The sequence below is a fragment of the Pseudomonas entomophila genome (assembly GCF_013523125.1).
Lineage (GTDB): Bacteria > Pseudomonadota > Gammaproteobacteria > Pseudomonadales > Pseudomonadaceae > Aquipseudomonas > Aquipseudomonas entomophila_B.
Window position 1 is genome coordinate 1 of record NZ_JAAMQJ010000014.1, and the last position, 103,554, is coordinate 103,554.

The following is a 103,554-nucleotide window of genomic DNA, read 5'->3' on the forward strand; positions in this document are numbered from 1 at the left end:
TGCAGCGCGAGACGTTCAGGTCCTGCATGAAGGCCTGCAGCATCGAGGGCACGAAGTGCAGCGTGCTGACCTGCTCGCGGGTAATCAGCTCGATCAGGCGTGCTGGGTCGCGATGATCCCCTGGAGCAGCCACGACCAACCGTGCGCCAGTCATCAGCGGCCAGAAGAATTCCCACACCGACACGTCGAAGCTGAACGGGGTTTTTTGCAGCACCGTATCGTCTGCCGTCAGGCCGTAGGCGTCTTGCATCCAGCACAGCCGGTTGACCAGTGCCGAATGACGGTTGCCCGCCCCTTTCGGGCGGCCCGTGGAGCCGGAGGTGTAGATCACATAAGCCAGGTTTTCAGGGTGCACCGGCACCTGCGGATCGTGGCTGCACTCGCTGCCTGGCTCCAGATCCAACGCCAGCGTCTGCACGCCCTCGCTCAACGGCAAATCCAGATGGCTTTGCGTCAACAGCAGGCTCACGCCACTGTCTTGCAGCATGTAGCGCAAACGATCCTGCGGGTATTCCGGATCCAGCGGCACATAGGCGCCCCCGGCCTTCAGAATGGCCAGCAGCCCCACCACCATCTCCACGCTGCGCTCGGCCGCGATGCCCACCCGTACATCAGGACCGACGCCCAGTTCGATCAGGCGATGGGCCAACCGGTTGGCACGTTCATTGAGCTGCGCATAGCTCAAGCGCGTCCCGCCAAACACCAACGCTTCGGCCTCGGGGGTGCGTTGCACTTGCGCTTCGATCAACTGCTGAACACTGCTGTCCAGCGGGCAAGGGACCGCCGTGTCGTTCCACTGCACCAGCGCCTGGTCGCGCTCATGCGCCGCCAGCAACGGCAACTCGGCCACCGTTCGATCCGGGCGAGCGACGATCCCTTGCAACAACGCGGTGAAGTGCGCCGCCAGGCGTTCGACGGTCGGCCGATCGAACAGGTCGCGGTCGTAGGCCAGCGAGGCCACCAGGCCCTGCTCGGTCTCGCAGGTATCGAGCACCAGGTCGAACTGTGCGCTGCCGCTGTCCCAGGTCAAAGGTGAAAGACGCAGGTCGCCCCATTCGCGGGCCTGACGCTCACGGGCCTGGTGGTTGAACAGCACCTGGAACAGCGGGCTGTGGCTGAGGTTGCGTTCGGGCGCCAGGGCCTCGACCAATTGCTCGAACGGCAGGTCCTGATGGGCCTGGGCATCGAGCGCCGCCTGGCGGGTCTGTTGCAACAGCGTGGTGAACGGCAGGCGCGGATCGATCTCGGCGCTCAGCACCTGGGTGTTGACGAAGAAACCGATCAGGCGCTCGGTCTCGGCGCGGGTGCGGTTGGCGACCGGCACCCCGACGCGGATGTCGGACTGCCCGCTGTAGCGGTGCAGCAGGGTCTGGAACGCCGCCAGCAGGACCATGAACAGGGTCACGTCCTGGGCCTGGGCCAACTGACGCAGGGCATCGCCCAGCGCAGGCGGCATGGCCAGTTCCAGGCGGGCGCCGCGCAGGCGACGCGTGGCCGGGCGCGCCCGGTCGAACGGCAGCGCCAGCACCGGCTGCTCGCCGCCCAGACGCTCGGTCCAGTAGTCCAGCTGCCGTTGCCGTTCGCCGCCATCGAGCCACTGGCGTTGCCAGGCGGCGTAGTCGGCGTACTGCACGCTCAGCGGCGCGGCGTCCAGGCCGTGGTACCCCTGCAGCAGCTCATCGATCAACACGCCCATGGAGGCGCCGTCGGCGATGATGTGGTGCTGCACGATCACCAGCACGTGGGTCTGGGTGTCCAGCGCCAGCAGGCGCACGCGCAGCAGAGGCCCGCTCACCAGGTCGAAGGGCTGGCGCACCTGGGCATCGACCCAGGCCAAGACGGTGTCCGTGTCTGCATTCGGCGCCTGCTCGACCTCCAATGGCAGCACCAGGGTGGGCTGGATGCGCTGGCACAGCGACCCCGCCTCGTCGCTGAAGGTGGTACGCAGCGGTTCGTGACGCGCGATGACCCGGTCGAACGCGCCTTGCAACGCCGCCAGGTCCAGGGGCCCGTCGATGCGCAGCGCCAGAGGCACGTTGTAGGCGGCGCTGTCCGGGTCCAGGCGCCAGAGGAACCACTGCCGCTCCTGGGCATAGGAGACGGGCATGGTCGCCTCGCGTGGCAGGACGGGGATGGCGGACGTGCCTGCGGGTACCAGGGCCGCGCACACCTCGGCGAAGGCGCCCAGGGTCGGGTGCGCGAACAGCGCGCGCAGCGGCACCTCCAGGGCCAGCGTCTGGCGGATCCGTGCGATCAGTTGCGTGGCCAGCAGCGAGTGCCCGCCGCGCTCGAAGAAATCATCGGCCAGCCCGATCGGCTCGACCTGCAACACCTGCGCCCAGAGCATCGCCAGGCGAGCCTGCAAGGCAGTGCGCGGCGCTTCGTAGGCGTGTTGCCCGGCGCCGAAGTCGGGCACGGGCAAGGCAGCGCGGTCGAGCTTGCCGTTGACGTTCAACGGCAGCCTGTCGAGCACCTGCCAGTGGGCCGGAATCATGTAGTCGGGCAGCGCCTGGCGCAGGGTGGCGCGCACGGCGTCCAGCCACTGGGCGTCGGGCTGTGGCTGAATGGCGCTGAGGTAGGCCACCAACTGGGTGCCGGTGGGGCTAGCCAGGGCCAGCACGGCCGCTTCGCGGACAGCTGCCAGCCCGTGCAGGCAGGCTTCGATCTCGCCGACCTCGATGCGCAGGCCGCGGATCTTCACCTGATGGTCGATCCGCCCGACGTACTCCAGGACGCCCGCGCGGGTATAGCGCGCCAGGTCGCCGCTGCGGTACAGCCGCGCGCCGGGTACCTGCGCATGCGGGTCGGGCAGGAAGCGCTCGGCCGTGAGCGCCGGGCGGTTCACGTACTGCTGGGCCAGGCCGTGGGTGGCGGCGATGCACAGCTCGCCGACGGCTTCGGCGGGTAGCAGCGCGCCGGTCGGGTCGAGCACGTACAGCGAGCGGCCGGCGATGGCCTGCCCGATGGGAATGCCGTGGCCGTCATGGGCGTCCTCCAGGCGACAGTCGTGCACGCTCGAGACCACCGTGGCCTCGGTCGGGCCATAGGTGTTGACCAGGCGGATCGACCCCAGGCCGGCAGCATGCCACAGGCGCAGGCCTTCGACCGACATCGCCTCGCCGCCCACGTGGACCTGGCGCAGGCGTCCGAGCCCCTGCCCCGGCGTGGCCGCGCAGGCACGGGCGAGCAGGTGCCAGTAAGCGGCCGGCAAGTCCGCCAGGGTCACCTGCTGCGCGACGATCACCTGGGTCAGTTGCTCGACGTCCCACAGCGTCTCGCCGCGCATGACCAGCGCGGCGCCCGTGCACAGCGGCGGATAGCACTGCTCGACGAAGCCGTCGAAACTGAAGGTGGCGAACTGCAGCACGCGGTCGTCTTCGACCAGGCAGGAGTACGCGGTCGCACTGTCGGTGAACTCGGCCAAGGCCGCATGACTGATCGCCACGCCCTTGGGCCGCCCGGTGGAGCCGGAGGTGTAGATGATGTAGGCCAGGTGCTCGGCGTCGAACGCCACCTGCGGCGCCTGATCGGCCAGAGGCGCGGCCGCCTCGCACAGCGCCGTCAGTTCCAGGCGCGGCACGCCTGCCGGCAGGGTCAGGTCGGTGAGCAGACCGTCGTCGCACAGCAGCAGGTCCAGGCCGCTGTCCTCGACCATGTAGGCCAGGCGTTCACGGGGATACTGGGCGTCCAGCGGCACGTACGCCGCGCCGCTCTTGAGTACTGCCAGCAGGCTGACGATCAGCCGCGGCCCGCGGTGCACGGCCAGGCCCACTCGCTGCCCGGGGCGCACGCCCTCGGCGATCAGTCGATGGGCCAGCTGGTTGGCCTGGCGCTCCAGGTCGCCGTAGCTCAGGCGGACCTCGCCACAGTGCACGGCCAACGCCTCGGGCCGACGCCGGGCCTGGGCGCTGATGCGCTGGTGGACCAGACCGGTGCCGCACGGCGTCACCGCCGGGCCTCGGCTGGTCGCGAGCAGGTCGGTGCGGGCAGGCGCGTCCAGCAGGTCGAGGGTGCCGACGGCGGCGTCGGGCGCCTGGTGCATCTGAGTAAGCAGGTGCAGCAGGCTGGCGCCCAGTTGGCGCACCTGGGCTGCGTCGAACGCCGCCGGGTCGTAGCTGAATTCCAGGCGCACGCCCTCCCCGCGCTCGATGCCCAGGGTCAGCGGGTAGTGGGTGCGCTCGTGGTTGTGGACCGCGCCGAAACGCAGACCGGCCGGCGCGCCCTGGCGCAGGGCCTCTGCCACCGGGAAGTTCTCGAACACCAGCAGGCTGTCGAACAGCGCCGTGCCCTGGTGCCCGGCCCAGCCTTGCACGGTGTAGAGCGGCACGTGCTCGAACTCGCGCAGTTCGAGGTTGAAGGCCTGGACGTCTTCCAGGTACGCCTGCACCGTGCGCTGCGGCGCGGCATCGACCAGCACCGGCAAGGTGTTGATGAACAGGCCCAGCTGGTCTTCGATGCCGGGCAGCGGTGCCGAACGTCCCGACACCGTGGCGCCGAAGACCACGCAGGACTGGCCGGTCAGGCGTTGCAAGAGCAGGCCCCAGGCCGCCTGGAACAGGGTGTTGAGGGTGACCTTGTGCTGACGGGCGAAGCGCTCCAGCGCCTCGGTCTGCGGCGTGTCGATCTGCGCCAGGTAGTGCCCCTCGCCGGCCGCCACGTCGGGGCGACGCAGCGCCTGGGCCAGCAGGGTCGGGCCTGGCAACGCGCTCAGTCGAGGCGTCCAGAAGCGTTCGGCCGCGTCGGTCGCCTGCTGCGCCAGCCAGCCCAGGTAGTCCCGGAAACGCCCCTGCGCCGCAGTGGGCCGCTCGCCAGCGTAGTGCCCGATCACCTCGGCCAGCAGCTGGGCGTTGCTCCAGCCGTCGAGCAGGATGTGGTGGCTGGTGTAGATCAGCTGCCAGTCGTCCGGTCCGGTGCGCGCCAGCAACAGGCGCCACAGCGGTGCGCAGCTCAGGTCGAAGCCACGCGTGCGTTCGGCCTCGGCCAGGGCGTCGAGGTCGGCGGTGGGCGTGTCGATGACCTCAAGGGGCAGCGCCAAGGCGCGGTGGACGACCTGGTGCGCGCTGTCCAGGCCGTGCCAGTGGATGCTGCTGCGCAGGATCTCGTGACGTGCGCACGCGGTCTCCCAGGCCTGCCAGAAGCGCGTCAGGTCCAGCCCGCCGATGTCCAGGCGCAGTTGGTTGATGTAGGCACCGTCGTCGGTGTCGTAGAGGGCGTGGAAGAACAGGCCCTGCTGCATGGGCGACAGCGGGTACAGGTCTTCGATGGAGGGCCCTGGGATTGGCAGACCGTCGAGCTGCGCCTGGTCGAGCTGGGCCAGCGGGAAGTCCGCCGGTGACGGCTGCCCGGCCGGCACCGCCAGGCAATGGACGACCAGGGCCTCGAGCTCCTGGGTGTAGGCGTCGGCCAGGGCCTGGACGGTGTCGGTCTCGAACTGGTCGCGGCTGTAGCCCCACTGTAACGTCAGTTCGCCTGCGTACACCTGGCCTTCCACGGTCAGCCAGTTGGCCAGCGGTGCGTCCAGGTCCTGCCCGCCGCCGCCCTGCTCATGAGCCGGCGTGAACACGGCGGCGCCCTCGAACTGGCCGTCGAACTGGCCGAGGTAATTGAAGGTGACCCGCGGTGCCGGAAGCGCGGCCAGCGCCGCCTGGGTCGCCACATCGCTCAGGTAGCGCAGCACGCCATGGCCAAGCCCTTTGTCGGGCACGGCGCGTAGTTGTTCCTTGATCGCCTTGATCGACTCGCCGAGCCCCGCCTGCGGCTGCAGCCGGACCGGGTACAGGCTGGTGAACCAGCCGACGCTGCGGGTCAGGTCGAGGCCGTCGAACAGGTCTTCACGCCCGTGTCCTTCCAGCTGCAGCAAGGCCGCCTGGGCGCCGCTCCAGCGGCACAGGACCCGCGCCAGGGCGGTCAGCAGGAGGTCGTTGACTTGGGTGCGATAGGCCGCTGGCGCTGCCTGCAGCAATTGCCGCGTCCTCTCGGGCGAGAGCCGCGAGGCCACCTTGGCCGCCTGTCGCTGGGTCGCCAGCGCCCCCGGCCGGTCGCAGGGCAGCTCGCCGTCCACCCGTTGCGCCTGCCAGTAAGGCAACTGCTCGGCCGCCGTCGGTAGCCACTCGACCAACCGGGCCGTCCAGGCCTGGTAGCTGCTGGTGCGGGCCGGCAGGGTCGCGGCCTGGCCGGTCTGGTGCTGGGCATAAGCCTGCTCGAGGTCGTCGAGCAGAATGCGCCACGACACGCCATCGACCGCCAAATGGTGGATGACCAGCAGCAGGCGTTGCTCGCCGTCGGGCAGGGCCACCAGCAGCGCACGTAGCAGAGGCCCCTGCTGCAGGTCGAGGCTACGCTGGGCCTCGTCGCACAGGCGCATCAGGTCGGCGCTGTCGGTGGCCTGGCGCTGCCAGAGATCGAGGCACTCGCCGGTCTGGCCATAGTGCTGGGACCAGCCCTCGGCCGACGCCGTGAAGCGCAGTCGCAGGGCGTCATGGTGGTTGACCACCGCGGTCAGGGCGGCCAGCAGTGCCTGGGGCTGCAGGGGCAGACGCGCGCGCAGCAGCACGGACTGGTTCCAGTGATGGCGCGCCGGGATGGCCTGCTCGAAGAAGTGGTGCTGCACCGGGCTCAGGGTCACCGGGCCCGTGGCGGGTGCCTGCTCGACGGGGGCGGTGGACGGTCGCCCGGCGGCGCCGGCCAGGCGGCGCAGGGTCTGGAACTGGAACAGGTCGCGCGGGCTGAAGTGCAACCCTTCGCGTCGGGCACGGCTGACCACCTGGATGGCGATGATGGAGTCGCCGCCCAGCGCGAAGAAGTTGTCTTCCAGACCGACCTCGGGCACGCCCAGCACCTCGCGCCAGATCGCCGCCAGCGCCTGCTGCGTGGCGGTTTCGGGCGCCTCGAAGCGACTGCATGGGGTGGCGTCAGGCCGTGGCAGGGCCTTGCGGTCGAGCTTGCCGTTGGGGGTCAGCGGCCAGCGCTCCAGCGCAACCAGGTGGCTGGGCACCATGAACTCGGGCAGTGCCTGCGCCAAGCCGTCCTTGAGCCCTTGCTGCCAACCGTCGGGCTGCGCGTCGAGCACCAGGTAGGCCACCAGCTGCTTGCCGTCCAGCGCCAGCACCACTGCTTCACGCACCCCGGCCTGTTGCACCAGGCGCGCCTCGATCTCGCCCAGTTCGATGCGCAGGCCACGGAGTTTGACCTGGTGGTCGAGACGGCCCAGGTACTCGATCACGCCATCGGGCCGCTGACGCACTCGGTCGCCGGTGCGGTAGAGGCGCTGGCCGACCACGAAGGGATCGGCGACGAAGCGTTCGGCGGTCAGCCCCGGACGGCGGTGATAACCGCGTGCCAGCCCGATGCCGCCCAGGTACAGCTCGCCGGACACACCCGGCGCGACCGGCTCGAGCCCGGCGTCGAGCACGTAGGTACGCAGGTTGGCGATCGGCACACCGATCGGCACGCTGTCACGGCCTTCCTCGACGCAGGTCCAGTGGGTGACGTCGATGGCCGCTTCGGTCGGACCATACAGGTTGTACAGCGCGGCCTTCGGCAGCCTGGCGAAGACCTGCGCCTGCGCCTCCACCGGCAAGGCCTCGCCGCTGCAGACGATGCGGCGCAGGCTGTGGCAGGCCTCTACCCCAGGTTCATGGATGAACGCCTGGAGCATCGACGGCACGAAGTGCAACGTGCTGACCTGGTAGCGGCCCAGGGTCTCGATCAGGCGCGCCGGGTCACGGTGCTCGCCGGGGGCGGCCACGGCCAGGCGTGCGCCGGTTATCAGCGGCCAGAAGAACTCCCAGACCGAGACGTCGAAGCTGAACGGGGTCTTTTGCAGCACCGTGTCGCTGGCGTCCAGGCGGTAGGCGTTCTGCATCCAGTGCAGGCGGTTGACCAACGCCTCGTGGCTGTTGCCCGCGCCTTTCGGCCGGCCGGTGGAGCCTGAGGTGTAGATCACGTAGGCCAGTTGACGTGGATCGACGCGCACCTCGGGCGCGTGGTCGGGCTGGTCGTCCAGCGCCAGCGTGTCGAGGGTCAGGCACTGAACGCCAGGCAGCGCTGGCAGGTCGGCCTGCACGGCCTGGTGGGTCAACAGCAGACCGATGCCGCTGTCGTCGATCATGTAGGCCAGGCGTTCGGCCGGGTAGTCCGGATCCAGCGGCACATAGGCAGCGCCCGCCTTGAGGATCGCCAGCAACCCCACGACCAGGTCCACGCTGCGCTGCAGGCTGGTGCCGATCAGGGTGTCGGTATCGGCGCCCTGGCTGCGCAGGTAATGCGCCAGACGGTTGGCGCGGGTATCGAGCTGGGCGTAGCTGAGGGTCGTCTCGCCGAAGACCAGAGCGGGTGCATCCGGCGTGCGTCGGACCTGTGCCTCGAACAGCTGGTGGACACCGGTCGGGCCGGGGTACTCGCGGGCGGTGTCGTTCCAGGTGTCCAGCACGGTGGCGCGGGTCGACGCATCGAGCATCGGCAGTTGCCACAGCGCCGTCTCGGGCCGCTCGACCAGAGCGCGCAGCAGTGTCTGCCAATGCTGGGCCATGGCCTCGACGGTGGCCGCCTCGAACAGGTCGCTGGCGTAGGTGAACGCCGCTTGCAGCGTGCCGCCTTGTTCGTAGGTGTCCAGGCTCAGGTCGAACTGAGTGGTGCGGCTGCGCCAGGCCAGGTGCGACAGCTGCAAGCCCGACGCCAGGGTGACCGCGGCCAGGTCGGCGACGTGCGGCTGGTGGTTGTACATCACCTGGAACAGCGGCGCATGGCTGAGGCTGCGCTCGACCTTGAGCGCCTCGAGCAAACGCTCGAATGGCAGGTCCTGGTGGGCCTGGGCGCCCAGGACGGTGTCGCGGATGGCTTGCAGGTAGGTCAGGCCATCGGTGCGGGACTCAGGTTGCAGGCGCAGCACCTGGGTGTTGACGAACAGGCCGATCAGCCCTTCGACTTCGGCGCGGTTGCGGTTGGCCACCGGGCTGCCCACGCGCAGGTCGGTCTGGCCGGTGTAGCGCTGCAACAGCAGGCCGAACGATCCCAGCAGCACCATGAACGGCGTCAGGGTGTGTTGACGCGCGAAGCCGCGCACCTGCTCGGCCAACGTCGCCTCGACCGTGAAGGCATGACGACTGCCGCGCCCGCTCGGTGCGGCCGGCCGGGGATGGTCCAGCGGCAGTTCGAGCACCGGCTGTTCGTCGCCCAGCTGCGCCTGCCAGTAGGCCAGCTGTCGCTCCAGTTCACCGGCTTCGAGCCAGCGCCGCTGCCACAAGGCATAGTCCACATACTGGATCGGCAAGGCCGGCAGTTGCGGCTGCTCGCCTTGGGCGAACGCGTCGTAGCAACGGCTGAACTCGTCGATCAGCACGGTCATCGACCAGCCGTCGGAGACGATGTGGTGCAAGGTCAGCAGCAAGACGTGTTCCTGCGCGTCCAGTTGCAACAGGCGAATGCGCAGCAACGGGCCCTGCGCCAGGTCGAACGGCTTCAACGATTCGGCTTCGACGCTCGCCTGCACCTCGCGCGCTCGGTCCGCAGGCGCCAGGTGACGCAGGTCGATCACCTCGATCGGCGCCGGTGCCCCGCCCTCGACCTGCACGGGCCGTTCATCGGCCTGCTGCCGGAACACCATGCCCAGGCTCTGGTGCCGCGCGAGCACGACGGTGAACGCCTGCTCCAGCGCCGCCCGATCCAGCGGCCCGTCGAGCCGCACTGCGCCGGGCAGGTTGTAGGCACCACTGTGGCGGTCCATCTGCCAAAGCACCCACATGCGCTGTTGGGCGTAGGACAACGCCTGGCGATCGGGCGCCTGGACGTTCGCCGGGATCGGGAACTGGGCGAAGTCGATCCCCTCGCCACGCAACCGCTCGAGGAACAGCCGACGCTTGTCTTCGGGAAGCTCGATGAAACGGCTGGCGAGTTGGAGGGACTTTTCGGCGTTCATCGACTGATTTCCGTTGCAGGTGATCGGGGGACCCGGAGGTATCCCTACGAAACGGAATCAGATGGGGGAAAATTAGCGGAGGGGGGGCGAGCGGCAAGCTACAAGCTACAAGCTACAAGCTACAAGCGGATGTCTAGGGCTGTAGGTCAGCGGCAGCGATCTAGGTACTAGGCGCTGACCCCAAAGCCCTGCGAATCGCTTCTACTTGCAGCTTGCCGCTTGCCGCTTGCTGCTTGCTGCTTGCCGCTGCTTCAGGCACTCAACCGAGCCGTGAGCGTGCCCAACTGACCGGACAGGGCATGCAAGCGCTGCCCGGCCTGCTCGGTCTGCTGCACGGCCTGCTGGTTGTCGGTGGCGATCCGGGTGATGTCCACCAGGTTGCGCGAGATGTCGTCGGCCACGCTGGTCTGCTCTTCGGCGGCCGTGGCGATCTGCCGGTTCATGTCGCGGATCGCTTCTATCGACGTGGTGATGCGTTGCAGCATGCGCCCGGCCTCGACCACCTGCCCTGCCCCGGCTTCACTGCGCTGCTGACCGCTTTCGATGGCCTTGACGGCGTCGACCGCGCCGGACTGCACGGCTTCGATGATCTGGTGGATTTCGGCGATCGAGGCCGCTGTCCGCTGGGCCAGGCTGCGCACCTCGTCAGCAACCACGGCGAACCCACGGCCGGCCTCACCGGCGCGGGCCGCTTCGATGGCGGCGTTGAGCGCCAGCAGGTTGGTCTGCTCGGCAATGCCGCGTATCACCTCCAGCACCTTGCCGATGCGCGTGCTGTCGCTTTCCAGATGGCGGATCACACCGGCAGTGTCCGCGATTTCTCGGTTGACCTGCTCGATCAGGTCGATGGTGGTCTGCATCACCCGCTCGCCGGCCTGGGCATTGTGGTCGGCCTCATCGGCCGCCTGGGCCGCATCCGCCGCATGGCGGGCCACCTCCTGCGCCGTGGCGGACATTTCATGCATGGCGGTGGCGACCTGGTCGGTACGCTGGAACTGATCGTGGGTACCGCGTGCCATGTCGCCGGCCACACCGCGCAACTGGTCGCTGGCGGTTTCCAGCTCCACGGTGTTGCGCTTGAGACTGCCGACGGTATCGGCCAGAAAATCGCGCAACGTGTTGGCGGCGACGGCCAGGCGACCCAGTTCGTCCTGGCGACCGTCGGCGACCCGTGCGGCGAAACGGCCTTGGCTGAGCTGGGCGACGTAGTCGATCAGCACGCGGATCGGCGCGATCAGCGTGCGATTGAGCAGCCACAGGCTCAACACGCCGACCAGCAGCGCCGAGGCCAGCATCACCAGCACGCCCACCATGACGGTACGCTCAGCGCGTCCATTGATGCCCTGGGCCTGTTCACGGGCCTCCCCACGCAGTCGCTCGACCAGGGCGCTCATCTGCTCGCTGGCCGCGCGATCCACCCCCTTGACCGCCAGATCGCCTGCGCGTGGGTCACCCCCAGCGGCAAGGAAGGCTTGCCGTCCGCGCGCGTAGGCCTCGCCCAACTGCTGATGGCTTTGCTTGAGCTGGGTCAGCGGGTCACGCAGCTCGGCATCGCCCCCCGCGATCAGTTCGCCGAGCAACTGCTGCACCTGCTGCTCGCGTGCCTGGAACTGCTGCCAGTACTTGTCGAGTTCGGCAGGTTCACGGCCGCGCAGCAGCACGTTCTTCCATTCCTGGACTTGAATCTTGAACTGAAGGTTGGCTTCGTCGATCAGTTGCGATTCGCGTAACGGACCGTCGATCAGCTCGCCGTAATCGCGCACGCTGGCAGACAGGAACTGGAAGCAGACCATGGCGATCAGCAGCATCGCCGCCAGGCTACCGCCCAGCAGGGTGAGAAATTGCACACGCAGGGATTTACGCAAGACAGTCGCTCTCGGAACAAGGACGGAGAAAGCAGCGCATACCGCAGGTAGGCGTACCGCGAACGTCCTTGTACCGCGGCGTGCCTGCCTTGAGAGCGGATGGGCCGCCCAAGGCAAGCGGCCTTTGCGGGGTATGCACGACAACCGAGGCGAATGCTCTCAAGCCAATGCGACAAATTTGTTACAAATTGAAGATTTATCTCACATCGCTTGCCGACTGACCGAACTGCAAGGCCGCCAACCGGGCATACAACGGGCTGCTGTCGCGCAGTTGGCGGTGGGTGCCGATGGCAACCACGCGGCCCTGGTCCATGACGGCGATGCGGTCGGCATGCTGCACCGTGGCCAGGCGGTGGGCGATGACCAGGGTGGTGCGCCCGGCCATCAGCGAGGGCAGCGCCTGCTGGATCAAGTGCTCGCTCTGGGCGTCCAGGGCGCTGGTGGCCTCGTCCAGCAGCAGGATCGGGGCATCGGCCAGCAAGGCGCGGGCGATCGCCAGGCGTTGGCGCTGGCCACCGGACAGACCGAGACCACCCTCACCCAATAGGGTCTGGTATCCGTCGGGCAAGCGCAGGATGAAGTCATGGGCGTGGGCGCCACGGACGGCCGCCTCGACCTCGGCCTGGCTGGCGTCGGGCCTGGCATAGCGCAGGTTGTCCTCGACGCTGCCACGAAACAGCGCAGGCTGCTGCGCGACCAGGGCGAACTGGCGGCGCAGTGCGGCCGGGTCCAAGGTGTCGATGGCCTGGCCATCGAGCCGGATGACGCCCCGCTGGGGGTCGTAGAAACGCAGCAGCAGGTCGAACAGGGTCGACTTGCCGGCGCCCGACGGGCCGACCAGCGCCACCGTCTGGCCCGGTTCGATGCACAGGTCCAGGCCATCCAGCGCCGCGACACCGGGGCGCGACGGGTAGGCGAAGTGCACGTCCTGGAGTTCGACCCGGCCCGTGGCGCGACCGCCCGGCACCCGCGCGGGAGAGGCCGGTGGCAGGATCTGACTGCGTGCGGCGAGCAGCTCGGCGATGCGCTCGGCCGCTCCGGCGGCGCGCTGCAGCTCGCCGATGACCTCGCTCAACGTGCCGAAGGCGCTGCCGACGATCAGGCTGTAGAAGACGAAGGCCGCCAGTTCGCCGCTGGAGATGCGCCCGGCGATCACATCCATACCGCCGACCCAGAGCATCACCCCGACCGCGCCGAGCACCAGCCCGATGACCAGGGTGATCAGCCAGGCACGCTGAGCGATACGGCGCCGGGCGACATCGAAGGCGTCTTCCACCGTGTCGGCAAACCGCTGACGGTCGCACGCCTGGTGGTTGTAGGCCTGCACGGTCTTGATCTGGCCCAGGGTCTCGGCCACGTAGCTGCCGACGTCGGCGACCCGGTCCTGGCTCTGGCGCGACAGCCGGCGCACGCTGCGACCGAACAGCAGGATCGGCGCCAGCACCAGCGGCAGGGCAGCGACCACGATGCCGGTGAGCTTGGGGTTGGTGACGAACAGCAGCACGATGCCGCCGATCACCATCAACGCATTGCGCAGGAACATCGACAGGGACGAGCCGATCACCGACTGCAACAGCGTGGTGTCGGTGGTCAGCCGCGACTGGATCTCGGCGCTGCGATTGTCCTCGAAAAAGCCGGGATGCAGGCTCAGCAGGTGATCGAACACCGCACGGCGCAGGTCGGCCACGCAGCGCTCGCCGATCCACGAGACCAGGTAGAAGCGGCTGAAGGTGCCGAGGGCCAGGGCCAGCACCAGCCCCATGAACACGCCGATGGACTGGTTGAGCAGGTGTGGCGAACGGGTCATGAAGCCTTGGTCGACCAGCAGCCGGATGCCTTGGCCCAGGGACAGGGTGATACCGGCGGTCACCACCAGCGCCAGGAGGGCCAGTAGCAGGCGCGTGCGGTAAGGACGCACAAAGCGCCAGGCCAGGTGCAAGGCCTGGCGTTGCGGAGAAGACAGCGGAGCATGCATGGGTCGAGCCTGTGAAAGCGAAAGGTCAAGACTATCATCGCGACGATCGGTGGGAACCCTGGCCCGTCGCTGTGCGTCCCACTTCACGGACGCAGCAGTGGACAGGCCAATGGCCTCCCTGCCTATAACCCTTCGTTCTAAAGGGACTCTGGCGTTCCGACCGTGAATCTGTTGCACTGAGGTCGCCGGGCATGTCGACGCTGTCACACGCGCGACATCGCCCGCCTCTACCCTGAGCTGAAACCTGATGAAGAGACAGGACATGAGCATGCACACCCACCAAGACACTCCGAACACCCAGCAACCCCACGAGCAGCTTCACGCCTGTGGTTCGATCATCGATCAGCAAGGCCGCGAAGTGCCGATCACCGAATCGATGATCCAGCAGGCCTGCAAGGCGCTCGAAAAAGAGCGTAGCGAGTCGCATTGAATGCAGTGAGACCGATCTTCATCCCTGGGCGTCAGAGGGGTGAAGGTCGGTCTTTTTCATGAAGGGCGCTTGGGTCGGTCAGTGACTGTACGTGCCTCAAAACGGTGAGCCATCATCGGTGCTGCACCTCCGCCATCGCGGGCAATCCCGCTCCCACAGGTTCGCCACTGCGTGGGCTCACAGGCTGGCTTTATTGCTAAATTGCTAAAGGCAGTTCATCGCGGTCACCTGTGGGAGCCGGCTTGCCGGCGATAGCGATCTTGCCGCCCACCACCGTTTCCCTTCAGGCCAGGGTCTATAGACGATCCGCACCCTCTCGACACTACCTCACACCACCTGCGCCCCCAATGCCCGCGCCAATGCAGCAATGGCCTGCCCCTGCCCCGCCACCTTCACCCGCAACCCTTCGATCTCGCGACGCGGTGGATACTGCTTGCGCAGCCGATCGAACCCGGCCTTCTGCGCCGCCACATCGTCGCTCAGGCTGCGCCGGAAGTCGGCATCGTCGCGGCGCGGGTCGTACACCGCGCGGCACAGGGTCGAGAGCACCCAGGCTGGGTCGGCACTGGCGTCGAAGGTCAGTTCGGTCAACGCTTGCGCTGGCAACAGCGCGGCCAGGTGCACCTGGGGCGCCCGGCCCAGCCAACGGCACAGGGCCTGGTACACCTGCGCCGTACCACGCTGGCGCCCATCGAGGCTGTAGCCGGCGATGTGCGGCGTGGCCAGGGTGCACAGGTCGGCCAGGGCCAGGTCCACCTGGGGTTCGCCTTCCCAGACATCGAGCACGGCGTGCAGGTCGTCGCGCGCCTGCAGGCACGCGCGCAGCGCGGCGTTGTCGACCACCGGCCCGCGGCTGGCATTGATCAGCCAGGCGCCGGTGCGCAGCTGCGCCAGCTGGGCGCCGCCGAGCAGGTGCCAGGTGGGGTGCGGGCCGTCGCGCAGCAGCGGGGTGTGCAGGCTGATCACGTCGCACTGCGCGAGCACCGTGTCGAGGCTGACGAAGTCACCGCCCTCGCCGGTCTGGCGCGGCGGGTCGCAGACCAGCACCTTCCAGCCCAGCCCGCGCAGCACCTGCACCAGACGGCCCCCGACCTCACCGGCCCCGACCACGCCATAGGTACGCGTGGCCAGGTCGACGCCCTCGAGGTCGGACAGGGTCAGCAGGCTGCCCAGCACGTAGTCCACCACCCCCCGTGCGTTGCAGCCCGGCGCGCTGCTCCAGTGGATCCCGGCCTGGGCGAAATGCTCGAGGTCCAGGTGGTCGGTGCCGATGGTGCAGGTGCCGACGAAGCGCACGCGGCTGCCCTGCAGCAGGTGGCGATCGACCCGGGTCACCGAGCGTACCAGCAGCACGTCGGCATCCTTGACACAGGCGGCGTCGATGGCGCGCCCTGGGTAACGGCGGATCTCGCCGAAGCCTGCGAAAAAGGCATCGAGCAGCGGGATGTTTTCGTCGGCAACAATCAGCATGGGCGTTCTCCAGTCAGGGGAACGCAGTGTAGGCGCTGGGGGCACGCCCGACCAGCCAGGGCTCAGTCGTGCTTCTTGCGGATCCAGTACAGGTAGGTGCCGGCGTCTTCCTGCTGGTTCACCAGTTCATGCCCGAGAAAGGTGCAGAACTTGGGGATGTCGCGACGCGTCGAGGGGTCGGTGGCGATCACCTTGAGCAGGCCGCCGGCCGCCAGGTCACGCACGTGCTGGTGCAGCATCATCACCGGCTCCGGGCAGTTGAGCCCGCTGGCATCGAGAACGGCATCGGGGGTGTGGTCGGTCATGGGCAGCTCCGTGAAAGGGCGCCCATTGTCGCTCATGCGCAGGCGATCAGCCAACCGGGCGCCTTCAGGTCAGCAGGTTGCGCAGCGACAGGTGCCGGGCATACCAGGGCCGCTGTGGAACCTGGCGCGTCAGTCGCGCCAGGGCCTCTTCCGGGCCGAAGGTCAGGCGCAGCGCCAGCTTCATGGTCTCCACGTCCATCTCCACCGAGCGACCGGGCTGAGTGCCAGGCACGGTGCTGCAGCCATGGGTGAGCGGCCCGAGCCAAGGGTCTCCCACTTCCACCCAATCGCCGGGTGCGAACCAGCGCACGCCGGCGACCTCCCGCCGCTGCACCTGGCCAGGGTGATGACGCTCATGGGCGCGGTACCAGTCCTCGATACGGTCGTCGATCCAGCCATGAAACCCCCAGAACACCGGATGGACGTGGGACGAGAACGGATCGCCGAGAAAGTCGTTGTCCGGGCCGAACCAGCGCGGCGCAAAGTCCGCCGGGTCGCGGGCGAACGGCACCGGTGCGCCATTGGACGGATCGCGTGGCACGCTGGCCCAGCACATGTGCAGCCAGTCATGCAGGGTCATCTCCAACGCCGAGCCGAAGGCGCCGAGCGACAGGTTGGCCAGGTACAGCGGGTCCTGGTACTGCGATTCCCAGACCTGGAAGTTGCTGCAGAACGTCTCGTCGGTCTTGATCGCCGAGACCCACTGACCGTAGGCATCATCCCCGGGCGCCTGCCAGGCGGGCGGCACGCTCAGGCCGTCGTGGTTCTCGCAGTAGCGAATGAATCCTTGCCGGTCCCGCTCGACCGAACGCTGTGGCAACGGAAACTGCTGCCAGGACGGCAGGTCCTGCAAGCGCCGGGCCTGGGCCAGCATGTGCCGGTGCATGAACAGAAAGTCCACGCCCGAGCCGTTGCGGTGCTTGCGTGGACCGCGGGCATCGCGTTCACGGTCGCGGGGCCCTGGCTGCCAGCCCAGCCCGCGCAGGGCCTGGCGGCGCTCCTCGGGCAACTCGTGCCAGCGGTCGCGGCTGGCATGCCAGAGTTGATGGAACAGGCGATGTTCGGGGGCGATCACCCATTCGGTCATGCGGTCATTGAACGCCAGGCGCTCGCGGGCTTCGGGGAACGGCCGCTTGAGCGCGACGAAGCGGCCATCGGCGACTGGCAGGGTCAACGGCCGGTCGAGGCGCTGCAGCTGACCGCTCAGGCTGCCCCTGCCCGCGTTGGCGTACTCGCCCCAGACCTCGTCGAGGTCCGCGTCGAAGACGTAGCTCGGCCCGCCACGCTGGCTGAACAGCCGCCAGCGTACGCGGCTGCCGTCAACCCCGACCAGGTCGCCGACCACCCGATAGGCGGCGACCGCCTCGCTGCGCAGCGCCTCGCCGGTGTCGAGGTAGCCGCGCAGGCCGCGGCCCTTGCTGGCCACGTCGAGCAGCAACTCGAGCCCAGTCGCGGGAAGCCCCTCGAGTCGCGCCTGCTGACCGTCGAGGCGGATGTCCCAGATACCGCGCAAGCGATCGGCGAGCACCTGGCCGGGGTAGTCGGCCAGTTCGACGCTGGCCTCCCCCGGCGTGACGATATCGTCCTCGGGGTCGTGGGTAAGCACCTTGTGCGCGTGATAGGCCCCGGTTCCCGCCGCGCCAGCGGCCGCCAGGCCGGCGATGAACCATCGTCGAGAAATTGTCATTGCGCCTCTCATCCGCCGGACCGTACCGCCCAACCCTGTCCAGCAAGAACGTAGCGCGGCAGGCGAAATTTAACCCGCGTGAGGCGCGCGTGTAATTCACGGGCGATCCAGGTCGTTTCTCCGGTAGGACCCTAGACACGAGGTACGCCCGATGTTCGCCCTTCTGCGCCCCAAACGCTCCCAGGCCACTGCGTACGGCCTGTTCGACCTCGAACTCAAGGCCATCGAACGGCTCAGCCCTTCGCTGTGTCGCTACGTGTTCGGTGGCGAGGACGTGCGCCGGATGACCACCTTGGCCCCCGATCAGCGCGTCAAGCTGTTCTTCCCCACGCCTGCCGGCGCGCCGCCCAGCCTGCCTCACGGCCCCCACTGGCAAAAGGCACGCCGTGGCCTGCGCCCGGAGCACACGCCGCCGATGCGCACCTACACCCTGCGTGCGCTGCGCCGCGAGGCGGCGGAAGTGGACGTGGACTTCGTGCTGCACGGCGTCAACGGCCCGGCTTCGGCCTGGGCGACCGACGCCCGCCCGGGCGACCGCCTGCAGATGGTGGCGCCGAACCTGGACTATGCCGGCGACCCGGGTGGCTATGAGTGGAAGCTGGCCGAGACCACACGCCACGTGCTGCTGGTCGGTGACGAAACCGCCCTGCCCGCGATCGCCGGGATTCTCGAGCAACTGGCCGACCGCAGGCCCGAGCTGACCGTGCATGCCTACCTCGAAGTGCCCCTGGCGGACGACTGCCTGATGCTGCGCCATGGGCCGAATACGCAGGTGCACTGGTTGCCACGGGACCGATCGGGTCAGGCCCAGGGGCAAGGAATGCTGCAGGCGGTGCGCGAACGGGTGTCGTTGCCGGCGCCCCAGGGCAGTGGCGAAGCGTTCGACGACATCGACCTGGACCAGCAGATCCTCTGGGAGCAAGGCGGCCAGACCGCGTCGGACTTCCAGGCCTGGATCGCCGGAGAGGCGACGGCCGTGCGCGAGATGCGTCGCTACCTGCTCCAGGAGCGCGGGCTGGCCAAGCGCTGCCTGACCCTGATGGGGTATTGGCGCGCGGGGCAGAGCCTGGAGTGAGTACCGTTGACCGGGGCTTTGCAAGGATCGTAGGGCTGACCTGACAGACGGGGTGGCGGATGTCATGGGCCCTGGCGGGCCCATAAAAACAGTCAATGCGTTGTAGCAGAAAAAGACAATCGCCCCTACAGCTTGCCCTCACCCCACCGCTGCCGCCAGCGCCCGCCCGAACCGCGCTGCGACGTCATCGATCTGCTCGGCCGTGATGACCAGCGGCGGCAGGAAGCGCACCACCGCCCCGTGCCGCCCGCCCAGCTCGAGGATCAGCCCGCGTCGCAGGCACTCACGCTGCAACCGCGGCGCCAACTGGCGACACACCGGCGGATGCCCCAAGGCATCGCGCTCACCCTGCGGGTCGACCAGTTCGACCCCCAGCATCAAGCCGCGCCCACGGATGTCGCCCAGCTGCGCGAAGTCCCGCTGCAACCGCTGCAGATGACCCCGCAGGCGCAAGCCCATGGCCTCGGCGTGGGCGCACACGTCGTGCTCGACCAGGTAGGCGATCACCGCCGACCCGGCCGCCATGGCCATCTGGTTGCCACGGAAGGTTCCGGCGTGGGCGCCCGGCCCCCAGGTGTCCAGCCACTCGCGGTAGACCACCACCGCCAACGGCAGGCTGCCACCGATGGCCTTGGACAAGGTGACCACGTCCGGGACGATGCCGGCATGCTCGAAGGCGAACATCCGGCCCGTGCGGGCGAAACCGCTCTGGATCTCATCGACGATCATCGCCACGCCAGCCTGCTCGGTGAGACGCCGCACCCCACGCAGCCAGTCCAGGTCGGCGGGGATCACCCCGCCCTCGCCCTGCACCACCTCGACGATCACCGCCGCCGGTAGCGCCACGCCTGCCTCGGGGTCGTTGAGCAGCGTCTCCAGGTAATGCAGGTTGGCCTGCACGCCTGCGGCGCCACCTAGGCCGAAGGGGCAGCGGTAGTCGTAGGGGTACGGCATGAACTGCACCCCATTGCCGAGCAGCGCCCCGAGCGGTTTTTTCGGTCCCAGGCTGCCCATCAGGCTCAAGGCGCCCTGGCTCATGCCGTGGTAGGCGCCTTGGAAGGCCAGCACGGTGCTGCGCCCAGTCGCGGTACGGACCAGTTTGAGCGCGGCCTCCACCGCATCGGTGCCGGTCGGGCCACAGAACTGGATCCTGGCCTCCCGGCGCAGTCCTTCGGGCAGGAGGGCGAACAGGTCCTGGACGAAGCGATCCTTGACCGGTGTGGTCAGGTCCAGGGTATGCAGCGGCAACTCGTCGGCCAGCACGCGCTGGATGGCCTCCACCACCACCGGGTGGTTGTGCCCCAGGGCCAGCGTGCCTGCCCCGGCCAGGCAATCGATGAACTGACGGCCCTCGACATCCTCGACATACACACCCCGCGCGCGCTTGAGCGCCAGCGGCAGGCGCCGTGGATAGCTGCGAGCGTTGGATTCCTGTTGCTGTTGGCGCAGCAGCAGCGGTGAATCGGTGAATTCGTACAACGGGGCCGGTTCACTGACGGGAACGGCGCGGGCAAGCAGGGTAGCGGTCGACATCGAGGGAAACCTCGCAAGCGAAGAAAGGTGCCCGCCACGCGCCTGCAAGCAGAAGGGCGTCGGGGGTCGTCGCTTGAAAAACGCTTCAGCCTGGCCGGGATTTAGCCATGGCCGGCAAACCCCTGGCGATCAGCCAACCCGCGCCGGGATGTCCAGGCGCACCCGCAACCCATCGTCCCGACTGTCGAAGTCGAGACGCGCGGCACAGCGCTGGGCGATGGCCTGGACGATCGCCAGCCCCAGGCCGCAGCCGCCGCTCTGGCCATGGCGCCAGAAGCGCTCGGTCAGGTGCTCGAGGTCGTCGGAAGCGATGCCCGCTCCATGGTCGCGCACGACGAAGATGGCGCGGTCTTCGCTCAGTTGCAGCGTCAGTTCGACGGGCGACTCACTGCCGGCGTGGCGCAGCGCGTTGTCCAGCAGGTTGCGCAGCGCCGCCACCGCCAAGGGCGCCGGCATGCTCAGGTAGGCCTGGGTGGCTTCCTCGGGCAGACACAGCTGGATGCGCTGTGAATCCCCATGGGCGTCCTGCACGGCCTGGCGTACCACCTGCGCGGCGGTACACTGCACGCCGTCGTCGAACGACAGGCTGCCTTCGACGCGGGCCAGGAGCAACAGCTGCTCCAGCGTGCGGTGCAGCCGGTCGGCGCCTGCCTCGGCATGGGCCAGGGCCTGCTCGCGTACAGGCCCCTCGGTCATGCGCGCCACTTGCAGATGGGTCTTGACCGCGGTCAACGGGCTGCGCAGCTCGTGTGCGGCATCGTCGGTCAGGCGGCGCTCGCGCTCCAGGGTCTGGGCGATACGCCGGAACAACTGGTTCTGGGTTTCCAGCAGCGGTTGCAACTCGCTGGGCATGCCGGCCACCTGCAACGGCTCGACGCTGTCGGCGCGCCGGTGCATCAGCGCGTCGCGCATGCGCTGCAAGGGCGCCAGGCCCTTGCCCAGGCCCATCCACAGCAAGCCCAGGCTGCCGAGCAGGGCCATCAGCACCGGGGCCGACGCGGCCAGCAGAATGGAACGGTTCAGCGCTTCGCGTTCTTCATGGCGGTCGGCGGTGGTGATGCGCACGTCGCCATGCTCGTAACTAAAGGTGCGCCAGCTCACGCCGTCGATGACCTGATCGAGGAAACCGCTGCTCCGGGTCTCCATCGTGCCGTCGTGCGCGTGGTTGCTGGCCAGGATCTCGCCGCGCAGTGAACTGACCTGGCAGGCCATGCCATCCGGGATGCTGAGCTGATCGGCCGAGAAATGCGCGTGTTCCTCCCGCGCCGACAGCGGCTGGGGCAGCTGGTCGACCAACCCGGCGACCATGCGGGCCGACGCCACCAGGCGCTGATCGAGAGAGAACATCATCTGCTGGCGCAGGTCGCGCAGCATCCAGGCAGCGGCCAGGGCCCAGATGACGATGAAGGCACTGCCCAGGATCAGGCTCAAGCGCAGGCGCAGGCTCATGCTTCAGGTGCTCCGGGTACCTGCGCCGGCCCCAGTCGATAGCCCAGGCCCCGGACGGTCTCGACGATGCCGTTGCCCAGCTTGCGTCGCAGATGGTGAATGTGCACGTTGAGGGCGTTGCTTTCGACCTCGTCGCCGAATCCGTAGACACAGTCCTTGAGCTGCTCGCTGGACAGCACTCGGCCGGGATTCTGCAACAGGGCCTGCAACAACGCCTGCTCGCGCCGCGACAGGTCGACCGGCTGCCCGGCGAGGCTGGCCTGGCAGCGGCTGGGGTCATAGTGCAACGGGCCATGCTCGATCACGTTGACCGCACGGCCGGCCACCCGCCGTAGCAAGGTGTGCAGCCGCGCTGCCAGCTCGCGCAGGTCGAACGGCTTGAGCAAGTAGTCGTCGGCGCCGGCCTGCAGGCCTTCCACCCGGTCGGTGACGGCATCGCGCGCGGTGAGCACCAGTACCGGCAGGGTTTCGCCCTGCTGGCGCAAGCGCCGCAGCAGCTTGAGGCCGTCTTCGTCCGGCAGGCCGAGGTCGAGGATCATCACATCGAAGCGCGCGGCCTGCAGCAGGGCGCGCGCCGCCGAGGCCGTGGCGACGCGGTCGACCACCAGGCCTTGGGCGACCAGGCCTGCGGCGATGCCGCTGGCGATCAGGTCATCGTCCTCGCAGAGCAGTACGTGCATGCCGGGCCTCCAGGAAACAGGGCGACCAGTGGAACAGGGCCGAATTAAGCCGGGATTATGCCGCGCACGCCTAGGGAAACAAGACCGTCTTTTCCCTGTGGGGCGTGGATTAATCCGTGGTTAATCTCACCCGCCGAGCATGCCGACCTGTCTCGTTTCTTCCAGGTGCTCGTCATGCGCTCGCTGTCGTTGTTCATCCTGCTGTGGCTCGCCGGGCCGCTGCAGGCCAATCCGTTCGATCGTCCAGCCGATTTCCTGCCGGTCGATCAAGCCTTCGCGCTCAGCCAGGAACGCTTGCCCGAGGGTCGGATGCGTCTGCATTTCGACATCCGCGAAGGGTACTACCTGTACCAGAAGCGTCTGTCGTTCGAGGGTCTGCCCGCCGGGCAGCATCCGGTGCTGCCGCAGGCAACGACGCACCATGACGAATTCTTCGGCGAATCGGCCATCTACCGGCACGCCTTGACCCTCGATCTGCCCGCCAGCGCCAGGGGTTCACTGCGCCTGGGCTGGCAGGGCTGCGCCGACGCCGGCTTGTGCTATCCCCCGCAGACCCGCCTGATCGACCTGGGCGGCGTGCCTGTCACGGCGCCAGCCCTGGCCGACGATCAGAGCCTGGCCGGCGAGCTGGGCGCCCGTGGCCTGGGGTGGAGCCTGCTGGCGTTCTTCGGCCTGGGCCTGCTGCTGGCCTTCACCCCCTGTTCGCTGCCCATGCTGCCGATCCTGGCCGGCCTGGTCGTGGGCAGCGGTGCCCGTGCCCGGCGTGGCTGGCTGCTGGCCGGGGTGTACGTGCTCTGCATGGCCCTGGTGTACGCGGTGCTCGGCGTGGTGGCCGCCCTGCTGGGCGCCAGCGTGCAGGCCGCGCTGCAGCAACCCTGGTTGCTCGGTATTCTGGCGGCCCTGTTCGTGGCGCTGGCCCTGCCGATGTTCGGCGCCTTCGAGCTGCAGTTGCCGGCCGCCCTGCGCGACCGGCTGGACCGCGCCGGCCAGGGCACCCGCGGCGGCAGCCTGTATGGCGCGGCGCTGCTGGGGGCACTGTCCGGCCTGCTGCTCGGTCCCTGCATGACCGCGCCCCTGGCCGGCGCCTTGCTGTACATCGCCCAGAGCGGCGATGCCTGGCAGGGCGCACTGGTGCTGTTCAGCCTGGGCCTGGGCATGGGCGCACCGCTACTGCTGCTGGTGATCCTGGGCAACCGCTACCTGCCCCGCCCCGGCGCTTGGATGAACCGGGTCAAGGGCGTGTTTGGTTTCGTGTTCCTGGGCATGGCGCTGTACACCGTGCGCAGCCTGCTGCCGGCGCCGCTGGTGGTCGCCTTGTGCGGCGCCTGGCTGCTGGCCCTGGCCTGGGCCCTGTGGCTGACGCTGGAGGCGCTGCCTCACCTGCGCGCGCTGGGCCTGATCGCCGGTCTGTGGGGGGCGTTGCTGGTCATCGGGGCGAGCGCAGGCGCCGAGCATCCCTGGCAACCCCTGCGCCCGTTCGTCGATCAAGGCGTGCCACGCGAGCAGGCGGGCGCCCAGGCACCGTTCACGACCGTCAGCGAGCCAGCCGCCCTGCAGCGCGAACTGGACGCGGCACGTCAGGCCGGGCACTGGGTGCTGCTGGACTATTCGGCCGACTGGTGTGCGGCCTGCAAGGTCATGGAACGCGAGGTGTTCGCGCGCGCCGACGTGCAGGCCAGCCTGGCCGGTGTACGGCTGCTGCGCCTGGACGTGACCACCGACGGCCACGCCAGCGCCGAGCTGCTGCGCCGCTACCAGGTGCCCGGCCCGCCCACGCTGATCTGGCTGGGCCCTGATGGCCAGGAGCGGCGCGCCCGCCGCCTGACGGGCCAAGTCGATGCGCCGACGTTCCTGGCGCACTGGCAACAGACCCGGAGCCAAGGATGATGCTGAGCCTGAGCTTCGGCCCGGTGACCCTGGCCTACGATCACCTGGTGCTGCTGGTGGCACTGGCCATGGCGAGCCTGATCGGTGGCGGATTGGCGCGACGCGGTCGCGTGGACACGCGCCCGATCGTCTTCAACCTGATGCTGCTGGGTCTGGCCTGCGCGCGAATGGGCTTCGTCATCGCCTACTGGCCGAGCTACCAGGCCGACCCCTGGCAGGCCCTCGATGTACGCGATGGCGGTTTCCTGGCGCTGCCGGGTGTGCTGGGTCTCGTCCTGGCCGCCCTGCTGTTCGGCTGGCGCAGGCCTCAGGCACGTCGCCCGCTGGCCTGGAGCCTGCTCGGCGCCGCGGTCGTGTGGGCAGCGGGCGGGCTGCTTGGCCACTGGCACGAACAGCAGACCCGATTGCCCGAACTGACCCTGCACGACGCACAGCAGCGGCCCGTGACGCTGCAGCACTACGCCGGGAGACCGCTGGTGGTCAACCTGTGGGCCAGCTGGTGCCCGCCCTGCCGACGCGAGATCCCGGTCCTGCAGGAGGCTCAGCATGCCTATCCTGGCGTGACCTTCCTGTTCGTCAACCAGGGCGAGACGCCCGAACTGCTTGGGACTTTCCTCGCCACGGCCGGGCTGACGGGCTCACGCGTGCTGTTCGACGAAGCAGGCGAGCTGGCGCGTCGTGTCGGCTCTGGCGCGCTGCCGACGACCCTGTTCTACGACGCCGACGGTCGCCTGGTGGGCAGCCACCTGGGCGAGCTATCGCGCGCCAGCCTGCGCCATGCGCTGCTTCCCCTTCTGCAGTCGACCCCGTCTGCCCCCGATTCCACAGGACATTGATCATGCATGTGCTTTCACGACTCTCTCTGCTGTCGACCCTGTTGTGCGCCTCGCTGGCCCATGCCGAGTCGTTTCCCGAGCCGATCCGCCAGTTGCAGGACAAGGGCGCGGTGATCAAGGGCCGCTTCGAGACCCCTGGCGGCCTGCAGGGCTACGCCGCCGAATACCAGAACAACGCCATGGCGCTGTACCTCACCGAAGACGGCAAGCACGTGCTGGTCGGCACGCTGTTCGACGACCAGGGTCAGGACCTGAGCGCCGAACCCTTGGAACGGCTGGTGTACGGGCCGATGGGCGAAGTGGTGTGGGGCCAGTTGGCCCAATCGGCCTGGATCGCCGACGGCCGGGACGATGCGCCACAGACCCTCTACGTGTTCAGTGACCCCAACTGCCCCTACTGCACGCTGTTCTGGGAGCAAGTGCGGCCCTGGGTGACCTCGGGCAAGGTGCAGGTGCGGCACGTGATGGTCGGGATCATTCGTGCCGACAGCCTGGGCAAGTCGGCGGCGCTGCTGGCCGCGAAGGAGCCGGTCAAGGCCCTGGCCGACCATGAACGGGCGGGCAAGCGCAGCTCGCTGGCCCCGTTGACGCCGATCCCCGAAGCCCTCGGCAAGCGGCTGGAAGCCAACCAGGCACTGATGCAGTCGCTGGGGCTGAGCGCGACGCCGGCGGTCTTCTACCGCGATGCGCAAGGACGCCTGCAAAGCCTGCAGGGCGCACCGGGCGGAGCGCGCCTGGCAGCGGTGCTGGGGAAACCCTAGAGTCTGCAGCGCTGCACGCTGCCGATGCCTTATCGTGCGCGGGGTTTGAGGTCCAGCCGACGCAGGTGACAGGTCACCTCTTCGCGGTCGTGGTACAGCTGCTTGCAGGCGATCGACACGCGCACCTTGCGCGCCTTGAACCCTGCCTCCATGCGTTCGAGCAGCCGCCGCACCTCGGCATGGCGTTGCTTCATCGGCAGCTTGAGGTTGACCACCGCCTCGCGACACAGGCCCTCGCCCAGCCAGGTCTCGATCAGCGACGCGGTACGCGCCGGCTTCTCGACGATGTCGCAGACCATCCAGTCCACCGTCTGCTTGGGCTGCCAGGTGAAGCCATCGGCCATCAGGTGCTGGACCAGGCCGGTGTCCATCAGGCTTTCGGCCATCGGCCCATTGTCGATGGCGGTCACCAGCATGCCCCGGCGCACCAGCTGGTAGGCCCAGCCACCGGGCGAGGCACCCAGGTCGACACCCGTCATGTCGTCGGACAGCCGCGCATCCCACTCGTCGCGAGGGATGAAGTGGTGCCAGGCTTCCTCCAGTTTGAGCGTCGAACGGCTGGGCGCCTCGCGAGGGAACTTGAGCCGCGGAATGCCCATGGGCCAGTGCGCCGAATTGTCTTCTTCGGCCAGCCCCAGAAACACCCGACGCCCACTGATGAAGGTCAGCAGCAAACGCGAGCCCTGACCCTGCTCGACCAGCCGTCCGGCCTTGAGCAGCGCCTTGCGCAGCGGGACCTCGAACTTGCGGCAGAAGGTCGACAGTTCCTTGCCGTCGTTGCTGTCGAGCACCTCCAGCCACAGGCTCGTGCACACCGGCAGCTCGGCCAGGTGTTCGAGCAGCACGCTGATGCGGTCCTGTTCGGGCAGGTCGACGAAGCGCCCGCGGGCCCACTGCCGGATGAAGATCAGCTGCTCGAAGCGCACGCCGCTCATCAGCCGCTCCGGCCCACCCGTCTCCAGGCAGACGAATTCGGCGCAGGCCGTCTGCGGTTTGCTGCGGGCATAGCCCGGCACGCCCAGGCGGGCGGCGTGCTCGCTGATCTCGGCGCAGACCTCGCCCTCGAAACCGGGCCGGCAATGCATCAACAGGGTATCCATCTTTCACTCCACGACGGCGGCGCAGGTGGCGCACGCCTTGTTCCACCGCGAGGGCCGCGGCGACAAGGCGGCGAATGATAAAGGAACCGATCTGAACCTGCGACCTGCCTGGCCGGTCCAGTGTAGGGTCAGGTCGGGCGACGCAGCCCGGCCCCCGAGCCTGGTCCGTGCCGTGCGGACCCTCATACAGAGCGGTGACACCGGCGACACTCCACGATGTGCCGGGCACCGGCGCAGAAGGAGTTGGCAATGCCCTCGCTCGATAGCCTGAAGACTCTCAAAACCCTCACCGTGGCAGACCGCGTCTACCACTACTACAGCCTGCCCGACGCCGCGCGTGAACTGGGCGATCTGCAGCGCCTGCCGATGTCGCTCAAGGTCCTGCTGGAGAACCTGCTGCGCTGGGAAGACGACCAGACCGTCAGCCGCGACGACCTGCACGCCCTGGCCGGCTGGCTCAAGGACAAGCGTTCGGACCGCGAGATCCAGTACCGCCCCGCGCGTGTCCTGATGCAGGACTTCACCGGCGTGCCCGCCGTGGTCGACCTGGCCGCCATGCGTGCGGCCATGGCCAAGGCCGGCGGCGACCCCCAGCGCATCAATCCGCTGTCGCCGGTGGACCTGGTGATCGACCACTCGGTCATGGTCGACAAGTACGGCAGTGACCACGCCTTCACCGAGAACGTCGACATCGAAATGCAGCGCAATGGTGAGCGCTATGCGTTCCTGCGCTGGGGCCAGAGCGCCTTTGACAACTTCAGCGTCGTGCCCCCAGGCACCGGTATCTGTCACCAGGTCAACCTGGAGTACCTGGGCCGCACCGTCTGGACACGCGAGGAGGACGGCCGTACCTTCGCCTTCCCCGACACTTTGGTCGGCACCGATTCGCACACCACCATGATCAACGGCCTGGGCGTGCTGGGCTGGGGCGTCGGCGGCATCGAAGCGGAGGCGGCCATGCTGGGCCAGCCGGTATCGATGCTGATCCCGGAAGTGATCGGCTTCAAGCTGACCGGCAAGCTGCGCGAGGGCATCACCGCCACCGACCTGGTGCTGACCGTGACCCAGATGCTGCGCAAGAAAGGCGTAGTCGGCAAGTTCGTCGAATTCTATGGCGACGGTCTGGCGCAGTTGCCCCTGGCCGACCGGGCCACCATCGCCAACATGGCCCCGGAATACGGCGCCACCTGCGGCTTCTTCCCGGTCGACGAGGTGACGCTGGACTACCTGCGCCTGTCGGGTCGCCCGCAGGAAACCGTCGAGCTGGTGGAAGCCTACTGCAAGGCCCAGGGGCTCTGGCGCCTGCCGGGCCAGGAGCCGGTCTTCAGCGATGCGCTGGCGCTGGACATGAACGAGGTCCAGGCCAGCCTGGCCGGCCCCAAGCGGCCGCAGGACCGGGTCGAGCTGGACCGGGTGGCGGTGGCGTTCGACAGCTTCCTCGAGCTGCAACCCAGGCCCGCACGCCAGGAGGTGGGCCGCCTGGAAAGCGAAGGCGGCGGTGGCGTGGCGGTAGGCAATGCCGACCAGGCTGGTGAAGTCAGCTATACCCAGGGCGGCACGACTCACGTGCTGCGCGATGGTGCGGTGGTGATCGCAGCGATCACCTCTTGCACCAACACCTCCAACCCGAGCGTGATGATGGCGGCCGGGCTGGTGGCGAAAAAGGCCGTGGAAAAAGGCCTGCAGCGCAAGCCATGGGTCAAGAGCTCTCTGGCGCCGGGTTCGAAGGTGGTGACCGAATACTTCCAGGCCGCCGGCCTGACGCCCTACCTCGACGCCCTGGGCTTCGACCTGGTCGGCTATGGCTGCACCACCTGCATCGGCAACTCCGGGCCGCTGGACGAGGCCATCGAGCAGGCCGTGACCGAGGGCGACCTGACCGTGGCCTCGGTGCTGTCGGGCAACCGCAACTTCGAAGGGCGGGTGCACCCACTGGTCAAGACCAACTGGCTGGCCTCCCCGCCCCTGGTGGTCGCCTACGCGCTGGCCGGCAGCGTGCGTGTCGACCTGACCCAGGACCCGCTAGGCACCGGCGCCGATGGTCAGCCGGTCTACCTGCGCGATGTCTGGCCGACCCAGCAGGAAATCGCCAATGCCGTGGCCAAGGTCGACACCGCGATGTTCCACAAGGAATACGCCGAGGTGTTCGCTGGCGACGCACAGTGGCAGGCCATCGACGTGCCGCAGGCGGCCACCTACGTCTGGCAGGACGATTCCACCTACATCCAGCACCCACCGTTCTTCGACGAGATCGCAGGCCCCCCACCTGCCATCGACGATATCCAGGGCGCGCACATCCTGGCCCTGCTGGGGGATTCGGTGACCACCGACCACATCTCGCCTGCCGGCAACATCAAGGCCGACAGCCCGGCCGGTCGCTACCTGCGGGACAAAGGGGTGGAAACCCGCGACTTCAACTCCTATGGTTCGCGACGCGGCAACCACGAGGTGATGATGCGCGGGACCTTCGCCAACATCCGTATTCGCAACGAGATGCTCGGCGGCGAGGAAGGCGGCAATACGCTGCACGTGCCCACGGGCGAGAAGCTGGCGATCTACGACGCTGCCATGCGCTACCAGGCCGAAGGCACGCCCCTGGTGGTGATCGCGGGCCAGGAGTACGGTACCGGCTCGAGCCGCGACTGGGCTGCCAAGGGCACCAACCTGCTCGGGGTCAAGGCGGTCCTGGCAGAAAGCTTCGAGCGCATCCACCGCTCCAACCTGGTGGGCATGGGCGTGCTGCCGCTGCAGTTCAAGGCGGGGGACAACCGCCAGTCGTTGGGCCTGACCGGCAAGGAACGGATCGACGTGCGCGGCCTGCGTGACGCGACGATCCGTCCCGGCATGAGCCTGCCACTGCGGATCACCCAGGAAGATGGCCAGGTACGTGACATCGAGGTGCTGTGCCGGATCGACACCCTCAATGAAGTGGAATACTTCAAGGCCGGTGGCATCCTGCACTATGTGCTCCGTCAGCTGATCGCGCAGTAAGGCGATCGGGCTCACCTCCTGGGGCCGCCCTGCGATTCCAGGAGGTCGCCTCACCCTCTCCAGCCATGGCCTCTGCCCTTTTCTTCTCCCACCCTCTTTGTCTGCGGGCTGCGGCCGCCTGAAAAAACGCCACGCTTCGGGAACTTTTCCAGAAATCCTGCTCAACAAACGCGCCGGGGTGCCGATAGCTGTCCAAAGCCTTCGCGGACAGAGCGGATAGAACAGCAGATGCGTAACAACCAGCCGATCACCCAGAGAGAACGGACTTTCCCTGCCCAGCAGCGGTTGATTTCCACGACCAATGCCAAGGGAGTCATCACCTATTGCAACGATGACTTCATCGACATCAGCGGTTTCACGCGCGATGAACTGATCGGTGCGGCGCACAACCTGGTACGGCATCCCGACGTGCCACAAGCCGTGTTCGCCCACATGTGGCAGACGCTCAAGCAAGGCCAGCCCTGGATGGGCATCGTCAAGAACCGCTGCAAGTCGGGCGATCACTACTGGGTCAACGCTTACGTCACCCCGATCTTCGAGAACGATCAGGTGATCGGCTTCGAGTCGGTGCGCATCAAGCCCACCGCCGAACAGATCCGCCGGGCCGAGCAGCTGTACCAGCGCCTGGCCCAGGGCAAGTCCGCCGTGCCGCGCCGGGACACCTGGCTGCCGGTGATGCAGGACTGGCTGCCTTTCATCCTGGTCAGCCAGGTCGGGTTCCTGATCGGCAGCTGGCTGGGCCAGAGCTGGGGCTTTGCCCTGGCGGCCGCCTTGAGCGTGCCTCTGGGATTGCTCGGCCTGAGCTGGCAGCAGCGGGGCCTCAAGCGTCTGCTGCGCCTGGCCGAACAGACCACCTCCGACGCACTGATCGCGCAGATGTACACCGACAGCCGCGGCGTGCAGGCACGCCTGGAAATGGCCATGCTCAGCCAGGACGCGCGCCTGAAGACCTGCCTGACCCGCCTGCAGGACAGTGCCGAGCACCTGAACCAACAGGCGAAGCAGTCCGATGCCCTGGCGCACCAGAGTTCGACCGGCCTGGAACGCCAGCGCGTGGAAACCGAGCAGGTGGCCACGGCCGTCAACCAGATGGCCACCACCACCCAGGAAGTGGCGACCCACGTACAGCGCACGGCCGACGCCACGCAACAGGCCAATCGCCTGACCGGCGAAGGCCGCCTGATCGCCGGGGAAACCCGCGAGGCCATCGAGCGCCTGTCCACCGCCGTCGGCGAGACCGGGCAGACCGTCACGCAGTTGGCCAAGGACAGCGACGAGATCGGCGGTGTGGTCGATGTGATCAAGGGCATCGCCGACCAGACCAACCTGTTGGCGCTCAACGCCGCCATCGAAGCGGCGCGGGCGGGCGAGATGGGCCGCGGCTTCGCGGTGGTCGCCGATGAAGTGCGCCAGCTGGCGCAGCGCACGGCCGAGTCCACCGGGCAGATCCACACCCTGATCGCCAAGCTGCAGCAGACCGCCAACAATGCAGTGCTGACCATGGAGGCCGGGCACCGCCAGGCCGAGGAAGGCGTGGCGCGGGTGATGGAGGCCGACCGGGCGCTGTCGGGCATCAGCGATGCGGTGGCGCACATCACCGACATGACCACCCAGATCGCGGCCGCGACCGAAGAACAGACGGCCGTGGCCGACGAGATCAGCCGCAACATCACTACCATCGCGCAACTGGCTGACCAGACCGCCGAACAGGCACAGAGCTCGGCGCTGTTGAGTGAAGAACTCACGCGCACGGCGACGGGGCAGTACTCGTTGGTCGAGCGGTTCAATCGGTAGGGGCTGGAAGGGGGCAGGCTGGCCAGTGAGAGGGGGTAATTGACCGGGCCTCATCGCTGGCAAGCCAGCTCCCACACCGATCTCTGCAGCCCCCACCCAGGTCTCTGTAGCCTGTCGAGGTAAGCATGCCTATGCAAACATCCTGTGGGGCTTGCCCGCGATGCAGGCGCCGCCGGTTGACAGAAAAGGCCACCCTCCCCACACGCCACAGAGCAACCAGGACGGCCCTATCAGGCCCAGTCCAAGGTCAAGGTGCTGTCGAACACCCGCCCTTCCCCGTTCAACGGATCCGTGAAGCTCAACCGCTGGGCCAGTAGCTTGAGCGGCCTGCCGTAGTCATCGGCCTGCGCGACCAGGTTCGGATAGAACGGGTCGTATTGAATCGCAGCCCCCAGCGCGGCCATGTGCACCCGCAACTGGTGGGTCTTGCCCGTTACCGGCGACAGGCCATAGCGCCACCACTCACCCCGTTTTTCCAGCACCCGGACCTGGGTCTCGCTGTTCGGCACACCGGGGACTTCCTGCATGCGGAAGAACGGTTCTCCATGGGCCAGACGACTCGTGTGAACGTAGGGCACCGGCAAGTCAGGCAGGGCCGGAGCGATGGCCTGGTACTGCTTGTCGATGCGCCGCTCGGGAAACAGCCGCTGGTAAGCGCTGCGGCTCTGGGGGTTGCTGGAAAACAGCACCAACCCGGCCGTGTGTCGATCGATGCGGTGCAAGGGGACCAGGTGCGGGTTGTCCAGCCGGCGGATCAGGCGCCGCAGCAAGGTCTGCTCGACGTACTCACCCGTGGGCGTCACCGGCAGGAAATGCGGCTTGTCGACCACCACCAAGTGATCGTCCATATGCAAGACGATTTCCTGCACCGGAATCGGGCGCTCGTTCGGCACTTCGCGAAAATAATGCAAGCGCAGACCACGTCGGTAGGGCAGATCCGCCGGCACCGGCTGGCCTGTGGCATCGAGCACGCGCCCTCGCTGAAAACGGTCGAGCCACCCTTGGCGTCCTATCGCCTTGAAATGCTCGCTCAAACAATCGAGCACGGTGTCCCAAGCCCCAGGCGGAAGGCAGACCGTGCTGGCTTGCTGCAGGGCGGGATCGAACGGCGCGGACATGGGAACGACTCGGTGGCGATAAGACGCGGCATTATCCGCCAAGCGCGACCTGGCCACCAGCGGCAGACGGCGTCTCGCTGCGCTCCTTGAGCCAGCGCAGCACCTGCACCGCCTCCCAGCGACTGGGGTCATACAGGGCATAGACCTGGCCTTCGTAACCCACCACATCGAGTGGACGGTGATACCCGGCGCGCTGGAATAGCGCTTCGACCTCGGCGAAGCAGGTGTTGAAGTGCACCTTGCCGAACGGCGTGCGCTCACCGACCACCAGGCCGTCGAGCCGCAGCTCCAGCGCCGCCTCGAGGACGCTGCTCACCTCCATGCGATTGACGCTGTCCTTCAATTGCTCGACATTGACCATCAGTTCTCTACCACCCTTACTGTATAGGCATACAGGATAAAGAGCCTGCCCGATGCCGTCAAACACCAAGGGCTTTCGCTCAACGCAAGAAGCCAGCGATCTGCGCCCCGTCGAAGGGCCAGTCGAGTTCGGCGCCCGTGTCGCAGCGGCGCAGGACGGGCAAGCGCCAGGCATAGCGTTCGAAGGACTCCGGGTGCTCGCTGATGTCGACCAGCTCGACCAGCAGACCGTGATCGACCCAAGGCATGAGCAAGGCCTCGGCCAGCTCGCACAGATGGCATCCCAGGGTGCCGAACAGTTGGCATTCAGGCAGCATGGACAGCGTCTCCCGTGATCGCGAACGAGCCGTCAGTCTAGGCCCATCGCTCCCCTTGCGCACCTGGGGCAGACCCGGTCGATCACTCCTGGCTGGTGGCGCCGATCCGGTGCAAGGCCAGGTCCGCGCCCTGGAACTCCTGCTCCTGATCCAGGCGCAGGCCGTGCATCCATGTGATCGCCCCATACACGGCAAAGCCCCCGACCAGCGCCACCAGCACGCCCGCCAGGCTGCCGATTGCTTGACTGATCAGGCTGACGCCCCCCAGGCCACCCAGGCCTGTCAGGCCGAAGACGCCGCAGGCCAGGCCACCCCAGGCACCGCACAGGCCGTGCAACGGCCAGACGCCCAGCACGTCATCGATCTTCCAGCGGTTCTGCGCCGCCGTGAAACTCCAAACGAACAGTACGCCGGCGATCAAGCCGGTGGCCAGCGCACCCACCGGGTGCATCACATCCGACCCGGCGCACACCGCCACCAGGCCCGCCAGCGGACCATTGTGCAGGAAGCCCGGGTCGTTGCGACCGGCCAGCAGCGTCGCCAGCGTCCCGCCGACCATGGCCATGAGCGAGTTGATCGCCACCAGACCGCTGACCCCTTCCAGCGTTTGCGCGCTCATGACGTTGAAGCCGAACCAGCCGACGATCAGGATCCACGACCCCAAGGCCAGGAACGGGATGCTCGACGGTGCGAAGGCCACCACCCGGCCTTCACGGTAGCGACCACGACGCGCGCCGAGCAGGATGACGGCGGTCAACGCCAGCCAGCCGCCCATGGCATGCACCACCACCGACCCTGCGAAATCGTGGAACGGTGCACCGAACCGGGCCGTGAGCCAGGCCTGCACGCCCAGGTTGCCGTTCCAGACGATGCCTTCGAAGCTGGGATAGACCAGCGCCACGATCAAGGCCGTGGCGCACAGCTGCGGTGCGAAGCGCGCGCGCTCGGCGATGCCGCCGGAGATGATGGCAGGGATCGCCGCGGCGAAGGTCAGCAGGAAGAAGCACTTGACCAGCGCATAGCCATGCTCCTGCGTCAGCACGGCGGCCGGTTGCAGGAAACCGATCCCATAGGCGACCCAGTAGCCGACGAAAAAATAGGCCACGGCCGAGATGGCGAAGTCGCTGAGGATCTTGCACAAGGCATTGACCTGGTTCTTGTGGCGCACCGTGCCCACTTCGAGAAAGGCGAAGCCCGCATGCATGGCCAGCACCAGAATGGCGCCCATGAGAAGGAACAGTGTATTGGCGCCCTGGATGAGCGCATCGGTGGCCGGGTGAAGTGATTCCATCGAATGGTCTGCCTGAAAAAAGCACCCTTAAGGCTCACGCGGTCCTTGCCTTGCACCGTTTCAGTGCCAGCTCCGAACGGCGTCGGTGGGCACGGATGCAGTGGCAGGGCGGGCCGATGGCCGAACGGGGTGTCTCGTAAGGAGTGTGATCCCTGTGTGAACAACCATGCACGCATCCGGTGCGGCATCTACGATTTTGCGCAAGGACAAAGCAAAGGCTATACCAGGACCTTAGGCTGAACCTTCCAAGCGGTCCGAGACTCGAACCCTCCACACACCTTTTCAGGGAGACACGCATGACCACCTCGGTAAAGCAGGCACAAGACATCCTCAGGAACGATATCCAGGCGCTGATCCGTGACACCGAAAAGCTGCTGACCGACACCGCCGGCATCGCCGGTGACCAGGCGACCGAGCTGCGCGGGCAGATCGAAGAGCGCCTGCTGCAAGCCCGTCAGACCCTTGAGTCGACCCATGACACGGTACGCCAGCGTGGCGAAGAAGCCCTGTGCGTCGCCGATGACTACATCCGCGAAAAACCCTGGCAGGCGGTCGGCATTGCCGCCGGCGTCGGTCTGCTGATCGGTCTGTTGGCCAACCGCCGCTAAGGAACGTCCATGGATAAGGAAACAGTGGAGACCGGCAGTGCCACGACGGCCAGGCGCCTCGGCGCCTCCGTGCTCGGCCTGCTGCATGGTCATCTGGAACTGTTCGGCATCGAACTGCAGGAACAGAAGGCTCGCTCGCTGAGGCTGCTGTTGTTCGCAGGCCTGGGGCTGTTGTTCGCCCTGCTGCTGCTGTGCGCCCTGTCGGGCTTGCTGCTGGTACTGGTCTGGGACACCTATCGCCTGGCCGGCATCATCGGCCTGTGCGTCTTCTACGCCCTGGCCACGCTCGTCTGCGGCCTGCGCGTGAAGGCTGCCGTGTTCGACGAGTCGTCGCCGTTCCACGCCACCCTCGAAGAACTTGCCAAGGACCGGGAGCGCCTGTTGCCATGAGCCTGCCTACTCTTCCCGACTCACGCGATCCACGCGAACTGCGCAAGGCCTTGCTGCGTCTGCGCATGGAGATGCACCGCCAGGAGATCCGTCAGGAGACGTCCCATCTGCTGTCGCCGCTGCACCGCTTGCGCTCCATGGGCAGTTCGCTGCAAGGTGGCATGGGCTTGAACCACGCCCCACTGTGGGGCGTCAGTGCCGTCAGCGCCCTGGGCTTCCTGACGGGCAAGGGCATGCGGGGTGGCAAGCTGACGCGCCTGGTGCGCATCGGCGCCACCCTGATCCCGCTAGCGCGCCTGGTGCTTCAGGCGCGTCGCCAACGGCGCTGAACGTTGCACACGTGCCCTGTCGCGGGCAGCCAGACCCTTACCTGACCGGAGATAGACCTTGGACTGGCAGACTCTGCTGACCCGCGAACGCCTGGGCAAGGCCCTGTACAGCCCTGAGGAACTGGGCCGCAGCCCTTTCCACAAAGATCATGACCGCGTCATCTTCTCCGGCGCGTTCCGGCGCCTGGGCCGCAAGACCCAGGTCCATCCGGTGACCAGCAACGACCACATCCACACGCGCCTGACCCACTCGTTGGAAGTCAGCTGCGTGGGTCGTTCGCTGGGCATGCGTGTGGGTGAGACGCTGCGCGATGCCTTGCCCGACTGGTGCGCACCCAGCGACCTGGGCATGGTGGTGCAATCGGCCTGCCTGGCCCACGACATCGGCAACCCGCCGTTCGGCCATTCGGGCGAAGATGCGATTCGCCACTGGTTCCAACAGGCTGCCGGACGCGGCTGGCTGGACGACATGAGCGACGATCAGCGCGGCGATTTTCTCAATTTCGAAGGCAACGCCCAGGGCTTCAGGGTGTTGACTCAACTCGAGTACCATCAGTTCGAAGGTGGCATGCGCCTGACCTATGCCACCTTGGGAACGTACCTCAAGTACCCCTGGAGCGCGCGGCACGCCGACGCGCTGGGCTACAAGAAGCACAAGTTCGGCTGCTACCAGAGCGAGCTGCCGCTGCTGGAGCAGATCGCCGGACGGCTGGGCCTGCCGCAGCTCGACGAACAGCGCTGGGCGCGCCATCCACTGGTCTACCTGATGGAGGCTGCGGACGACATCTGCTACGCGCTGATCGACCTGGAGGACGGGTTGGAAATGGAGCTGCTGGGGTACGAGGAAGTCGAAGCCCTGCTGCTCAGCCTGGTGGGCGACGACCTGCCCGACACCTACCGTCAACTGGGTCCGAACGATTCGCGCCGGCGCAAGTTGGCCATCCTGCGCGGCAAGGCCATCGAGCACCTGACCAATGCGGCGGCACGTGCCTTCGTCGAACAGCAGTCGGCGCTGCTCGAGGGCCGCCTGAGCGGCGATCTGGTCGAGCACATGCACGGGCCAGCCAAGCAGTGCGTGCTGCAGGCCAAGGACGTGGCACGCAAGAAGATCTTCCAGGACAAGCGCAAGACGCTGCACGAGATCGGCGCCTACACCACGCTGGACATCCTGCTCAATGCCTTTTGCGGCGCGGCGCTGGAGCAGCACGGAGGTCGCTCGCCGTCGTTCAAGAGCCGCCGCGTGCTCGACCTGCTCGGCAACAACGCCCCTTCGCCCGACGGGTCGCTGCATGCGGCCTTTCTGCGCATGATCGACTTCATCGCCGGCATGACCGACAGCTACGCGAGCGAGATGGCGCGTGAAATGACCGGGCGCGCCAGCGGCGTGTAAGACGCGCCAGGCCTTTGCGCCTGCCCACGCCTCAGGTGGGCACCTGGCAGGCGACCGACACTGTGGCAGCCGGTCACACCCCCTCTACGATCGCCCTCCCATGGCGATGACTGTGCATTCGAATGGGTGGACTGGATCCGTATTTTGTAGTCTTAGCGATTTTCTGTTGTAGTCCATTTCCTAGATAACCTTTAAAGCCCGAACGCTCATGTCCGCCATCTGACAACTGAGCTAAGGTGCTGCCCTGCCTTCGACATCTATGGAAAGTTAATATGTATTCAGTCTTCATTGTCGATGACCATCCGGTCATTCGCCTGGCCGTTCGCATGTTGCTGGAAAACCAGAGTTACAAGGTCGTGGGTGAGTCCGACAATGGCGTGGATGCCATGCAGATGGTTCGCGAGTGCCGTCCGGACTTGGTCATTCTCGACATCAGCATCCCGAAACTGGATGGCCTGGAAGTCCTGTCGCGCTTTCAGTCCATGGCGCTGCCCCTGAAGGTGCTGGTGCTGACGGCCCAGTCCCCTGCCCTGTTCGCCGTGCGCTGCATGCATTCTGGCGCCGCCGGGTACGTCTGCAAGCAGGAAGACTTGAGTGAACTGTTGAGCGCCATCAAGGCGGTACTGTCTGGTTACAATTATTTCCCAAGCCAGGCCATCAATCCGGCCCAAGAAAGTGAGAGCCGTGACTTGGCGTTATTCAAGTTGGTGAATGACCGCGAACTCATGGTGTTACAACTTTTTGCACAAGGTCGCAGTAACAAGGAAATCGCTTCGGGCATGTTTCTCAGCAACAAGACGGTCAGCACCTACAAGAAGCGTCTCATGCAGAAGTTGAGAGCCGACTCGCTGGTCGAACTCATCGACATCGCCAAACGCAACGCTCTGGTCTGATCCGGTCATGCGTTGGTCTGTTGCACTGGTGTGCGTCGGGTGGCTGCTGACCGCGTGCCCGACCCTGCTGGCCGCCGACGACGTCACGCTGCTGACGCTGCTCGACCGGGGTCGACCGGTGCCCGTGAAGCTGATCTTGGATGCACAGCAGCGGCGCTGGATCGAAGAGCGTCGTGAATTGCGCCTCGGGACGTCCGCGCCTGATTACCCGCCCTTCGACATCACCTCCGGGGGACGGGATTACCAAGGGTTGACCGCCGACCATGCGGCGGTCCTGGGCGCAAGCCTGGGCATGCCGATCAAGGTCCTGCGCTTTGCGGATCGCCAGGCGGCGATCCAGGCCTTGAAAAATGGCCAGATCGACTTGCTGGGCAGCGCCAATGGCTACGAGGCGGCCTTTGCCGACGTGAGCCTTTCGGTACCGTATGCGACAGACCAGCCCGTGCTGGTGACGCGCGAAAACGAAAACCGGCCCCTGGACATGGGGCTGTCCGGTCTGCGCCTGAGCATGCTCTACCACTACCTGCCGTCGGCCGAGGTCCATGCAGCCTATCCCGGCGCCACGCTGCAGAGCCACCCTACGCCAGCCAGCGCTCTGAACGCCGTGGCCTTCGGGCAGGCCGACGTGTTCATCGGCGATACCATTTCCACGCTCTATCAGCTCAACCAGGGCCATTTGCCGAACCTGACGATGGCCAACTTCGGCAAGCATGAAGCGGTCGGCTTCGGTTTCGCACTGCGGCGCGACGACACGGTACTGCTGACGCTGGTCAACGCCGTCCTCTCCGGCCTGCCTGCGCTGACGCGCAAGGACATCTTCGAGCGCTGGAGCACGGGCAGCGACACCCTGATGACCGATCGCAAGCTGCAGCTCACGCCCCGCGAGGAGCGCTGGCTGCACGAACACCCGGTCATGCGCGTGGCAATCGACGAAACCGCCGCGCCGCTGACGTTCTTCGACAAGCACGACAATTTCCGTGGCATTGCCGCCGATCTCCTGGAGCTGATCCGCCTGCGTACCGGGCTGCGCTTCGAGGTCATACGGGCCACCGGCACCGAGGACATGGTGCGCCTGCTCAAGGAGGGCAAGGCCAACGTGATCGCCGCCATCGCCCATCCCGAGCGGCATGCCGACCAGTTGAGCGCCAGCCGTCCGTACCTGGAAACCTCCTACGTGCTGATCAGCAAGCAGGGCGAGCGACAGCCGGCTTCGCTGGACGACCTGGCCCATCGCAGACTGGCCATCCCGCGCGATACGCCGCTGGCCGAAAAGCTGGCCCAACGATACCCGCACATCCTGCAGAGCATCACCGACGGTACTCCCAAGGCGATCGCGCTGCTCAAGGACGGCCAGGTCGATGCCGTCGTCGCGTCCCTGGTCGACGCCAATCATGCCCTGGCCAACGATGCGGAGCTGCTCATGCGCACCACGGTCAGCGAAGCGCCAGCGGTGTTCTCGATGGCGACGCCCCTGCGCTGCAAGGAGCTGGCCCAGATTCTCGACAAGGCCTTGCTGAGCATCTCGCCCGAGGAGCTGGGCGTCATCAACAGTCGCTGGCGCGGCTACAGCCACCATGACGACACGCAGTGGCAGGCCTACCAGCGCATCGTCCTGCAGATCGTCGTCGGTACGCTGCTACTGCTGGTGCTGTCTTTGATCTGGAACACCCGGCTGCGACGCCAGATCGCCCAGCGCGAGCGGGCCGAGCGGGCCCTGAACGACCAGGTGGCGTTCATGCGCGCGCTGCTCGACGGCACCCCGCACCCGATGTACGTGCGTGACCGCGAAGGACGCATGCAGACCTGCAACCAGAGTTACCTGGATACCGTCCAGGCGAGCGCCGAGCAGGTCATCGGCAAGCGCCTGCAGGACAGCGTGATGAGCAACTGTGCCTACACGCGTCAGATCCAGGCCGACTACCTGAAGGTCCTGGAGCAGGCCAAGCCCCTGATCACCGATCGTCCCCTGCGCCTGAAGGATCGCGAGCTGACCATCTACCACTGGATCCTGCCCTATCGCGATTCGCTCGGGCAGGTTCAAGGCATCATCTGCGGCTGGATCGACATCAGCGATCGTCGCAAGCTGGTGCAGGACCTGAGTCTGGCCAAGCAGCGTGCCGACCAGGCCAACCGGGCCAAGAGCACGTTCCTGGCGACCATGAGCCACGAGATCCGCACCCCGATGAACGCCGTGCTCGGCATGCTCGAACTGGCGCTCAAGCATGCCGATCAGGGCCGCCTGGAGCGTGAAGCGATCGCCGTGGCGCACCGCTCCGCCAGGGACCTGCTCAAGCTCATTGGCGACATCCTCGATTTCGTCCGGATCGAATCCGGCCACCTGAGCTTGAGCCCGGAACCGGTTGCCGTGGCCGAACTGGTGGAAGCCGTGGCCAGCATGTTCGACGGGCTGGCACGGCAGAAGGGGCTGGCGCTGGAAGTGGACATCGCGGCCGACGCACGTTGTCATGCCCTGCTCGACCCGATGCGTTTCAAGCAGGTCCTGTGCAACCTGATCGGCAACGCCATCAAGTTCACCGATCATGGCCAGGTGCGCATCAGCATGCGCCGGCAGGCGGCCGACGATCCCGCGGCCACGCATTTGGAGCTGGAAGTGCGCGACAGCGGCATCGGCATTCACGAAGAAGACCTCAAACGCCTGTTCACCGCCTTCGCGCAAGTCGATCCGGACAGCGATCGCGCCCGTGCCGGGACGGGCTTGGGCCTTGCGATCAGCCAGGCCATCTGCCAGCTGATGGGTGCCAGCCTGACCATGGACAGCCTGCTCGGGGTCGGGACACGGGTCCGTCTGTCAGTGCCACTGCAGGCCGTCGAGCCGGCCTCCGCGCCCGATCCGGTCGTTCGCATCGAAACACCGGATGCACGCTTGCGCGTGCTGGTGGTGGACGATCATCCGGCCAATGTCCTGCTGCTGGGTCAGCAACTGGCCTTCCTCGGCGTCCCTCATCGAAGCGCGAGCCATGGGGAAGAAGGCCTCGCACTCTGGCGCAAGAACCTCTTCGATGTGCTGGTGGTGGATTGCAACATGCCGGTCATGAATGGCTATCAGCTGGCTCGGCGCATCCGTGAAGAGGAAGCCCGCACAGGACGTCCCCGTTGCACGCTTCTTGGCTACACGGCCAACGCCCAACCGGAGATTCTTCAACAGTGCCTGGAAGCCGGCATGGACGACTGCCTGTTCAAACCCATCGATCTACAGGCGCTGGGTCGGCGTTTGGCCCACATCGCTCCTTTGCCAGCACCTGCGCTGGTCGCCCGAATCGACCTGACGGGGCTGGACGCGATCGACGGCAACGATCCCCACGAGCGTCAGCGCCTGCTGGAAACCTTGCGACACTGCCTGCATCAGGACCTCCTCGGGCTGATGGCCGTCGACCCCGACACGCAGCGCGAGGCGCTGTCCGAGGTGGCACACAAGGTCCTCGGACCGGCACGCCTGCTGGGTGCCGACGCCTTGTGTGCGGCGTGCGAAGCGGTGCAGCGTGACGCACTGACGGCGACTTCGTTGCAACTCAGACGCCGCCGCCAGGCCCTGGCCCGGCACATGCGCCGGGTCGAGCGTGCCTTGCAAGGCATTCTCCAGGCGCACGTCGGGCCGACGCCCTCCCACACCGCGCATGGTTCGCATGCCTCGGTCGACGGGTCGCTTGGGATCGGCAACGCTTAGCGCGTATAGTGGCGCACTCCGAGGACTCGCCTGCGAAGGCGGGCCTTCGTTCTCCGACCTCACTGCGGCGCCCCGATGTCCTTGAATTTCGACCTCAACGATCTGCAGGCCTTTCGCGCTGTCGTCGAGAACGGCAGCTTTCGCAAGGCTGCCGAAGCCATCCGCATCACCCAGCCTGCGCTCAGCCGACGCATCGAGAAGCTCGAGACCGCGCTGAACGTGAAGCTCTTCGAGCGCACCACGCGCCGGGTCAGCCTGACCACGGTCGGCCGGGCGTTCCTGCCCCAGGCCGAGCGCGTGCTGGACGAGGTGGACCTGGCGCTGATGACGATCGGCAACAAACGCTCGTCGCGCATCGGCAGCGTCACCATCGCCTGCGTCCCCTCGACGGCCTATTACTTCATGCCGACCGTGGTCAGTGCCTTCCATCAGGCGTACCCGAACATCGTGGTGAAGCTCCTGGATGCCAGCGCCAATGACGTGAACACGGCCGTGGCGTGCGGCGAAGCCGATTTCGGGGTCAGCTTCAGCGGCAACCTGGCGCCTGAGGTGGATTTCGAGCTGCTGTTGCAGGAACGTTACGTGATCGCCTGTCGCAAGGATCACGTGCTGGCCGACCGGGAGCAGGTCAGCTGGGCGGAAATGTTCACCCATGCGCACATCGGGCTGGACGAAACGTCGGGCAACCGGCTCTTGATGGACCAGGCGTTGGTGAACGTGCAACCCGCGCGGCCCAGTATCTGCCTCACTCGCCACGTCACCACCATGCTCGGCCTGGTGGAAGCAGGCCTGGGCATTGCCCCGGTACCGTCCATCGCGATGCCCGTCGGCGAGCATCCGTTGTTGAAAAGCATCCCGTTGATCGAGCCTGAGGTGTTCAGGAACGTTGGTCTGATCCAGCGTCGCGGCCGTACGCTGACCCCGGCTGCACTCGACCTGATCGAGCGCATCCGGGACATGCGGCGGCACTCAGCGAGCGACTGAATCCAGTCCGGTGGCGCGCACGGCATTTTGGACCTCGGGCGAGGCCAGATAGCGCAGCAAGGCCTTGGCCTGCGTCGGATGCTCGGCATTCACCGGGATACCGGCGGCGAATCGCGTGACCGACTGTACGCTCTCGGGAATCTTGCCGGCGAACGTCACGCCCGGCACCGGCAGCAGCTCGGCCACCTGCTGAAAGCCCAGTTCGTAGTCGCCTTGGGCCACGCGGGAAGCCACCGGTGTCTTCTCGACCATCGTGCTCTTGCCACGCATCGACGGCTCGATACCCAACGTCTTGAACAATTTATCCTGGATGTACACACCACTGGCGCTGTCGGAATACGCCACCGACTTGGCCTTCAGCAGCGCCGACGTAAGTTCGGCATCGGTACCGATCGCAGGCTTCGGCGCGCCGGCCTTGACCACCATGCCGATGCGCGAATCGGCCAGCTCGACCCGCGAGGCAGGGTCGACCTTGCCTTGCTTGATCAGTTCGTCGAGCGCATAGCCGACCATGATCACCACGTCCGCGTGCTCGCCGCGCGCCAGGCGATTGGGGATCGCTTCAGGCGCCTTGCCCATCGAAGGGCCCAACACCGTCGTCAAGGTATCGCCGCTCTTGGCCGCGTAGCCAGGGCTCAACGCCTTGTAGGCGGCAGTGAAGCCGCCGGAGGTCATCACGGTCAGGTGCTCGGCATGCGCCGTGGCGCTCAGGGCGACCAGGCTGGCGAATGCCAGGCTCTTGCTGGACAGGAGGAACGGTTTCATGGGGCTTGACTCGCTCGATGCCGAAAGGCCCGGCGCAGACGCGCCGGGGATGAAATCGCCGATTACACGGCCAACTGCGGACGCAGGGCCAGACGGCGGTACAGGACCAAGGTGGCGCACAAGGCGCAGACCGCTGCGAACGTCACCCAGTAGGCAGGCGCGGCCTTGTCGCCAGTGGTGTGGATCAGCCAGGTGGACATGGCCGGGGTGAAGCCGCCGAACAGCGCGGTGGCCAGGCTGTAGGCAAGGGAGAACCCGGCGACCCTGACTTCGACCGGCATGATTTCGGTCAGCGCCGGAATCATCGCGCCGTTGTAGAGCGCATACAGGCACGAGAACCACAGCAGCACTTCGAGCATGTGGCCGAAGCTCGGCGCCTGGGCCAGGAACGACAGCGCGGGATACGCCGTGAAAATGGTCAGCACCGTCATGGCTACCAGCATGGGCTTGCGGCCGAAGCGGTCGCTCAGCATGCCGCCGATCGGCAACCAGATGAAGTTGGACACCCCGACCAGCAATGTCACCAGCAAGGCGTCGGTGGTGCTGAGGTTGAGCACGGTCTTGCCGAAGGTCGGTGCGTACACGGTGATCAGGTAGAAGGCGCTGGTGGTCATGGCCACCATGAGCATGCCGGCCAGCACCGTGCGCCAGTTCTGCGCCAGGGTGCCGACCACTTCACGCATGCTCGGGCGATGGGCACGCTGGGCGAATTCCTCGGTTTCCTGCAGATTGCGGCGCAGCAGGAAGATGAAGGGAATGATCATGCAACCCACGGCGAACGGAATGCGCCAGCCCCATTCGGCGACCTGCGCAGGGGCCATTCCCTGGTTCAAGGCGTACCCCAGCGCGGCCGCGACGATGATCGCCACCTGTTGGCTACCGGACTGCCAGCTGGTGTAGAACCCCTTGCGCCCCGGCGTGGCCATTTCGGCCAGGTAGACGGACACGCCGCCCAGCTCCGCACCGGCGGAGAACCCTTGCAGCAGCCGCCCCAGCAACACGAGCGCAGGCGCCCACAGGCCGATGCTCGCATAGCCGGGCACCAGCACGATGAGCAAGGTGCCACTGGCCATGATCGACAGGGTGACGATCAACCCTTTGCGGCGCCCGACATCGTCGATGTAGGCGCCCAGGACGATGGCACCGAGCGGACGCATCAGGAAGCCGGCGCCGAACACCGCGAAGGTCATCATCAGCGAGGCGAATTCGCTGGATGCGGGGAAGAAGGCCGAGGCGATCTGCGTGGCGTAGAAGCCGAACAGGAAGAAGTCGAATTGTTCGAGGAAGTTGCCCGAGGTGACTCGGAACACCGCTGCGGCGCGAGAGCGCCCAGAGGCCGCGGCAGGGGCGGACGAGGATGACATGGCTAATTCTCCAGCGATTTTATTGATTGCTTGTTCGCTTACGTAGGGTCAGTGTGCTTGACACATCTTGAAACGATAAGTGATTTGTTTTCATACATTGATGCACATGAATTATCAATGGCCCGGCGAGCGCATGGGTGTGAATCCACCCTCTCTGGGACAAAACGCGTCGAATCATGCAGTTAGAAGGTTCTGGGAAAACGCCTTTGATGCGCAAAGCGAGGGCAATTGGTGCGACCGCTCACCGCTACCGCCGACGTCCCCCAGGGCCTTCGCCTTCATGCGCGTAAGCACGCACTGAGATCGCGAAGCTGGTAGACTGCGCGGCGTTATTACCTAAGAGGATTGTTTCATGGCCACTAACCGCTCCCGTCGTCTGCGCAAGAAACTGTGCGTGGACGAGTTCCAGGAATTGGGCTTCGAGCTGAACCTGGGCTTCAAGGAAGATCTGGATGATCAGGCGATCGATGCATTCCTCGATGCGTTCCTGACCGAAGCCATGGATGCCAACGGCCTGGATTACGTCGGCGGCGACGATTTCGGCCTGGTCTGCCTGGCTGAGCGTGGCTCGGTCACCGAAGCGCAACGTGCTGCCGTCGAAGCCTGGCTCAAGGGCCGCTCGGAGCTGACCAAGATCGACATCAGCCCGCTGCTGGACGCCTGGTACCCGGAAAAGCCGATCAACTCGGCCTCCTGAGACCGCACCGACGAGGGCCAGCATCTGCTGGCCCTTTTCTTTAGGCCCGCCAGATCCTGCCAGGGGCCAGGGACAGCGCACGGCCCCTTTGTCACGCTTTTACGCCGAACGTGACGCAAGGTTGCTCAGGCTTGGGGCATAATGCGCACGTTTCGTATTCAGGGCCATCACCTGTACAGCCCTTGTATTCCACCCTTCGCGCGCAGGGTCACTTCATCATGTTCAACTCGTTTCGCCCGCTGCTGCTCGCCAGCCTGCTGCTGCCACTGGCATGTCCCCTCCAGGCCGCTCCGGTCAACACCACCCTCTCACCCAAGGTTCAACAGGCGCTCAAGACCAACAAACTGCAGGACTCGGCCCTCTCGCTGGTGACCATTCCGCTCGATGGACCCGGCACCTCCACCGTGTTCAATGCCGATGTATCGGTCAACCCCGCCTCGACCATGAAGCTGGTGACCACTTACGCGGCGCTCGAGCTGCTGGGGCCGACCTTTCAGTGGAAGACCGAGTTCTTCACCGACGGCACGCTCAACAACGGTGTGCTCAACGGCAACCTCTACCTTAAAGGCGGCGGCGACCCCAAGCTGAACATGGAAAAGCTCTGGCTGCTGATGCGCGACCTGCGGGCCAATGGCGTGCGGACCATCACCGGCGACCTGGTGCTCGACCGCAGCCACTTCGTGCAGCCCAACCTGCCCCAGTTCGACGACGATGGCGGCGACCTGAACAAGCCCTTCCTGGTCAAGCCCGACGCCTTAATGGTCAACCTCAAGGCGCTGCGGTTCGTCGCGCGCAATGACGGTGGCACCGTGTCGGTCTCGGTCGAGCCGCCCATCGCCAAGATCCGGGTCGACAACCAGGTCAAAGCCGTGGCTTCGCGCCAGTGCACGGGCGACGTGCGCTACAGCCCAGTCACCGACGCCGACGGCGTCACCGTGACGATCACCGGCCAGCTCGGCGAGGGCTGCAACTCGCAGACCTACCTGTCGCTGCTCGATCACCCCACCTACACCGCAGGCGCGGTCCGGGCGATCTGGAGCGAACTGGGCGGCGTCATCCAGGGGCGTGACCGGGTGGAGAACGTACCCAAGAGCGCACGCCTGCTGGCCCGGGCCTTTTCTCCGGACCTGGTCGAGGTCATCCGCGACATCAACAAGTACAGCAACAACACCATGGCCCAGCAGCTGTTCCTGAGCATCGGCGCGCAGTTCCGCACGGATGCCGACGGCGACGATGCCCGGGCTGCGCAACGGGTGATCCGCCAGTGGCTGGCCCGCAAGGGCATCACCTCGCCGCACCTGGTGATGGAGAACGGGTCGGGGCTGTCACGGGCCGAACGGGTCAGCACCCGCGAGATGGCAGCGCTGCTGCAGGCCGCCTGGAAGAGCCCCTACGCTGCCGAGTTCATGAGTTCGATGCCCCTGGTGGGCATGGACGGGACCATGCGCAAGCGCTTGAAGCGCACCGCCATGATGGGCGAAGGCCACATCAAGACCGGCACGCTCAATACGGTCCGGGCGATCGCCGGTTTCAGTCGGGACGACAACGGCACGACCTGGGCGGTCGCCGCGATCCTGAACGATCCCAAGCCATGGGGCGCCGGGGCGATTCTGGATCAGGTGCTGCTGGACCTGCGGCGTCAGCCGTAGGCCGCACCGGACGCGACCGGCGTCACGCCCTGGCGCGTGACGTCGGGGTGCCTGGCCTCGGTAGCGTGCCTGCTTCTTCGGTGTCGGTGAAGTCTGGCCTGATACAGGGCGCGGTTGATGCCACGGGCCCTCTGGGCCCGCAGGTGCAGTCGAGAATCGGCATGCACTTCTGTGCGACCACACCACGATCAAAGCGCCGGCCTCGCGCCAGCGCCCTGCCCCCCTTCAGCGCAGTGTCAAACGCCAGGCCCGGTGGATCTTGCCATTGCGGGCGAAGTCCGGATCCAGGGTCTGTGCGCTGATCTCTTCGACGCCATAACGCTCTGCCAGGTTGGCATCCAGCTCGAAACGACGGAAGTTGTTGGAGAAATACAGCACGCCTTCGGGCGCCAATCGCGCCATGGCCAGGTCGAGCAGCTCGACATGGTCGCGCTGGATGTCGAATATCCCTTCCATGCGCTTGGAGTTGGAGAAGGTCGGCGGATCGATGAAGATCAGGTCGAAGGTATCCCGCGCGTTCTGCAACCAGGCCATCACGTCACCCTGCTCGAGCCGATGCTTGTCGGAGAAGCCATTGAGCGAGAGGTTGCGACGCGCCCAGTCCAGGTAGGTCTTGGACAGGTCGACGCTGGTGGTGCTGCGCGCCCCGCCCTTGGCCGCATGGGCGGTGGCCGTCGCGGTGTAGCAGAACAGGTTGAGGAAGCGCTTGCCGGCGGCTTCGCGCTGGATCCGCATGCGCATGGGTCGGTGATCGAGGAACAGCCCGGTGTCGAGGTAGTCGGTCAGGTTGACCAGCAGCTTGACGCCTCCTTCGGCCACCTCCAGGAACTGCCCTTGGGTGGCCTGGCGTTCGTACTGACGCGTGCCGCTCTGGCGCTCGCGACGCTTGAGCATCACGCGTTCCTGAGCCACGCCCAGCGCCCGCGGAATCGCGGCCAGCACGTCCAGTAGACGCGCCTGGGCTTTCTCGGGATCGATGGAACGCGGCGCAGCGTACTCCTGCACGTGCACCCAGTCCTTGTACAGATCGACCGCCACGGCGTATTCCGGCATGTCGGCATCGTACAGGCGGTAGCACTCGACCTGCTCGCGACGCGCCCACTTGCCCAGCTGCTTGAGGTTCTTCTGCAGGCGGTTGGCGAACATCTGCGCGCCCTCGCTCAGGCGAGCCGCTTCGACGGTGGCGGCCGGTACGTGCTGCCCAGGTTCGACCTCGGTGTCGGCCGTGCGGCGCTCACCGGTGACGAACTGGTCAAGCTGGACCTTGATCAGCAGCAGCTTGCACGGCAACGCGCCGTTCCAGAACGCGTACTGTTTGTGGCTGCGCAGCCCCATGCGCTTGCCCAGCTCGGGCGCGCCAGTGAACACCGCCGCTTCCCAGCCCATGCAGGCCTGACGCAGGCGCTCGCCCAGGTTCTGGTAGAGGTAAAGCAGGCTGGCCTCGTCGCCCAGGCGTTCGCCATACGGCGGGTTGCTGATGACCAGGCCCTTCTGGTTCTGGTCGGGCCGCGGCTCGAACGTGCCGACCTCGCCCTGGTAGATCTTGATCCAGTCGCTCAACCCGGCGCGCTCGACGTTGTTGCGCCCCGGCTGAATCAGCCGTGGATCGGCTTCGTAGCCGCGAATCCACAGCGGCGGCTTGGCCAGGCCTGCGGCAGCACGGGCGACGGCTTCGTCATGGACCTTGCGCCACAGCGCCGGCACATGGCCGAGCCAGGCGCTGAAGCCCCAGCGTTCGCGCTTGAGGTTGGGTGCAATGTCGGCGGCGATCATGGCGCCTTCGACCAGGAAGGTACCGACACCGCACATCGGGTCGGTCAGGGCGCCACCGGCGGCGGCGATGCGCGGCCAGCCCGCACGAATCAACACTGCTGCCGCCAGGTTCTCCTTGAGCGGCGCTGCACCCTGCTGCAGGCGGTAGCCACGCTGGTGCAGGCTGTGCCCGGACAGGTCCAGCGACAGGATCGCCTCGCCACGGTCGAGCCGCAGGTGCACGCGCACGTCCGGGTTGAGCTTGTCGATCGACGGACGCAGCCCGTCGCGATTGCGCAGGCGGTCGACGATGGCGTCCTTGACCTTCAACGCGCCGAAGTGGGTGTTGTCGATGCCTGAGCCATGGCCGCTGAATTCGACGGCCAGCGAGCCATCGGCCGCCAGGTGATCCTGCCAGTCCACGCCTTGCACGCCGTGGTACAGGTCCTCGGCGTTGTTCATGGAGAAGCGCTCGAGCACCAGCAGCACACGGTTGGCCAGGCGCGACCACAGGCAGAGCCGATAAGCCGTTTCCATGTCGGCCGAGCCACGGATGGCGGAGGTATGCTCGCGCACCTCCAACAGCCCCAATGTGCGCGCTTCTTCGGCGAGCAGGCCTTCCAGGCCCTTGGGGCAGGTGAGATAAAGTTCGTGACGGTCCGACATGAGTAGTCCAATGCCTATGCTGGCGGTTGCGCAGAGCCAGACGCGCACGTCTGGCCCCTGTTTACCCGAAGGCGTTCGAACGACCCTCGGAACAAGCGGCTTGCCCTGCAAGCCCATGGCACCCAACGCACTGGCACAAGGCCATTTGAACGTCAGGCACACTTAAAAATTCGGTTCACGGTGTTTCCATCATGACCCTTCGTCGTGTTTCAGACGACCGATCCAGTGTGACACGGATCCAGGCCCTTCGGTGCATCGCATGGCGCAAAGCCCTGCTGCTGCTGGGTCTGCTTCGGATAAAGATGCGAAGCATTTCCCTGCTTATCCCTTCATATCATCAAAGATGACGTACTTATGACAAATCGATCATTCCCAGGACCATGAGCATTGGTTAGAACTGGGGCCAGTCGCCTCAGGACGAGACGACGCCCCTGGCTCGCGACGCCGGCAGCGAGCGCATTACCGGCAGACCCAGTCTGCCCGGCCTCCAGGAGGCCGACGGGACCTACAGTCAACAAGTGAGGGAAGTACCCTATGAGAAGACTTAAGCGTGATCCGTTGGAAAGAGCATATTCACGTGGCTACCAGTACGGGGTCACCGGCAAATCCCGCGAACTTTGCCCGTTCAGTCTGGCTCCAGTGCGTCAGGCCTGGATCAACGGCTGGCGCGAAGGACGCGGCGACAACTGGGACGGTTTGACCGGCACCGCAGGTATCCATCGACTCAACGAGAATCATGCCGTTGGCTGAATGAGGTTATGACTCCACCCACATGACGCGCCCAGTGGCGCGATGGGCTGATGCCCGAGGGGCCCCTTGCAGGGGCCCTTTTTCATGGGCGACGATCAGCGACGCAGCGCAGCGATCGCGTCCACCGACTCGCGAATCAGCGACGGGCCTTTGTAGATGAAACCTGAATAGATCTGCACCAGGCTGGCACCGGCCGCGATCTTTTCCGCGGCGTGCCGCCCTTCGGTGATGCCGCCAGCCGCGATGATCGGCATCTTGCCTGCCAGTTCACCCGCCAGCACCTTGACCGTGTGCGTACTCTTGTACAGCACCGGCGCGCCGGACAGCCCTCCTGCTTCGCCTGCGAACGGCAAGCCTTCGACGCCTTCACGGCCCAGGGTGGTGTTGGTGGCGATGACCGCATCCATGCCCGTTTCAAGCAATGTCGCAGCGACCAGCGCGGTCTCTTCGTCGGTCATGTCCGGGGCAATCTTGATGGCCAGCGGCACACGGCGGCCATGCGTCTGCGCCAGTTGCTCGCGGCGTGTCGCCAAGGCCTCGAGCAGTTGTTTGAGCGAGTCGCCGAACTGCAAGGTGCGAAGGCCCGGTGTGTTGGGCGAGCTGACGTTGACGGTGATGTAGCTGGCGTCGGCGTAGACCTTGCTCAGACCGATCAGGTAATCGTCGACCGCACGCTCGACCGGTGTGTCGGCGTTCTTGCCGATGTTGATGCCCAGGACGCCGCTGAACTGCGCCGCGCGCACGCGGGCCAGCAGGTGATCGACGCCCAGGTTGTTGAAGCCCATGCGGTTGATGATCGCCGTGGCCTCGGGCAGACGGAACAGACGCGGCTTGGAGTTGCCCGGCTGTGGCCGTGGCGTGACGGTGCCGATTTCGACGAAGCCGAAGCCCAGCTGGCCGAACCCGTCGATGGCTGCGCCGTTCTTGTCCAGCCCTGCCGCCAACCCGACCGGGTTGGGGAAGTCCAGGCCCATCACCGTAACCGGCAAGGCCGAAGGCTGCTTGCACAGCTTGCCATTGAGCCCCAGGCGGCCACCGGCCCCGATGAGGTCCAGAGACAGGTCGTGGGAGGTTTCCGGGGAAAGCTTGAACAGCAGCTGGCGGGCCAGGTTATACATGGGCAGGCAAGACTCGACGTGAGTGAGAGGGCGATTATAGCCAGCCCCTGGCGTGGGCGACAGGGTATCTGCGCGCGTGACGGTCATCTTCGGTGCCCACGGGGCGTGAACACGGCTGAACGGACACAGGCTTTCCGCCGAGACGCCCGCACTCAACGAGGCGGGAGTGGTTGTACCACCGAAAGCGAGACGCGGCCTTGCACCGGCGTCAGAAACGGAAAAACCCGGCCGGAGCCGGGTTTTTCGTCAAGCATCAGACCAATTACTTGGCTTGAGCTTCGACCTGAGCTTCAACGCGACGGTTGACAGCACGGCCTTCTTCGGTAGCGTTGTCAGCAACCGGACGGCTTTCGCCGTAGCCAACCGAATCAACACGGCTGGACTCTACGCCGTACTGCTGGGTCAGCACTTGCTTGACAGCGTTGGCACGACGCTCGGACAGCTTCTGGTTGTAAGCGTCTGGACCGACGGAGTCAGTGTGACCTTCCACGGTGGTGGTGGTCTGTGGGTACTGCTTCATGAAGTCAGCCAGGTTCTTGATGTCGCCGTAGCTGTTTGGCTTCACGACCGACTTGTCGAAGTCGAACTTGACGTCCAGCTCAACACGAACGACTTCGGCAACGGCTGGGCAGCCATCGGCATCAACGGTGACGTTGGCCGGGGTGTCCGGGCACTTGTCGACGTTGTCGCACACGCCGTCGTTGTCGCTGTCGGTGCAGACGTCAGCGACTGGCGCTGGCGCAACAGGAGCCGATTCAGCGGTTTTCGGGCTGCCACCGAAGTTCAGGCCGACGCCGACGCTTGGTGCCCACTCGGTGTCACCCTGGTCGATGTTGTACTGAGCTTCAACGCCTGCACGGGCGTAGAACATGTCGGTGATGTACCACTTGGCACCTGCACCCAGGTTGGCGAAGGTGGAGTGGTCACGACCGCCACGGCCGGTCTGACCCAGGCTCTGGTGCGAGAAACCAGCCGACACGTACGGACGGATGGCGTCGTACGGGTTGTTGAAGTGGTAAACGGCGTCCAGGGCAGTGTTGGAGCCCTTGATGTTCTTGCCGTCGTCGCCACGAGCGTTGTGGACTTCGTCGTAACCCAGACGCAGTTCAACGTCGTCGGTCAGGAAGTAGCCGACCGAACCACCGAACAGGTTGCCGTCGTTTTTGAAGTCGCGCTGGCTGTCGAAGAATTCTTTCTTGTAGAAGATTTCAGTTTCGACGGCGCCTTGGCCTTGTGCCATAGCGCCAATCGAAGTGGCGGCTACGAGCGAACCAATGGCCAAGCCCAAGGTGTTTTTCAGTTTCATCCGTTAAATCCCCATCTGGTGATAGTTAAGCCGCCTACCCTGCAGCAGTAGAACGGCTTGGTGGCCAGTCTAGCAGACTCGCCGGTGCGTTAGAGAACCCTGCACGCGACTAAGTTTCAGCCCCACCCGCAAATTTTTCCCTTAATTTGTCGAGTGCGCGCTTGTACCGCATCTTCGTCGCGCTCAAGCCCATGTGCATGATATCTGCGATTTCCTGGAATTCCAGTTCTGCAACGAAGCGCAGCACCAGAATTTCCCTGTCGATCGGGTTGACGTGGACCAACCAGCGGTCCAGCCCGCCCTTTTCCTCGGCCTTCGGCGCCTTGTCCTCGGAGGCCTCTTCGAGAGGGTCCAAGCTCAAGGCATCCATCAGCCGGCGCTTGCGGCGCTCCTTTCGGTACTGGGTGATGCACTCGTTGTAGGTGATGCTGTAGAGCCAGGTCTTGAACTTCGATTTCCCCTCGAAATTCTTCAGGCCGTACAGCACTTTCAGCATCACTTCCTGACAGACATCGTCGGCGTCCCGGTCGTTCCCGAGATAACGCGCGCAGACGTTGAACAGGGTGCGCTGGTAACGCCGCATGAGTTCTTCATAGGCGCGGGTCACGTGAAACAGCTCCTCATGCGAACGCGCCACCAGCTCCTCGTCGGAGAGTGCGTGGGGGTCATAGCGCATGGGCAGCGGATGAGCTTTATTCAACACGAATCTGGCCGACAGTCAGGACAATGTCGCCGCGCGGCCCAGGGGCCCGTTTTCGCGGCGGCATACAGTAACAGCTTTTCGACGGTCAGCGGCGACTGACGTGTCGCTCGAGCAGCTCGCGGTTGGACACCGAGACCAGCTCCCCCTCGTCGGTCAGCAGCGTGGTCTTGACCGTGCCGATCTCCTCGATCTGCCCTTCGACCTCGCCAATCCGCACCTCTTGCCCGACCTGGAACAGTTCGCGCACGTAGATCCCGGCCATGATCTGACCGGCGATCTCACGGCTGCCCAGGCCCATGGCCAGGGCAACGGCCAGACCAACGGTAATCAAACCGATGACGATGACATGGTTGAGCAGGTCGGTCTTGACCTCCAGCTGGCTGATCGCCACCGAAATGCTGATCAGGATCACCAGCCCCTGGGCGATGCGTCCGACGCCGGCGGCGTACTCCAGCCCGATGCCTTCGGCTGCGCCACGCGTCAGGCCGTTGACCAGTTGTGCCAACAGGACACCGGCCAGCAGCACGATGGCGGCGCCGAAGACCTTCGGCAGGTACAGCGCCAGCATGTCCAGGGTCGAGGAAACGCGCTCCAGGCCCAGCGACTCGGCGGCCGAGACCAGGAAGATGAGCAGCACGAACCAGTAGACGATCTTGCCGATCAGGGTCGAGATCGGCACCTGGATGCCGACCCGGCCGAGCATCTTGGTCAAGCCGGTACCACTCATCAGGCGATCCAGGCCGAGCTTGGCCAGCAGCTTGGACAACAGGGTGTCGAGCAGCTTGGCGACGACGAAGCCCAGCAGCACCACGACCAGCGCACCGAACAGGTTGGGGATGAAGTTAGCCACCTTGGTCCAAAGAGCGGTCATGGCAGTGACCAGGCTCTGGGTCCACAGATCGAGTTCCATATTCAGTCGGCCTTATCAGCGTTGCCAGCGGCAGGAGTGCGACGCACCGGCGCGACATGCGCCGAGCCATTGTTGATGGCGATCATCAGGCCCTGGACGCAACGGCCCAGCAGCGAGAACAGATCGCCCGCACCGACCTGACGGTTGGCGGTTTTGAGAACACGACCCAGGCAGGCGGCGTCGTCTCGGTCCTTGCCGGACGGCGACGCCTTGAGCAGGTCGCGCAGGGATTCTTCAAACGGATCGTGCATGGGCACCTCGCGCAATGTGAGTCAAAGACGAGGCTGCCGGGGCATCGGTCACACCCGCCAGGTGGCTAAATGTGTCGAACGATGCCGTCGCGCCTCCTCCATACGCTGCCGCGCAGGACCCGTCGGTCATGGTTCGGTCCAGCGCAGCTTGCGGAACAGCCACCATTGACCGACGGCCAAGGCGAGCACCAGCAGGCTGGCATAGAGGAACCCGTGCGGGTTGTCGGCCCCCGGGATGCCGCCAACGTTGATCCCCAGCAGGCCGGTGAGAAAACTCATCGGCAGGAAGATACAGGTGATGATGCCGAAGCGGTACATGGTCATGTTCATGCGCTCGCTGCGCCGACGGTCCTCGCTCTCCAGCAGCAGCGCCGCCCGCTCCCGGGTCAGCTCGAGCTCCTCGAGGTGGCGGATCAGGCTGTTGCTCAGCTCGTTCCAGTAGTCCAGGTCGCTGTCGGCGAACCAGCTCCACTTGTGCCGGGCCAGCTGCGCATAGATGTCACGCTGCGGCGCCAGGAAACGCCGCAGCGCAGCCGCCCGACGGCGGATCTGTTGCAGGCTGCCATGAGCCGGCGTGTAGCGCTCGTCGGCGTCGACCCGCTCTTCTTCGTCATCGACCCGCTCGCTGAGATCGGCGATCAGCGCCTGGACCTTGTCGGTCAACAGCTCGCCCATCACCAGCAGCAGCTCGGCGGCACTCTTGGGCCCACGCCCCTCGGCCAGTTGCTGCAGTAATTCGTCGCTGGCGCGCAAAGGGCGCAGGCGCAGCGAAATGACGCGGCGTGCATCGGCGAAGATGCGCACCGACACCATGTCTTCCGGCTCGGCCCCTGGGTTCAGGTTGACCCCGCGCAGGAACAGCAGCAGCTGTTCCTGCGCCTGCGGCAACAGACGCGGACGGGTGTTCTCCTCCAGCAGCAGCTCGGTGGCGAACTCGCTCACGCCACTGTCGCGCAGCAGCCATTCGCGGGTCTGCGGGTGACCGCGGTCCCAGTGCAGCCAGAGGCTTTCTTCCGGCTGCAGGTGCAGCCCGTGCAGTTCAGTGCGGGCGATCGGACGCGCGCCGCCCTGGCCATCGAGCACCAGGGCATGCACCAGGCCCCACTGGGCGTTTTCTTCCTCGAACATTGCTGCTCCAACGACGCCCGCGGCACGTCACTCCGGCATGCGCAACGGGCTGGGGGATACGATCACGCCGTTGTTGTCGGCGTACAGATAGTGGCCGGGGTGAAACGTCACGCCCGCGAACGTGACGGGTACATCGATGTCACCCAGGCCCCGCTTTTCGGTCGCCAGCGGATGGCTGGCCAGCGCCTGCACCCCGACGTCGGTCTGTGCCAGCGCATCCACGTCACGCACGCAACCGTAGATCAGCAGGCCTGCCCAGCCATTCCTGGCGGCCTTGGCAGCGAGCATGTCGCCCAGCAACGCACGGCGCAGCGAACCGCCGCCATCGACGACCAGCACCCTGCCCTCGCCGGGCTGCTCGACCTGCTCACGGACCTTGGAGTTGTCCTCGAAACACTTGAGGGTGACGATCGGCCCGCCGAAGGAGTCGCGCCTCCCGAAGTTGCTGAACATGGGTTCCAGCACCTGGATCAGGTCCGGGTAGGCATCGCACAGGTCGGGCGTCAGGTAATGCTGCATGGCACACTCCTTTCAATCGCGGGGCTGTCGAGGGAACGCTCCGACACTCGTCGGCGCGGGCCTGAGCGATCATCCGTCAGGCTCGCCACCGGGTCAAATCGATGTTCAGCCCGCCACCGCCTCGCCCAGCGGCGCCACAGGCTCGGGCAAGAGTGTGTCCGGGCGCTCGAGCCACTGACGCACCAGCGGCCAGACCTGCACCTGGGCCTCCTTACTCACCAGCATCTCGACATGCCCCAAGGCCGCGAAGCCAGGCTCCTGCCCCAGGCACAGGAAGCGCTTGCGCGTGCTGCCCAGCTGGTCGAACAAGGCCTGGCAGGCCCAGGCCGGGTCCTGGGTATCGGTGCGACTGGTCACCGCCAGCACCGGCACCTCGACCTGCGCCAGGCCTGCCCACCAGTCGTGCTTGCCCTCGCCGAAGCGGCCGAACAGCCCATGCCAGCGCATCACCTCGATGGCCAGCCCTACCGGCTCGTCTTCAGGTCCGCGCTTCAGACGCGGCCCCGACACCTGCCCATAGCGCTTGAGTACGCGACGGGCGAACCACTCCACCAGCGGCACCTTCAACGCCCAGGAAAAATGGCTGACCTGGGTGCCAAACAGCGCGGCGCTGGCCACTTGGCTGGCGGACAGGTGTCCACCGCCCAGGGCGGCTGCCAGGGTGATGCCACCCAGGGAGTGGGCCACCCAGTGCGGCACTTGCCCGGACTGCTCCTGGACGAAGGCGGCGATCGCCGGCAGGTCTTCACGGGCGTAGTCCGCCACGCGGTTATCGCGCCACTGACGGTTGCGCGGCGACAAACCATGGCCGCGCATCTCGGGGATCCAGACATCGAACCCGGCGCGAACCAGGAACGCGCCCAGGCCGACACCCTTGGGCGAGAACCAGAAGCGTCGGTTGGAGAAGCTGCCGTGCAGCAGGATCACCGGCACGCCGCTCGCCTGTGCTTCACTGGCCAGGCCCAGGCGGGTTACGGCCAGCTCGACCGACGGGTCCGACCCGGTGCCGGCCTTGATGCGGTAGATGTCTTCGCTGAGGTCGCCGCGTCGCTCGGCACTGAGCAACGCCACGGGAAACAGGGTACTGCTGCTTTGCATAGGGTACTTGTACGAAAAAGGGCAAGACTCATCGCTGAGCCTCGCCCTGGACAATCCACACACGGACGTGCCAGGCACGTCCGCGCCTCATCGCATCACACGGCGCCCTGGTTTTCTGCCAGGAAGAACCAGGTCTCGAGCACCGAGTCCGGGTTCAGCGACACGCTTTCGATGCCCTGCTCCATCAGCCACTTGGCCAGGTCCGGGTGGTCCGAAGGCCCCTGACCGCAGATGCCGATGTACTTGCCGGCCTTGTTGCAGGCGGCGATGGCATTGGCCAGCAGCTTCTTCACCGCCGGGTTACGCTCGTCGAACAGGTGCGCAATGATACCCGAATCGCGGTCCAGGCCCAGGGTCAACTGGGTCAGGTCGTTGGAGCCGATCGAGAAGCCGTCGAAGTACTCGAGGAACTCGTCGGCCAGCAGGGCATTGGATGGCAGCTCGCACATCATGATCACGCGCAGACCGTTGTCGCCACGGGCCAGGCCGTTTTCGGCGAGCAGGTCGACGACCTGGCTGGCCTCGCCCAGGGTACGCACGAACGGCACCATGATCTCGACGTTGGTCAGGCCCATCTCGTTGCGCACGCGCTTCAGGGCACGGCACTCGAGTTCGAAGCAGTCACGGAACGATTCGCTGATGTAGCGCGAGGCACCGCGGAAGCCCAGCATCGGGTTTTCTTCTTCCGGCTCGTACAGCTTGCCGCCGATCAGGTTGGCGTATTCGTTGGACTTGAAGTCCGACAGGCGCACGATGACTTTTTTCGGGTAGAACGCCGCAGCCAGGGTGCTGATGCCCTCGACCAGTTTCTCGACGTAGAAGCCCACCGGGTCGTCGTAGCCGGCGATGCGCTTGTCGACGCTGTCCTTGAGCTCCGGCGGCAGGCCGGCGTAGTTCAACAGCGCCTTGGGGTGCACGCCGATCATGCGGTTGATGATGAATTCCAGACGCGCCAGGCCGACCCCGGCGTTGGGCAGCTGGGCGAAGTCGAAGGCACGGTCCGGGTTGCCGACGTTCATCATGATCTTGAACGGCAGCTCGGGCATGGCATCGACCGAGTTCTGCTTGATGTCGAAGCCCAGTTCGCCTTCGAAGATGTAGCCGGTGTCGCCTTCGGCGCAGGACACGGTCACACCCTGGCCGTCCTTGAGCAGCTGGGTGGCGTTGCCGCAGCCCACCACCGCCGGGATGCCCAGCTCGCGGGCGATGATCGCCGCATGGCAGGTGCGCCCGCCGCGGTTGGTGACGATGGCGCTGGCGCGCTTCATCACCGGCTCCCAGTCCGGGTCGGTCATGTCCGAGACCAGCACGTCGCCGGGCTGGACCTTGTCCATCTCCGACACGTCCTTGATCACCCGCACCTTGCCGGCGCCGATGCGCTGGCCGATGGCCCGGCCTTCGACCAGCACGGTGCCCTTCTCCTTGAGCAGGTAGCGCTCCATGACGTTGGCGCTGGCGCGGCTCTTCACCGTCTCGGGGCGCGCCTGGACGATGTACAGCTGACCATCGTCGCCGTCCTTGGCCCATTCGATGTCCATCGGCCGCTGGTAATGCTGCTCGATGATCATCGCCTGTTTGGCCAGCTCGGCGACTTCGGCATCGCTCAGGCAGAACCGGGCGCGCTCGGCGCGATCGACGTCGACGGTCTTGACCGAACGACCGGCCTTGGCTTCGTCGCCGTAGATCATCTTGATGGCCTTGCTGCCCAGGTTGCGGCGCAGGATCGCCGGGCGACCGGCCTGCAGGGTGGCCTTGTGCACGTAGAATTCATCCGGGTTGACCGCACCCTGGACCACGGTTTCGCCCAGGCCGTAGGCGCCGGTGATGAACACCACGTCACGGAAGCCCGACTCGGTGTCGAGGGTGAACATCACGCCGGCGGTGCCGGTTTCCGAGCGGACCATGCGTTGCACGCCGGCGGACAGGGCCACCAGCTTGTGGTCGAAGCCCTGGTGCACACGGTAGGCGATGGCGCGGTCGTTGAACAGCGAGGCGAAGACTTCCTTGGCGGCGCGGATGACGTTGTCGACGCCACGGATGTTGAGGAAGGTCTCCTGCTGGCCGGCGAAGGAGGCGTCCGGCAGGTCTTCGGCGGTGGCCGAGGAGCGCACGGCCACGGCCATGTTGTCGTTGCCGCCGGCCATCTCGGCGAAGGCGCTGCGGATCTCGGCGTCCAGGCGTGGCGGGAACTCGGCGTCCATGACCCACTGGCGGATCTGCGCGCCGGTCTGGGTCAGGGCATTGATGTCGTCGACGTCCAGGGCATCGAGGGCGGCGTGGATACGATCGTTCAGGCCACTCTGCTCGAGGAAGTCGCGGTAGGCCTGAGCCGTAGTGGCGAAGCCGCCTGGCACCGAGACACCGGCCCCGGCGAGGTTGCTGATCATCTCGCCCAGGGAGGCGTTCTTGCCCCCTACGTGCTCCACATCATGGACGCCGAGCTTATCGAGGGAAACTACGTACTCTACCAAGGTGATCTCTCCACTGATTGTTTTGGAAAAGCGGGATGTGCTCGAGCCTCGACGAAGGCGGGGCCGAGCCTGTGTAGTCCTGACCTGGAAAATAAGTGAAACTGTCGACCGCTGCATACGACAAAACGAACTTATCATATCCCACGCGCGTCATCAGCCAAGGTCCAGGGTGCCCATGAAGCGAACCGCATTCTTTATTTCCGACGGCACCGGCATCACGGCCGAGACCCTGGGTCAGAGCCTGCTGGCCCAGTTCGATACCATTCCCTTCAACAAATTCACCCGCCCGTACATCGATACCCTCGACAAGGCACGGGCCATGGTCCAGCAGATCAACGCCGCCGCCGAGCGCGATGGGGTCCGACCGATCATCTTCGACACCATCGTCAACCAGGACATTCGTGAGGTCCTGGCCACGTCCAACGGCTTCATGATCGACATCTTCTCGACCTTCCTCTCGCCCCTGGAGCAGGAACTGACCGCGCACTCGTCGTATTCGGTGGGCAAGTCGCACTCCATCGGCGGCAACTCCAACTACATGGAGCGCATCGAGGCGGTGAACTTCGCCCTGGACAACGACGATGGCGCCCGTACTCACTACTACGACAAGGCGGACCTGATTCTGGTGGGTGTGTCCCGTTGTGGCAAGACCCCGACCTGCCTGTACATGGCCATGCAGTTCGGCATCCGCGCGGCCAACTACCCGCTGACCGAGGACGACATGGAGCGCCTGCAGTTGCCGACGGTGCTGAAGAAATACCAGCACAAGCTGTTCGGCCTGACCATCGACCCCGACCGACTGACCGCGATCCGCCACGAGCGCAAGCCCAACAGCCGGTACTCGAGCTTCGCCCAGTGCGAGTTCGAGGTGCGGGAAGTGGAAAGCCTGTTCCGACGGGAGAACATCGCGCACATCAATTCGACGCATTTTTCGGTCGAGGAGATTTCGGCGAAGATCCTGGTGGAGAAAGGGGTGGAGCGGCGGTTCAAGTGAGGGTGGGGCAAGAGTTCACAGATAGGTTGTGTTAGAAAGTCCAGGGGCCGCGTGGCGGCCCCAAGCTTTACCCGCTTCAGAGTGAAAGAAGACCCGCACACACCCGCGCAGGCCTCTTCCCTTCATTGGCCTCCTGCTTACTGCCCCTGCCCGCTCAACGCCAGATCCACCAGCTCACGGTTGGCCACCGCGTACATGGCGTAATCGTTGCCGCTGGCATTGCGCAGGTCCTCGAGCATGGCCTTCCAGCGTTCGACCATCGGCCGATGCTGCTCACACCAGAGCGCCACACGCTCGTCCATGTCCTGCGGGGCATCGGCCATTTTCAGCACCGAGATGGTGATCGCGCGCTGCTGCAGGTCGATATCGTCGCGGAACGCTTCGCGGGCCAGGGCCTGCCAGTTGTTCTCCACCGGCAGGTTGCCGATCTCCTGCAGGTACCAGGTCAGGTCCAGCGAGCTGGCCACGGCGAAGAACGCCTGGGCCACCTGCGCCGGGTCGTGCCCGGTGACGTCGGAGGCTTCGATGATCGGCAGCAGCGCGTACAGGTGCGTGGTACCGGCCACCATGCGCGCCAGCAGCTCCGGCACGCCGGCCTTGACGAAGCTCTGGTAGCGCACCTGCCAGCGTTCGCGGGTCGGCCCTTCGAGCAGTTCGTCGAGCTTCAGGCCCAGGCGCGCGATGATCGGCCCGAAGTGCGCCACGTCACGGCCGGCATCCTGCTCGCCGCGACGGTTGCGCAGGAACCAGCGCGTGGCCCGACGGCCCAGGCGCATCAGCTCGTCCATCAGGGTCAGCTGGATCTCGGCCGGCACCTGATAGTCCAACGCTTCGATCTGGCGGAACCAGTGCGGCAGGTGGAACACGTCACGCACCGTCACGTAGGCGCCGGCAACGTTGGCCGGGCTGGCGCCGGTGGACTCCTTCAACCGCTGGACGAAGGTGATGCCCATGTTGTTGACCAGGTCGTTGGCGATCTGGGTGCTGACGATCTCGCGCTTGAGACGGTGACGACGCATCGCCGCGGCGTACGTGTGCACCAGCGACGGTGGGAATGCGGTCTCCATGTCGCGGGTCAGGTAGTCGTCGTCCGGAACCTGGGACTTGAGCAGCTGCTCCTTGAGGTCGATCTTGCTGTACGAGATCAGCACCGACAGCTCGGCACGGGTCAACCCTTGACCGGCGGCCAGGCGCTCGGCCAACTGCTCTTCGGTGGGCAGGAACTCGATGGCGCGGTCGAGCTTGCCACGCGCCTCCAGGTCGGCCATCAGGCGCTTGTACTCGGCGATGCGCTCACGAGCCCGGCGCGCGGCGAGCGACAGCGCCTGGGTCTGTTTGTAGTTGTTGCCCAGCACCAGCGTGCCGACTTCCTCGGTCATGCTGCCCAGCAGCTGGTTGCGCTGCTTCTCGGTCATGTCACCAGCCTGCAGCACTTCGTTGAGCAGGATCTTGATGTTGACTTCGTGGTCGGAACAGTCCACGCCACCGGCGTTGTCGATGAAGTCGGTATTGGTGGCACCGCCGTGCAGGCCGAACTCGACCCGGCCGAGCTGGGTCATGCCCAGGTTGCCGCCCTCGCCCACCACCTTGCAGCGCAGTTCGCTGCCGTCCACGCGCAGTGCGTCGTTGGCCTTGTCGCCGACATCGGCATGGCTTTCGCGGCTGGACTTGACGTAGGTGCCGATACCGCCGTTCCAGAGCAGGTCCACCGGGGCCTTGAGCAAGGCATGCAGCAGCTCGGTCGGGGTCAGTCGGTCGGCGTCGATGGCGAAGCGCTCTTTCATCTGCGCGGTGATGCCGATGCTCTTGGCGCTGCGCGGGAAGATCCCGCCGCCTTCGGAGATCAGGCTGCTGTCGTAGTCGGTCCAAGCCGAACGCGGCAGGTCGAACAGGCGCTGACGCTCGGCGAAGCTGCGCGCCGGGTCCGGGTTCGGGTCGATGAAGATGTGCAGGTGGTTGAAGGCCGCCACCAGCTTGAGCTTGTCGGACATCAGCAGGCCGTTGCCGAACACGTCGCCGGCCATGTCGCCGATGCCGATCACGGTGACCGGGTCTTCCTGGACGTTGATGCCGCGCTCGCGGAAGTGCCGCTGCACGCCGACCCAGGCGCCACGGGCGGTGATGCCCATCTTCTTGTGGTCGTAGCCCGCCGAGCCGCCGGAGGCGAAGGCATCGCCCAGCCAGAAGCCGTAGTCGATGGCGATGCCGTTGGCGATGTCGGAGAAGGTCGCGGTGCCCTTGTCCGCCGCCACCACCAGGTAGGGGTCGTCATCGTCGTGGCGCACCACGTTGGCCGGTGGCACCACCTCGCCTTCGCGCAGGTTGTCGGTGATGTCCAGCAAGCCCGAGATGAAGATCCGGTAGCAGGCGATGCCTTCGGCCTGGATGTCGTCGCGGCTGCCACCCAGAGGTAGGCGCCGCGGCAGGAAGCCGCCCTTGGCGCCCACCGGCACGATGACCGAGTTCTTCACCTGCTGGGCCTTGACCAGGCCGAGCACTTCGGTACGGAAGTCTTCTTCGCGATCGGACCAGCGCAGGCCGCCTCGGGCCACGTTGCCGAAGCGCAGGTGCACGCCCTCGACCCGTGGCGAGTAGACGAAGATCTCGAACTTCGGCACCGGCTTGGGCAGCTCGGGAATGGCGCGCGGGTTGAACTTGAAGCTGAAGTAGCCCTTGGGCTGGCCATTGGCGTCGGGTTGGTAGAAGTTGGTGCGCAGCGTGGCCTTGATCAGGTCCAGGTAGCGACGCAGGATGCGGTCTTCGTTGAGCACCTGGACGTCGTCCAGGGCGGTGACGATGGCCTGCTCCAGGCGCTGCTGCTTGTCCTCGAGGTCGTCCTGGGTCAGCTTGCGCGCCAGGTAGAAGCGGGTCTTGAACAACCGGGTCAGCTCGCGGGCGATGTCGGTGTGGTTGTTCAGGGTGCTGGCGATGTACCCCAGGTCGAAGCCCAGACGGATCTGCTTGAGGTAGCGCGCGTAGGCACGCAGCAGCGCCACGTCGCGCCACGGCAGCCCGGCGGTCAGCACCAGACGGTTGAAGGCATCGTTCTCGGCGTCGCCGTTGACGATGTGGATGAACGCATCCTGCAGCGTGTCGTTGAGCTGCTGGATGTCCAGGTTAAGGCCTTCGCTGTAGGTGAAGGCGAAGTCGTGGATCCAGTACTCACGGCCATTGGCATGGCGCAGGCGGTACGGGAACTCGCCGAGCACGCGCAGGCCAAGGTTCTCGAGGATCGGCAACACGTCCGACAGCGCCAGGGGCGTGTCGGCGTGATACAGCTTGCAGTGCAGCTGGCGTTCGCCGGCCTGGGTCAGCGGTTGGTAGAAGCTCATGGCCAGCGGCTTGTCGTCGGACAACGCCACCACGTGCTGCAGGTCGACCACCGCCGAGTGCGGCGCGAAGCGCTCGCGGTATCCGGCCGGGAAACCTTTCGGGAAGCTGGCCAGCACGTTGGTGCCCTTGCCTTCGCCGAAGCTCTCGACCACCAGCGCCGCGTAGTCGTCGTTCCACGACCGGCAGGCCTGGACCACTTCATGCTCCAGTTGCTGCGGGTCGATCTCGATGCGGTTCTTCGGGTCAACGCGCAGGATCAGCTGCACGCGCGCCAGGACCGACTCGGAGAAGAAGGTCCAGAATTCGCAGTCGGTGGCCTGCAACCGGTCCATCAGGACCTGCTGGATCTTCTGGCGCACTTCGGTGGAGTAGATCTCGCGTGGCACGTAGGCCAGGCAGTAGCAGAAGCGCCCGTACGGGTCCTTGCGCAGGAATACGCGGATCTTGTTGCGTTCCTGGATCTGCACGATCGACATGACGGTGCTGAACAGCTCGTCGGTCGGGGTCTGGAACAGGTCATCGCGCGGCAGCACCTCGAGGACCTGGGTCAATTCCTTGCCCAGGTGCGCCTTGGGGTCGAACTGCGAGCGGCGCTCGACTTCGGCGACCTTGCTGCGGATGTACGGGATGGTGTGCACGCTCTCGGCATACACCGACGAGGTGTACAGGCCCATGAAGCGGCATTCCTTGACGACCTTGCCGTCGGCGTCGATCTGGCGGATCGACACGTAGTCCGGGTAGCCCGGACGGTGCACGCGGCTGGGCTGCGAGGCCTTGGCGAAGGACAGCAGGCGCGGTTCGCGCAGGTAGTTGACGGCGTAGTCCTCGATGCGCAGGTCGTCGGCGCTCAGGCCGGTGCGCAGCAGGCGGGTCAGGCCCAGGAACGAGTCCGGGTCGTAGGCCAGGTGGCCGCCGGCGGCATCGCTCTCGACCACGAACTCTTCGTAGCCGAGGAAAGTGAAGTGGTTGTCCAGCAGCCAGGACAGGAAGCCCTGCACGTCGGTCTTCTCGGCTTCGGCAGGCGCGAAGGCGCTCTGCTCGACCAGGGCCTGCAGGTCGCGGACCTTGCCCTTCATCGGCTCGAAGTCTTCGACCACGATGCGCACTTCGGCCAGGACCTTCTCGATCTCACGGGCCAGTACGCTGAGGTCAGCAGTGTTGGCGCAACGGTCGATCTCCAGGTACATCAGCGATTCGTGGGTCACGCCCTCGCCCTGGCTGGCCTTGGGCAGCAGCTCGAGCAGCTCGCCCGACGCGCCGCGGCGTACGCTCAAGACAGTGGTCTGCAAGGTATGGATGCTGTAGCCGCGACGGTTCAGCTCGGTCCGCACGGAGTCGACGAGAAACGGCAGGTCGTCATGCAGCACTTCGACCACGGTGTGGGTCGACTGCCAGCCATGGCGCTCGTAATCGGGGTTGTAGACGCGTACTTGAGGCTGCCGGGGGTCGAATCGCTCGATGATTCGCCAGGCCGACAAGGTCGAGCCGATCAGGTCGGACAGCCTGCGCTGGGTCAGCTCTTCGAGGGGGATGATGCCGAAGAACTGCTCGGCGAACAGGGTCACTTGAGGCAGGGCCTGTTCGCTGATGTGCTGCGCCAGGGCCGCTTGCAGTTGTCGCTGGAAGTCGGCCTTGCTGGCTGCGGTGAAGAACGCCATCTGTTTACTCCGCTTGTGCTTTTTGGTGTAGGAAGCATCGCGCTGCCCGCCTGGTCCAGCCCGACCGAAGTCTGGAACCGGTACGTTGGCGGTGGAACAAGGCGTGAGACGGTGCTCGGCGCCCATCCGTTCCCGAGGATGGCCATCTGTAAAAGCGACTGCCCAGGGCTGTGCCTTTACGGGTGACCATCGACCATGCAGCTTAACGACTGACCGGTCACTGCGGCTTGCAGGGCTGCGACATATTCGGTCATCGCTCGGCAGGCGCAGGTGCAGGCCGGGACAAAAGGCTGGCAGAATCACGCTTCGACTCAATGGAAGCTGACTGCATGCAACTCAACGCCGCCCTGCTGATCGCCACCCCGTGCGATGAAGAAGAAGAGAACATGGCCACCCTGTGCTGCTCGTGCACCGGTGGGCAGCTGTTCCTGATGACGCGTTACCCGGACGAAGACACGCTCGACCTGACCTTGGGCGAGGATTTCTCCACCCTCGACGCGTTGACGGTGACGCTGGGGCGTGAGCGGCTGCTGATCGAGGTGGCCGAGGGTGACCGCGATGCGCTCAACGGGCAGACCACGCTGGAGATCCTGCACAGCACGCAGGGCGAGGACTGGCAGGAGGTGGCGCTGACGTTGCGCACGATCCTGGACGGCATCGGAACGTTGGTGGTGGAGGACTGAAGGCGCAGCGCTGGATTGAAAGGCGGTAGGGTGCGGGGCTGACGTCGTTCGGCGCTGGCGGCCAGTGGGCTGCTTTTACGGGCCCGTTGGGCCCGATCGCGGCACAGGGGCCGCTCAGATGGACCGCGCCCTACTTCCAGCTCAGCACTACGGCCCCATGTGAGCGGCCCCAGTGCCGCGATCGGGCCTGCAAGGCCCGTAGCATCAGCGCCGCCAGCCGTCATCCGTTGGCCCGAGAAGCTCAGCCCACCACTTCACCGCCCGAGCATGATCTTCACGCCCAACCCGACGAACACCGTCCCTGCCACCCGGTCGAGCACCTTGCCCGCCCCTGGCCGGCGTCGCAGCCATTGCCCGATGGCGCCGGAAAAATACCCCAGCACCCCGAACAGCACTGCCGCCTGCAGCGTGAAGATCAGCCCCAGCGCGCCCAGCTGCCACGCCACCTGACCCTGCTCGGCGACCACGAACTGCGGCAGGAACGACAGGAAGAACAGCACCACCTTCGGGTTGATCGCATTGGCCAGGCAGCCCTTGAGGAACAACCGCCCCAGCGAGACCTCCTCGTCCTGCACCGTGGCCACCTGCACCGCCCCGGCACTGCGCCAGGCGTTGTAGCCCAGCCAGACCAGGTACAACCCGCCGACGATCTTGAGCACGGTGAACGCTGTAGGTGATGCGGCGATCAGCGCGCTGACACCGATCACGGCCAGCAGGGTATGGCTCAGGCAGCCGAAGGCGCAGCCCAGGCCGAAGGCGATGCCCTGCCGGCGCCCTTTCGACACGCCCATGCCCAGGACCATCAGGTTGTCCGGCCCGGGAGTGGCGGTGATCAGGAGGGCGGCGAGGAGAAAACCGAGGCATTGGTGCAGGGTCAGCATGGGGATGTCCGTTCCAGGCAAGTGGCAAGTGGCAAGTGGCAAGTGGCAAGTGGCAAGTGGCAAGTGGCAAGTGGCAAGTGGCAAGTGGCAAGTGGCAAGGGTCGCTGGCGGCCGACGGCCTGTCAATCGATCCTGGCGCTTCCATCACCCGCGCAGGTCATGCCGCTCACACGCTCCGAGTCACTCCTCCGTCGACCCTGAGGTTCTGCCCCGTGATGTACGCCGCGCCGTCACTGGCCAGGAAGGCGATGGTCGCGGCCACCTCCTCACTGCGCCCGTAGCGCTGCAGCGGCACGCTAGCCCGGCGTTCCTCGGTGGCGGGCAGGCTGTCGATCCAGCCAGGCAGCACGTTGTTGATGCGCACGTTGTCGGCGGCGTAGGTGTCGGCGAACAGCTTGGTGAAGGCCGCCAGCCCGGCGCGGAAGACGCCTGAGGTAGGAAACAGCGCATTGGGCTCGAAGGTCCAGGCGCTGGAAATGTTGATGATCGCCCCGCCGCCTTGCGCCTGCATGAACGGCGCCACCAGACGGGTCGGACGCACGACGTTGAGCAGGTAGGTGTCCAGACCGGCGTGCCAGTCGGCATCGCTGAGCTCGAGGATCGGGGCCCGCGGCCCGTGACCGGCGCTGTTGACCAGCACATCCACCCGTCCCCAGCGGGCCATGACCGCGTCCACCAGACGCTGGAGGTCTTCGACGGACTGGTTGCTGCCGGTGACGCCAACGCCGCCCAAGGCCTTGGCCAGGGCCTCGCCCTTGCCCGAGGACGACAGAATGCCGACCTTGAAACCGTCGGCGGCCAGCCGTTGCGCCGCTGCTGCACCCATGCCGCTGCCGCCGGCGGTGATGATCGCTACCTTTTCGCCTGTCATGTTGCCTCCGATCGCGTGAGAAGTGCGTGAGCGACCACTCTAGCGAGCAGCCCGCCTGCGAGGCAGACAGCACTCGGCCGTCGAGCCAGTAGCTCAGCTATCGGCTGCCTGCTGCCTCAACCAGTCGATGACGGCCGGCAAGACGCTCGACTGGCCGGCCTTGCGTGGCCACACGGCATAGAACGCGGCGTCAGGACGCACGACGTGATCGAGCACCTGGACCAGCCGACCATTGGCCAGGTCACGGACGATGAAAGCGCGGTCGACCAGCGCGATGCCCTGCCCGTCGAGGGCAGCCTCGATCGCCAGGGACGTCTGATTGAAGCGCACATGACGCGCGGTGGGCCGGACGATCCCCGGGCCGACGGCGGCGAGCAGCGTTGGCCACAGGTCGTGGGCATCGTGCAGGATCGCCACCTCACCTGCCCACGGTGCCGTCAATACGCCGTGCTCGTTCAGCAGCCGAGGGCTGGCCACGGCGATGACGCGTGGCTCGAACAGCAATTGGGCATTGAGTCCGGCACCGAACGGAGGTCGTCCATGGCGCACGGCCAGGTCCACCCGGTCGGCCTGGAACTGCGCCAGCCGGTCGCTGGCCAGCACGTTCAGGTCGATGCGCGGATGCCGTTCGGCGAACAGGCCGAGCCGGGGAATCAGCCAGCGCGAAGCGAAGCTGGGGGTGACGCTGACGGTGATGCGCCCGGCATCCGGGTAGAGCCGCTGGGTTGCTGCCTCGATCAGGCTCAGCGCTTCGCGCACGCTGGTGCTGTAACCGTGCCCGGCGGTCGTGAGCGCTACGCCACGCGCCAGACGATCGAACAGACGAATGCCCAGGTGCGCTTCGAGCCCACGAACCTGCTGGGCGACCGCCGCCTGGGTCACGCCCAGCGCCTCGGCGGCCAGCCGAAAATTGCCGTGTTGTGCCACGGCGTCGAAGACCCGCAGCGTGTTGAGCGAGGGCAAGGCAGGCAAGGGGGTGGGCATGCGGGTCACGACCGGGCACGGGGTGGGAGACGTGGGCATGAGGCTACCGCCATTGTCAGGCAAAAGAAATGCGCAGGGCCCGGCGCTGGCGTCTCTTCTCCGGCTGAACATTCCCCTGGCACGGCCAGTCACACGCACAGCGACCGAACGAGGTGACCCCATGAGCCTGATACCCGAGCTGTCCACCCCCGCCCACGCACTGATCTGCGGGGCGAGCCAGGGCATCGGGCTGGCGCTGTGCGACGCCTTGCTGGCCCGCGACGATGTGGCCTGCGTGTGGGCCGTGGCGCGCACCGCCACGCAAAGTCCAGGGCTGGCGGCGCTGAGCGAACGTCACGGCCAGCGCCTCGATCGGCTGGACTGCGATGCACGTCAGGAATCGTCGCTCGCCGAACTGGCTGCACATGTGGGGAGCCAGGGCACACCCTTGAACCTGGTGATCAGTACCTTGGGCATCCTGCACCAGGACGGCGCACGGGCCGAAAAGAGTCTGGCGCATGTGGACCTGGCCAGCCTCCAGGCGAGTTTCGCGACCAACACCTTCGCGCCGGTGCTGCTGCTCAAACACCTGCTGCCCCTGCTGCGCAAGCAGCCGGCGACTTTCGTCGCCCTGTCGGCCCGGGTCGGCTCCATCTCCGACAACCGCCTGGGCGGGTGGTACAGCTACCGCGCCAGCAAGGCCGCGCTCAACCAGTTGCTGCGCACCGCCAGCATCGAGCTGCGCCGCCTCAACCCGGCCTCGACGGTGCTGGCGCTGCACCCCGGGACGACCGATACACAGCTTTCCGAACCGTTCCAGAAGAACGTGCCGACCGAGCGGCTGTTCGACCCGGCGTTCGCCGCGCGTTGCCTGCTCGAACAGGTGGCATGCCATGGGGCCGCCGACAGTGGCAGTTTCTGGGCCTGGGACGGTCAGCCGATCGAATGGTGAAGCGGCATCCGCCCGTGGGTTGAACACCTGGTCGTCGATTTGTAAGCTGCCGGACCCGTCGCACCGGCGATGGACCTGACAAGGACGACACAGGCATGTGGCAACAGATCGTGAATTTTACCCTCGTCATTGTGGTATTCCTGGGGCTGTTGAAGCTCATTTCGTATCAGCGTGCGCGCTCGCGTCGTCAGCTGGACGATGAATTCGCGGCAGCGCTGAGCGCGCAGGGCGTCCAGCACTGGGCGCTGCTGGTGGACAAGGTCACCCTGCCCAGTACCGACCAGACGGCGGAGGTCTACCGGATCGTGCGCGCCGACACGGACCGCCATTTTCTCTACACCAAGATCGGCCGAGCGGCCGGCGTGCTCGTGCCGCTGTCCCGCGAGCGGGCCTTGCAGGCCGTGCGCGTGGTCGGTCAGTAGAGCCGATACGCGCCAGATGCGGCTTGCCCGATAGGCCAGCCGCCTGAAAACGGGTACCCTGTCGCCGGCCCGATGCTGCCCGCCGCTCGCCCCTCGCTGGAAGGTGAAAGCATCGTCCCCCCTGCCCTTTGCACGTCTTTTTGACAGTCGAGCCCCGGCAACGCGAGCACCTGACGCTTCACTGTTCAGGAGGCACCATGATCACCGCCACACGCGCCAAACAGATGGCCAAGTCCCTGCGCACCTCGCTCGCGACGCGTGAGCACGCGCTGTCGCACTCCACCGCCCTGGAGCTGGTCGCCCGGCAACTGGGCTACAAGGACTGGAACACGGCCGCCGCCGTACTGCCTGCCGAGCCTGATCCCACCTCGATTCGCTTCGAACGCCCGATACCGATTCTGCGCATGTTCGACGAGGCCAAGGCGCGGGAATTCTACTTAGGGTTCCTGGGGTTCAGCGTCGACTTCGAGCACCGTTTCGAACCGGGTCTGCCCTTGTACCTGGGGCTGGTACGCGCCGGGTTGCACCTGCACCTGTCCGAACACCATGGCGATGCCAGCCCAGGTTCGACGGTATTCGTGTGGATGCATCAGGTCGAGCGCCTGCGCGACGAGCTGCAGGCCAAGGGGTATGGCTACGGACGGCCCGAGATCGTCGAGCAGCCGTGGGGCAGGCTGCTGGAAGTGCATGACCCGTTCGGCAACCGGATCCGGTTTTGTGAAGCCTGAGTGACCGCAGCGGTACAAGCGATCACGGACCTGTGGGAGCGGGCTTGCCCGCGATAGCGTCCGCTCCATCACCGCCTGAATCGCGGGCAAGCCCGCTCCCACACCGGGGGTGAACCGCTCTGTCAGGTCAGCAATGGGGGCCACAGCGTGTTAGGTAAAGACGTTGAAAGGCCCACAGATCCCTCCCGCCATGAGGGCATGGAGGACTACTCACCGCATGAGGCCGCCCCCCTCCCCGGCCCCGCACCACCTAGCCACCGCTGCCACGCAGCAACGCATTGACGTTCGCCCCCAGCGTGTCCAGCCCGAACGGCTTGGTCAGTACCGCCGTGGCGACCTCGTCCGCACACGGGTCGAGCACGTGGGGGTGGGCGTAACCGGTCATGAACAGCACCGGCAGACCGGGCCGTAGCTCACGGCCGACCTGCGCCAGGCGGCGGCCGTTCATCCCGCCCGGCAGGCCGATGTCGGTGACCAGCAGGTCGATGCGCTGCACCGAACGCAGCCACTCCAGCCCAGCGACGCTGTCCGCCGCCTCGATCACCCGGTACCCCAGGCCACCCAACACCTCACTGACGAACATGCGTACCGACGTCTCGTCATCCACCACCAGCACCACCTCGCCCGAGGCAACCGGCGTGCTGCCCGCGCCTTCAGGCACCGGTTCAGGCACCTTGGGCTGCAGCGCATGCACGGGCAACTGCAACGACACCTGGGTGCCCTCGCCTTCCTGCGAGCAGATCCGTACCTGCCCGCCGGACTGTTTGGCGAACCCATAGATCATCGACAACCCAAGCCCGGTGCCGGCGCCCACCGGCTTGGTGGTGAAGAAGGGCTCGCACGCCCGGGCCAGCGTCTGCGGACTCATGCCTGCGCCATTGTCGACGACGCGAATGGTCAGGAAGCGCCCGGGACTCAGCTCGGTATCCAGGTCAGGGCCCGCAGCCAATTCGCTGTCGAAGGTCTCGATGAGGATGTCACCGCCTTCGCCCAGGGCATCGCGGGAGTTGATGCACAGGTTGAGCAGGGCATTTTCCACTTGCGCCGGGTCGACCAGGCAGATGTTGGCCTCGGCCCGTGCCTGGACCGTCAGGGTGATGCCGGGCCCGACCGAACGACGGATCAGCTCTTCGATGCCGACCACCAGGGCGTTGACATCGGTGGGCACCGGCAGCAGCGTCTGGCGCCTGGAAAACGCCAGCAGCCGGTGGGTCAGCGCCGCTGCACGCTGGGCTGCGCCCCGGGCCACGGACAGGTAGCGTTCGAGATCGGCGGTGCTGCCCTGGGCGAAGCGCAGGCCGATCAGGTCGAGGCTGCCGGTGATGCCGGCCAGCAGGTTGTTGAAGTCGTGCGCGATGCCGCCGGTCAACTGCCCGACGGCTTCCATCTTCTGCGACTGACGCAGGGCAGCCTCGACCGCTTCGCGCTCGGCGATGGCCTCGGCGATGCGTGCCTCGAGGGTCCGGTTGAGGTCGAGCAAGGCGGTTTCGGCATTCTTCTTGGCGGTCACGTCGATGGACGAGCCGATCAGCCCGACCACCTCGCCCTCGTCATCGACCAGCGGAGCCTTGACCGAGAGCCAGACGGCCGCCGACCCATCGGGCATGTCGACCTGCTCCTCGACCTGCTCGGCCTTGCCGGCCTGCATGATGCGCTGGTCGGTCTCCATGATGCGCAGGGCCTGCGCCTTGTCCTCGAGAAACTCCAGGTCGGTCTTGCCCAGGTAGAACTCCGGCGGCTTGCCGATCAGGCGCGTGGTGCCGTGGTTGGCCACCAGCATGCGCCCCTCGCGGTCCTTGGCATAGACCACACCGGGCACGGCCGCCGCGAAGGTGCGCAGCAGCGTGGACATGCGGTCACGCTCGGCCTCGGCGGCGCGGCGCGATTCGATGTCCATGAGAATGCCGGGGAAGCGTATCGCCACCCCGTCGGCATCGAGCTCCACCCGGCCATTGGCCTCCACCCAGCGGAACGAGCCATCGGCATGCCGTACCCGGTACTCGCAGCGGTAGGCACCGCCGCGCTGCATGGTCTGGTGGATGCTGTCGGAGACCCGCTCGCGGTCATCGGGGTGTATGGAGACGAAGGCATGTTCGATCGGCATGCCGCTCAGGCATTGGCGCACCGGCAGGCCGAAGGTGCGCGAGAAGCGTTCGTCGGCCTTGACGCAGTTGTCCGGGATGTCCCACACCCAGGTGCCGATGATCGCACCGGCGTCCAGCGCCAGTTGCAGCCGTTCCACCGCATCGTGGGGGAATCCCGGCGCCTGCGCCGCTACCGCGTCGGCTGTAGGAAGGGCCTGAGCAATGTCTCGGTCCATGAAAGGTCTCGATAGTCGTTGCGCGAAAGGACGTCAGGGAATTGCGCCCTTCCCGTCGATTGCCTGATCGTGCCGGTCTGGGGTATCGACCGCCGTGTAAGTGTAGGAAAGCTCTGACACCTTGGGCAGCGTGATGACTCGGGGCACATCATAAACAGATCGTGTGAGTGTGCCGAGTGCCGGCATCGTCGTCCTCTCACCCGACGTCGGCGCGAGGCGGCCAGAGGTCGCACGGATTTGACCACGCGATCAACTCTGCTTAGGGTGAGCGGCCTTTTCGCAGTCGAGCGTCTCATGTCTGTCCGCAAGCCCATTCCCTACACGGTCTACCTGCTGGGGTTGACCATCTTCTCGCTGGTGACCGCTGAATTCATGGTCGCCGGCATGATGCCCGCCCTGGCCCAGGCGTTCTCCGTCAGCCTGGCGCAGATCGGCAACCTGATCGCCTACTACGCGGTCGGCATGGCGCTGGGCGGGCCGCCGGTCACGGTGCTGCTGTTGGCCAAGGGCGTCAGCAACAAGCGGGCGCTGGTGGGGCTGCTGGGCGTGTACGTGGCCGCGGGCGCCCTGGCTGCAGCCGCGTCATCCTATGAAGTGCTGGCGCTGGCGCGGATCGTCATGGGCGTGTCGAGCGCCGCCTGCATCGGCTTGTGCATGACGCTGTGCGCGGGCCTGGTCACCCCTGCATACCGGGGTCGAGCGGTAGCCATCGTCCTGGCAGGGCTGATGCTGTCACCGGTGATCGGCGTGCCGCTGACCGCCTGGGTCTCCCAGCATGCCGGCTGGCGTGCCAGCTCCTGGCTGGTGGTCGGCCTGGCCCTGGCCTGCACGCTGCTCGCCGCCACCCGCCTGCCGCACGAGGATGCCCACGGCGATGCGGGGCTGCGCCGCCAGTTGTCGACCGTGCGCAACCGCGGATTGTGGGCGGCCTACCTGACCAGCGGCCTGATCATCGGCGCGACCTTCGCCGCCTTCAGCTACTGCACGCCGATCTTCATCGAGGAGGTCGGCATCGCACCCGAACACATCGCGCCACTGCTGGCGCTGTACGGCGTGGCCAACGTCATCGGCAATGCCGTGGTGGGGCGTCACGCCGACCGCCACCTGCGTGCGCTGTTGACCGGCGGGTTGATGCTGATGGTACTGGCGCTGGCGGGTTTCGCCTTGGCCGAGGGCCATGTGTGGTTGAACGTCGGCTGCTTCCTGGCCCTGGGGTTGACCGGGGTGGCATTGAACCCGGCAATGGTGGCCCGGGTGATGACCGCAGCCGAACCGGTGGCGCTGGTCAATACCTTGCACACCTCGGTGATCACGGCCGGGCTGGCCTTCGGCAGCTGGGCGGGCGGTGCGGCGATCAGCGCCGGGTTCGGCCTGCGCGCACCGCTGTGGGTAGGCGTCGGAATGGCGGCGCTGGGCCTGCTGAGCATGGGGTTCGCCTACGCAGGGCGCTCGGCACCGCGCGAACTGGCGTGTGGGGTTGCCCCCTAGGCCTCAGCGGGCACGCCGCCACGCACGCCACCCGCAGACCAGCAGCACGGCGCCGGGGACCAGCAGACCGCAGGCGGTGTACAGGAACGCCGGTTGACCAGCGGCGCCGATGGCCGCAAAGGTCATGCCCAGAATGGTCAGCGGCAGACCGGCGAACAGGTACGGCGTGCGGGGGGTGTGATTCATGTCGAGCATCCTTTCGATCGGGTGGGCGGGTCGCGCTGGGGACAGCATAAAGCAGGGCCGGCCTGGATGCATGCGACAAAGGTTGGTCGCGAGGGTGTAAAGGGGGACCGGGCGGTTTGGCTGCAGGTTTCCCCTGACCTGCCGGAGTGGCTGGTTTTATGGGCCCTTCGGTCCAGGCCTTTCAACGTCTTTACCTAACACGATGTGAACCGCATTGCTGATCTGGCAGAGCGGTTCACCCTCTGTGTGGGAGCGGGCTTGCCCGCGATGCAGGCGGTGATAGACCGGACGCTATCGCGGGCAAGCCCGCTCCCACAGGAGGGCTGCGCGTGCCTGTCTCATGCTGGTAAATCTAGGAGCGCAATAAATGAGCCTATCCTGAGGCTCTTTCCAAAGACGTTGAAAGGCCTGACCCTTCGGTCCCAATCGCGGCACAGGGCCGCTACAGGGGGACCCCATCGAGCTGACAGATCGGCGATGCGACCCAAACTGAGCGGCCCCAGTGCCGCGATTGGGCCCGCGGGGCCCATCAATCCGTCAACACGCTAAAGCCTGGATCAGCACAGAAGACGACAGTGAATCACCCACGCTGGGCGTGCGTCCTCTCCTGCCGGACCGACCGTACGTGGGTTTGCACGTCAGCTGACACGACCAAACGGCCTGCCGTCCGGCCATGCCCGTGCGCTCAGACCGTGATCGGGTCGACCTTGTCCACGTCGATCTGCAGGTCGGCCAGTGCCTTGGCCACGACCTCGCGGCCAATGGCACCGTCGTCGGCCAGGGCCTTCAAGGCCGCCAGCACCACGAACTGCCGATCCACTTCGAAGTGCCGCCGAAGCGCCTCGCGGGTGTCCGACTGCCCGAAGCCGTCGGTCCCCAGCGCCACGAACCGGTGGTTGCCCACCCACGGCCGGATCTGGTCGGCGTGGATCTTCATGTAGTCGGTCGCCACGATCACCGGCCCTGGGTGCCCGTCGAGCAGTTGGGTCAGGTACGGTACCTTCGGCTCGTCCAGCGGGTGCAGCAGGTTCCAGCGCTCGACCTGCTGCGCCTCGCGACGTACCTCGGTGAGGCTGGTCGCGCTCCACAGCTCGCTGCTGACCCCGTACTCGCGCTCGAGGATCTCGGCCGCGGCGATCACCTCCGGCAGGATCGAACCGCTGCCCATCAGTTGCACGTGCAGCGCACCCTTCGCTTCGCGCTCGATGGGCAGTCGGTACAGCCCTTTGAGAATGCCCTGCTCGCTGCCTTCGGGCATTGCCGGGTGGACGTAGTTCTCGTTGAGCACGGTGATGTAGTAGTAGATGTCTTCCTGCTCGACGTACATGCGGCGCATGCCGTCCTGCACGATCACCGCCAGCTCGTAGGCGTAGGTCGGGTCGTAGGACACGCAGCACGGCACGGTCGCCGACATCACGTGGCTGTGGCCATCGTCATGCTGCAGGCCTTCGCCCATCAGCGTGGTACGGCCCGAGGTGGCACCCAGCAGGAAGCCGCGGGCCCGGGCATCGCCGGCCGCCCAGAGCAGGTCGCCCACGCGCTGGAAGCCGAACATCGAATAGAAGATGTAGAACGGCAGGGTCATCACGCCGTGGTTGACGTACGACGTGCTCGCAGCGATCCACGACGAGGTGGCGCCGGATTCGTTGAGGCCTTCCTGCATGATCTGGCCGTCCACGCTTTCCTTGTAGTAGGACAGGGTGCCAGCGTCCTGGGGCGTGTACAGCTGCCCGACGTGGGAGTGGATGCCGATCTGGCGGAACAGGCCTTCCATGCCGAAAGTCCGTGATTCGTCCGGGACGATGGGCACCACCCGCTTGCCGATGTTCGGGTCCTTGAGCAGGGTGCCAAGGATACGCACGAAGGCCATGGTGGTGGAGATCTCGCGCTCCCCGGTGCCTTTGAGCTGCGCGTCGAGGATCGACAGCGGCGGGATCTGCAGCGGCTCGACCTTGGCCTGGCGCGCGGGCACGTGCCCACCCAGGGCGTCACGGCGGCTGCGCAGGTAGCGGGCCTCGGCGCTGTCGTCCTTGGGCCGCAGGTAGGGCATGTCGCCCAGTTGGTCGTCGGTCAGCTCCAGGCCGAAACGGTCGCGGAACGCCTTGACCGCGTCGGCGCCCATCTTCTTGAGCTGATGGTTGATGTTCTGCCCTTCGCCCGCCTCGCCCATGCCGAAGCCCTTGACGGTCTTGGCCAGGATCACCGTAGGGCGGCCCGTGTGACGGACGGCGGCGGCGTAGGCGTTGTACACCTTGACCGGGTCGTGACCGCCACGGGCGAGCTTCCAGATCTGTTCGTCGCTGAGGTCGCTGACCAGCTCCAGCAGCTCAGGGTACTTACCGAAGAACTGCTCGCGGACGTAAGCACCGTTCTGCGACTTGTAGGTCTGGTACTCGCCGTCGACGCACTCCATCATGCGCTGGCGCAGCAGTCCGGTCTTGTCCTTGGCCAGCAGTGCATCCCAGCCACTGCCCCAGATCACCTTGATCACGTTCCAGCCGGCGGCCCGGTACAGGCTTTCGAACTCCTGAATGACCTTGCCGTTGCCACGCACCGGACCGTCCAGGCGCTGCAGGTTGCAGTTGACCACGAAGATCAGGTTGTCGAGCTTCTCGCGCCCGGCCAGGGAGATTGCCGCCAGCGACTCGGGCTGGTCCATCTCGCCATCGCCGAGGAAGGCCCAGACCTTGCGGCCCTGGTGCTCCTTGAGGCCGCGGTTTTCCAGGTAGCGCATGAAGCGCGCCTGGTAGGCGGCGGTGATCGGCCCCAGGCCCATGGAAACGGTAGGGAACTGCCAGAAGTCCGGCATCAGGCGCGGATGCGGGTAGGACGAGATGCCGTCGCGGTCCGTCTCGCGGCGGAAGTTGTCCAGTTGCTCCTCGCTCAAGCGGCCTTCGGTGTAGGCGCGCCCGTAGATGCCTGGGGCGGAGTGGCCCTGGATGTACACCATGTCGCCCGCGAACTGCTCGGTGCGTCCACGGAAGAAGTGATCGAAACCGACGTCGTAAAGCACGGCGGCCGAGGCATAGGTGGCGATGTGGCCGCCGACGCCCGAGTGCTTGCCGGCGCGCAACACCATGGTCAGGGCGTTCCAGCGGATGTAGGCGTTCAGACGGGTTTCCACGCCCAGGTCGCCGGGGTACGGCAGCTCACGCTCGGGCGCGATGCTGTTGATGTAGGGGGTGGTGACCCGCCCGTGGAAATCGCCGTGCAGGGAGACGTCGAAATCGAGCAGCTGGTCGATGAGGAAGTGGGCCCTTGGCCGTCCCTCGACTTCCACCACCGATGCGATCGAGTCGATCCATTCGCGGGTTTCCTGGGGGTCTTCATCGCGAAGCGGGTAGCTCTGCGCCATCGGTCACTCTCCTTGTCTGGCAGCGGCGAATCGTTGTGCGGCTCGCCCTTAGTTGCACTTGCAATTGAATCTATCCTTATCTGCGTTATGATTGCAACTGCAATGAACGCTCGGCATTTCGGAGACCGCATGCCCCCCTCGCCTGACCTCTGGTACAACTTCATCCGCGCACACCGTTGCCTGATCCGCGAGATCGAACGCCGTCTGGCCGAGGACAAACTGCCGCCCTACGCCTGGTACGACGCACTGTGGGGCATCGAAAGCGGCCCGGAAGGCAGCCGGCGCATGCACGAACTGGCCGATGTGATGGCCATCGAGCGCTACAACCTCACCCGGCTGGTCGACCGTCTGGAAAAGGACGGTCTGGTGACGCGGGAAAAGGCCACCGACGACGGGCGTGGTGCCATCGCGCGCATCACCGACACAGGCCGGACCCTGCGCGCGCGGATGTGGGGTGTCTACAAGCAGGCGGTCGACGAACTGTTCCTGAGCGAGTTCGACGAGGCGCAGCGCGACACCGTGGCCTTGGCGCTGGAGCGCGCCATCGGCAATGCGCGCGCCAGTCGCCAGCGCCCTCACCCGAGCCGGTAGGCCTTCAGCGCCTCGGCCACGCGCCGTTCGCCGATCACGCCCTGCCCGCGCAGGGCGGTCACCACGATCCAGTGCCGGTCGAGCCGCTGCCCTGGTTCCAGGTTGTCGCTGCTCAGGGCCGTCGACATCCCTTCCCGCAAGCTCACCTAAAGGAGAGTGCGTCGGGTCCTCAAGCCCGACGCTTCGGGCAGGCGCGCCTGCTAGCCGGCGGCGTCAACTGTCCTCCGGGGGCAGCGTGAAGGCCGTCGCCGCCAGTGCCCTCAACTGATCTTTCTCCCGCTGCAGCACCAGGGATCGCTCGGCATGGGCCAACAGCAGGTCGGCCTGTCGGGCGCAGGCTGCCTTGAACAGGGACGGGTTGATCTGCGACAGGCTGATCAGCGCCTTCAGCAGGCGCAGGTCGATTTCCAGCAAGCCGCCACCGTCGCGGCTCAGCGGCGCGAAGAAGTCATCGAACAGGTCATCGACGTGCAGGCCGCGCACGTGCACCTGATCGCACCCTGGCGCCTTCTGCTCCGTCAGCGCCTGGGGCTTGCCCCAGCAGGCCAGGGTCCTAACCCCGCGGCCGATCACGTCGATGGCCGTGCCGGGGTCGTTGGTGGCGGACGACAGCGCACGCGAGGCGATCTCCGACAGCACCGAAATGCCGAAGCGTGGGTCATGCTCGAACGTGCGGCGAAGGCCGATGGTCAGGGTAGCGCGTATGCGCTCCACGGTCTTTTCATCGTCCCACATGGCCGCGCCGTCCAAGGGCACCAGACGAGCCAGGGGCAGGCCTTCGTGGACGAAGCTGCCCGGCAGCACCTCCAGGTAGATCCGCAGGCCCTTGTCCAGGGCGAGGGCGCCCAGGGCCTGCACGTCGATGTGCTGCACGTAGCCGGTCTGAAGGCTGGCCAGGGAACGGGCCGTGGCCGGTACCACCAGCTCGGCGGGGTACGCCACTGCCCCCAGGTACGGCCAGCGGGCACGCTGGCCGAGCGAATGCATGGCCGCCGCCTCGACCCGGTCGATGGTCTCGCCGACCCGGCCGAGCTTGGACAGGTGGTCGATCCAGCGCAGCAGGGTGTAGACGATCAGCAGGATCACCGCCAGGGTCACCACGAACAGCAGCGCCCTTCCCTGCGAACCATACACACCGGTGCTCAGGGCGATGATGCCGACCAGGCTGAAGAGGAACGAGCCGATGAAGGTGGCCAGCGCGTTCTGGGTGGCGCTGTCCTCCATGATCAGAGTGGTGGCGCGTGGGGTCACGCCGCTGCTGGCAGCGCTGTAGGCGCTGACCATGGTGCTCAGCGAGAAGGTGGTCACCGCGAGCATGCTCGAGGCGATGATGCCGAGGATCTTGTCCACCGCATCGGCCCCGATGCGCGTGGGCAGCGAGGCCGGGATCAGGTCCTTGAAGACCACCGCCAGCAGGGCCGTGACCACGCCCAGCAGCGAGAACAGGGTCGCCCTGAACCACAACCGCTTGGTGAATCGACTCAGTATCCAGCGCCAACGGGCAATCATGCAGGCATCTCCAGGAACCTCGGTTGCTCGATTGAACCGTGCGCTGGCCGTTTCGTTCACTCCCGTGGGCCGAGCGTTTGCATCGGTCGGCGCTGCGCCTTTATCATCGCCGCGGGTGCGTCGCGGCATGGGGCCGAGCGCAGGTTAAAGTTGACACGTTGGTCGGGCCGCCAATGGAGACTTGCCGTGTCCGATCGAAACCCGACCCCGCCGCCGATTCCGCGCCCGCAGATCCTCACCGAGCGCGCCCTGTCGGCCGTGGAACGCTTCTTCCACATCGAGGCCGTCAGCGGCATCGTCCTGCTGCTGGCCGCCATCGCCGCACTGATCTGGGCCAACAGCCCGGCCGCCGACAGCTACGAGCACTTCTGGCACATGCCGCTGACCCTGGGCCTGGGCAGCTATTCGGTCTCGCCGTCGCTGCACTTTCTGGTCAACGACGGGCTGATGACCATCTTCTTCCTGGTCGTCGGCGCGGAGATCCGTCAGGAGATCAAGGATGGCGCCCTGGCCAACCTGCGCCTGGCGACCCTGCCGCTCGGCGCCGCCCTGGGCGGGGTGCTGATGCCCGCCGCACTCTACCTGGCGTTCAACCACGGCAATGTGGCCAGCACCGGCTGGGCCGTGCCCACCGCGACCGACATCGCCTTCGCCGTCGGCGTGCTGGCCCTGCTGGGCAAGTCGATCCCCAGCGGCGTGCGGGTGCTGCTGCTGGCCCTGGCGATCATCGATGACATCGTCGCGATCCTGATCATCGCGGTGTTCTACACCGCCAGCCTGGACTACCTCGGCCTGGTCGTCGCGGCCGTGGGCGTGCTGCTGGTCCTGTTGCTGCAGCGCATGGGGGTGGGCAAGGCCTACGCCTACATCCTGCCGGGCGCCATCGTCTGGTTCGGCCTGCTCAAGACCGGCGTGCACCCGACCCTGGCCGGTGTCTTGCTCGGCCTGATGACCCCGGTCACTTCCAAGCCGATGACCGAACGTCCGCTCGACACCCTCCAGCGCACGCTGCACGAGCTGGTCGACCGCTTCTCGCACCGAGGCGCCGACCCGCAGGCCGTCGCCGAGCCCCTGAAACAGCTGCGTCACGCCCAGCGTGAGGTGCTGCCGCCGGTGCAGCGCGTACAGATGGGCCTGCACCCCTGGGTGGCCTACGTCATCATGCCGCTGTTCGCTCTGGCCAATGCCGGCGTCAGCCTGTCGGGCGTCGACCTCAGCGAGTCGGTGTCGCAGCACGTCTTCCTCGGCGTGCTGCTGGCCTTGGTGCTGGGCAAGCCGCTGGGCGTGCTGCTCGCCAGCGTCGTGCTGGTCAAACTGAAGGTCTGCGCGCTGCCCGAGGGCGTGACCTGGAGGGGCGTGACCCTGGTCGGCCTGCTGGCGGGGATCGGCTTCACCATGTCGATCTTCATCGCCGCCCTGGCCTTCGCCGACCCAGCCCTGCTGTCGGCGGCCAAGCTCAGTGTGCTTGCGGCCTCGACCCTGGCCGCCGTATTGGGTGTGTGCTGGGGCAAGGCCACGTTCGGCAAGGCCTACGTCGCTCAGCGAACCGCGGTGTAATGGTCGGCGTCTAGCGGCTCCTTCTGGAAAGAGTCGTTGGGCGCCTTGCCGTTTTCCGACAGCGCGACTGCGCAGGCATCAACGAAACGGGGAAGCTCGCGTATCATGCGCGGCACTGCGCAGGCCTGGACCTGCCGCCCCTCCGATCGATGAGCCGCCCCCCATGAACCGTCAGAAAAAGCTCCAGCAATTGTTCAAGGCGAACGCCAAGAAGGCCAGTGCCAAGCTCGCGCCACGCAACAGGAACCCCTATGTCAGCAAGGCCGACCGGGCGAAGGCCGCCGAAGAAGCGGCGCAGGCTTCGGTTGAACCGAGCGCGCCTGCGCCTGACCTGCACGACTGAGGCGCCGGGCCAGTGCCGACGGCTTCGGCACCCGCCCTCGCCCGTCGTCAGCCGACGTGATGCACCGGCGCCTGCCCGTACACGGGTGTCGCCAGCCCCTCGAAGCGAGCTTTGAGCTGCAGCGCCAGGTACAGCGAGTAGTGCCGTGACTGGTGCAGGTTGCCGCCGTGGAACCACAGGTTGTCCTGCTGGGTCGGCTTCCACATGTTGCGCAGTTCGCCTTCGTACGGCCCCGGGTCCATGGTAGTGCCGGAGCCCAACCCCCAACAGCGCCCGACCTTGTCGGCCACTTCGGGCGAGATCAGCTTGGCCGCCCAGCCGTTCATCGAGCCGTAGCCGGTGGCGTAGACGATCAGGTCGGCCGGCAGGCGGCTGCCGTCGGTCAGCACCACCGCATCGGCCTCGATGCGCTCGATGCCCAGGCCCGGCGCGCTCTTGAGGCGGATGGTGCCATCGGCGATCAGCTCCGATGCCCCGACATCGATGTAGTAACCCGAACCCCGGCGCACGTACTTCAGGAACAGGCCCGACTCGTCGTCGCCGAAATCGAGCATGAAACCGGCCTTTTCCAAGCGTTCGTAGAACGCCTGGTCGCGCGTCTTGATCGCCTCGAACAAGGGCCGGTGGAAGCTGGGCATGACCTTGTAGGGGATCGAGGCGAACAGCATGTCGGCCTTATCGGTGGTCAGGCCGGCAGCCACGGCATCTTCCGAGTACAGCCCGCCGAAGACCAGCTCCATCAGGCTGTCCGAGCGCACGATATGGGTCGAGGAACGCTGCACCATGGTCACCTCGGCGCCGTTCTCGACCAGGTCGGCGCAGATGTCGTGGGCCGAGTTGTTCGAGCCGATCACCACGGCACGCTTGCCGCGCCAGGCGTCACCACCGGGATGGCGGCTGGAGTGGTGCTGCTGGCCGGCGAAGGTGTCGGCACCGGGGAAACGCGGCACGTTCGGCACCCCCGACATGCCGGTGGCGAGGATCAGCTGGGTCGGACGCAGCACCCGACGTTCCCCGTCGCGCTCGACCTCCACCGACCAGGTGCCGGTGTGGTCGTCGAAGCTGGCGCCGAGGCATTCGGTGCGGGTCCAGTAGTTGAGCTCCATGACCTTGCTGTACATCTCCAGCCAGTCGCCGATCTGGTCCTTGGGCGTGAAGATTGGCCAATGCTCCGGGAAAGGCAGGTACGGCATGTGGTCGTACCAGACCGGGTCGTGCAGGCACAGCGACTTGTAGCGGCTGCGCCACTGATCGCCGGGGCGCTCGGCCTTGTCGATGATCAGGGTCGGCACGCCGAGCCGCTTGAGCCGCGCGGCCAGGCCCAGACCACCCTGGCCGCCGCCGACGATCAGGCAATAGGGCTGGGTGGTGATGCCCAGCGAGGCTTCTTCGTCGCGACGGCGCTCGAGCCAGTTGCGCCGGTCGGCGTGGCCGTGGCCATGGTTCGCGCCCAGGGGGCGACGGCGGCCGGTGGGCTCTTCGAAGCCTTTGAGTTCGCGCATGGCGGTGAGCAGCGTCCAGCACAGGCCGTCCTTGAGGCGGACATAGCCTTTGCCGCGGGCGACGTCGGACTCCAGGCTGATCCAGCCTTCGAGCACGCCATTCTCCTGCTTGGCCTCGCCTTCGAGTGTCCAGTGCTGAGGCTGCGTGAGGTCCAGGCGTGCCTCGAGCATCTCGCGGATGGCCGGCTTGCCTTCGAGGGTCACCAGGTTCCAGCTGAACAGCAGCAGGTCGCGCCAGTGGCATTCATCGCCGAACAGCGCGAGCGCGCCGTCCAGGTCACGTTGGGTGAGGCGATCGTTCAGGCGGGCGACCCAGTCCGCCAGTGCGGTGGTCGGGGTGTGCAAGGGGGTGTCGAGGGCGACGTTCATTGGGGGCTTCTCCCTGATTGTTGTTGTCGTGGCGCAGGAGCTGGAGCAAAGGTCGGGCCAGCTCGCCGCAGCCCGCGTCGCAGAGCCTTCGCGCCCCCAGGAAGCCGCACCTGTCTCGTCACAGGCGCCCAGGACTGTCACGTTCGCGTGAAAGGTCGATGACAGAGTGTCACCCCAGGGCCCGGCAGAAGGAGGCGAACTTGGCTAAGCTGCGAGCAGACCGGTATCAGCGACTTGCGGAGCCCCCTGCCCATGACCTCTGCCTCGATCGACACCCATGCCCAGCACGTGCTGCAAGCCATCCAGGGCGACCCCAGCGCGCCTGGCCTGCTGGCCGATGCCGCCATCACGCGCTCGTGGCGGCGCTGCCTGGACCAGCACCACCTCGACCCTGCCAGCCCCCGCGCACCGAACGTGCTCGAACGGCCGCGCCTGCAGGACCACCGCGCTCCACTCGACGCCGTCATGGACGTCGCGCGCTGGCAGATGCACAGCCTGCACCAGCAGCTGGGTGAAGCCGACCAGGTGGTGCTGTTGACCGACGCCCAGGGCGTGGTGATCGACAGCGTGTACCGCGACGCCGAACGGGCGGCCTTCCGGCGCGCCGGGTTGTGGCTGGGCGCGGTCTGGCGCGAAGACTGCGAAGGCACCAATGGCGTCGGCACCTGCCTGGTCGAGCGACGACAGGTGAACATCCGCCGCGACGAGCACTTCCGCGGTCGCCATGCCGGCCTGAGTTGCTCGGCCAGCCCGATCTTCGACCCTCAAGGCAAGCTGCTGGCGGTGCTCAACCTCTCCAGCGCCGGGCCAGGCCGGGATGCCCAGCAGGCGCAACACGCCATGGCCCTGACCCACCTGTCGGCCAAGCTGATCGAAAGCTGCTTCTTCCTCGGCCACGACCCCCAGGGCTACCTGCTGCGCCTGCACCCGGACGCCCGCTTCGTCGGGCTGCTCGGCGAAGGGCTGGTCGGTGTCGACGACACCGCCTGCATCCGCTCGATCAACCAGGCTGCGCTGGACCTGCTGGGCCTGACGCGCGAGCAGGCCATGGGCTGTCGCCTGGCGACCCTGCTCGCCACCCCCGTCGACCACCTGCTCGGCCAGGCCTGTGCGCAACCGGGGCTGGCCCTGCCCGTGCGCCTGGCGGACGGACGAACCTTCCATGCCCAGGTGCGCGCGCCGCTCGCGCCGCACCCTCGGCCTGTCCCGGCACCGACCAGGCCTGCCGTCGGCGATACTCACCTGTGCCTGGCAGACCCACGCCTGCAACGCAGCCTGGCGCGGGCCGTGCGAGTGCTGGAGCGCGACGTGCCGGTCTTCCTGCATGGCGAGACCGGCACCGGCAAGGAAGCCTTCGCCACCGCCCTGCACCGCGCCAGCACGCGTGCCGGCCAGCCCCTGGTGGCAATCAACTGCGCGGCCATCCCCGAGACCCTCATCGAGAGCGAGCTGTTCGGCTACCGCGGCGGCAGCTTCACCGGCGCGCGCAAGGAAGGCAGGGTCGGCAAGCTCGAACAGGCCCACGGCGGCGTGCTGTTTCTCGACGAGATCGGCGACATGCCCCTGGCGTTGCAGACCCGTCTGTTGCGCGTGCTCGAAGAGCGCCAGGTGGTCCCCCTGGGCAGCGCGACCGCGCGCCCGCTGGATGTGCGGGTGGTCAGCGCCAGTCACCAGGACCTGCGCGAGCGCGTGGCGGACGGGCGTTTTCGCGAAGACTTGTACTACCGCCTGTGCGGCTTCAGCGTGACCCTGCCCCCCTTGCGCGAGCGCACGGACAAGGGCCCCTTGTTCGACCACTTGTGGCAGACCGAGACCCGGCACGAGGCGATACGCCTGGACACCGGCGTGAAGGAACGCCTGCTGGCCCATGACTGGCCCGGCAATGTGCGACAGCTGCGCACCTGCCTGAAGACGCTGGCGGCGTTGGCGCTCGACGGGCGGGTGAGCCTGGAGGATGTGGCGGAGGTGCTGCCCGAGGTGATGGCGCCCGAGGTAGCGGAAGACGACCCGCTAGGACGCTCCGAGCGCGATACCCTGCTGAGGCTGATCGAGGCGGAGCGCTGGCACATCGGCCGCGTGGCCACCCGCCTGGGCCTGAGCCGCAACACGGTCTATCGCAAGCTGCGTCAGCATGGGATAAGCCGGCAGTTCGGTGTCGGCGACACGGATCGTGGAGGTCAGGCGAATGACATGGATCGTTCGTCCGGCTTGCGTGAATGAGGTGGAGAGGGGCCTGTCCATGAAAATAGCGGCGTGCTCACCGGCCCCATCGCGGGCAAGCCCCCCACAGACCGCGATAGCCTGCAACGCCACGGTGTGACTACGGGTGTGGGAGCGGCCCCTGTGCCGCGATTGGGTCCGCCAGGGCCCACATTAGCACTTGGCAAAAGCCATAGAATCTCCCAAAGGGTGCTTGCACAGCCATGCCTACATCGACGGACTAAAGAGATCTGGGTGAGAGCTGGCTTGCCAGCGATGACGACCTCCCCGTCACCGCGCCCCTCTCCATTCAACTCGAATACCGCATCACTCAAACACAACAGCCATCACACCGAGCAGTGTGGGAGCTGGCTTGCCAGCGATGACGGCCTTCCCGTCACCGCACTCCTCTTCGTTCAACCCGAATACGGCATCACTCAAACACAACAGCCAGTACACCGAGTGTGGGAGCTGGCTTGCCAGCGATGACGGCCTTCCCGTCACCGCATTCCTCTCCGTTCAGCGTCGGCGCTCTAGCGCATCAACAACCAAACCACAACGGCCACGACAATCACTCCCAGCCCAATCGCCCACTGAGGCAACCCCTTCCCCTGAGGCGGTGCCTGAACCTGCGCCTGCGCATGCCCCGGTCTTCCTGCCTGAGTAGACGCCTCCACCTCCTGTTCAGACCGCACCTGTGCCGCCTTCACCTCGACCGGCGCCTCCTCCCCGTTCAGCAACCGCACCACCCGCGGCCACCTCGCCTGTTCTGCCAGCTGCAACGGCGTCTGCCCCGCCGCAGTGCGTGCGCAGGCATCCGCCCCATGCCGTAGCAGAGCACTTACCATGGGCGCATTACCCGCCAACGCCTCCCGGTGCAACAGCGACCAACCTGCCTCATCGACGTCGGTCACCGCGCCCGGGTGCTCGCGCAGCATGTCGTCCATGCTCGCGCTCATGTTCACGGCCATGGGGTGATCGCCCTCCTCCAACCGTTTCAGCGCTTCCCGATCAGCGGGCGTGTCCAGCGCCCTCGACAACCGCACACGCGGCTGCCCTTCCGGCATCATCGTCAACTCCACGACGCCAGGCGGCCCGAACTCCAGCCCCCACGCCGCATCGTGTTCGGCACGCTCGTCATCCGCCATCTGGCTACGCATCGCATCGACGGTGAAGCCGCCGAACACCACCTCGCCGCAGACATACATCCAGTCGTTGAGCGCCGCGAGCGGCAGCGTCACCCGTTCGGAAGCATCGAAGCCTGTGGCCCACTCCGGTTCGTTGAGCAGCATGCCGCTGATGGAGGCGCCATCGAAGTCGACCTCGTGCAGCCACATGTTCTCGACCGACGGCAGGTTGGGGTCGTCACTGTGAACGGGGAACGACATCTTCACGGCGGCCAGGCTCAGGCCCTTGACGATCCGGCGCGACTCCCAGGAGAGCTCGCGCCAGAAGAACTTGAAGGTGGCCTGGGCGTTGGCGACGGCGGCCTGCAGGGCTGGGCTGTCGCCGCTGGTGGTGTAGATGGTTTGTTCGGTCATGGGGGACATCCGTGTAGGTTGGACAGTGGGTGGAAATGTAGTCGGACCAGGGATTGGGGAGTGGGTTCTTGATTGTGGAGCGGGTTGTGGTCGGTAACGCGCGTTCAGTCGTTCTCAGACGTCAGGGCACGATCGATGCAGCCACGCTGTACGGGTACGCGATTCAAAGCTTAACCATCGCCTCCCCAACGCTTTCAGTGAAGAATGTCTCAGAGCGTTGAGGATGATGGTCTTTTCGACTCTGACTTCAGCATCATGCATCCTTAAAGGTACTGCCACCGGGGGATGACGGCGTCGTCATGCCTGGCCCTGCATACGCATCACTATTGCTGCAGGTAACGGTCTACCAACGCATAGCCTGATACTGACAGCAGCGGATAGGCGCGGTACTCATCCAGCGCCAGAATCCGAACAGGGAACCCGTTTCGATAAAGCGTCCCAGCCATATTGAACTCCAGCACCTGGTACGCCTCACTCAGGGTGCCACTTCGCAGCTTGGCCCACTCTCCCGTCAACAGCTTCTTGACGGCGGTGAGATGACCGTGAACTCGCCCCTGTGTTCCTTGAAGGTCATGTACGGTTTGTTATCAACTGCCGAAGGCTGCCCCACTGACCTGACGATAAATGCGAAGATGTTTTTGAACTCACGTTCCGCACTGTCAGTGCCCATCCACACTATCTGCGCCACCGCACGTCGCCCATCCTCCATTGGAATGACGAACTCATCGCCTGGGCAAAAGCTGGGCTTGTCTTTCATGGAAGCGTCCTTTCAGCGTCACATTGCATGGCTTACAACCTACTCAGATTGTCGTATGTTGTATAGATCATGCAAATCTATGCCCCTATTGATCTGCGCATTGACATTACCTTCATATGGAAGAACCAATTCTTCCTTGTCAGGCCCATTCTCGATAGCCCTCACATGTCCACACCCACTCTACTCCTCCTCATCCAGCTCATCCACCCGTAGAGATTCACAAAACTCATCGAATGAGTGAGAAAGAAGCTTTTGGGCAGCCACGTGATTAACTGCCATTTCAACATCAGGCTGAAACACATCAACGGCAAAATATACTATTTCTCCAGATGCCTTCTCGAAACATATAAAATTGCCAGCCTCATCCAAGGCAAACGGTAAAATATGATCAGGGATGACCTTCCTGTGCCGCATGGCAAGTATGAAACCGACCAGGTGAGACATATCGCCATCAAACATACGACTTCCAGCCCTTAACGGCTTGAAATATGCAATTACGATGGGCTCATAGTAAACATCCTCATTCCAAACCGTGCGATTCGGGACGCCTCCATTTGATGCAAGGTACAGGTCCTTGAATGCGATAGGGAAAGTGAAATCTAGAATTTTTTCAATTTCGGTTACAGCCGACAATTCAACAGGTGCATCGCCCTCAGATAAAAACAATGTATTTCTACTCATTTAGCCACCTATTGACGGTTTCTGCATAGACTGACCTGTAGACAATCCATCTCTCAAAAAGTGGCAGCGGCTATCAGAAAGCCATGCTCAGTTCGACCCAAATAAATACTTCTCGATTCCTTGTAGACGTCCCTATGAATCATCCTATGGCCTGCATACCTCGCATGAGGGGGATCTCCACACACGCACTCTGCACCTTTACCAGCGGAGGCTCACAGGCGTGTCACCACTATCATTCCCACTGTCACGGCTTGGTCGAGCGCAGCAGACTAGAGCTTTTAGAGAGAGAACTCCTCAGAAAGATGAGGCGATTCACCTGCATGTCCCTTGACTTCCAGAAACTGCCATGCGCAATAGAATGTTCGGCCCCTTCGGATGCTGATATACTACGCCTGCTTCTCTGTAACGGTGCTGGCTCTCAGCTGGGCGAATATGTGAGATAAAAATTCCAAGACGCGAGACAACTCACATAACCTTTAAAAAATAATTATCTTCGCCTACCCTAGCAACTCACCACTGCCTCCCGTTACAACCACCCTTACTAATGCTAGGGCTCAAACCTTAAGCCACGAACCGAGCGACTTTCAAAAATTGACCTCACTCGCTCCTTGACAACGATTACAGTAAAATCCTCTTCAGCCCTAACCACATCATCTGAAAGCTCTAAGCTTTCATCCAATACAATTTTACTAAACCAACTGGGGCCGTCTGGCATTGTGCTAATCAGAGGCTCACTCACAGACTTTTCCAGATCCAAAGCTCGTGACGACCCTATGACATTAAATATTTTATACCCTGGTAACGATGTATTACCCAGAATCAAACTTGCCTCCAAAAACTCCACGCCTGAAATATTCTCCTCAACCATTATATTGTAGAGCCTAGGCGATATTAAACCAGGACCATCACTAAAGAAAAAGTCATACGACAGCAACCGGGATGCGCTTATTTTCTTAGAGTCCTCAAAAGATGCTTTTACCTCTCCTTCTATGGGCACGCCCATACTGAAAATTCCGTGATCTTCGCCAGAGAGTAGGTGCATTTTCAGCCAGTAGCTTTCCGGATAATTTCTTGAAATCGTCAATACAAAATTTCTAGTCAAACACCCTCCTTCTCATGAATTAAATACACACACCTCATGGCAATCTTTTACCCAATGAACCTTTGGCAGGTCTTGATCTCCAAGACAACAAAACACCTAGCTCCCCTAGGTATTTATTAACACACTCGAGAGCCTCTTCTTTTACAGACCACAACCATCGCTCCTTACCAGCTCTTTCCAAACTTCCAATCTTTTTGTTTTGCTCGATCCACTCCTCTAGCGACCCGTCTTTCACCCGCAATAATAAGTGCTCCTTGCTCAGCACATTCAAAGGATAAATCATTCTTAGATGCGCACTCACACCCTCATCTTTGCAATTACTAGCTCTCCTCACTAGGCTTTTAAACTTGGTCGTCTCCTCAAAATCATAAAGCTTTATAAGATCGTGTACTGATCCATAACTAAAAGCCTTTGAAACACTCCCGCAACCATATCCAATCCCGTAACCACACTTATCTACCAACTGCGAACCTTTTAAAAACTTAACTGCTAGCTCGAACGCTTTTTCAGGCTCGAGCGCTACTTGAACGTCAATATGGGGAAAATTACCAAATTCATTAGTACTATAGCCATACGATGCCACCCATGGATCAATATCGCCATTTTTATGGTAAATCCTAAATGCAGATACATCACCCGACCTTATTTTTTCTTCTAGCGTATCGACATGCACTTCCACCACATCGTGATCACCATCATGATCCCCCTGGGCTAAATATATGTAATAACAGGCTGACTTGACTTCAAGGCCGAACATCGAAAATAAAGAAACCCCCTCCTTTAAGGCAAGTTCTGGGGATAAGCCGCCAATACCGTAAAAAGCCAAGCCTAAGCAGCCGCTCATAGCACCTCCAAAATCAAGTCATCCAGAATCATTTCCCTCCCTGCTACAAGAAGCGCCTCTGCTCGGCCACTCCGTCGACCTCGGCGTGCTTGCAAACTCGCCGGACCAAGCTGTCATAGCGGTATTGCCCAGTCGCCGTCAGCACCAGCCACAAACCTCTCGGCTTTGACCAACCGATTCTCACAATCGTACTCAAACCGCTGCTCCGTGACAGGTCCCGAGAATTTCTCGATCAGGTTGCCCACGCATCGTGTCGATACTCGCAGTTGCGCCACTTGGCGATCCGGTTGTCGGTAACCCTGGCAAACTGCCGCGCGTTGAAATACAACCGGTTGCCTGCCGCGTCGTAGCGGAATTCTTCACTGCTGAGAATCGAACCTGTACCACGACTGTGCAACTGCCCGTTGGCCTGATAGCTATACCGCGTCTCACCCCGCAGCTTGTCCAGCGTACGCACCAACTCTCCCGCTGGGTCGTACTCGTAACGGCGATGGATCGGATTGTAGCGGTGCTCCACATACAGCTCCGTATGGATCCCCGCATTATGCACCTGCGACAGCTTGTTGGCAGGCAGCGTCGAGGCGTACTGCCAGGCCTTGCGGCCCATGGCGTCGTAGCCAAAGAGCTGGTGAGCTTGCCTTGTGTTCGATATACCTCGCGGTGCAGATCATCACGCTCGATGTCGCTGATGACCTGCCCATCCAGGTTGATCTAGTGCAGAGGACCACTGCCGTAGTACAGGTGATTGACCTCGCCTATCGGACAAAATCAGCGCGGTAGTCTTATCGAGCGAACCATACGCGTCTGTTAGCGTGTCGCCAGACGTAAATCCATAGTCCGCCTGCCCAGTGCATTGTAGATGTATGCCAGTATCTGGACAGGATGTACATACTGGCATACCATATTAAAGATCAATTTTTGAACAAGATCAATTATTACATGCCGTCTAGCTCTTCGAAAAACGCAACACCCTTAAGCTGCGCACTGCTTAATAGCTGAGCTAGATTGTCGCTAACAATAATTCTAGCGCGATCTTCTTCCGCAAGGAACATTTCATGCTTTGGACTGCTACTCAACAAGCTAATGCGCTCAAAATTTTTCGGCCCCTCAGGCATCGACCTCAATAGCGGACCATAAATACATTTATCCATATCAAAAGCTTTGTCGATATTTAAAATATTTACCACATAATAACCGGAACGATTCTCCCCATTAATAAAAATCTTTGCAGGCACCAACTGAACATCAGCACGACAAGCTTGATCAAGAACCTGTGCAAACTTCTCCGTGATGACATCAGGCCCATCACTTGAAAGGAAATCATACTTTGAAAAAGAAGAAATACTGACACGGCCTTTTAAATGAAATTGCAAGGCTTTAGAGGTACACTCATACCGCTGTCCTCCCGAAAATTCAAAATAATCCGGATTTACTTCCCGATCGTACTTCAGCCAATATTTCTCAGGATAATCATCTGAACCCATTAAGATCTTCATCCACATGTAACCCTTATCGATTTTTTATTCAACATGATGACTCCCCTTCGTAACTTTTGCCGATTTTTGCTAATTAATTCCTCGACAGCCAAGCGGTACTGATCGGCTGTCCAATTATGTTGACCCCCGATGGCATGGATCTTGTCAAGGCCTTGTCTAACCTCTGTATTATATACACGATGTGAGCCGCGATGGATCGTTCTCACTTCGTGAAACTCGGGCGACGTGGGCAAATATATAACATTTTTCAAGTTGTGAATATTGATGCCAGATGCTAAAAATGCAGGATGTGTCGCTAGCTGTTGCGGTATTATGTGATGCTTTTGAAACCCAGCGATACTGGGCATGGTGTTATACGTCAACAATCCTAATGGATCTATCCAAGCCATTGGATTAGGCGCATATCTGTAAAGATTTACCCCTCCCTCAGTGCCTATTGGATCTTGACAAACATAACGTCCTATTACTGCATCATAGCAGCGAAATCCGTTATAGTAGAGCCCACTTTCAATATCTGAATATTGTCCCTGAAACCGCAAATTCTGCTCAACCGCTTGGACTATAAACTGCTCCACGTGCCCCCAAGCGCGATACGTCACTTGCCATACTACTTCCCCATCAGCATTGGTCAGTTCCAATGGCGTTCCAATCTGATCGGTATGGAAATAGTAAACCTGCCGCCCTCCAGCTTCGTCATCGTCTATACGTGCCAACGGCGCATAGCTGTTCGGCTCGTACATGTACAGCCGATCCGTCTCTGCCGTCTGCTCACGCAACATGCGCAGCCCCTGCCACAAGAAACGCCTCTGCTCGATCACTCCATCAACCTCGGCATGCTTGCAAACTCGCCGGCCCAAGCTGTCATAGCAGTATTGTCCAGTCGCCGTCAGCTTACCTGCCACAAAGGTCTCGGCCTTGACCAACCGATTCTCGCAGTCGTACTCAAATCGCTGCTCCGTAGCAGGCCCCGAGAACTTCTCGATCAGGTTGCCCCACGCATCGTACCGATACTCGCAGTTGCGCCACTTGGCGATCCGGTTGTCCGTGACCCTGGCAAACTGCCGCGCACTGAAATCCAACCGGTTACCTGCCGCGTCGTAGCGGAACTCTTCACTGGTGAGGATCGACCCCGTATCACGGCTGCGCAACTGCCCGTTGGCCTGATAGGTGTACCGCGTCTCACCGCGCAGCTTGTCCAGCGTACGTACCAACTCCCCCGCCGGGTCATACTCGTAACGGCGATGAATCGGGTTGTAGCGGTGCTCCACGTACAGCTCCGTATGGATCCCCGCATTGTGCACCTGCGACAGCTTGTCGGCAGGCAGCGTCGAGGCGTACTGCCAGGCTTTGCGGCCCATGGCGTCGTAGCCGAAGCAACTGGTGAGCTTGCCTTGGGTGCGGTACACCTCGCGGTGCAGGTCGTCACGCTCGATGTCGCTGATGACCTGCCCATCCAGGTTGATCTGGTGCAGGTGGCCACTGCCGTAGTACAGGTGATTGACCTTGCGTCCATCGGGCAAGGTCAGCGTGGTCAGGTTGTCCAGCGGGTCATATTCATAACCTAGGGTGCCATCAGGCGTGATCTCCTGGGTCAGCCGCCCCAGGATGTCATACGCATACTCGAGCTTCTCCGGCAGGATACCCATCGTGCGCTTGGCACGCGGGGTGGGTTGGCGCTCGATGCTCAGCAGGCGGTCGCTGTCATCGTAGGTGTAGAAGTGCTGGCCGTCCGTATTGGTTCTGCTGATCAACCGGCCGATCGTGTCGCGCTCGAATTCAGTGTGCCGCTCCGGGCGCTCGCCATTTTCGCCATAACCGATCTCATCCAACCGGATAAGGTGGCCGCTCACGTTATAGGCAAAACGCCGCGTCAGGTTGTCTACCCGCACCTCTTCGCTCAGACGATCCGAAGCGTCGTAGGCGAAGCGGTAGCTGGCGTTGTTTTCGTTGACCAGCGCCGTCAGGCGGAGGGCTTTGTCATACTCGTAGCGTACCCATTCGCCATTGGCATCCTGGCGCGCACTCGGCAGGCCCCGGGCGGTGCGCTGAAGGCAGGTGGTCTGGCCCTTGCCGTCGGTATGGGTAAGGACTTGGCCCAATGCGTTGTAGGTAAAGGTTTCCTTGCTGCCATCAGGGTGTGCGATGCGCAGCACCTCACCATCGGGCTTGCGCTCGAGGCGGGTGGCGTTCTGCAGGGCATCAATGACTTCGACCAGATGCTGGCGCTCGTCATAGCGGTACCAAGTGCTCTTGCCCGAGCAGTCCTGGAAACGCTCGACCTGGGCGTAGCTGTTCCACCACAGGTATTTGGACTTGTGGGTGGGGTCGATGATGGTGTGCGGCAGACCGTCCGGGCTGTTCAGGTATTCGGTGACCTGCCCGAGCGGATCGGTCTCGGACAGCAGGGTGCCTTCGTCATTGTACTGCGCTTTCCACACACTGCCGTCGGGGAAGCGGGTCTCGGTGACCAGAGGCGTTCCCAGGTGATGCTTGTAGCGAATGCTGCGCCCCAGCGGATCGGTTTCTTCGACCAGGCGGGAGTACTCGTCGTACTTGAAGGCCAATCGATTGTCATCAGGCAAGGTGATGCCGATCAGGTTGCCAAACTCATCCATGTCCATGGCGTACCGCTCGCCGCCAAAGTCGCGACTGGCGATGACCCGGTTGTCCTTGTTATACCGAACCTCCAGCTCACGCCCCAGCACGTCGGTCGCCCAGCGCGTACGCGTGGCAAAGTCGTAGCGGAACTGGTAGTGCTCGCCATCCCCGGTCCAGTGCTCGACGACACGTGGTTTGCCGTCCAGCACTTCCCAGCGGTAGTCGCAGGTCAGGTCCAGCGCATTGGTGTGCTGGGTCATGAGCCTGTCGGTGTAGCTGAAGCGCCGCACCGTGTCGCCGTTGCGGTTGATCACGGCGTTCAGTTGGCCATGCTCGTCGTACCGGTAACGTACCAAGGTCTCGACGGCCATATTGTCGACCACACGTTTCACGTCGGTCAGGCGTCCCAGGGGATGATCGTAGTGCAGGTGCACACGGTGCGGCCCAGGCGCGACGATATCGGTCAGCCGACCCTCCGGCTCGCGAACGAAGTGCAGATAGTGCCCGAGCGCATTCTCGATCCGCTGTAGCGGCACAGGCGTGTCGTCATCAGGCACCTCGCCGAAATAGAAAAACACGTTATCCAGCGTCTGCACCAGGTAGTGCCCACCCTGTGTCCGCACTAGGTGAATGCTTTCGTGAGGGTGGTAGATGCTCTCGCCAGGGGCCAGATCGATGAAGGGCACCAGCCGGCCCTGGTTATCGGTCAGGTACACGAACCCGCCGCAGCGGCTCAGGTGTTGCTCCCACGGCAGCATCCAGCCCTGGCCCAGCACGCTGTCGACGGTCAGGTCGCTGGCGTAGAAGCGGGTCCATTCCAAGGGCATCATCCCCGGCAGCACGAAGTCGGTCTCGTCGACCAGCACCTTGCGGCCGGTGGACAGGTCCACGGGGTTGCCGAGGAAGCCGCCCACCACGCGTTCGATGGCTGGGCCGATGAGGTAGACGGTGGCCAGGTAGCTGGCAGCAATCGTCGCGCCGGTGCGCAGCGCGCAGGGCATCGCAGCCTTGAGGCCAGCCTGGATGCCCAGGCGGTAGACGGCGAACACCGAGCGCCCCATGCTGGCCATGACCATGAGGATATCGACGCCCACGCGCAGCGTGTTCGAGACCTCCTCCTCGACCGGCAGGTAGCGGTCGGTACCGCCGCCGATGAACACGTTGTTGGAGCCGCTGGCGATCCGTGAGCCGCAGGTGAGCTTGTCACCCCTGCGGGCGGCGGGCTGGCCATTGATGAAGACGTTGGTGGAGCCTTCGGCCACCCGTACGGTAGGCGGGTGTTTCTCGCACTTGGCCGTGCTGGCCGTGGCGAGCGCGGCGTTGCGTCCGTTGATGAACACGTCCGGTGAACAGCCGGGTCGCTCGATCTGTCCGCTGGGGGAGCTGGACAACGAGCCGAGGAATTCACCCGCCTGGGGCAACAGGCCGGCGACGATGCCGACCAGCAACAACCCCCCGAAGCCCAGGGTGCAGACACTGAAAGCAGCGTAGCTGGCCAGGGCCAGGCCGATGACGGCGCCGGTGAGAAACCCACCCAGCGCGCTGGTGTGTTCGATCTCGTCGTACAGGCGTGCAGCTTCGAACATGGGCCTAGCCTCGCGCGTAGTTCATACGAGACGAGGGGCAACGAGCGGGTATGTCGAGAAGTCGATCCATGGGTGAGGCCATCCTTTGGTCTGTCGCGTCGAGCGTCCTTGCGCGGCGGGTGCAGCTTTGACGTCGCCCTGGCCAGGCCTTGTGAATGGCGCTGACGGCAACGGTCGACTGCCGAGATGAAGCGGCGCAGTGGACGATGGAGTGTGACAACGGGTCGGGCGCGATGTTGCAACCCGCCGTTGTCGCCACGTCCACATACTGGCTGGCGCAGAAACAAAGACCAGTCGTCCCGTTCCCAAGCAAGAGAGGGAAATTTCCTATGGACGAGACTGATCAGTGAAGCGCGCTCCCGACACGCCTGTCGAAAAGCGCTGGACGGCTCGAGCGCAGGAAGCGTCAGCCGTTGGCCGGACGCCCCCACCGCTCGGCCTCGGGGTACAACAACCCCAGCGTCCGCCGCGCCTGGGCGGCCTCGAGGTAAGGGAACAGCAGCCTGACCAGGTCATCGATGTCCAGACGCTTGCCTGCCAGCGTGGGCGCACACATCCAGAGCTTGACCTGCAGGTCGCCGGCGATCGGGTAGGCATGGGGCGCGGCCAATGACTTGAAGCGGATCGGTGTCAGGGCAGGCAAGGCGCTGAACCCTGAGCGACAGAACATCAAGCGAATGGTCAGGTGCTTCTGATCGACGTCGAAGCCATCGAAGGTCACCCACGGCACCGGTTCCAGGGCGTTGGCAAAGCACAGCGTGTCGCGGGTCACGGCCAGCACGCGTTGCCCATGCCGCCGACGCAGGGCTTCGGCCACCGCCAGACCGCCCAGGCCGGGCAGCAGAAAGACCAGCGCCGTGATCGCCATCAGCAGCAGCAACGCCGCCGACAGGTTCGCCGCCAGCATCACCGTCGCCTGCAGGAGCCAGCCACCTACGCCCAGCAGCAGCACGCTCAGCACCGCGCAGGCGATGGCCTTGTCCAGGGAGGACTCGTAGAGCGTGAACGACTGGGTCGGCCCATCCGCCGCGTCCTGCAGCATGTCCAGATGGGCCTCGCGTGCAGCCTCATCCATGGCGCTGCAATCCATCCAGCCGCTGCTGCGCCCGGGCCGCGTCACGGTATGCCCCGAGCAGCGCGGCAACCTCGTCAGCACTCAGCTTGCGCCCGCCCCGGGCCAAGCCCGCCGAGAGGATGCGCACCTGCCCTTGGTTGGCGTCCACCAGCGCCTGATTGCAGAACGGCTGCATCTTCACCACACGGTGGGTCGGCAGCCCGTCGGCGTCGCTCAGGTGCAGGGTCTGTTTCAGCATGCCCATGGCTTCCTTGTCCACCTCGAAGTGCTCGACCTTGGCCAGGTCCACCGGGCCGTCCAGGGTGTCGACGAACAGCTGCCGCCGGGTCAGGCGCATGAACACGTGACGTCCGGCATGGCGGTGCTGCCAGGTGACCCACACGGCGCCCAGCAGGAGAAAGGCGCAGCAGGCGATCAGGTCGAGACGGCCCATCAGGAGGGTGATGCCTAGCAGCACCAGCAGACCGACCACGGCAACCGGGCCCCAGATCTTGTAGACGGTGGAATTGGTGAACAGGGTCTCTTCGGGCACGCGCTCGACGACCTGCTGGAGTTCGGTGATGGCGTGTTGGCGTTGGGCGGCGTGGGCGGGGTCGGGCTGGGGAGAGCCAGGGTGTTCAGGGATGCTCATGCGTAAGTCCTGGTCGCGGCCAAAGGCAGGCTGCACGTCGTCACGACTGCACGGCGTCGTCATCGGGGGGCGAAGAAGCCACCGAGAATGCCGCTCATGGGCGATCTACGGGCAGTGCCGTTGGGCCTGAAATAAAAGAGGACGGACATTGAAGTAGACGAGCGGAGGGCTGGCAACGGCGGTAGGCGTGCCGCACAACAAATGGACTACTGCTCACAAGGGGACATGCTGCAAGTGTGCGGGAGTTAACACTCAGGGCGTGCCGGATAAACGCGTGCCGACGCCATGACGGGTCACGCCTGATCGGTGATGTAGACCAGCACACTGCTCAGATCGCTCAACACGTCGGCGGCGTCGAGGGTGGCACTGCCGCTGTCCACTACGAGAAACCCGTCGAATGCTGCCGTGCTGACCAGGGTCAACCGCCCACCGGAGTCGTCTCCCACGGCCACATGCCCCTTGAAGTACGTGGCGACCTCGAAGGTGCGATTACGCTCTTCGATCTCGTCTGTCGAATAGATCAACACCTGGTCACAGAGAAAAGCGCCATCGTGGCGTTTCCAGCATTCGGCGATCCATGACTTACGAGAAAGGCCCATGCGATCGCATACCGCTGCAATAGCCGCCTCGCAAGCGCCTTCGGGGCCCTCGTCAGGATACATCACGGTTCGCCTCCTTCAGACGTTGACTCCATGCTGACATCATCCGTTGCCGGGCGGGGCTTACGCCAATGCCCTACTGCCCGGCCTGTGACACATTCCAACGCAAGCAGGGCCCTACCTGCGTCTATCGGCGGTAAGAAGGCGTACCTAACGGTATCGGCTGCGGGTTGGCGATGACCCAGTCCACTGCCCGTTCACAGAGTCGATCGCTGTGTTCGGCAGGGTCGTTGCCGTTCCTCAGTTCAACCGCAGATGCACGGGTTTCGGCCAGTGCCACGTCGCTCAAGGCCACGCCGCTCCCCAGATGCTCTACCAGCGCCTTCAGCATCTTCTTGAAATCGGCGTCCCAGTTGGCGCCGCCGTTGTCGTTGATTTCGATCCAGAGGCGACCACTGAGACGGATGACCTCCCCTTGCACCGTCGCCGCCGCGCCAGAGGACGGCACCAGCCATTCCCACAGTTGCTGATGCTGAGCAGGCCAGCCCTCTGCGGTCACGAGGATCGTGTCCTGACCGTTATGGAGCTGACGCGCAGCGACAGGCGGGACATCGAACACGCGATAGAGTGTCATCAGGGCAGCATCGGTGGCTGGCAACGCCTCGGGATTGAAACGCGCGCGATGAAACTCGAACTGCTGCCCGATACGCTGCACCTCGGCACGCTCAGCGTCCCCAATGGAAATACCTGCCGCCAACAAAAACCGAGCAATGCGCGCCATGGCCTCGATGTCCGCATTGGAGGTCGTGAGCAAGGCGAGGTGCAACAGGCTATCGGCCTGCCGAGTACTGACCTCGACATTGGCGCCTCGGCGGATCAGGTCAGCGACTGCGTCGGCCTTGTGGCTCTTGACCGCTGCCTGCAATGGTGTCTCGCCCTGATAATCCTGGGCCTCGAGATCGGCTCCCAGGTCCAGTAGCAGGTCGACTCCGCCCTTCCAGCTCGAACTGCGGTGATGCAGCGTCGTTCGTCGGTACTCGTCACGGGCGTCGATGTCCGCGCCCTGCTCCACCAGCCAGCTCGTCGGGGCAGTTGTAGAAACCGAGTGCCGTGCTCTTGCTGTAGCCGCCGGTGGCCTCGAGGCCGCATGTGTCGAAGACGGCCGTCAACTCGGTGAGAGACGCCTGCTCCAGCAGATCACCGAAATCCTTGGGGAGGGTTTTTCTTTTTCGTTTGGCCATGGGGCGGGCATCGTCCTGATGAGGTAAAGGTTAATCATAAGATGATCGATCATCGAGTGCAGGGTTGGGTGGCTCATGGCGGCGGTGCGTGCGATGGGCAGCTGGCACCGGATGTCAGCGACTCAGACGCAGACCCCGCTGCCTTGGTAGACTATGCCCATTCCACGCCAAGCGGCTTGATTCAATGCGACACACCTATCGCCGCCCTTTCTGAACTCAGCACGACACGCACCCTACATGCCTCAAGACTTCGCTGCACACGCACCCGCACGACGCCAGGATCCTTGCCGACGGTTTTCTGTTGCGCCGATGATGGACTGGACCGACCGCCACTGCCGGTTCTTCCTGCGCCTGCTCTCCCGCCACACCCTGCTCTACACCGAAATGGTCACCACCGGTGCCTTGCTCCACGGCGACGCGGCGCGTTTCCTGCGCCATGACGCCACCGAGCACCCGCTGGCCCTGCAACTGGGCGGCAGCAATCCTACCGACCTGGCCGCCTGCGCGCGCCTGGCCGAGGCGGCCGGTTACGACGAGGTGAACCTCAACGTCGGCTGCCCGAGCGATCGGGTGCAGAACAACATGATCGGCGCCTGCCTGATGGGCCATCCGGCGCTGGTGGCCGAGTGCGTCGCGGCGATGCGCGAGGCAGTGCAGATCCCGGTGACGGTCAAGCACCGCATCGGCATCAATGGGCGCGACAGCTATGCCGAGCTGTGCGACTTCATCGGCCAGGTGCGGGACGCGGGGTGCCGGAGCTTCACGGTGCATGCGCGGATCGCGATTCTCGAGGGGCTGTCGCCGAAGGAGAACCGGGACATCCCGCCGCTGCGCTATGACGTGGCGGCGCAGGTGAAGGCGGACTTTCCGGAGCTGGAGATCGTGCTCAACGGGGGGATCAAGACGCTGGCGGAATGCGAGGCGCACTTGCAGACCTTCGACGGGGTGATGCTGGGGCGGGAGGCGTATCACAACCCGTACCTGCTGGCGGAAGTGGATCAGCGACTGTTCGGCAGCGAGGCGCCGGTGGTGAGTCGGGCCGAGGTGCTGGCGCGGTTGCGGCCCTATATCGTGGCGCACCTGGCCGAGGGTGGGGCGATGCACCATGTGACGCGGCATATCCTGGGGCTGGGGCAAGGGTTCCCAGGGGCGCGGCGGTTCCGGCAGTTGCTGTCGGCGGACATTCACAAGAGCGATGATCCGTTGGGGGTGTTCGATCGAGCGGCGGAGTTGATGGTGGGGCGGTAGGCTGGGATGGAAGGTGCTGGGCGGGTGTGGTGAGCATTTGGGAGATGGGTGGCTGATTTCGTGGGCCCTGCGGGCCCACATTAGCACTTGGTAGAAACCATAGAATCTCCCACAGGTGACCGCGATTGCCTGCACCACTGCGGCAGGTGAACGACCTCAAAATCGAGCGACAGCAAAGCCTTGGATCCTGCCAACCATTACCATGTTCTCTGCACGACAAGGCGGCGGGTAAGCGCTCAAAGAAGGATCGTGCTGCCCTGAGTCACAACTACGGATGTGAGGGCTTGCCCGCGATAGCAGTGGTAACTCCAACACATGGCCAACAGGATGAAGGCTGACCTGCCAGCCTTGAGTTGAATGGACTGGCCCTATCGCTGGCAAGCCAGCTCCCACAAAGGGCCAGGGCAGGCTTGAGAAAGGTGGTGGGACGGTTGGCCTCATCGCTGGTAAGCCAGCTCCTACAAAGGGCCAGGGCAGGCTTGAGAAAGGTGGTGGGACGGCTGGCCTCATCGCTGGCAAGCCAGCTCCCACAAAGGGCCAGGGCAGGCTTGAGAAAGGTGATGAGGCGGCCACCGTCATCGCTGGCAAGCCAGCTCCCACAGGTACCTATTTCAAGCAGGCATCACCACGATGGCGACGCCGCCTGTGGGAGCAACTGTCTTCAGCGACCGTCTATCGGACTGGATCATCCATCCAGTCTTGGTCGTTTTTGATCATGGCGTTGAGGCGTACAGCCAACACCCGCATGCAGGCCACCATGGCAACTTTGGCGCATTTGCCTCGTGCTCTAAGGGCTGCATACCTGGCTTTGAATACTGGGTTGAATCGAGTCATGCTCAACACGCACATGTACAACGTACGACGTAGCCTGCCGCGACCACCATAGATATGTCGCTCACCCGTCTTGTCGCCGCTGTCATTGTTGAAGGGTGCTACACCGACAAGTGCAGCGATATGCTTCCCACTCACTGATCCAAGTTCAGGC

At 65.0% G+C, this 103,554-nt stretch carries 77 protein-coding genes and 2 pseudogenes; 28 read left to right on the forward strand and 51 right to left on the reverse strand.

The window, feature by feature from the left end; all coding sequences use genetic code 11:
* The 4 genes and pseudogenes from G7007_RS09705 to G7007_RS09715 form a co-directional block, all read right to left on the reverse strand.
* A partial coding sequence (locus tag G7007_RS09705; RefSeq protein WP_181101245.1) for a non-ribosomal peptide synthetase occupies window positions 1–9,916 on the reverse strand: 9,916 nt, incomplete at its 3' end.
* A gap of 251 nt (window positions 9,917–10,167) precedes the next feature.
* Entirely contained in the window at window positions 10,168–10,935 is a 768-nt protein-coding gene (locus tag G7007_RS22500) for a methyl-accepting chemotaxis protein (RefSeq protein WP_375139488.1), read from the reverse strand.
* 165 nt (window positions 10,936–11,100) lie between these two features.
* Window positions 11,101–11,724, reverse strand: a pseudogene (locus G7007_RS22505) (methyl-accepting chemotaxis protein); the annotation flags it as partial.
* 253 nt (window positions 11,725–11,977) lie between these two features.
* Entirely contained in the window at window positions 11,978–13,756 is a 1,779-nt protein-coding gene (locus tag G7007_RS09715; protein ID WP_181101247.1) for an ABC transporter transmembrane domain-containing protein, read from the reverse strand.
* Window positions 13,757–14,018: 262 nt separating this feature from the next.
* Between G7007_RS09715 and G7007_RS09720 the strand changes: the two genes are divergently transcribed.
* Complete coding sequence (locus G7007_RS09720; RefSeq protein WP_375139487.1) at window positions 14,019–14,186, forward strand: PA1571 family protein; 168 nt, start codon at window positions 14,019–14,021, stop codon at window positions 14,184–14,186.
* Between the two features lie 327 nt (window positions 14,187–14,513).
* Here G7007_RS09720 and pdxB read toward each other — a convergent pair whose 3' ends face one another.
* The 3 genes from pdxB to pvdP form a co-directional block, all read right to left on the reverse strand.
* Complete coding sequence (gene pdxB / locus G7007_RS09725; protein ID WP_181101251.1) at window positions 14,514–15,656, reverse strand: 4-phosphoerythronate dehydrogenase PdxB; 1,143 nt, start codon at window positions 15,654–15,656, stop codon at window positions 14,514–14,516.
* Between the two features lie 62 nt (window positions 15,657–15,718).
* On the reverse strand, window positions 15,719–15,961 hold the full coding sequence (gene tusA, locus G7007_RS09730) for a sulfurtransferase TusA (RefSeq protein WP_181101253.1): 243 nt from the start codon (window positions 15,959–15,961) through the stop codon (window positions 15,719–15,721).
* Window positions 15,962–16,025: 64 nt separating this feature from the next.
* Window positions 16,026–17,648: a pyoverdine maturation tyrosinase PvdP gene (pvdP, locus tag G7007_RS09735; RefSeq protein ID WP_181101255.1), complete on the reverse strand. Its 1,623-nt coding sequence runs from the start codon at window positions 17,646–17,648 to the stop codon at window positions 16,026–16,028.
* Window positions 17,649–17,799: 151 nt separating this feature from the next.
* Between pvdP and G7007_RS09740 the strand changes: the two genes are divergently transcribed.
* A complete protein-coding gene (locus G7007_RS09740; RefSeq protein ID WP_181101257.1) occupies window positions 17,800–18,723 on the forward strand; it encodes a siderophore-interacting protein in 924 nt (307 codons plus the stop codon).
* 138 nt (window positions 18,724–18,861) lie between these two features.
* Here G7007_RS09740 and G7007_RS09745 read toward each other — a convergent pair whose 3' ends face one another.
* The 3 genes from G7007_RS09745 to G7007_RS09755 all read right to left on the reverse strand — a co-directional run bounded on the left by G7007_RS09745 (window position 18,862) and on the right by G7007_RS09755 (window position 22,385).
* Complete coding sequence (locus G7007_RS09745) at window positions 18,862–20,256, reverse strand: aspartate aminotransferase family protein (protein WP_181101259.1); 1,395 nt, start codon at window positions 20,254–20,256, stop codon at window positions 18,862–18,864.
* Window positions 20,257–20,385: 129 nt separating this feature from the next.
* The gene (locus G7007_RS09750) at window positions 20,386–21,705 is read right to left on the reverse strand and encodes an ATP-binding protein (RefSeq protein ID WP_181101260.1); all 1,320 of its coding nucleotides are present in this window, start codon (window positions 21,703–21,705) and stop codon (window positions 20,386–20,388) included.
* Window positions 21,702–22,385 carry a response regulator gene (locus G7007_RS09755; RefSeq protein ID WP_181101262.1) on the reverse strand — a complete coding sequence of 228 codons (684 nt, stop codon included), beginning with the start codon at window positions 22,383–22,385 and terminating at the stop codon, window positions 21,702–21,704. The genes G7007_RS09750 and G7007_RS09755 overlap by 4 nt, the downstream gene beginning before the upstream one ends.
* Window positions 22,386–22,559: 174 nt before the next feature.
* On the opposite strand from G7007_RS09755, the gene dsbD reads away from it, so the two are divergent.
* Genes dsbD through dsbG form a run of 3 tightly spaced genes read left to right on the forward strand, consistent with a single transcriptional unit; the run spans window position 22,560 to window position 25,869 of the window.
* Window positions 22,560–24,272: a protein-disulfide reductase DsbD gene (gene dsbD / locus G7007_RS09760; RefSeq protein WP_181101264.1), complete on the forward strand. Its 1,713-nt coding sequence runs from the start codon at window positions 22,560–22,562 to the stop codon at window positions 24,270–24,272.
* Complete coding sequence (locus G7007_RS09765) at window positions 24,272–25,108, forward strand: TlpA disulfide reductase family protein (protein ID WP_181101369.1); 837 nt, start codon at window positions 24,272–24,274, stop codon at window positions 25,106–25,108. Before dsbD ends, G7007_RS09765 begins: the two co-directional genes overlap by 1 nt.
* Window positions 25,109–25,110: 2 nt before the next feature.
* Window positions 25,111–25,869: a thiol:disulfide interchange protein DsbG gene (dsbG, locus tag G7007_RS09770; RefSeq protein WP_181101266.1), complete on the forward strand. Its 759-nt coding sequence runs from the start codon at window positions 25,111–25,113 to the stop codon at window positions 25,867–25,869.
* Between the two features lie 29 nt (window positions 25,870–25,898).
* Here dsbG and rlmM read toward each other — a convergent pair whose 3' ends face one another.
* Window positions 25,899–26,969: a 23S rRNA (cytidine(2498)-2'-O)-methyltransferase RlmM gene (rlmM, locus tag G7007_RS09775; RefSeq protein WP_181101268.1), complete on the reverse strand. Its 1,071-nt coding sequence runs from the start codon at window positions 26,967–26,969 to the stop codon at window positions 25,899–25,901.
* A gap of 249 nt (window positions 26,970–27,218) precedes the next feature.
* Here rlmM and acnA point away from each other — a divergent pair, with 249 nt between their 5' ends.
* On the forward strand, window positions 27,219–29,960 hold the full coding sequence (acnA, locus tag G7007_RS09780) for an aconitate hydratase AcnA (protein WP_181101270.1): 2,742 nt from the start codon (window positions 27,219–27,221) through the stop codon (window positions 29,958–29,960).
* A gap of 228 nt (window positions 29,961–30,188) precedes the next feature.
* Window positions 30,189–31,754 carry a methyl-accepting chemotaxis protein gene (locus tag G7007_RS09785; RefSeq protein WP_181101272.1) on the forward strand — a complete coding sequence of 522 codons (1,566 nt, stop codon included), beginning with the start codon at window positions 30,189–30,191 and terminating at the stop codon, window positions 31,752–31,754.
* Window positions 31,755–31,984: 230 nt separating this feature from the next.
* Here G7007_RS09785 and G7007_RS09790 read toward each other — a convergent pair whose 3' ends face one another.
* The 4 genes from G7007_RS09790 to G7007_RS09805 all read right to left on the reverse strand — a co-directional run bounded on the left by G7007_RS09790 (window position 31,985) and on the right by G7007_RS09805 (window position 34,840).
* Window positions 31,985–32,872 (reverse strand): pseudouridine synthase, encoded by an 888-nt coding sequence (locus G7007_RS09790; RefSeq protein ID WP_181101274.1) that lies wholly within the window; start codon window positions 32,870–32,872, stop codon window positions 31,985–31,987.
* A 31-nt stretch (window positions 32,873–32,903) separates the two neighbouring features.
* Window positions 32,904–33,233, reverse strand: coding sequence for a transcriptional regulator (locus G7007_RS09795; RefSeq protein ID WP_181101275.1), 330 nt, complete (start codon window positions 33,231–33,233; stop codon window positions 32,904–32,906).
* 79 nt (window positions 33,234–33,312) lie between these two features.
* The gene (locus tag G7007_RS09800; protein WP_181101277.1) at window positions 33,313–33,549 is read right to left on the reverse strand and encodes a glutaredoxin family protein; all 237 of its coding nucleotides are present in this window, start codon (window positions 33,547–33,549) and stop codon (window positions 33,313–33,315) included.
* A gap of 82 nt (window positions 33,550–33,631) precedes the next feature.
* Entirely contained in the window at window positions 33,632–34,840 is a 1,209-nt protein-coding gene (locus G7007_RS09805; protein ID WP_181101279.1) for an ammonium transporter, read from the reverse strand.
* A 296-nt stretch (window positions 34,841–35,136) separates the two neighbouring features.
* On the opposite strand from G7007_RS09805, the gene G7007_RS09810 reads away from it, so the two are divergent.
* The 7 genes from G7007_RS09810 to G7007_RS09840 all read left to right on the forward strand — a co-directional run bounded on the left by G7007_RS09810 (window position 35,137) and on the right by G7007_RS09840 (window position 43,119).
* The gene (locus tag G7007_RS09810; RefSeq protein WP_181101281.1) at window positions 35,137–35,448 is read left to right on the forward strand and encodes a DUF883 family protein; all 312 of its coding nucleotides are present in this window, start codon (window positions 35,137–35,139) and stop codon (window positions 35,446–35,448) included.
* Window positions 35,449–35,457: 9 nt separating this feature from the next.
* Window positions 35,458–35,838 carry a phage holin family protein gene (locus G7007_RS09815; RefSeq protein WP_181101283.1) on the forward strand — a complete coding sequence of 127 codons (381 nt, stop codon included), beginning with the start codon at window positions 35,458–35,460 and terminating at the stop codon, window positions 35,836–35,838.
* Window positions 35,835–36,167 (forward strand): hypothetical protein, encoded by a 333-nt coding sequence (locus tag G7007_RS09820; protein ID WP_181101285.1) that lies wholly within the window; start codon window positions 35,835–35,837, stop codon window positions 36,165–36,167. Before G7007_RS09815 ends, G7007_RS09820 begins: the two co-directional genes overlap by 4 nt.
* A 58-nt stretch (window positions 36,168–36,225) precedes the next feature.
* Complete coding sequence (locus G7007_RS09825) at window positions 36,226–37,557, forward strand: deoxyguanosinetriphosphate triphosphohydrolase (protein ID WP_181101287.1); 1,332 nt, start codon at window positions 36,226–36,228, stop codon at window positions 37,555–37,557.
* Window positions 37,558–37,829: 272 nt separating this feature from the next.
* Window positions 37,830–38,450 (forward strand): response regulator transcription factor, encoded by a 621-nt coding sequence (locus G7007_RS09830; protein ID WP_181101289.1) that lies wholly within the window; start codon window positions 37,830–37,832, stop codon window positions 38,448–38,450.
* 7 nt (window positions 38,451–38,457) lie between these two features.
* Entirely contained in the window at window positions 38,458–42,135 is a 3,678-nt protein-coding gene (locus tag G7007_RS09835; RefSeq protein WP_181101290.1) for a transporter substrate-binding domain-containing protein, read from the forward strand.
* 75 nt (window positions 42,136–42,210) lie between these two features.
* Window positions 42,211–43,119 carry a LysR family transcriptional regulator gene (locus tag G7007_RS09840; RefSeq protein ID WP_181101292.1) on the forward strand — a complete coding sequence of 303 codons (909 nt, stop codon included), beginning with the start codon at window positions 42,211–42,213 and terminating at the stop codon, window positions 43,117–43,119.
* Here G7007_RS09840 and G7007_RS09845 read toward each other — a convergent pair.
* Window positions 43,105–43,884: a substrate-binding domain-containing protein gene (locus G7007_RS09845; RefSeq protein ID WP_181101294.1), complete on the reverse strand. Its 780-nt coding sequence runs from the start codon at window positions 43,882–43,884 to the stop codon at window positions 43,105–43,107. The two genes, G7007_RS09840 and G7007_RS09845, sit on opposite strands and share 15 nt — an antisense overlap.
* 62 nt (window positions 43,885–43,946) lie before the next feature.
* The gene (locus G7007_RS09850) at window positions 43,947–45,248 is read right to left on the reverse strand and encodes an MFS transporter (protein ID WP_181101296.1); all 1,302 of its coding nucleotides are present in this window, start codon (window positions 45,246–45,248) and stop codon (window positions 43,947–43,949) included.
* A gap of 352 nt (window positions 45,249–45,600) precedes the next feature.
* On the opposite strand from G7007_RS09850, the gene G7007_RS09855 reads away from it, so the two are divergent.
* The gene (locus G7007_RS09855) at window positions 45,601–45,945 is read left to right on the forward strand and encodes a YggL family protein (protein ID WP_181101297.1); all 345 of its coding nucleotides are present in this window, start codon (window positions 45,601–45,603) and stop codon (window positions 45,943–45,945) included.
* Between the two features lie 218 nt (window positions 45,946–46,163).
* On the forward strand, window positions 46,164–47,594 hold the full coding sequence (gene dacB / locus G7007_RS09860) for a D-alanyl-D-alanine carboxypeptidase/D-alanyl-D-alanine endopeptidase (protein ID WP_181101299.1): 1,431 nt from the start codon (window positions 46,164–46,166) through the stop codon (window positions 47,592–47,594).
* A 225-nt stretch (window positions 47,595–47,819) separates the two neighbouring features.
* On the opposite strand, the gene rlmKL is transcribed toward dacB, so the two are convergent.
* Complete coding sequence (rlmKL, locus tag G7007_RS09865; protein ID WP_181101301.1) at window positions 47,820–50,012, reverse strand: bifunctional 23S rRNA (guanine(2069)-N(7))-methyltransferase RlmK/23S rRNA (guanine(2445)-N(2))-methyltransferase RlmL; 2,193 nt, start codon at window positions 50,010–50,012, stop codon at window positions 47,820–47,822.
* Window positions 50,013–50,546: 534 nt separating this feature from the next.
* Between rlmKL and rmf the strand changes: the two genes are divergently transcribed.
* On the forward strand, window positions 50,547–50,762 hold the full coding sequence (rmf, locus tag G7007_RS09870; protein WP_085987436.1) for a ribosome modulation factor: 216 nt from the start codon (window positions 50,547–50,549) through the stop codon (window positions 50,760–50,762).
* 95 nt (window positions 50,763–50,857) lie between these two features.
* Here the strand turns inward: rmf and G7007_RS09875 are convergent, their stop codons facing one another.
* The 9 genes from G7007_RS09875 to ppsA form a co-directional block, all read right to left on the reverse strand.
* Window positions 50,858–51,880, reverse strand: a complete 1,023-nt coding sequence (locus G7007_RS09875) for a quinone-dependent dihydroorotate dehydrogenase (RefSeq protein WP_181101303.1) — start codon at window positions 51,878–51,880, stop codon at window positions 50,858–50,860.
* A 262-nt stretch (window positions 51,881–52,142) separates the two neighbouring features.
* Entirely contained in the window at window positions 52,143–53,186 is a 1,044-nt protein-coding gene (locus G7007_RS09880) for an OmpA family protein (protein ID WP_181101305.1), read from the reverse strand.
* Between the two features lie 109 nt (window positions 53,187–53,295).
* On the reverse strand, window positions 53,296–53,886 hold the full coding sequence (gene sigX / locus G7007_RS09885; RefSeq protein ID WP_181093700.1) for an RNA polymerase sigma factor SigX: 591 nt from the start codon (window positions 53,884–53,886) through the stop codon (window positions 53,296–53,298).
* Window positions 53,887–53,974: 88 nt separating this feature from the next.
* Window positions 53,975–54,799 (reverse strand): mechanosensitive ion channel family protein, encoded by an 825-nt coding sequence (locus G7007_RS09890; RefSeq protein ID WP_060394270.1) that lies wholly within the window; start codon window positions 54,797–54,799, stop codon window positions 53,975–53,977.
* 2 nt (window positions 54,800–54,801) lie between these two features.
* Window positions 54,802–55,050 (reverse strand): hypothetical protein, encoded by a 249-nt coding sequence (locus G7007_RS09895; RefSeq protein ID WP_060394271.1) that lies wholly within the window; start codon window positions 55,048–55,050, stop codon window positions 54,802–54,804.
* 126 nt (window positions 55,051–55,176) lie between these two features.
* Complete coding sequence (locus G7007_RS09900; RefSeq protein WP_181101306.1) at window positions 55,177–56,178, reverse strand: zinc transporter ZntB; 1,002 nt, start codon at window positions 56,176–56,178, stop codon at window positions 55,177–55,179.
* 27 nt (window positions 56,179–56,205) lie between these two features.
* Window positions 56,206–56,697, reverse strand: a complete 492-nt coding sequence (rraA, locus tag G7007_RS09905) for a ribonuclease E activity regulator RraA (protein ID WP_181101308.1) — start codon at window positions 56,695–56,697, stop codon at window positions 56,206–56,208.
* A gap of 105 nt (window positions 56,698–56,802) precedes the next feature.
* On the reverse strand, window positions 56,803–57,795 hold the full coding sequence (locus tag G7007_RS09910) for an alpha/beta fold hydrolase (protein ID WP_181101310.1): 993 nt from the start codon (window positions 57,793–57,795) through the stop codon (window positions 56,803–56,805).
* Between the two features lie 95 nt (window positions 57,796–57,890).
* The gene (gene ppsA, locus G7007_RS09915) at window positions 57,891–60,266 is read right to left on the reverse strand and encodes a phosphoenolpyruvate synthase (RefSeq protein ID WP_181101312.1); all 2,376 of its coding nucleotides are present in this window, start codon (window positions 60,264–60,266) and stop codon (window positions 57,891–57,893) included.
* 175 nt (window positions 60,267–60,441) lie between these two features.
* Here ppsA and ppsR point away from each other — a divergent pair, with 175 nt between their 5' ends.
* On the forward strand, window positions 60,442–61,260 hold the full coding sequence (gene ppsR / locus G7007_RS09920) for a posphoenolpyruvate synthetase regulatory kinase/phosphorylase PpsR (RefSeq protein ID WP_181101313.1): 819 nt from the start codon (window positions 60,442–60,444) through the stop codon (window positions 61,258–61,260).
* A gap of 137 nt (window positions 61,261–61,397) precedes the next feature.
* Here the strand turns inward: ppsR and G7007_RS09925 are convergent, their stop codons facing one another.
* A complete protein-coding gene (locus G7007_RS09925; protein ID WP_181101315.1) occupies window positions 61,398–66,251 on the reverse strand; it encodes an NAD-glutamate dehydrogenase in 4,854 nt (1,617 codons plus the stop codon).
* Between the two features lie 329 nt (window positions 66,252–66,580).
* Here G7007_RS09925 and G7007_RS09930 point away from each other — a divergent pair, with 329 nt between their 5' ends.
* On the forward strand, window positions 66,581–66,934 hold the full coding sequence (locus G7007_RS09930) for a hypothetical protein (protein WP_181101317.1): 354 nt from the start codon (window positions 66,581–66,583) through the stop codon (window positions 66,932–66,934).
* Window positions 66,935–67,188: 254 nt separating this feature from the next.
* Here the strand turns inward: G7007_RS09930 and G7007_RS09935 are convergent, their stop codons facing one another.
* The 3 genes from G7007_RS09935 to G7007_RS09945 form a co-directional block, all read right to left on the reverse strand.
* Window positions 67,189–67,815, reverse strand: a complete 627-nt coding sequence (locus tag G7007_RS09935) for a LysE family translocator (protein ID WP_181101319.1) — start codon at window positions 67,813–67,815, stop codon at window positions 67,189–67,191.
* Window positions 67,816–67,981: 166 nt separating this feature from the next.
* Entirely contained in the window at window positions 67,982–68,686 is a 705-nt protein-coding gene (locus G7007_RS09940; protein ID WP_181101321.1) for an SDR family oxidoreductase, read from the reverse strand.
* 93 nt (window positions 68,687–68,779) lie between these two features.
* On the reverse strand, window positions 68,780–69,670 hold the full coding sequence (locus tag G7007_RS09945; protein WP_181101370.1) for a LysR substrate-binding domain-containing protein: 891 nt from the start codon (window positions 69,668–69,670) through the stop codon (window positions 68,780–68,782).
* Window positions 69,671–69,830: 160 nt separating this feature from the next.
* On the opposite strand from G7007_RS09945, the gene G7007_RS09950 reads away from it, so the two are divergent.
* From G7007_RS09950 to G7007_RS09960, 3 genes are all read left to right on the forward strand, one after another.
* Window positions 69,831–70,601, forward strand: a complete 771-nt coding sequence (locus G7007_RS09950; protein WP_181101323.1) for an SDR family NAD(P)-dependent oxidoreductase — start codon at window positions 69,831–69,833, stop codon at window positions 70,599–70,601.
* A gap of 95 nt (window positions 70,602–70,696) precedes the next feature.
* The gene (locus G7007_RS09955) at window positions 70,697–71,023 is read left to right on the forward strand and encodes a hypothetical protein (protein WP_181101324.1); all 327 of its coding nucleotides are present in this window, start codon (window positions 70,697–70,699) and stop codon (window positions 71,021–71,023) included.
* A 197-nt stretch (window positions 71,024–71,220) separates the two neighbouring features.
* Window positions 71,221–71,751, forward strand: coding sequence for a glyoxalase superfamily protein (locus G7007_RS09960; protein WP_181101326.1), 531 nt, complete (start codon window positions 71,221–71,223; stop codon window positions 71,749–71,751).
* Window positions 71,752–72,001: 250 nt separating this feature from the next.
* On the opposite strand, the gene G7007_RS09965 is transcribed toward G7007_RS09960, so the two are convergent.
* The gene (locus tag G7007_RS09965; RefSeq protein WP_181101328.1) at window positions 72,002–74,071 is read right to left on the reverse strand and encodes a hybrid sensor histidine kinase/response regulator; all 2,070 of its coding nucleotides are present in this window, start codon (window positions 74,069–74,071) and stop codon (window positions 72,002–72,004) included.
* A 294-nt stretch (window positions 74,072–74,365) separates the two neighbouring features.
* Here G7007_RS09965 and G7007_RS09970 point away from each other — a divergent pair, with 294 nt between their 5' ends.
* Window positions 74,366–75,559, forward strand: a complete 1,194-nt coding sequence (locus G7007_RS09970) for an MFS transporter (RefSeq protein WP_181101330.1) — start codon at window positions 74,366–74,368, stop codon at window positions 75,557–75,559.
* A 3-nt stretch (window positions 75,560–75,562) separates the two neighbouring features.
* Here the strand turns inward: G7007_RS09970 and G7007_RS09975 are convergent, their stop codons facing one another.
* Together G7007_RS09975 and aceE are read right to left on the reverse strand one after the other, a co-directional pair.
* Window positions 75,563–75,745, reverse strand: coding sequence for a hypothetical protein (locus G7007_RS09975; RefSeq protein ID WP_181101332.1), 183 nt, complete (start codon window positions 75,743–75,745; stop codon window positions 75,563–75,565).
* 685 nt (window positions 75,746–76,430) lie between these two features.
* Window positions 76,431–79,100, reverse strand: a complete 2,670-nt coding sequence (aceE, locus tag G7007_RS09980) for a pyruvate dehydrogenase (acetyl-transferring), homodimeric type (RefSeq protein WP_181101334.1) — start codon at window positions 79,098–79,100, stop codon at window positions 76,431–76,433.
* 129 nt (window positions 79,101–79,229) lie between these two features.
* On the opposite strand from aceE, the gene G7007_RS09985 reads away from it, so the two are divergent.
* On the forward strand, window positions 79,230–79,691 hold the full coding sequence (locus tag G7007_RS09985; protein ID WP_060394289.1) for a MarR family winged helix-turn-helix transcriptional regulator: 462 nt from the start codon (window positions 79,230–79,232) through the stop codon (window positions 79,689–79,691).
* On the opposite strand, the gene G7007_RS09990 is transcribed toward G7007_RS09985, so the two are convergent.
* Both G7007_RS09990 and G7007_RS09995 read right to left on the reverse strand, forming a co-directional pair.
* Window positions 79,676–79,819: a hypothetical protein gene (locus G7007_RS09990; protein ID WP_181101336.1), complete on the reverse strand. Its 144-nt coding sequence runs from the start codon at window positions 79,817–79,819 to the stop codon at window positions 79,676–79,678. The two genes, G7007_RS09985 and G7007_RS09990, sit on opposite strands and share 16 nt — an antisense overlap.
* A gap of 85 nt (window positions 79,820–79,904) precedes the next feature.
* Complete coding sequence (locus G7007_RS09995) at window positions 79,905–81,200, reverse strand: DUF2254 domain-containing protein (protein WP_181101338.1); 1,296 nt, start codon at window positions 81,198–81,200, stop codon at window positions 79,905–79,907.
* Window positions 81,201–81,386: 186 nt separating this feature from the next.
* Between G7007_RS09995 and nhaA the strand changes: the two genes are divergently transcribed.
* Both nhaA and G7007_RS10005 read left to right on the forward strand, forming a co-directional pair.
* Window positions 81,387–82,757 carry a Na+/H+ antiporter NhaA gene (gene nhaA / locus G7007_RS10000; protein ID WP_181101340.1) on the forward strand — a complete coding sequence of 457 codons (1,371 nt, stop codon included), beginning with the start codon at window positions 81,387–81,389 and terminating at the stop codon, window positions 82,755–82,757.
* A 163-nt stretch (window positions 82,758–82,920) separates the two neighbouring features.
* On the forward strand, window positions 82,921–83,100 hold the full coding sequence (locus G7007_RS10005; protein WP_181101342.1) for a DUF2986 domain-containing protein: 180 nt from the start codon (window positions 82,921–82,923) through the stop codon (window positions 83,098–83,100).
* A gap of 47 nt (window positions 83,101–83,147) precedes the next feature.
* On the opposite strand, the gene G7007_RS10010 is transcribed toward G7007_RS10005, so the two are convergent.
* Window positions 83,148–84,971 (reverse strand): NAD(P)/FAD-dependent oxidoreductase, encoded by a 1,824-nt coding sequence (locus G7007_RS10010; RefSeq protein WP_181101344.1) that lies wholly within the window; start codon window positions 84,969–84,971, stop codon window positions 83,148–83,150.
* Between the two features lie 252 nt (window positions 84,972–85,223).
* Between G7007_RS10010 and G7007_RS10015 the strand changes: the two genes are divergently transcribed.
* Window positions 85,224–87,191 carry a sigma-54-dependent Fis family transcriptional regulator gene (locus tag G7007_RS10015; RefSeq protein ID WP_181101345.1) on the forward strand — a complete coding sequence of 656 codons (1,968 nt, stop codon included), beginning with the start codon at window positions 85,224–85,226 and terminating at the stop codon, window positions 87,189–87,191.
* 512 nt (window positions 87,192–87,703) lie between these two features.
* Here G7007_RS10015 and G7007_RS10020 read toward each other — a convergent pair.
* The 13 genes and pseudogenes from G7007_RS10020 to G7007_RS21990 form a co-directional block, all read right to left on the reverse strand.
* Complete coding sequence (locus G7007_RS10020) at window positions 87,704–88,711, reverse strand: DUF2314 domain-containing protein (RefSeq protein WP_181101347.1); 1,008 nt, start codon at window positions 88,709–88,711, stop codon at window positions 87,704–87,706.
* 511 nt (window positions 88,712–89,222) lie between these two features.
* Complete coding sequence (locus G7007_RS10025; RefSeq protein WP_181101349.1) at window positions 89,223–89,468, reverse strand: hypothetical protein; 246 nt, start codon at window positions 89,466–89,468, stop codon at window positions 89,223–89,225.
* Between the two features lie 180 nt (window positions 89,469–89,648).
* A complete protein-coding gene (locus G7007_RS10030; protein ID WP_181101351.1) occupies window positions 89,649–90,149 on the reverse strand; it encodes an SMI1/KNR4 family protein in 501 nt (166 codons plus the stop codon).
* 547 nt (window positions 90,150–90,696) lie between these two features.
* Window positions 90,697–91,251, reverse strand: coding sequence for an imm11 family protein (locus tag G7007_RS10035; RefSeq protein ID WP_258198534.1), 555 nt, complete (start codon window positions 91,249–91,251; stop codon window positions 90,697–90,699).
* Window positions 91,252–91,285: 34 nt separating this feature from the next.
* The gene (locus tag G7007_RS10040; RefSeq protein ID WP_181101352.1) at window positions 91,286–92,095 is read right to left on the reverse strand and encodes a hypothetical protein; all 810 of its coding nucleotides are present in this window, start codon (window positions 92,093–92,095) and stop codon (window positions 91,286–91,288) included.
* 46 nt (window positions 92,096–92,141) lie between these two features.
* Window positions 92,142–92,965, reverse strand: a pseudogene (locus G7007_RS10045) (type IV secretion protein Rhs); the annotation flags it as partial.
* Window positions 92,966–93,030: 65 nt separating this feature from the next.
* Entirely contained in the window at window positions 93,031–93,597 is a 567-nt protein-coding gene (locus tag G7007_RS10050) for a hypothetical protein (RefSeq protein WP_181101354.1), read from the reverse strand.
* The gene (locus tag G7007_RS10055; protein WP_181101356.1) at window positions 93,588–97,775 is read right to left on the reverse strand and encodes an RHS repeat-associated core domain-containing protein; all 4,188 of its coding nucleotides are present in this window, start codon (window positions 97,773–97,775) and stop codon (window positions 93,588–93,590) included. The genes G7007_RS10050 and G7007_RS10055 overlap by 10 nt, the downstream gene beginning before the upstream one ends.
* A 406-nt stretch (window positions 97,776–98,181) precedes the next feature.
* Window positions 98,182–98,850 (reverse strand): hypothetical protein, encoded by a 669-nt coding sequence (locus G7007_RS10060; RefSeq protein ID WP_181101358.1) that lies wholly within the window; start codon window positions 98,848–98,850, stop codon window positions 98,182–98,184.
* A complete protein-coding gene (locus tag G7007_RS10065) occupies window positions 98,843–99,481 on the reverse strand; it encodes a hypothetical protein (RefSeq protein ID WP_181101360.1) in 639 nt (212 codons plus the stop codon). The genes G7007_RS10060 and G7007_RS10065 overlap by 8 nt, the downstream gene beginning before the upstream one ends.
* A gap of 293 nt (window positions 99,482–99,774) precedes the next feature.
* The gene (locus G7007_RS10070; protein WP_181101361.1) at window positions 99,775–100,080 is read right to left on the reverse strand and encodes a hypothetical protein; all 306 of its coding nucleotides are present in this window, start codon (window positions 100,078–100,080) and stop codon (window positions 99,775–99,777) included.
* Between the two features lie 187 nt (window positions 100,081–100,267).
* Entirely contained in the window at window positions 100,268–101,152 is an 885-nt protein-coding gene (locus tag G7007_RS10075; RefSeq protein ID WP_219859026.1) for a hypothetical protein, read from the reverse strand.
* Window positions 101,121–101,321, reverse strand: coding sequence for a hypothetical protein (locus G7007_RS21990; RefSeq protein WP_219859027.1), 201 nt, complete (start codon window positions 101,319–101,321; stop codon window positions 101,121–101,123). Before G7007_RS21990 ends, G7007_RS10075 begins: the two co-directional genes overlap by 32 nt.
* Before the next feature lie 237 nt (window positions 101,322–101,558).
* Here G7007_RS21990 and dusA point away from each other — a divergent pair, with 237 nt between their 5' ends.
* Window positions 101,559–102,569 (forward strand): tRNA dihydrouridine(20/20a) synthase DusA, encoded by a 1,011-nt coding sequence (gene dusA, locus G7007_RS10080; RefSeq protein ID WP_181101363.1) that lies wholly within the window; start codon window positions 101,559–101,561, stop codon window positions 102,567–102,569.
* Between the two features lie 672 nt (window positions 102,570–103,241).
* On the opposite strand, the gene G7007_RS10085 is transcribed toward dusA, so the two are convergent.
* A partial coding sequence (locus G7007_RS10085) for a transposase (RefSeq protein ID WP_181101365.1) occupies window positions 103,242–103,554 on the reverse strand: 313 nt, incomplete at its 5' end.

Coding starts and splice junctions, on each gene's coding strand:
- G7007_RS22500 (WP_375139488.1), bottom strand. CDS start 10,935: ATGGCACGCGGTACCCACGATCAGTTCCAGCGTACCGACCAGGTCGCC.
- G7007_RS09715 (WP_181101247.1), bottom strand. CDS start 13,756: ATGCATGCTCCGCTGTCTTCTCCGCAACGCCAGGCCTTGCACCTGGCC.
- G7007_RS09720 (WP_375139487.1), top strand. CDS start 14,019: ATGAGCATGCACACCCACCAAGACACTCCGAACACCCAGCAACCCCAC.
- pdxB (WP_181101251.1), bottom strand. CDS start 15,656: ATGCTGATTGTTGCCGACGAAAACATCCCGCTGCTCGATGCCTTTTTC.
- tusA (WP_181101253.1), bottom strand. CDS start 15,961: ATGACCGACCACACCCCCGATGCCGTTCTCGATGCCAGCGGGCTCAAC.
- pvdP (WP_181101255.1), bottom strand. CDS start 17,648: ATGACAATTTCTCGACGATGGTTCATCGCCGGCCTGGCGGCCGCTGGC.
- G7007_RS09740 (WP_181101257.1), top strand. CDS start 17,800: ATGTTCGCCCTTCTGCGCCCCAAACGCTCCCAGGCCACTGCGTACGGC.
- G7007_RS09745 (WP_181101259.1), bottom strand. CDS start 20,256: ATGTCGACCGCTACCCTGCTTGCCCGCGCCGTTCCCGTCAGTGAACCG.
- G7007_RS09750 (WP_181101260.1), bottom strand. CDS start 21,705: ATGAGCCTGCGCCTGCGCTTGAGCCTGATCCTGGGCAGTGCCTTCATC.
- G7007_RS09755 (WP_181101262.1), bottom strand. CDS start 22,385: ATGCACGTACTGCTCTGCGAGGACGATGACCTGATCGCCAGCGGCATC.
- dsbD (WP_181101264.1), top strand. CDS start 22,560: ATGCGCTCGCTGTCGTTGTTCATCCTGCTGTGGCTCGCCGGGCCGCTG.
- G7007_RS09765 (WP_181101369.1), top strand. CDS start 24,272: ATGCTGAGCCTGAGCTTCGGCCCGGTGACCCTGGCCTACGATCACCTG.
- dsbG (WP_181101266.1), top strand. CDS start 25,111: ATGCATGTGCTTTCACGACTCTCTCTGCTGTCGACCCTGTTGTGCGCC.
- rlmM (WP_181101268.1), bottom strand. CDS start 26,969: ATGGATACCCTGTTGATGCATTGCCGGCCCGGTTTCGAGGGCGAGGTC.
- acnA (WP_181101270.1), top strand. CDS start 27,219: ATGCCCTCGCTCGATAGCCTGAAGACTCTCAAAACCCTCACCGTGGCA.
- G7007_RS09785 (WP_181101272.1), top strand. CDS start 30,189: ATGCGTAACAACCAGCCGATCACCCAGAGAGAACGGACTTTCCCTGCC.
- G7007_RS09790 (WP_181101274.1), bottom strand. CDS start 32,872: ATGTCCGCGCCGTTCGATCCCGCCCTGCAGCAAGCCAGCACGGTCTGC.
- G7007_RS09795 (WP_181101275.1), bottom strand. CDS start 33,233: ATGGTCAATGTCGAGCAATTGAAGGACAGCGTCAATCGCATGGAGGTG.
- G7007_RS09800 (WP_181101277.1), bottom strand. CDS start 33,549: ATGCTGCCTGAATGCCAACTGTTCGGCACCCTGGGATGCCATCTGTGC.
- G7007_RS09805 (WP_181101279.1), bottom strand. CDS start 34,840: ATGGAATCACTTCACCCGGCCACCGATGCGCTCATCCAGGGCGCCAAT.
- G7007_RS09810 (WP_181101281.1), top strand. CDS start 35,137: ATGACCACCTCGGTAAAGCAGGCACAAGACATCCTCAGGAACGATATC.
- G7007_RS09815 (WP_181101283.1), top strand. CDS start 35,458: ATGGATAAGGAAACAGTGGAGACCGGCAGTGCCACGACGGCCAGGCGC.
- G7007_RS09820 (WP_181101285.1), top strand. CDS start 35,835: ATGAGCCTGCCTACTCTTCCCGACTCACGCGATCCACGCGAACTGCGC.
- G7007_RS09830 (WP_181101289.1), top strand. CDS start 37,830: ATGTATTCAGTCTTCATTGTCGATGACCATCCGGTCATTCGCCTGGCC.
- G7007_RS09835 (WP_181101290.1), top strand. CDS start 38,458: ATGCGTTGGTCTGTTGCACTGGTGTGCGTCGGGTGGCTGCTGACCGCG.
- G7007_RS09840 (WP_181101292.1), top strand. CDS start 42,211: ATGTCCTTGAATTTCGACCTCAACGATCTGCAGGCCTTTCGCGCTGTC.
- G7007_RS09845 (WP_181101294.1), bottom strand. CDS start 43,884: ATGAAACCGTTCCTCCTGTCCAGCAAGAGCCTGGCATTCGCCAGCCTG.
- G7007_RS09850 (WP_181101296.1), bottom strand. CDS start 45,248: ATGTCATCCTCGTCCGCCCCTGCCGCGGCCTCTGGGCGCTCTCGCGCC.
- G7007_RS09855 (WP_181101297.1), top strand. CDS start 45,601: ATGGCCACTAACCGCTCCCGTCGTCTGCGCAAGAAACTGTGCGTGGAC.
- dacB (WP_181101299.1), top strand. CDS start 46,164: ATGTTCAACTCGTTTCGCCCGCTGCTGCTCGCCAGCCTGCTGCTGCCA.
- rlmKL (WP_181101301.1), bottom strand. CDS start 50,012: ATGTCGGACCGTCACGAACTTTATCTCACCTGCCCCAAGGGCCTGGAA.
- rmf (WP_085987436.1), top strand. CDS start 50,547: ATGAGAAGACTTAAGCGTGATCCGTTGGAAAGAGCATATTCACGTGGC.
- G7007_RS09875 (WP_181101303.1), bottom strand. CDS start 51,880: ATGTATAACCTGGCCCGCCAGCTGCTGTTCAAGCTTTCCCCGGAAACC.
- G7007_RS09880 (WP_181101305.1), bottom strand. CDS start 53,186: ATGAAACTGAAAAACACCTTGGGCTTGGCCATTGGTTCGCTCGTAGCC.
- G7007_RS09890 (WP_060394270.1), bottom strand. CDS start 54,799: ATGGAACTCGATCTGTGGACCCAGAGCCTGGTCACTGCCATGACCGCT.
- G7007_RS09895 (WP_060394271.1), bottom strand. CDS start 55,050: ATGCACGATCCGTTTGAAGAATCCCTGCGCGACCTGCTCAAGGCGTCG.
- G7007_RS09900 (WP_181101306.1), bottom strand. CDS start 56,178: ATGTTCGAGGAAGAAAACGCCCAGTGGGGCCTGGTGCATGCCCTGGTG.
- rraA (WP_181101308.1), bottom strand. CDS start 56,697: ATGCAGCATTACCTGACGCCCGACCTGTGCGATGCCTACCCGGACCTG.
- G7007_RS09910 (WP_181101310.1), bottom strand. CDS start 57,795: ATGCAAAGCAGCAGTACCCTGTTTCCCGTGGCGTTGCTCAGTGCCGAG.
- ppsR (WP_181101313.1), top strand. CDS start 60,442: ATGAAGCGAACCGCATTCTTTATTTCCGACGGCACCGGCATCACGGCC.
- G7007_RS09925 (WP_181101315.1), bottom strand. CDS start 66,251: ATGGCGTTCTTCACCGCAGCCAGCAAGGCCGACTTCCAGCGACAACTG.
- G7007_RS09930 (WP_181101317.1), top strand. CDS start 66,581: ATGCAACTCAACGCCGCCCTGCTGATCGCCACCCCGTGCGATGAAGAA.
- G7007_RS09935 (WP_181101319.1), bottom strand. CDS start 67,815: ATGCTGACCCTGCACCAATGCCTCGGTTTTCTCCTCGCCGCCCTCCTG.
- G7007_RS09940 (WP_181101321.1), bottom strand. CDS start 68,686: ATGACAGGCGAAAAGGTAGCGATCATCACCGCCGGCGGCAGCGGCATG.
- G7007_RS09945 (WP_181101370.1), bottom strand. CDS start 69,670: ATGCCCACCCCCTTGCCTGCCTTGCCCTCGCTCAACACGCTGCGGGTC.
- G7007_RS09950 (WP_181101323.1), top strand. CDS start 69,831: ATGAGCCTGATACCCGAGCTGTCCACCCCCGCCCACGCACTGATCTGC.
- G7007_RS09955 (WP_181101324.1), top strand. CDS start 70,697: ATGTGGCAACAGATCGTGAATTTTACCCTCGTCATTGTGGTATTCCTG.
- G7007_RS09960 (WP_181101326.1), top strand. CDS start 71,221: ATGATCACCGCCACACGCGCCAAACAGATGGCCAAGTCCCTGCGCACC.
- G7007_RS09965 (WP_181101328.1), bottom strand. CDS start 74,071: ATGGACCGAGACATTGCTCAGGCCCTTCCTACAGCCGACGCGGTAGCG.
- G7007_RS09970 (WP_181101330.1), top strand. CDS start 74,366: ATGTCTGTCCGCAAGCCCATTCCCTACACGGTCTACCTGCTGGGGTTG.
- G7007_RS09975 (WP_181101332.1), bottom strand. CDS start 75,745: ATGAATCACACCCCCCGCACGCCGTACCTGTTCGCCGGTCTGCCGCTG.
- aceE (WP_181101334.1), bottom strand. CDS start 79,100: ATGGCGCAGAGCTACCCGCTTCGCGATGAAGACCCCCAGGAAACCCGC.
- G7007_RS09985 (WP_060394289.1), top strand. CDS start 79,230: ATGCCCCCCTCGCCTGACCTCTGGTACAACTTCATCCGCGCACACCGT.
- G7007_RS09990 (WP_181101336.1), bottom strand. CDS start 79,819: ATGTCGACGGCCCTGAGCAGCGACAACCTGGAACCAGGGCAGCGGCTC.
- G7007_RS09995 (WP_181101338.1), bottom strand. CDS start 81,200: ATGATTGCCCGTTGGCGCTGGATACTGAGTCGATTCACCAAGCGGTTG.
- G7007_RS10005 (WP_181101342.1), top strand. CDS start 82,921: ATGAACCGTCAGAAAAAGCTCCAGCAATTGTTCAAGGCGAACGCCAAG.
- G7007_RS10010 (WP_181101344.1), bottom strand. CDS start 84,971: ATGAACGTCGCCCTCGACACCCCCTTGCACACCCCGACCACCGCACTG.
- G7007_RS10015 (WP_181101345.1), top strand. CDS start 85,224: ATGACCTCTGCCTCGATCGACACCCATGCCCAGCACGTGCTGCAAGCC.
- G7007_RS10020 (WP_181101347.1), bottom strand. CDS start 88,711: ATGACCGAACAAACCATCTACACCACCAGCGGCGACAGCCCAGCCCTG.
- G7007_RS10025 (WP_181101349.1), bottom strand. CDS start 89,468: ATGAAAGACAAGCCCAGCTTTTGCCCAGGCGATGAGTTCGTCATTCCA.
- G7007_RS10030 (WP_181101351.1), bottom strand. CDS start 90,149: ATGAGTAGAAATACATTGTTTTTATCTGAGGGCGATGCACCTGTTGAA.
- G7007_RS10040 (WP_181101352.1), bottom strand. CDS start 92,095: ATGAGCGGCTGCTTAGGCTTGGCTTTTTACGGTATTGGCGGCTTATCC.
- G7007_RS10050 (WP_181101354.1), bottom strand. CDS start 93,597: ATGTGGATGAAGATCTTAATGGGTTCAGATGATTATCCTGAGAAATAT.
- G7007_RS10055 (WP_181101356.1), bottom strand. CDS start 97,775: ATGTTCGAAGCTGCACGCCTGTACGACGAGATCGAACACACCAGCGCG.
- G7007_RS10060 (WP_181101358.1), bottom strand. CDS start 98,850: ATGGATGAGGCTGCACGCGAGGCCCATCTGGACATGCTGCAGGACGCG.
- G7007_RS10065 (WP_181101360.1), bottom strand. CDS start 99,481: ATGAGCATCCCTGAACACCCTGGCTCTCCCCAGCCCGACCCCGCCCAC.
- G7007_RS10070 (WP_181101361.1), bottom strand. CDS start 100,080: ATGGGCCTTTCTCGTAAGTCATGGATCGCCGAATGCTGGAAACGCCAC.
- G7007_RS21990 (WP_219859027.1), bottom strand. CDS start 101,321: ATGGCCAAACGAAAAAGAAAAACCCTCCCCAAGGATTTCGGTGATCTG.
- dusA (WP_181101363.1), top strand. CDS start 101,559: ATGCCTCAAGACTTCGCTGCACACGCACCCGCACGACGCCAGGATCCT.